Below are 112644 nucleotides of genomic sequence, written 5' to 3' on the forward strand. Positions count from 1 at the left end.
TTACGGCGGGTCACTTTTTGTCAAACGCGACAAAAAGTAACCAAAAAACGCTGGCTCCCATCATCCGGCCCCTGCGCTACGCTCCGGGGTTCCCTCGCTACGGTCTTGCTCCCGGGAGTACGCGCTGCAGGCCCCATCCATGGGGCCTCAGCGCTTGACGGGCATCCATGCCCGTCACCTCCCTCCGCAAGCCCTACGCTCGGCCTCCTGAAGTCGCAATCTGCGTCGCCTGAACTATCGCGCACTTAGAAGCAAAAGCCACGGCAACGGCAACGGCAACGGCAACGGCAACGGCAACGGCAACGGCAACGAACCGAGTCTGATCAACGGTCCTTGAACTGTGCCTCACGCTTGGCGATGAATGCGGCCATGCCTTCTTTCTGGTCTTCGGTGGAGAAAGCCGCATGGAAGACCCGACGCTCAAAGCGAACCCCCTCGCTGAGGGTTACTTCAAATGCCCGGTTGACGCTCTCCTTGACCATCATGCTCACCGGAATCGACTTGCTGGCAATGGTCGCCGCCACCTTCAGCGCCTCTTCCACCAGCTCTGCCTGCGGCACGATCCGCGCCACCAGGCCTGCACGCTCGGCTTCTTCCGCGCCCATCAGGCGGCCGGTCAGGCAAAGCTCCATGGCCTTGGCCTTGCCCACCGCACGCGTCAGGCGCTGGGTACCGCCCATGCCCGGCAGCACGCCCAGGTTGATTTCCGGTTGACCAAATTTGGCATTGTCCGCAGCGAGGATAAAGTCGCACATCATCGCCAGCTCACAGCCGCCGCCCAGGGCAAATCCAGACACGGCAGCAATGATCGGCTTACGGCGATTGGCGATGCGGTCAGCGTCGCTGAACAGGTCGTCGACGTAGATCTGCGGGTATTGCAGCTCGGCCATTTCCTTGATGTCGGCGCCAGCGGCAAAGGCTTTGGCCGAGCCTGTCAGCACCACGCAGCCGATGTTCGGGTCGCGCTCGAGCTGGTCCAGAGCCTGGTTGATCTCGCCGACAATCTGCGCGTTCAGCGCATTGAGCGCCTGCGGCCGGTTGAGGGTGATCAGGCCAACCTTGCCGTGGATGTCCAACAGGATGGTTTCGAATGCCATGCAGTCTGCTCCTTCAAAGATTGCGCGCAATGACCATGCGCTGAATGTCGCTGGTGCCTTCGTAGATCTGGCAAACCCGAACGTCGCGGTAGATCCGCTCCAGCGGGAAGTCACTCAGATAGCCATAACCGCCCAGGGTCTGCAAGGCATCCGAACAGACCTTTTCGGCCATTTCCGAGGCAAACAGCTTGGCCATCGACGCTTCCACCAGCGCCGGGCGCCCCGCATCACGAAGGGCAGCGGCATGCAATACCATCTGCCGGGCAACGGAAATTTTCGTTGCCATGTCAGCCAGGCGAAACGCCACGGCCTGGTGCTCGATCAGCGGTTTGCCAAAGCTCTGGCGCTCGTTGGCATAGTCCCGCGCCACTTCGAACGCCGCGCGGGCCATACCCACCGCTTGCGAGGCGATGCCGATACGGCCGCCTTCAAGGTTGGCCAGGGCGATCTTGTAGCCTTCACCCTCCGCCCCCAGCCGGTTGGCCACTGGCACTTGCACATTGTCGAAAACGATCTGGCAGGTGTCGGAGGCGTGCTGGCCGAGTTTGTCCTCCACCCGCGCTACCTGGTAGCCCGGCGAATCGGTCGGCACGATGAAGGCGCTGATGCCACGCTTGCCGGCCTCCGGGTCGGTGACCGCAAACACGATCACTACGCCGGCGTTCTGCCCCGAGGTAATGAACTGCTTGCTGCCATTGAGCACGTAATGGTCGCCTTCCAGGCGTGCGCGGGTCTTCAGGCTGCTGGCATCGGAGCCAGCCTGCGGCTCGGTCAGGGCGAAAGCACCGAGCATCGCACCTGTCGCCAGCGGGGTGAGGAACTGCTCTTTCTGCTGCTCGTTGCCGAAGCGCAGGATCGGCACGCAACCCACCGAGTTGTGCACGCTCATGATGGTCGAGCAGGCGCCATCGCCCGCAGCGATTTCCTCCAGCGCCATGGCATAGGCCACATAACCCGTGTCGCTGCCGCCCCACTGCTCGGGCACCAGCATGCCGAACAGGCCCAGTTCGGCCATTTCGTCGATGGCCTCTTTCGGAAAGCGATGGTCCTTGTCCCATTGCTCGGCAAACGGCTTCAGGCGTTCCTGGGCGAACGCACGTACCGCGTCGGCGATCTGTTGTTGCTCGTCATTTACCAGCATGGTTCACCTCAATACAGGCATTCAACAGCCATGGCCGTGGCCTCGCCACCGCCGATGCAGATGGCCGCCACACCCCGACGCAGATTGTTCTGGCGCAAGGCCGACAACAGGGTGACCAGAATACGTGCGCCAGAAGCGCCGATCGGGTGACCGAGGGCGCAGGCGCCGCCGTGGATATTGACCTTGTCGTGTGGCAGATCGAGGTGTTTCATGGCCGCCAGGGTGACCACGGCGAAGGCCTCGTTGATCTCGAACAGGTCGACTTCGGCCAGGTTCCAGCCGGTGCGTTTCATCAGTTTGTCGATCGCGCCGATCGGGGCGGTCGGGAACAGCGCCGGGGTGTCGGCAAAGGCGGCGTGGCCGTGGATGACGGCCAATGGCTTGAGGCCACGTTTGTCGGCCTCGGAGCGGCGCATCAGTACCAGCGCCGCAGCGCCGTCGGAAATCGAACTGGCGTTGGCCGCCGTCACGGTGCCGCCTTCACGAAACGCCGGTTTGAGCTGCGCAATCTTGTCCAGACGCGCCTTGGGCGGCTGCTCGTCATCCTTGATGACGCGCTTTTCCTTGCCCTCGGTGACTTCCACCGGCACGATCTCGGCGGCAAAACGGCCGCTGCTGATGGCTTCCTGCGCTCGGGTCAGCGAGGCGATGGCGAACTGGTCCTGGGCCTCGCGGCTGAAGGCATTGGCCTGGGCACAGTCCTCGGCAAAGGTACCCATCAGGCGGCCTTTGTCGTAGGCGTCTTCGAGACCGTCCATGAACATGTGGTCGATGATCTTGCCGTGGCCCATGCGGTAGCCGCCACGGGCTTTGTCCAGCAGGTACGGCGCGTTGGTCATGCTTTCCATGCCACCCGCCACTACCACGTCTGCGGTGCCGGCCAGCAGCAGGTCATGGGCCATGATCGCGGCTTGCATACCCGAGCCGCACATCTTGTTCAGGGTGGTGCAGGTGGTGTGCTTGTCCAGCCCGGCGCCCAGCGCGGCCTGGCGTGCCGGTGCCTGGCCCTGGCCGGCCGGCAGCACGCAGCCGAACAGTACCTGCTCGACACCGGCGGCATCGATGCCGGCCCGTTCCACGGCAGCACGAATGGCGGCGCTGCCCAGTTGCGGCGCAGTCAGGCTCTTGAGGTCGCCCTGCAACCCGCCCATGGGCGTGCGCACGGCGCTGACGATAACGATGGGGTCATTGGCGAGGGTCATGTTCGCTCTCCTTACTTGGCAGCCATGCGCAGCGCACCGTCGAGGCGGATGACCTCACCGTTGAGCATGCTGTTCTCGATGATGTGGCGGGCCAGCGCGGCGTATTCCTGCGGGCGGCCCAAGCGGGGCGGGAACGGTACGCCGGCAGCCAGTGAAGCACGTACCTCATCGCTCATGCCGGCCATCATCGGGGTTTCAAAGATGCCCGGAGCGATGGTCATCACGCGGATGCCGAAGCGTGCCAGTTCGCGCGCGGCCGGCAAGGTCAGGCTGGCAATGGCCCCCTTGGAGGCAGCGTAGGCGGCCTGGCCAATCTGGCCGTCATAGGCGGCAATGGAGGCCGTGTTGATGATGACCCCACGTTCGCCGCTCTCATCGGCAGCCCCTTCGGCCATGGCCGCCGCAGCCAGACGCAACAGGTTGAAGCTGCCGATCAGGTTGACGTTGATGACCTTGGCGAAGCTGGCCAGGCCATGCGGGCCCTGCTTGCCCAGCACCTTCTCGGCACCGACGATGCCGGCACAATTGACCAACCCATGCAAGCTGCCAAAGGCACTGACAGCTGCATCGACAGCCGACTGGGCTGCCTGCTCGTCACTGATATCAGCCACGGCGAAACGGGCGTTGTCGCCCAGCTCGCGGGCCTTGGCTTCGACAGCCTGGGCATTGAGGTCGACCAGCATGACCTTGGCGCCAGCCTCGACCAGCATCTGTGCAGTCGCGGCACCCAGCCCGGAAGCGGCGCCGCTGACGATGAAATGTTTATTGGCTATGTGCATGAGTACTTTCCTTTCAGACGCTGGCAGGGGTGGCCTGTTGCGCTTGTTGTTTGGCGACTTCCTGGTTGCGCAGGATGAAGCGTTGCAGCTTGCCGCTCGGGGTCTTGGGCAGCTCGCTGACGAATTCGATTTCCCTGGGGTAGGCATGCGCGTAAAGGCGCTGGCGCACGTGCTGGCGCAAGGTTTCTTCCAGCTCGACGCTGCCGGCGTAGCCGCTGGCCAATACCACGAACGCCTTGATCAGCTCGGTACGCTCCGGGTCGGGCTTGCCGATCACCGCTGCCTCGATCACCGCCGGGTGCTCGATCAACGCGCTTTCCACATCGAATGGCCCCACACGGTAACCGGAGGTGGTGATCACGTCGTCGCTACGGCCAACGAAGCTGATGCTGCCATCCGGGTTCAGCTCGACAGTGTCGCCGCTGAGGTAGTACTTGCCGACGAAGGCTTTGGTCGGCAGGCCGTGGTAACCGCCGAACCAGCACAGCGGCGACTGCTCACGGTCAACGGCGAGGATGCCTGGCTGGCCGGCTGGCAGTTCGTTACCTTGCTCGTCCAGCACCACGATGCGGTGGCCGGGGATGGCATAGCCGGCAGAACCCAGGTGCACCGGATGCTGCAGGCCATGGTGGTTGCACAGCACCATGCCCAGTTCGGTCTGGCCGTAGTGATCGTGAATGGTCACGCCCAGCTCGTCGGCGAACCAGCGGATCACTTCGGGGTTCAGCGGTTCGCCGGCACTGCTGACCACCCGCAGGCGGCCCTTGATTGGTGCCGAGAAATCTTTGCCCGCCGCAATCAGCAAGCGATACGCGGTGGGCGAGCCGGCCAGGTTGGTGATACCCAGCTTGTCGATCACCCGGGCGCAGCTCTCGACACTGAACGGGCCATCGTAGAACGTGGTGGCATGCCCCAGCGACAACGGACCGGTAACGGCGTAATACAAGCCGTAAGCCCAACCCGGGTCTGCCAGGTTCCAGAAGTTGTCCTCGGGCAGCAGCTCGATGGCATCACGCATGTAGCCCTGAAACGCGACGATCGCACGCAGTGGCACTTCCAGGGGTTTTGCCGGGCCAGTGGTTCCGGAAGTGAACATCAGCAGGAATGGATCGTTGCCTGAGCGCATCACCGGCTCACATACGTCCGCTGCGCGTTCCAGGCATTGCTGGAAGTCCAGCTCACCACTGCGGGCCTTGACAGTGATGATGGTCGGGCAGGCGTGCACATCGTCCAGCTTGGCGCGGTTGTGGCTATCGGTGACCACCACTCGGGCATGGGATTGCTCAAGCCGGTGCTCGATGGCCTTGGGGCCGAACGCGGTGAACAAGGGCTGGTAAACCGCCCCGAGGCGCCAGGTAGCGAGGATGGTCACCAGCAGTTCAGGGGTACGCGGCATCAAGCCGGCAACCCGGTCTCCGGCGCCTACCCCCTGCGCCTTTAACACATTGGCGAACCGAGCAGCCTGCACCTGAAGCTGATCGAAGCTATAGCGCGCGCTGTTACCATCGCGGTCCTCATGAATCAGTGCCAGCTTGCCGTCACCGGCATGCCGGTCACAGCATTCGACACAGGCATTAAGGGCTTCAAGGTTGCCGTGCAATGCCGTCACAACGGCCTGGTCATGGTCGAACGTACGAGCGGCCTCGGCGTAATCGCGCATCATCGGACTCCTGGTTTCTTGTTTTTGGAGTTGAAGCATCGGTCCGACGATGTTCGCGCCGCTCATGCGCGGCGGCAATGGCCAAAGCTGTCAATCTGGATGACTGGTTTGGCCGCCGCTAATCACCCCTCTGCGCGCTCGGCTGCACGCAGGTAGGACTGGGTGAGCCCTGCGACCAGGCGCTCGATATCGAGGTCCTGCTGTTCCTGTAGCCGGCGTAGTTGCTGCTCGAAGGCCGCCGGCGCCAAGACAGGACGTTGAGCCTGCAGCTCAAGCGTGCGCCGAGTGTAATCCGCACTGAGGGCATCGAACATTTGGTCATGTTGCTGGCGCAGGTAACGGCGCCAGAACGCGCGCTGGCTCAGGCTATCGGTCAGGCCCTCGATGGTCTGCGCGCGCGTAACCCGCAGAAATGCATCCTCTACCTGGGCCTGTGTCAGCGCGACAGCATCGGGATAGCGCATGGCATACGGCTGGTTGGGCAACCGCAAACGGCTACGAAGTTGCACCCTGTAAGCCAGCCCCAATGCCAACTGGTCGACATGTTCACTGGCAGCCAGACGCTGCCGGCCATCCTGGTAGGCAATCCCTTCCAGTTGATCCAGCCGGAACAGTTGCCTGCCCAGTTCAAGCAACTCGCCCCTGCGTTCAGGGTTGACTGCGGCGGCTTCGGCCTGCGCCTGCCTCACCAATACCTGCAATGCACTGAAATGGCTGGCAACGGCGTCCGAACATGACAGCGGCAGGCCGGCCCGCTCAAAAATCCGCCGGCACAGCACCGGGTCGCCGTCCAGCGTAGCCAGCAGTGTCCATACCCCGTCAACCAGCGCATCCCGCCCTTCACCCGCTTGGCTGTAGTCCGCAGTCATCTCCAGGCGAGCCAACAACCTGAACAACCCGCTGCTACCCGGTTGCTCCAGCAACCGCAGCCACACGGCCTCACGCTCGGCCTGAACCGTCGCATCCGTATGGCCTACCCAACGCGTACGGGCCCTGGCCAGGTCAACTGACCCCAACTGCTCAGGTGAGTGCCGGTGTTCTTCGATCACATCGAGGGCATACAACCTTCGTTGCTGCATGACCGACAAGGGGTTGTCCTCCATCAGAATGGCCTGTCGAAATGCATAAGGCATCAGCTGGATCTCGGTGGGCACTTCGCGGAGTTGGTTGTTGCGCAAGTCAGCACGTTCAAGTAGACCACAGAGCTCCAGGCGACGCGGCCAGCTGCCCAGCCGACAATGACGCAGGTTCAGGCTGGTCAGCCGAGAAAGTTGGTGGAAGCTCATGTCCAGCGCTTCCAGCCGGTTATGACTGAGATCAAGATGCACAAGGTTGGACAAACCATGCAGAACGCTGATCGCCTGGGCGTCGAGGCGTATCTCGTTATGCGCCAACCGAAGCGATTGAAGATTCGGTAAATGGGCAATGCCTGTTGGTAGACGCATCAACGCGTTGTTGTTGAGGTTCAGGTGCGTCAAGGCAGTAAACGGGCGAAGGAAGTCGGCCGGAATGTCAGTAATCAGGGTGTCGTTCACGCTCAGCAGGGTAATGCGATGGAAATCGATGTTCGGCGGCAGTGCCGGCAGTGTGCGCAAACTCAAACCGCTCATCGACAAGCGCTGCCCCTGTGTTTGCCCCTCGCCGGCCGAAACAGGCTCGCCCTGCAGTCGCCAGGCTCGCAGGATGCTGTCGGCCGTCAACCTGCGGGCGGCGCGTCGCCCCTCCTGCAACTCGGCACCGACCCAGCGATTCAGGTACAGCACCAGCTGATCATGTGCTTCCTGCAGTTCTACCAGGCGCTCGAAGACTGGCTGCGGGCCTTGTTGCACGCGCGCCAGCTCCACATCGAGCGCGGCCTCGTCCAGGCCAGGATAAAGCGATCGTAGCTGATCGCGAATGATCGCTCGCTCATCCCTGGGAGCAGCGCCAGGGCGGCCACTGAGCGGGTATCCCACGCGCCCATCGTCCATGCGACGCCCTGGATTGAGCCAGGCCTGCTCCTCTGGCCAGCCGAGCATGCGCGCGATATCCCAATGGGTAGCGGGTAACCGCGCCAGAAGCTTCTCACGCAGTTGCCTCGCCGCCGCACTGCCCACCAGTTGCATCGCTGCCCGCTGCTCTGATGTCAGTGCGGCAGAAAGCGCCTCGAAGATACATCCCGGCTCGTCAGCGATAAACACGTGTGGCAAACCTGACCCGTTGTAGATCAGAAACCTGCCTTCATGCCTGACCACTATTCTTCTTGCCTCGGTTCGCCCGCCGCTACCGAGGCGCCTGATAGACCGCCCATCCAGCCCGCGGTCGCGCAAGTCGAGGTCAAGTTGCTCGAGTTCGAAGCTATCCAGCAACGCAAGGGCCAGTTCGCCGGTGACATCACTGTACGCCGTGCTCAGATACAACCCCGCCAGCCCCCGACTCAGGCGAGCCAGACGCAAGAGCGAACGGGCGTTCTTCGCGCACGGCAATGGCAGCCGCCGCTCGACACGCGCCATTTGGTGCTCAAGCTCATGCGCCTGACCGGTTACTTCATTTATGTAGGCCGAAGGCAAACCCGGGAAGTCCCGTTTTACCAACATGCTCAGCGGGTCTGCTGCCAGTGACTGTTCTGTCAGGCGAGCAAACAATTGCGGCCGCAACCCGGCCTCATGCACCTGCATCTGCTCCAGTCCGGCGCCCACGCCTGGCCTTGCTTCACACCAGGCCAGCAGCTCCCTGTCCGATGGCATCAACGCCTTCAGCCGAACACGCTGGAAAAACCTTTCAATGCGTGCATGCGCCTGGAAGGCGCGCAAGGTTTGGCCAAGGCTCACCGGCGCCGGGCGATTCTCCACGAGAACGCCGCGCAACAAGTCTGCATCGATACCTGCCACCCGCATTATCTGCTCGGCCTGATGCGCGTCGACAGGGGAAAGCTGTGGCCATAATGCATCCAGCATGCGGGCAGGCGCCTGCCAGCTTAAGGGTTGTTCACGCATCAGCTGCCAGCCACGCTCACCGTTGTGCAACACGACCGGCCCGTAGCCACCCTCACTCGCTGCATGGCGCAGGCGATAGGGGCCATCGACGACGGGCTGATGCACTTCGAGGTAACGTCCATCGATACGGACCCAGCGGCGGCCCGCCTCGCCACCGCGCTCCTCCTCGAGCAGATCGACAGGGCCCGGCAATGATCGATAATTTCTGGCGTTGAACTGCCACAGGCGACTGCGCCCATTCCCAAGGCTTACCGGCTCCAGGCCCGCGACAAACGCACTGCGCACAAAACTGACACCCGCCACCGTCGCTGCGGTAGCCGCCAAGGTTTCGGCGACCCCCAGCAGATGCTGCAGCGCTTCGTGTTGGTGCCCCTTCGACCAATCCCTCATCCCTTCGAACACTTCAGCGCACGTCTGAGCAACCACCTGCCCCAGCAGCACGCCCCCCACAGCCGGGATGAAAAGGCCGGCGAGGTTTACCAGGTCCAGACCTGCCGCCTTCCACTCAGCGTGTCTGGCGCTAACCGCCCGGCTATCAGCGTCAGCGGTCGGTACCAGCAGCAACCGGGCATCTTCCTTGACCCGTTGCACTTGCCGAGTCGCCAGTTGCGTGAAAACCCCTCCCCCAGGTGTTTCACCCTCAAGCTCGAGGTCCGGCAGCTTGTCTTTCAGGCGCTTGCCGAGGGTACTGACAAAACCTGCACGGTGCTCAAGGCTGATGAGCTGTGTGAAGAACTGCCAGTAACCCGGATCTTGCAACAACATTGCCACGGTACTGTTCATGGAGGCGGCATTGTCGAAGAACCGCAATGCCTGCCGGGGATCACCAGGCAGGTAAAGCACGATGCCCCGTTCATTTCCCGCCTTGTCATGCAGGTGGATCAGCAAGCCATCGACCACAGGTTTCCCTATTGCCCTCAACAGCATGGGTTTGCCTTCGAGCCCTTGTTGTCGCCCCTCCTGAGCGGGGTCCACCACCTCACGCAAGGCGAGCTGCACATCGACGCTTATGTTTCCCTGCAATGCCGCAAGCTCGGTCGCCAGCTTCAACCCCGAACGTTTGTCTTCAGCCAGCACCGCCTGGGTAGCTGGCGGGAAGATCCTTTGCAACGCGTCCTGATAACGCTGACCAACGTCCAGATTGCGACAGGCCGTAATCAATGCTTCCAGCGATGCATTCAATGGTTTATCGCTGCCTGGCAAAACCAGCCCCGTGCCCTCGTAGTAGCGGGTATTCGCAGCAAAGTTGCGCATCAGCCGCAGTAACCCGTTCTCACGCGTCTGGCTGTACCCGTATGTCTGTTGCAAGGTACCTGGCAGTGTGCCGAAGCGTGGCGCCACCCGCAGCCACTCGAGCTGGGCAAATACCTGCCCGTCCGGCAACGGTGCATCCAGCAACGCCGCCAGGTGCTTCTCGGCAAACTGCTGGAGCGGCAGTAACTCAAGCGTCAGGCCACTCAAGCGTGCCTGGCTGGCATGGTGCGCGTTCAGACTGGTGCGCAGGGTGTTGATCTGGCCCCTTGACGCGCGTTTGAGCCACTCAGGTAATCGGGCACCGATGAATCGGTCATGGCCCGTCGCGTTGATGATCATGGTGGGTTCCCCTAGCTATATGACGAAGCCAACCATGTTGTTCAAATGTCGGCCCAGGATGCAGAGGGAACGGGTTCGATCGGCGCCTGCTCGGTAAGCCTTCTGGGCCCGCGCGGTAATGCACTACTGCAGGAAGCGTTCGCCCTTCAGTGCCCTGCCCCTCGCGCCTGGATCAATGCCCGATAATGTCCCGGGTTGCAGCCGAACCACTTGCGAAATGCCTTATAGAACGAGCTGCTGTCGGCGAACCCCAAACGCTCGGCAAGCTCGCCCATGGCCACGTCTTCCTGGCTGAGCCAGGCGATCGCCAGCTCCCGTCGTACGCTGTCCTTCAAGCCCTGGTAGTTCTGCCCCTCTTCTGCCAGGCGCCGACGCAGGGTCGATGGCGACAGGCACAGCTGCCGGGCCAGGCGGTCAGCATCGGGCCATTGCTCAGGGGCCAGGCGCAACAGGTCGGTGCGGATACGCCGCCCGAGGCTGGCCGGGTCACGGTACTTGACCAGGATATTGCCCGGCGCTTCGGCCAGAAAACGCTGCAGCTCCTCCTCGCTGCGCCGCAGGGGCAAGTCGAGGTATTGCGAAGCAATGATCATGCGTGTGCGTGGACGCTCAAAATGCAGGTTCTCCGAAAACATGACCCGATAGTCGTCGCAAAAGGGTGGTTCGGCACAACGCAGATCAATGCTCAGAATCGGGATGCGCCGCCCGGCCAGCCAGCAGGTCACCCCATGCACGATCATCCAGAAGGTGAAATAGGTGAACGCGCGGCGCGGTTCGTCACGCGGCTCATTAATGACAATTTCGGCCAGGCCTTGCTGGCGCACCAGGCTGGGCTGCATGTCTTGAAGCATCAGCGACAGAAAGGCCAGCGAGGTTTCCAGGCCTGCGCCCAGGGTCGGCTGGCCCATGCTGGCACGGCACATGAACGCCAGGCTGCCACTGCACAGACCGCGCGGGTCCATCGCGAAGAATTCGTCGTTGCAGCGCCGGGCCAGCAAGCGCCACAGGCGGGCATAGGACTCGGCACTGACCCTTGCCTCTGGCAGGTGCAGTTGTTCAACGGCGATGCCCGCCCTGGCCAGCAAGCCACTGTCAGGCTCACCGGCAGGGCAGGTCTGCAACAGCGCTTCGCGCACCAGCTGCATGGAAATGGTGTCTTTGTCGCTCATCGACGGTCCTGTCGGCTGATTGCCGGCCATATTAGGGTCTGTATGAAAAGCCGAGGGTGCCCCGTAGCAAACAGCCATCATAGCCCTGCTGCCAGGCTCAGGAATGCCTGAATCAGGCGCAGTTCGCGACGGCGCTCCAGGCAGCCGATCACGTGTTGGTTGACAAGGCCCTCGCCGGCCAATGGTCGTGCCACCACACGGGGATCATTGGCCACTTCAGTGGAAGAAACAACGCCAATCCCCAGCTGCGAGGCCACAGCCTCGGTTACCGCCTCCCGGCTGTCCAGCTCCAGCAATACACGCGGTTGCACGCCCGCCTTGATGCAGGCCTTGTCGAAGGTGCGCCGGGTGGTGGAGCTGGGTTCGCGCAGCACCATGATCTGCTGGTGCAGCGCGGCCAACGGCAAGTCCTCCCGCGCGCTGGCCCAGGCGTGCCCCACCGGTAACAGCGCACACAGGCGCGACTCACAGAGATTTTGCAGATGCAGCCCCTTGCGCGGCTCGATTTCGGTCAGCACCGCCACGTCGGCATGCTCGCCGAGCAGCGCAGCCAAGGTCTCCTGAGCATTGCCCAGGCGCAAGTTGACGGTGACACCAGGGTACCGCTCACGCAGCAGCGCCAGCATCGGCATGACCCGATGCGGGCCGTCGGCGGCTACCTCCAGGCGCCCGGTCAGCAACTGGCGGTTGGCCTCAAGCATGGCCTGCGCTTCTTCGGCCAGGCCGAACATGGCGCGCGTGATGGCCGCCAGGCGCGTGCCCTCCTCGGTCAGCTCCACGCGCCGTGCAGTACGCCGCAACAAGGTGATCTGGTAGTGCTCCTCCAGGGCCTTGACGTGCCCGGTCACCGCCGGCTGGCTGATGAACAGGCGCTCGGCAGCACGGGTAAAGCTGCCCTCACGGGCCACGGCGTCGAAGGCGCGTAGCTGGAACAGGTTCATATTTATCGGCCTGACTTATAGCTGGGATAACAACAAACAATTTGATTGATGGCAGCGCGAATTGCAACCTAGGCCCCGTAGTTTCAGCCCACCGCTTGTGAGGAATAACGGAATGAGCAACGCCCCGATTCTGCTGACCCCAGGTCCCCTGACCACATCAATCCGCACCCGCCAAGCCATGCTGGTGGACTGGGGCTCCTGGGACCGTGACTTCAACCAATTGACTGCCAGCGTCTGCGAACAACTGTTGGCCATCATCGACGGCGCCAGCAGCCACCACTGCGTGCCCCTGCAAGGCAGCGGTACCTTCGCCGTGGAAGCGGCCATCGGCACCTTGGTGCCACGCGATGGCAAGGTTCTGGTACTGATCAACGGCGCGTACGGCCAGCGCCTGGCGAAGATCTGCAAAGTGCTGGGTCGCACCTACAGCACCTTCGAAACGGCCGAAGACCAGCCGACCACCGCCGCCGACGTCGACCGGCTGCTGGCCGAAGACCCGGCCATCACCCATGTGGCGCTGATCCACTGCGAAACCAGCACCGGCATCCTCAACCCGCTGCCCGAGATCGCCCAGGTGATCAAACGCCATGGCAAGCGCCTGATCATCGATGCCATGAGCTCGTTCGGAGCATTGCCGATCGATGCCCGCGAAATCCCCTTCGAAGCACTGATCGCGGCCTCCGGAAAGTGCCTGGAAGGCGTACCCGGCATGGGCTTCGTCTTCGCCGAAAAAAACGCCCTGGCGGCCGCCGAAGGCAATGCCCACTCGCTGGCCATGGACCTGCACGACCAGCACGCCTACATGGCCAAGACCGGGCAATGGCGCTTCACCCCGCCTACCCACGTGGTCGCGGCCCTGCACGAAGCACTGCAGCAATACAACGAGGAAGGTGGCCTTCCGGCCCGCCACCAGCGCTACGCAGACAACTGCAAGACGCTGCTCGATGGCATGGCAGCCATCGGCCTGCGCAGTTTCCTGCCTGCCGAGATCCAGGCGCCAATCATCGTCACCTTCCACGCCCCCACCGATGCCCGCTACCAGTTCAAGGACTTCTACGAGCGGGTCAAGGCCAAGGGATTCATTCTCTACCCGGGCAAGTTGACCCAGGTCGAAACCTTCCGCGTCGGCTGCATCGGCGTGGTCGGGGCGGACGGCATGCAGGCCGCCGTAAATGCCGTGGCCGAGGTGCTGCGGGAAATGGAAGTGCTGGACATCTGACGCTTTGCCCACCCGAACCCAGGAATTCGCGCACATGAACTATAACAACCCCATCCAACTGCAAGCCGCCATCCTCGACTGGGCTGGCACCGTGGTCGATTTCGGCTCATTCGCTCCCACCCAGATCTTCGTCGAGGCCTTTGCCGAGTTCGACGTGCAGGTGTCGATCGAGGAAGCCCGAGGCCCGATGGGCATGGGCAAATGGGACCATATCCGCACCCTGTGCGACGTACCGGAAATTGCCGAGCGCTACCGCAAGGTGTTCGGCCGTACCCCGACCGATGATGACGTCACCGCCATCTACAACCGCTTCATGCCGCTGCAGATCGAGAAGATCGCCGTGCACTCGGCACTGATCCCCGGTGCACTGGACACCCTCACCGGTCTACGCCAGGACGGCCTGAAGATCGGCTCGTGCTCGGGTTACCCGAAAGTGGTGATGGACAAGGTGGTGGAACTGGCGGCGCAGAACGGCTACGTAGCCGACCATGTAGTGGCCACCGATGAAACCCCGAACGGCCGCCCATGGCCGGCCCAGGCCTTGGCCAACGTGATTGCGCTGGGGATTGACGATGTAGCGGCCTGCGTGAAGGTGGACGACACCGTGCCTGGCATTCTTGAAGGCCGCCGTGCCGGCATGTGGACCGTGGCGCTGGTCTGCTCGGGTAATGCTCTGGGCCTGACCTGGGAAGGCTTCCGGGCGTTGAGTGCCGAGAAACTGGAAAGCGAGCGCCAGCGCATCCATGCACTGTTTGCCGGCTCCCGCCCGCATTACCTGATCGACACCATCAACGACCTGCCCGAAGTGATTGCCGACATCAACCGGCGCTTGGCCAAGGGCGAGATGCCGCAAGCCTTCTGACCCCTGCGGTTTCGCTGTATGTGTGTCCGCCACCAATCTGTGTAGGAGCGGGTTTACCCGCGAATACGGTGGCGGCAACAACGGTGAACGCCTGGTGGAAATTGGCCAGCAGGCCCGGCCCTTTCGCGGGTGAACCCGCTCCTACAGCCGACAAACCTGAGCAAGAACGCTATTGTGGCAATTGCACCCGCGGTTTGGTCGCGGCAAAGATCGCCCAGCTGGAAACGAACAGCGCCGCGATCAATGGGCCGATCACGAAGCCGTTGAGGCCGAACACCGCCAGCCCGCCAAGGGTCGACACCAGGATCAGGTAGTCCGGCATGCGCGTATCCTTGCCCACCAGGATTGGCCGCAACACATTATCCACCAGGCCGATCACCAGCACCCCGAACGCGGTAAGCACCACCCCTTGCAGTATCGCCCCGGTCAGCAGGAAATACGCCGCCACCGGCGCCCAGATGATGCCCGCGCCCACCGCCGGCAGCAGCGACAGAAACGCCATCAGCACCGCCCACACCAACGCACTCGGGATATCCAGCACCCAGAAAATAAAACCTCCCAACGCACCTTGGGTAATGGCCACCAGCACGTTGCCTTTCACCGTCGCCCTCACCACACGATTGAACTTCAACTGCAAACGACGCTTCTGGTGCTCGGGCAGCGGGACGGCCATCCGCACCCGGCGCGCAACTTCCGGGCCATCACGCAGGAAAAAGAACAGCAGGTACATCATGATGCCGAAACTGATCAGAAACTCGAATGTGCCCTGGCCAAAGCTGAACGCCTGGCTGGCCAATACCTGGCTACCCTGGGTTGCCCACTTGGTGATCTTGTCACGCAACCCGTCAAGGTTACCCATGCCCATATTGTCCAGCCCACGCTGGGCGAATGCCGGGAGCATGTCCTTGCCGCGCTCGACGTAACCGGCAATGTCCAGCTGACCGCTTTCGATGCGCTGGTACAGCGTGGCGCCCTCTTGCACCAGCAGGGCGCTGATGATGATCACCGGCAGGATCGCCACAAGCAGGCACACCAGCGTGGACGTGGCCGCGGCAAGGTTACGCCGCCGCCCGCAGCGGATCAGCAAGTGACGCTGCAGCGGGGCGAACAGGATGCCGAGGATCACCGCCCAGAAGATTGCGCCGTAGTACGGCAGAAGAATCCAGAAGAAGGCAATGGTCACCAACGCCAAGAGTACTGCCAAGGCCTTGTTCTGTAGCGCGGTTTCGTTCATCGCAGTTCCTCAAATGGCTTATGAGTGATTAGTGCACCGCGCCTGGACAAAAGTGCCGTGCTCACTTGACGCAAATCAATACGCACCTTGTCCATCGACCCTAGCATCCCCGCCTTTTGCCCCGGTGCGCACATGAACCCTACTGCCAAGCCCGAACTGCTGGCCCCCGCCGGCACCCTCAAGACCATGCGCTACGCGTTTGCCTACGGCGCCGATGCGGTCTACGCCGGCCAGCCGCGTTACAGCTTGCGGGTGCGCAACAACGAGTTCGATCATGCCAACCTGGCACTGGGGATCGAGGAGGCGCACGCCTTGGGCAAGCGCTTCTACGTGGTGGTCAACATCGCCCCGCACAATGCCAAGCTCAAGACCTTCCTCAAGGACCTGGCACCCGTGATCGAGATGGCGCCGGACGCGCTGATCATGTCCGACCCCGGCCTGATCATGCTGGTGCGCCAGCACTTCCCACAGATGCCGGTGCACCTGTCGGTGCAGGCCAACACCGTCAACTGGGCCAGCGTGCAGTTCTGGCAGCAACTTGGCCTGAGCCGGGTGATCCTGTCGCGGGAGCTGTCGCTGGACGAAATCGAGGAAATCCGCCAGCAGGTGCCGGGCATGGAACTGGAAGTGTTCGTGCACGGCGCCCTGTGCATGGCCTATTCCGGCCGTTGCCTGCTGTCGGGCTACCTCAACAAGCGTGACGCCAACCAGGGCACCTGCACCAATGCCTGCCGCTGGAAGTACGACGCCACGCCGGCCACCGAGAACGCCACCGGTGACATTGTGCGCCATGTTCAACCCACCCTGGGCCTGGGTGCCCCCACCGACCAAGTGTTCCTGCTGCAGGAAAGCAACCGCCCCGGCACTGAAATGCCGGCGTTCGAGGATGAACACGGCACCTACATCATGAATGCCAAGGACCTGCGCGCCATCCAGCACGTCGAGCGCCTGGCCTTGATGGGCGTGCATTCGCTGAAGATCGAGGGCCGCACCAAATCGCACTTCTACTGTGCCCGCGCGGTACAGTCGTATCGCCAGGCGATCGACGACGCGGTGGCCGGGCGACCATTCGACCGCGCCCTGATGGGCAACCTCGAATCCCTGGCGCAACGCGGTTACACCGAAGGTTTCCTGCGCCGCCACGTGCACGACGAGTACCAGAACTACCAGCGCGGCAACTCGGTGTCCGAGCGCCAGCAATTCGTAGGCGAACTGACTGGCGTGCGCGTCGACGGCCTGGCCGAGGTCAAGGTGAAGAACCGCTTCGCCGTGGGCGACCATCTGGAGCTGATGACCCCGCGCGGTAACTACCACTTCGACCTGCACCGCCTGTGCAACCGCCAGCAGCACGCCATCGAGGTCGCACCGGGCGATGGCCATGTGGTGTATCTGCCGATCCCGGAACAGGTTGCCCTCGACTACGGCCTGCTGATGCGCGACCTGCGCATCGACGAAGCAGCAAACTGACAGCACTGTAATGTGCACCTCAGCTACCTGACAGCAGGCGGCAGCGAACATCGTGGCTCTTCCGCATGAGGCCACGCCATGTTGCGCAACCCCTCCCGCCGTACGTTTGTCAAAGGCCTGGGCGCCGCCAGCACGCTGGCGGGCCTGGGTCTGTGGCGCCCGCTGGTCCAGGCCGCTGAAGGCCGAGACCTGGCCGGCCAGCATTTCGAGCTGTTCATTGGCCAGACTCCGGTCAACATCACAGGCCGACCGCGTACCGCACTGACCGTCAACAACAGCCTGCCCGGCCCACTGCTGCGCTGGCGCGAAGGTGACACCGTGACGTTGCGCGTGCGCAACCGACTGGCGCAGGACACTTCGATCCACTGGCACGGCATCATCCTGCCGGCCAACATGGACGGCGTGCCTGGCCTGAGCTTCGCTGGCATCGAGCCCGGAGGCGACTACCTGTACCAGTTCACCCTGCGCCAGAGCGGCACCTACTGGTACCACAGCCATTCGGGGCTACAGGAGCAAGCCGGGGTATACGGGGCGATCGTGATCGAGCCACGCGAGCCCGAAACGCACCGCTACCAGCGCGACCATGTGCTGCTGTTCAGCGACTGGTCAGACCAGGCACCGGAACACCTGATGGCGACGCTGAAGACGCAGTCCGACGCGTACAACTTCCACAAGCGCACGGTTGGCGACTTCATCGATGACGTGGCCGAAAACGGCTGGAGCGCCACCGTCGCCGAACGCACGGCCTGGGCGCGCATGCGCATGAGCCCAACCGACCTCGCCGATATCAGCGCCGCCACCTACACCTACCTGCTCAACGGCCAACCACCACAAGGCAACTTCACCTGCCTGTTCCAGCCAGGCGAAACCGTGCGCCTGCGGCTGATCAATGCCTCAGCCATGACCTACTTCGACTTCCGCATCCCCGGGCTGAAGCTGACGGTGATCGCCGCCGACGGCTTGCCGGTAACCCCTGTGAGCGTGGATGAACTGCGCATTGCCGTGGCAGAGACCTACGACGTGCTGGTGACCGTGGGTGACCAACCCGCCTACACCCTGTTCGCCCAGAGCATGGACCGCACCGGCTTTGCCCGCGGTACCCTGGCCCGTGCGGCCGGGCTGCAGGCGCCGGTGCCTGCCCCCGACCCGCGCCCGGTGCTGAGCATGGAAGACATGGGCCACGGCGGCATGGATGCCATGGCGGGCATGGACCACAGAAATCCGCAGGGCATGAACCACGGCAGCATGGCCGGTATGGACCACGCCGCCATGTCGGCCATGCAGCAACACCCGATCAGTGAAACCGACAACCCGCTGGTGGACATGCAGACCATGGCACCGCGCCCCAACCTGGCCGATCCTGGCATAGGCCTGCGTGACAATGGTCGCCGCGTGCTGACCTACGCCGACCTGCGCAGCCCCTACCCCGACCCGGACGGTCGCCCGCCATCGCGTGACATCGAGCTGCACCTGACCGGCCATATGGAGCGCTTCGCCTGGTCGTTCGACGGCATCAAGTTCAGCGACGCCGAACCGCTGCGGCTGACCTACGGTGAGCGCGTGCGCATCACCCTGGTCAACGACACCATGATGACCCACCCCATCCACCTGCACGGCATGTGGAGCGACCTGGAAGACGAGCATGGCCAGTTCCTGGTGCGCAAGCACACCGTCGATATCCCGCCCGGCAGCCGACGCACCTACCGGGTGACCGCCGACGCGCTGGGCCGCTGGGCCTACCACTGCCACTTGCTCTACCACATGGAGACCGGCATGCTCCGCGAGGTACGCGTCGATGAATGACACCCGCAACCGCAGCTTCGTGGCAGGCGTGGCGCTGCTGACCTTGCTCGCCAGTGAACGGGCGATGGCCGCTGGTTCCGAACACACGAACCACGGCCAGATGGGCCATCAGGCCATGCCCATGAACCATGAAAGCATGGGCCACGACCAGCCTTCCCCCAGCCAACCTCGCACGCCCCTGCCTGTCATCACCGACGCCGACCGCCGCGCCGCCTTCCCGCCATTGCCAGGGCACCAGGCGCATGACCGGGCGCTGAACTGGACAGTGATCGTGGACAAGCTCGAATACCAGAACTTCGAGAGCAGCAGTGCCCTGAACTGGAACGCCACCGCTTGGGTCGGTGGCGATATCGACCGCTTGTGGCTGCGCACCGAAGGCGAACGCGAACAGGGCAAGACCCACAAGGCCGAGCTACAGGCGCTGTGGGGCCATGCCGTGAGCCCGTGGTGGGAACTGGTGGCCGGTGCACGCCAGGACTTCAAGCCTGCCAGTGGCCAAACCTGGGCCGCCTTCGGCATCCAGGGCACACCGCTGTACGGCCTGGAGCTGCAAGCCACCGCCTATGCAGGCGAGCGGCAACAGACGGCGCTGCGCCTGGAAGCCGCTTACGCTATGCTGCTGACCAACCGCTGGATACTGGAGCCGACCCTGGAGGCCAACCTCTACGGGCGCAACGACGCCGGGCGCGAACAAGGTGCGGGGCTGGCCGACAGCGAGGTGGGCCTGCGCCTGCGCTACGAAATCACGCGCGGCTTCGCCCCCTACGTCGGGCTCAGTTTCAACCGCCTGCACGGCTCGCGTGCCAACCAGGCCCGAGAAGACGGCGAAGATCTGGGCCAGACCCGCCTGGTCGCCGGTATCCGCCTGCGTTTTTAAAGGAGTGCTTCACCATGCTGCGCAAACACCTGCTGACCCTGAGCCTGCTGGCCGTCACCGGCCTGGCCCAGGCCGCCGAGACCATCGACGTCTACCGCGACCCCAACTGCGGCTGCTGCAAGGCCTGGATCAGCCACCTGCGTGACAATGGTTTTACCGTCAACGACCACGTCGAGCCAAACATGAGCGCCGTCAAGCAACGCCTCGGCGTGGCGCCACGCCTTGCGTCGTGCCACACCGGGGTGATCGGCGGCAAGTTCGTCGAAGGCCACGTGCCGGCCGAGCAGGTGCGCCTGCTGGCCAAACGCAACGACCTCAAGGGCCTGGCGGTGCCGGGCATGCCCATGGGCTCGCCCGGCATGGAGATGGGTGACCACAAGGATGCCTACCAGGTCATCGGGGTGACCCAGGATGGCCAGGACACCGTGGTCGCCAACTACTGATGCTCAGCCTAGGGGCGCTGTTTCTCAGCGCCTTTGGTGCCGCCACCCTGCTACCGCTGCAATCGGAGGCTGTGCTGGTCGGCCTGTTGCTGCGCCAGCCCGAGGCCTGGGCGACCCTGCTGTTGGTAGCCACCCTGGGCAACGTGCTCGGCTCGGTGGTCAACTGGCTGCTGGGCCGGGCCATCGAGCACCTGCGCGACAAGCGCTGGTTCCCTTTCAGCGCTGCCCAACTGGCGCGTGCGCAGCAGCGCTACCAACGCTGGGGGCAATGGTCGCTGCTGCTCAGCTGGATGCCGGTGATCGGCGACCCGCTTACGCTGATCGCCGGGATAATGCGTGAGCCATTCTGGCGCTTCCTGTTGCTGGTGACCCTGGCCAAGGCTGGCCGCTATGCGGTGCTTGCGATGATTACCCTGGGCTGGTTTCACGCCTGGTAACACCTTTCAGGTTTCGCGTGGTCCACTGCCTGTTACAGTCGCCCCATTCAACCCGGCCCTACACGGAGTGCCCCCATGCTGCGCGCAACCGCCCTTGCCCTGGCCTGCCTTGCCAGCAGTTCGGCCATCGCTGCCGAGTCGCCTACCTACGGCCCCCAGCTCGAAGGCTTCAGCTACCCGCACCCCCTCAAGCATTTCGACTTCAAGTCCCAGGGCCAGGCCCTGCAGATGGGCTACATGGACGTGCCCGCCCAAGGCCAGGCCAACGGCCACAACGTGGTGCTGATGCACGGCAAGAACTTCTGCGCCGCCACCTGGGAAACCACCATCGACGCCCTGAGCAAGGCCGGCTACCGGGTCATCGCGCCCGACCAGGTCGGCTTCTGTACGTCGAGCAAACCGGCGCATTACCAGTACAGCTTTCAACAACTGGCCGACAACACCCATGCCCTGCTCGAACAGCTGGGTGTGAAGCAAACCATTGTGCTCGGCCACTCCACCGGCGGCATGCTCGCCACCCGCTATGCGCTGATGTACCCCCAGCAGGTGGAACGCCTGGCAATGGTCAACCCGATCGGTCTGGAAGACTGGAAAGCCCTGGGGGTGCCCTACCGCACCGTGGACCAGTGGTATGCCCGCGAACTCAAACTGGATGCCGAAGGCGTACGTGCATATGAACGCAAAACCTATTACGCCGGGCGCTGGAAGCCTGAGTACGAACGCTGGGTGCAGATGCTGGTGGGCTTGAACAAAGGGCCGGGGCATGAAGCGGTGGCGTGGAACTCGGCGCTGATCTACGACATGATCTTCACCCAGCCGGTGTACCACGAATTCAAGCACCTGCAGATGCCGACCCTGCTGCTGATCGGCGACAAGGACACCACGGCCATCGGCAGCGATATCGCGCCGCCGGAGGTAAAGGCCAGGTTGGGCAACTATGCAGAACTGGGGCCGCAGGTGGCCAAGCTGATACCCAAAGGTGAGCTGATCACGTTCGAAGGCATGGGGCACGCGCCGCAAATCGAGGAACCGGTGCGGTTCAATCGCACCCTGGTCGAATGGCTGGGCAAGTGAGCCAAGGATTGGCCCCTGTGGCAGCGTACGCTTTTGTACTTTGCACAAGACCGCTGCTGCCACAGGGTGCCATTACACTTTCCAGACCTGCTCTTCCGTCCAGCCCAGCTCGGCAAAGTCGCCCGCCCGCAACTCGGCCTCTTCCTCGCAGAAAAACTCATCCAGCTGTGGTGGCCTGACCGCTGTATCACTGAGCATCGCGTGCACCTGCCCACGGTGATGCACCTGATGTTCGAACAGATGCGCCAGCAAACGCAGCCGCTGCTCGCGCTGCACCCGATCGGGCCGAACGACGCTCACATAGCGGCCAAGGTCGCCATCACTCAGCCCCCGGCAGTAGGCGATCAAACGGTGGTCAGCCTGGGCCTGCTCGGCATGCAGGTCGGTGCAGGTGGCAAACGGCTGTTCCGGGTCGAAAAAGCGTTCGCCGTCGGCATCGGGCTGCTCGCCGCGCTGCTCGCACTCGAGCATATGCAGGTAGAACCAATCCACCGTCAGCAAATGGTTGAGGGTGGCCTTGATCGACGGGAAGAAGCTGCAACGCGGGGCGACGAACTCGTCCTGGGTCAGTTGCAGGCAGGCCTTGTACAGGCGGTGATTGGCCCAGCCATTGTTATAGGCCTGGGTCAGCAGATAATGCGATAACGGCTGCATGGTCGGCTCCTTTTCAGGCGAAGCGTTGCAGTTGCATCTCCCGTAGCCGGCTCAGGGTGCGCTGGTACGGGAACGCCAGATACCCTTGAGTGTAGAGGGCATCGAGCGGCACCTGTGCCTCCAGGTACAACGCCACCCGGCGGTCATAGCATTCGTCGACCAGGGCAATGAAGCGGCGAACCGCATCGTCCTTGGGCGACAGCGCAGGCAGTTCACGGTCGCCCGCCACTACCCTCGCCGCGCCATCTTCGGTGCCACGGGCAATACGCCCCGCCCGCTGCTCCCCGCCCAGCGCCGGAATGCCGGATACCAGAATCGAGGGAAAACGGTCGCACAAGGCCATGAACTCCATGGCCGCCAAGGGTTGATCGCACAGATCGGTGAAACGGCACCAGATAGCCTGCTCACTGCGCCGCACGACGTGAATGTGCCTTGAGCCAATACCCAAGGGCTGATCAGTGCCGGCATCTTCCGGGCTGAGCTGGCGAAACACCTCGCCCAACTGGCTGGCCTGCCCCGCCTCGGCTACCCAATAGCGCTGCCGCGCCTCACCGGGGTGCAGGCGGTGATCCTGCTCGCCTGCTACCGGCAATACCTGCATGTGACGACCAATGGCGGCGATGGCTGGCAGGAACCGCTCGCGGTTGAAGCCATCGCGGTAGAGTTGCTCGGGTGGCTGGTTGGAGGTGGCGACGATCACCACGCCCTGATCGAACAATACCTGGAACAAGCGGCCGAGGATGATCGCATCACCGATGTCGCTGACGAACAATTCATCGAAGCACAGCACGCGGATCTGCCGCGCCAGCTCCCCCGCCAGGGCGAGCAGCGGGTCGGCGGTGCCGTTGAGCTGAAACAGGCGTTGATGCACCCAGGCCATGAAGTGATGAAAGTGCTGGCGCCGGCTCGGTATGCGCAGACACTGGTGGAACTGGTCCATCAGCCAGGTCTTGCCGCGCCCGACCGGGCCCCAGAGGTAGAGGCCCTGGGTGGGGCGGCCCTGCTCAAGGGACTGGAAGCAGGCTTGCAAGGCCTCGACGACGCGGGCCTGGGCAGGGTCAGCAACGTAGCCCCGAGTGCTCAGGGCTTGCTGGTAGAGGGTTTGGGGGTCGAGGGCCATGCCGCATTCTACCCGACTGTCACCCTCGGTGCAGGCGCGCGTCAGTCGGCCAGGCCGACCTTGAGTAGCGCGCCATCCTTGTCATCGGTCAGTACATACAGGTAACCATCTGGCCCCACCCGCACATCACGGATACGCGCCTTCAGGTCACCGAGCAACCGCTCTTCGTGCACCACCTTGTCGCCATCCAGTTGCAAGCGGATCAATTCCTGCGTGGCCAGCGCCCCTATGAACAGATTGTGGTCCCAGGCCTTGAACGTTGGGCTGTCGTAGAAAGCCATACCGCTGATACCCGGTGACTTTTCCCATACATGGTGCGGGTCGACCATGCCGTCCACATGCTCGCCCTTGGCCTCGGGGATGGACAGCAACGAGTAGTTGATGCCGTGGGTCGCAATCGGCCAACCATAATTCTTGCCAGGCTTTGGGATGTTGATTTCATCCCCTCCGCGCGGGCCGTGTTCGTGGGTCCATAGTTGGCCGGTCCAGGGGTTGAGCGCGGCGCCTTGCTGATTACGGTGGCCGTACGACCAGATCTCCGGGCGCACGTTGTCCTTGCCGACGAAGGGGTTGTCTTTGGGCACTTCGCCGTCCGGCAGAATACGCACGACCTTGCCTTGCAACTTGTCCAGGTCCTGGGCAGTGGGACGTTGGTTGTTCTCGCCCAGGGCGATGAACAGGTAGCCGTCGCGGTCGAACACCAGCCGCGAGCCGAAGTGGTTACCCACCGACAGCTTGGGCTGCTGGCGGAAGATCACGGTGAAATTCTCCAGCCGGGCGCGGTCTTCGGACAGCTGCCCGCGGCCGACTGCAGTACCGGCCTTGCCGTCACTGCCCTCCTCGGCGTAGGACAGGTAGACGGTGCGGTCCTTGCCGAACTCCGGTGACAGCGCCACATCCAGCAAGCCGCCCTGGCCTTCGGCCCAGACCTTCGGTACACCGCTGATCGACGGGCCAACCTTGCCTTCGGCATTGACCAGCCGCAGGTTGCCGGCGCGCTCGGTCACCAGCATGTCCTTGCCACCGGGCAGGAAGGCCAGGGCCCAGGGGTTGCGCAGGCCATCGGCAAGCGTGTCGACGATCAAGGTGCCTTCTTCGCTGGGGAACCGCTGTTCGGCCGCTGCATGCGCCCACAGTGGCAGTAGCGCAGCGGCGGTCAGGGTGGCTAGCCAGTGTGCTCGAAGCATGCCGGATTCCTTTCAAGTGGGCTTAAGGCGCACGTGGGTTGTCGCGCGGTGGCCGGGTGGGTTCCAGGTTCGGTGTTTGCTGCTGACGACGCAGGTTGTCGCCGTTATCGATGCCGCGGTTGTCCAGGGTGGGTGGGCGCTGGTACGGGTCGGTGGACGGGCCACGTACCGGTGGCGCAGCCGGCATGCTGCCTTGACGGCTGTTGGGGTTGGCCCGCTGGATCGGGCTGTTGTAAGGGTTGTTGTTGCCGGCAGCACGTTGCACGGGCTGCTGCGCAGCCGCGTGCGCGGGCAGGCACAAGGCCAGGCCGAGGGCCAGGATGGGCAATGTCGGGGTCATGCTTCACCTCCTGTACGAAAATGCCGCGCCTGGTGGGTTTGATAGCCTAAGGCGCGAGGGGTTCGCGGCAAAAGTGTGAATGCGGGTGGAGATGATTCCTGATGTTTCAGTATGGGCCTCGGAGGGCTGCTTTGCAGCCATTCGCGGGCGCGCCCGCTCCACGGTCACCCACAGATTTCTGGCCCTGTGAGACACGTGTGGGAGCGGGCTTGCCCGCGAATGGCCGCAAAATCTACTGGCCGTTGTCCACCTTGTGCCGCGCCGCATACAGGCACAGCATCTCCATGGCCAGGGTTGCCCCGGCCAACGCGGTGATATCGGCATGGTCATAGGCTGGCGCCACTTCCACCAAGTCCATGCCTACCAGGTTGATGCCACGCAGCCCACCCAGAATCTCCAGCGCCTGCACCGTGCTCAGCCCGCCACACACCGGCGTTCCGGTACCGGGCGCGTAGGCCGGATCGAGGCAGTCGATGTCGAAGGTCAAGTACACCGGCCGCTCGCCCACCCGCTGGCGAATCGCTGCAATCACCGCCTCTGTGCCCTGGCGGTGCACTTGCCTGGCGTCGAGAATGGCAAAGCCCTGGCTGTCGTCATTGGTCGTGCGCAGGCCAATCTGCACCGAGTGGGCGGGGTCAACCAGGCCTTCGCGGGCGGCATGCCAGAACATGGTGCCGTGGTCGATGCGCTTGCCCGCCTCGTCCGGCCAGGTGTCACTGTGCGCATCGAAATGGATCAGCGCCAGCGGGCCATGGCGGCGGGCGTGAGCCTCGAGCAGCGGGTAGCTGATGAAGTGGTCGCCACCAAGGGTCAGCATGGCGCAACCCGCCTGCAGAATGTGCTCGGCATGGGCCTCGATGCTGTCCGGTACCGACTGCGGCGTGCCGCTGTCGAAGGGACAGTCGCCATAGTCGATGACCGCCAGGTGGTCGAACGGGTCGAACGCCCACGGCCAATGGCGGGCCCAGGCCTGCTGGACCGAGGCCGCGCGGATCGCCCGCGGGCCGAAGCGCGCGCCGGGGCGGTTACTGGTGGCCGTGTCGAACGGCACACCGCTGACCACCACATCCACACCGCGCAAGTCGCGGCTGTAGCGGCGGCGGGAGAAACTGACAACACCGGCGTAGGTGCTTTCTGCGGCGGTACCATACAGGCTATCGCGGGTCATGGCCTGGTCATTGCTTGCGGCTTGGTCCACGGTCGGGCTCCTAGATTGTCATGGGCTACTGCCGGCTGCGGAAGGCGGTCCACAGACGGTTGCGTTGGCGCAGGTCGGCCAAGGCCATGCTGCGGTCGGCATACAGGCGCTGACGCACCTCGGCCGACGGATAGATATCCGGGTCGTTGCGCACCGCTTCGTCCACCAGCGGCGTGGCAGCCTGGTTGGCATTGGCGAAGAACAGCGTGTTGGTCAGCGCTGCCACCGACTCTGGCTTGAGCATGAAGGCGATGAACGCCCGTGCGGCCTCGGGGTGCGGGGCGTCCTTGGGGATGACCAGGTTGTCCTGCCATACCAGCGTGCCTTCGCGGGGGATGCGGTAGATCACCTCGAACGGCTTGCCGGCACGCCGGGCCTGGTCGGCGGCCATCGCGGCATCACCGTTGTAGGTCAATGCCAGGCACACGCTGCCATTGGCCAGGTCGTTGATCTGCCGGCCGTTGGCAACGTAGCTGATCGACGGCTGCAGCTGGCTGAGCAGGTTCTGCGCGGCAGCCAGGTCATCCTTGTTCTGGCTGTAAGGGTCCTTGCCCAGGTAGTTCAGGGCTACGCCGATCACCTCCTGGGGCGAGTCAGGCAAAGCGATGCCGCAACCCTTCAGGCGGGTGGCGTACTCGGGCTTGAACAACAGGTCGAGGCTGTCCAGCGGTACATCGCCAAGGCGCTGGCGTACTGCCTCCACATTTACCCCCAGGCCCAGCGTGCCCCAGGTGTACGGCACAGCATGGCGGTTGCCGGGGTCAACCTCGGCCAGTTTGCCCAGCAGGTCCTTGTCGAGGTTGCCATAACCAGGCATGGCCTGAGCGTCCAGCGGTTGCAGGGCATTGGCCTTGAGCGCTCGGGCCAGCACGGTGGATGACGGCACCACCACGTCGTAGCCGCTACCACCGGTCAACAGCTTGGTTTCCAGCACTTCGGGGGTGTCAAAGGTGTCGTACCGCACCTTGTAGCCCGTTTCCTGTTCGAAGCGCTGCAGGGTTTGCGGGGCGACGTAATCGGCCCAGCTATAGAGGTTGACGACCTTTTCTTCGGCCTGCAGCGGCAGGGCCAGAACCAGAGACAAAAGGCACAACGATCGACGCATGGCGGACACCTCGGTAAATGGGTGGATGCCGCGAGCATGCCAGCCGGGTTACATTGCACCAATGGCAAGTTTGCAAAGCTGACATTCATCAGGAGCAATGTAATGCTTGGACAAGTGCACGACCCCGACCTGCACCTGCTGCGGCTGTTCGTCACTGTAGTCGAGGCGGGTGGCTTCAGCGCCGCTCAAGGCGTGCTGGGCCTGAGCCAGCCCACCATCAGCCAGCGCATGGCGCAACTGGAGGCACGCTTGGGTTACCGCCTGTGCAGCCGTGGCAAGGGTGGTTTTCGCCTGACGGAAAAAGGTGAATTGCTATTGGAGGCGGCGCGTGGGCTACTGCTGAACATCGAGCAGTTTCGCCAGCAGGTCAACGGCGTTGCCGGGCGGCTGCTGGGGACTGTGCGCATAGGCATGGCGGAAAATCAGGACAAGGCGGTGAGCCTGAAACTGGCGGCGGCCATTGCGGCATTTCGCAGGCGAGAGGAATCGGTGCAACTGGAGCTTGTCAGTGCACCGCCGGCGGAGCTGGAACGGCTGTTGCTGGAACAGCGGCTGGACTATGCCATCAGCTATTTTTCCGGCAACCAGGCGGCCTTTGATTACCAGCCCTTGTTCGCGGAACGACAGCGGCTGTATTGCGGCAGGGGGCATGTGCTGTACGGCGAAACGGATGTTGGGCTTGAGCGGTTGCTGGACATGGACCAGGTGCGCCATCCGTACCGTTTTCTCAAAGGGGGCGAACCGTTCCAGAGCAGACGCAGCACGGCAGTGGCGGAGCAGATCGAAAGCGTGCTGACGTTCATTCTGTCTGGGCAGCATATTGGCTACTTGCCATGCCATTGTGCACAGGCCTGGGAGGCCGAGGGGCTGTTATGGGCGCTGGACCCTGAGCTTGATTTTGCGGTGCCGTTCACCCTGGCCCGGCACCGGGCACAGGGGGTTGGCGAGGCAGCCCATGTATTTGCGCAGGATTTGCTGGCGGCGTTTGCCTGAACCGGCCCGTTCAGGCCACCACAATCAGTAAGCCATGCTCCAGCTCAGCGTGTAGGTACGCCCACGCCCCTGGTAGTCATACAGATACGCCGGCCCGTAGGTCGGCGAATAGAACAACGTCGCACGCTGTCCCCATACCGTGCTGTACTGCTTGTCCAGCAGGTTCTGGATACCGGCACTGAAGGTGCCGAAACCGGTGTCCTGGCTGCCCAGCAGGTCGAAGGTGGTGTAGCCGTCAATCTCGTGATCGGCATCGTCCTTCAGGCTGAAGGCATGGTTGGCCTGCAAGCGTGCACTGCGGCCATCGCCCTTCCAGCCGACGAACGCAGTGGCCTTGGACAACGAGGCATAACGGGCATCGCGCTTGATCCAGCCGCCGTCCTCGGCCTCTTCCTCGGAGCGTGTCATGTGCAATGTGCCGCCAGCTTCCCAGCCGGTCTGGAAGTGCCGGGTCAGTGCACCTTCAAAGCCGAAGTCGCGGCTTTTCTGCTCTTCCACGTCGATGGTCAGCGTTTGCGAATCGACGTTGATGATCTTGTCCGACCAGATGTAGTACAGCGCTGCCTGCGCATCCCAATCCAGGTCGGCATAGCGCCAGCCCAATTCCACCTGGCGGCTCTTGATACCGGCCAACGGGTTATCGGCCACGCTCAGGCCCGGCTTGCCGTAGTACTTGGCCGGGTCAGGCAGGTCGAAGCCTTCGCCATAGTTGCTCCACACCTGGTGGCCGTTCTTGAAGTCGTAGATGGCACCGACGTTGAACAGGTTGACCTGATAGTCGTTACTGCCACCTGGCACACCCTTGAAGTCGCTGACATCCACGTCCATCTGCTGCCGCCGGGCACCACCGGACAATGTCAGGTTGTCGGTGGCATGCCAGTCCAGCTGGGCATACACCGACACACCATCCACCCGGTAGCTGGGGTAGCGGTCGGCCTTGCTGTCTTTTTCCAGCTCCAGGCCACCCGACTCGGACGAGGTCTGGGCGTTGAAGGTGGTCTGCTCGGCGTTGAAGCGCTCGCGGTCCAGGTCAACGCCGTAGGTCAGCTTCAGCGTATCCCACTGTTTGGCAAACAGGCCCTTGAGGCTGGTGACTTCGAAGTTCTGCTGCGAGGCGGCAAAGTACACCCCGCGCGAGCCGGTGGGCGTGGCACGGTTGTAGTACGGGAACGGGTAGAAGTTGTCGTCTTCCTTGCGGTACGAAGCCTGCAGGTAGAAGTCCTGGCCCAGCACGTCGGTGTGGTGGTAATTGGCGTTGAGCAGCAAGCGCCGCGTACGCGGCTCCAGGTCCGATGAATAACCGCTGCGCAGTTCGGCGTCTTCCAGGTCGGATGGCGCGTTGTAGTTCAGGTTGGGGAAGTAGATACCCGTGCTGCCGTGGTTGCCCGAGTCGTAGTACTGGGCCAACAGGTCGAGGCTCTGCTGGTCGTTCAGTTGCAGGCCCAAGGTACCGAGTACGTCGATGGTGCGATTGTACTGCAGGTCGGTCTGGGTGTTGTCGATGAAGATCTGGTCGCCAGCACCATCGTAGAAGGCTTCGTTCTGCTCACCGGAAACGCCCAACCGGGCATTGACCCGCTCGTTACCACCGCTGACGGACTGGGCGAAGCGGGTGGCCAGGTCGTCGCTGTTGTTGAAACCGCTGCTGGCCCCCAACTGGGTTTCGAAGCGCGCCGGGCCAGGCTCGCCCTTCTTGGTCACGATGTTGATGATGCCGCCGGTGGCGCCACCGCCGTAGATGGCGCTGGCGCCAGACAGCACTTCGACGCGCTCGACGTTGAACGGCGAAATGCTGTCGAACTGGCGCGACAGGCCGCGGGAGCTGTTCTGGCTGACCCCGTCGATCATCACCAGCACGTTGCGCCCACGCATGTTCTGGCCGTAATTGGTGCGCCCTTCCGGCGCCAGGTCAAGGCCCGGCACCAGCTTGCCGATGGCTTCCTTCAGGCTGACGCCGCTGTCGATCTGCTCGCGCAATTGCTGCTGGTCCACTACCCAGACGGTCCCGGGGATTTCGCTGATGGCGGTGCTGGTGCGCGAGGCTACGCTGACTTCGATCGGCTTGAGGTTGACCGCCTGCGGCGCGGCCTCGGCCTTGCGCAGGGTGACGGTGCGAGCCTCGCTGAACTGCCAGCTCATGCCGCTGCCGGCCAGCAACTGCTGCAGGGCCTGCTCGACACTGTAGTTGCCCTGCAACGCCGGGCTGACCTGGCCGGCGACATCGCCTGTGGTGTACAGCAGGTGCAGGCCGGCCTGGTCGGCGAAGGTGGTCAGCGCCTGGTCCAGCGGTTGGGCTGGCAGGTCGAGCTGGACCTGGCGAGCCTGCATCTGGGTCTGTTCGGCAGTCGTCGCGGCCCCTGCGTGCAGGGGGCCGAGCAGCAGGGCCACGGCACTGCAAGACATCAAGGCATGGTGAAAAGAACCGCGACGGCGGTGCAAGGGCTTGAGCATCAGAGGCACGAATGAGCTTCCTGACAAGTCGTAAATGAGAATGGGTTGCTGATCAGTCTCACTACGACGATCTGGCTTGCAGGAACTTGCAGTGCCAAATGGAAAATATTTTTATTTCTGTCCGGCCTCTTCGCGGGCAAGCCCGCTCCTACGACTGCGCCCGCCTGAAGATTGTGCGAACTGTGCAGGATCGGGCTTGCCGCTAAGGGGCCGGCACAGGCTGATCAATGCACCACGGCCAACCACGGCAGGTAAGTCACCTTCAGGCCATACCGTTGCTCCAACGTCCGCAACAGGGCCTCAGGTTCATCCAGGTCAAACACCCCGCTCACTTCCATCGCAGCCAGCTTGCTGTCGGACAACACAATGCGCCCATGCCGGTATCGCTCAAGCTCGGCCAGCACCTGCCCCAGCGGCTTGCCGTTGAAGATCAGCTTGCCACGCTGCCAGGCCATCTGCGTGCCGGCATCGGCCGCCACCGCCAGTTCATGTTCACCCACTTTGGCTTCACCGCGAGCCAACACGACGTGGCCATCTCGCTGCACGCTGAAGGTGGCGGCATTGCCCTGCACCTGCGCACCGGCCGTTTCGACCACAAACGGACGTGAATCATCGGCGGTCTCGAACAACGCCTCACCCGCATCGAGTACCACACGCCGTTCATGCTCGCTGAACGCCACGCTCAAGGCACTGGCGCTGTTCAGCGTCACCCGTGTGCCATCTGTCAGGGTAATGACCTGCCGCTCGCCCACGGCGGTGTGGTAATCGGCTAGCAGTATCGGGGCTTGCTGCCAACCCGCCACAGCGGCGACCAGCAACACCACCGAAGCCGCCACACCCGCCTGCTTCAGCCGGCCGCGGCAATGGCGCAAGGCCTGGCCGATATACTTTGCCACCATGCTCTCGGAAACCCCCAGGCGTTGAGCGACCTGCTTCTGGGTCAGGCCCTCGACACGGTTGAGCAACAGCGCCTGGCGGGCATTGTCGGGCAACTGCAGCAGCGCCTGGTCAAGAATCTGCAAACGCTCGCGGGCCAGCAACGCCGCCTCGGGTGCAGGCGCCGGGCAGGCCACCTCACAGGCTCCGTCGCTGTCGTCGTGGCTGGCGGCGATGCGTTGCTCACGGCGCAAAGCGTCAATCGCCAGGTTGCCGGCGACGCGGAAGATGAAACTGCGCGCGTGCAACACCGGCACCGCCTGCTCGTCGATGTTCACCAGCTTCAGGTAGGTTTCCTGCGCCACATCGGCCGCGCGCTGGCGGTCACTCATGCGCCGTGTCAGAAACTGCAGCAGGTCGTCGTAGTGCTCCTGGAAACTTGCCAGCAGGCCCGACATGGGTGAAGTCAGCATGATTGGGGAACAGCCAGTAAGAGAGGTTATCGAGCGTTAATGAGAAACAGTATCTTTCATATGAACCGATACTTTCAACGCCGACGCGCATTTGCCACACTGCCAGCTCCACTCCGGCAAGGTCACAGCCCATGACTGCCCGTCTATACCGCTACACCCGCCTGTTCCTGGTCCTGCTGCTGGCCTGTGGCCTGGGGGCCTGTGCGCTGTTCCAGCCACGCGACCCGGTGAACATCAGCGTGATCGGCATCGAACCACTGCCCGGTCAGGAGCTGGAACTGCGCATGGCGGTGAAAATGCGGGTGCAAAACCCCAATGAGGCGCCGATCGATTACAACGGCATCGCCTTGAACCTGGAAGTGAACGGCCAGCCGCTGGCCGCTGGGGTCAGTGACCAGCAGGGGCATATTGGCCGCTACGACGAAGCGGTGATCGTGGTGCCGGTAAGCATCACGGCGTTTTCCTTCCTGCGCCAGGCCTATGGGCTGGGCAAGCTGGATTCGCTGCAAGGTCTACCCTACAAGCTGCGCGGCAAACTGGCCGGCGGGCCGCTGGGGACCGTGCGCTTTACCGATGAAGGCAAGCTGGACCTGCCCAAGGGCACCTACTGACAAGCGCCGGGCGGGTGTGCTCAGCGGTTGGCGCTGGCTGCGGCCATCAGCTTGTTGACTTCGCTGCGCACCATGCTGGCGTATTCAGGCGGCGTCATGCCGTCCAGTTCGGCGCGCACCCACTCGGCCCATTTGCCCTTGCGCCGTGGCTTTTCGGCAATCAGCCGGGCGGCTTCGCCCTTGGCTTTGCCCAGGTTGTTCTGCCACATCTCGAACAGCCGAGCCTTCTCTGCCTCGATCTGCGCCCGTTCCTCGAAGCTCATGTTGGCCAGATTGAAACTCATGAAGTTACCTGCAGGTTTGAAAATGGCCGCTATCTTACACCCAGGCAACCCATCATCGGAAAGCCGCCGCAACTTTCCCGACGTGGCGGCATCCATTGTTCACACCCCCATTGACGAGGACGAGTTCATGGCCCGGAAAAACGCCACGCTGGCTGACAGCGATCAGATCAAGGACCAGGTATTCAGCGAACTGCAATCGCTGATAGAAGAATCGGAAAAACTGCTGAACGACAGTGCCGCCCTGGTGGGCGAAGAAGCCGAGACCCTGCGCGCCCAGGTAAGCCTGAAACTTCGTCAGGCTCGCCAGGCGGCCAGCAACGTGCGCAGCAAGGCGCAACCGGTGGTGGACGCCACCCAGGACTACATCGGCGGCCACCCCTGGCAGACTGTTGCTATTTCTGCCGGCCTCGGGCTGGCGGTAGGCCTGCTACTGGGCCGGCGCAGTTAAGGCCTGCGCCGCCTGGTGCCCATCAGGCGGCCAAAGCCTGCGGGATGCCGCTGTGGAAGCGCAGCTCCTGATCTGGTGACTGGATCAGCTCCATTTCCGCCGCGCGTACCAGCTCGACGCGGCGAGCGATGTCCGCTTCATCACCGTAGTTGTGCGCCAGTTTCAGGTAGCCCTGGTAGTGGCGCGCTTCGCTTTTCAGCAGCCCGTGGTAGAAGCGGCCCAGCTCTTCATCCAGATGCGGCACCAGCGCGGCAAAACGTTCGCAACTGCGCGCCTCGATGAACGCCCCCACCACCAGCGTATCCACCAGCTTGACCGGCTCGTGGGCGCGCACCAGCCGGCGCAACCCCGACGCATAACGCCCTGCCGACACCGGACGCAACGGCACACCGCGGCGTTTCATGAGGCGTAACACCTGTTCGTGGTGCACCAGCTCCTCGCGGGCCAGGCGCGACATCATGTTGATCAGATCCAGGTGAGTGTTGTACTTGGCGATCAGGCTCAAGGCCGTGCTGGCGGCCTTGAACTCGCAGTTCTTGTGGTCGATCAGCAGGGTTTCCTGGTCGGCGAGCGCCGCTTCGATCCAGGCATCTGGCGTCGGGCAGCCAAGAAAGGCGTCGATTTCGGGGATCAGGGACATAAGCGTGCAACCACACAGAACAGGCAGGGTCGGCGATTATACCGGCGGCGGCTGGCGACGCCAGTGACTATGCTTGATGTACATCAAGCGCTGGAGGTGAAAGCGCCGACTATAGTCAGGCACTGGTCGCCATCATCGAAGGGAGTTTACGCCCATGCAAGCCGTCCGCAGCATCCTCGTCGTCCTCGACCCCGCGCACGCCCACAGCCGGGCGCTTACTCGGGCCAAGCTGATTGCCGGCATCACCGGCGCGCGCCTGCACCTGCTGATGTGCGACAAACGGCATGATCACAGTGCGCTGCTGAGCCTGCTGAGCAGCCAGTTGCATGATGACGGCTTCGACAATGTCAGCCATGAAGAGGGCTGGCGCGACAACCTGCACGACACCATCATCCATGTACAGCAGGCCGAAGGCTGCGAACTGGTGATCAAGGACCACCGCCCGGACAATCCGCTGAAAAAGGCCCTGCTCACCCCCAGCGACTGGAAGCTGCTGCGCCAATGTCCGTGTGCGGTGCTGATGGTCAAGAGCGAGCGGCCATGGACCGGGGGCAAGATCCTGGCGGCGGTGGACGTGGGCAACCAGGACGAAGACCACCGCCGCCTGCATGCCAGCATCATCGACCACGGCTTCGAGATTGCCAAACTGGCCAAGGGAGAACTGCACGTCATCAGTGCCCACCCGTCGCCGATGCTGTCAGCGTCGGACCCGGCGTTCCAGCTGAGCGATACGATCGAAAAGCGCTACCGTGAAGCGTGCAGCGCGTTCCAGGCTGAATACGGCATCAGGGAAGAATGCCTGCATGTGGCCGAAGGGCCAGCGGATGTGTTGATTCCACATACCGAACAGAAGCTCGATGCCGTGGTGACGGTGATGGGCACGGTGTGCCGCACGGGCATTTCCGGGGCGTTGATTGGTAATACCTCGGAAGTGGTGCTGGATGCGCTGCAGGGTGATGTGCTGGTGCTCAAGAGCGAGGAAGCCATCGCCCACCTGGCGGAGCTGGCCCGCGGCTGAGTAGGCAATATGCAGGCCCCTTGTAGGAGCGGGTTCACCCGCGAATGCGTCATTGATTTCAACGCCACATTCGCCGGCAAACCCGCCCCAAGGTTCCGTTGCCGCCCGGGAGTCTAGACCAACGCCTCCCGCACCTTCGGATCAAGCCCCTCCCCCGCATGGGCCTCGCACCATTCCGCCAGCTGCCGGCGCATCGCCGGCGTCCAGAAGCTCTGCAAATGCTGCCGCACCCCTTGCACCGCCAGCGCCCGGTCTGGTTCGCTGTCGAAGTAATGGGCAATCTGGTTGGCCATCTTGACCAGGTTTTCACTGCTCATCGGCGAACCTCGGCTTTCTCCGCAGTGCGGCGCTCTTTCAGTAGCCGCTGCTGTTCATCACTGAAGTCCTGATAGCGCTTCTGCCATTGCGATGGCTGGAACACTTTCACCACTTCCACTGCCGTCACCTTGTACTCGGGGCAGTTGGTGGCCCAGTCGGAGTTGTCGGTGGTGATCACGTTGGCCCCCGACTCGGGGAAGTGGAAGGTGGTGTACACCACGCCCGGCGCCACCCGCGTACTGACCTTGGCACGCAGCACAGTCTGCCCGGCGCGGCTGCCGATGCCGACCCAGTCACCGTCTTGGATGCCACGGCTTTCAGCGTCGGTCGGGTGGATCTCCAGGCGGTCGGCGTCATGCCAGGCGACGTTGCCGGTACGCCGGGTCTGGGCGCCGACGTTGTACTGGCTGAGAATGCGCCCGGTGGTCAGCAGCAACGGGTAGCGGTTGTTGACCTTTTCGTCGGTGGGCACGTAGCCGGTGAGCATGAAGCGCCCCTTGCCACGCACGAACTGGTCGATGTGCATGGTCGGCGTGCCGTCTGGGGCAGCGTCGTTGCACGGCCACTGCAGGCTGCCATGGCGGTCGAGTTCCGCGTAGCTGACACGACGGAAGGTCGGCGTCAGGCGGGCGATCTCGTCCATGATCTCGGAAGGATGGCGGTAGTTCATCGGGTAGCCCAGGGCGTTGGCCAGGGCCACGGTAGCTTCCCAGTCGGCCTTGCCGGCCAGCGGCTCCATGACCTTGCGCACCCGCGAAATACGCCGCTCGGCGTTGGTGAAGGTGCCGTCCTTTTCCAGGAAGGAACTGCCCGGCAGGAACACATGAGCGAACTTGGCAGTTTCGTTGAGGAAGATGTCCTGCACCACCACGCACTCCATGGCCAGCAAGGCCGCGGTGACGTGCTGGGTGTTGGGGTCGCTCTGGGCGATGTCCTCACCCTGGCAGTACAGCGCCTTGAAGCTGCCATCCAGCGCCGCCTCGAACATGTTGGGAATGCGCAGACCCGGGTCGGGCTGCAAGGTCACGCCCCACGCCTGTTCGAACTCGGCGCGCACGCCCTCGTTGGAGACATGCCGGTAGCCGGGCAGCTCGTGGGGGAACGAGCCCATGTCGCACGAGCCTTGCACGTTGTTCTGCCCGCGCAGCGGGTTCACCCCTACCCCTTCACGGCCGATGTTGCCAGTGGCCATGGCCAGGTTGGCGATGCCCATCACTGCTGTACTGCCTTGGCTGTGCTCGGTCACCCCCAGGCCGTAGTAGATGGCCGCGTTGCCGCCGGTGGCATACAGCCGGGCCGCAGCGCGGATCTGCTCAGCAGGCACGCCACAAACCGGGCCAAGCACCTCGGGGGCGTTGTCTGGCAGGCTGACGAAGTCGCGCCAACGGGCGAAGTCTTCGGTTTCGCAGCGGGCATCGATGAAGCTTTGGGCCAGCAGGCCCTCGGTAACGATCACGTGGGCCAGGGCGTTGAGCATGGCCACGTTGGTGCCCGGGCGCAGTTGCAGGTGCAGGTCGGCGCGGGCGTGCGGCGAGTCGACCAGGTCGATACGCCGTGGGTCGATCACGATCAGCCGCGCCCCTTGGCGCAGGCGGCGCTTGAGTTGCGAGCCGAACACCGGGTGCGCATCGGTGGGGTTGGCGCCAATCACCAGCACAACGTCGGCCTGCATCACCGAGTCGAAGCTTTGCGTGCCGGCCGACTCACCCAGGGTCTGCTTCAGGCCATAACCGGTGGGCGAATGGCATACCCGTGCGCAGGTGTCGACGTTGTTGTTACCGAAGGCCGTGCGCACCAGTTTCTGCACCAGATAGGCTTCTTCGTTGGTACAGCGGCTGGAGGTGATACCGCCGATGGAGTCGCGCCCGTATTTGAGCTGGATGCGGCGGAACTCGCTGGCGGCATAGGTCACGGCCTCGTCCCAGCTGACTTCCTGCCACGGGTCTTCCAGGCGCTTGCGGATCATCGGTTTGGTGATGCGGTCCGGGTGGGTGGCGTAGCCCCAGGCAAAGCGGCCCTTGACGCAGGCGTGGCCGTGGTTGGCGCCACCGTTCTTGTCCGGGACCATGCGCACCAGCTGGTCACCCTTGATTTCGGCGCGGAACGAGCAGCCAACGCCGCAGTAGGCGCAGGTGGTAATGACCGAACGCTCAGGCTGGCCAAGCTGCACCAGGCTCTTTTCCGTCAGGGTCGCGGTCGGACAGGCCTGCACGCAGGCGCCGCACGACACGCATTCGGACGCAAGGAAGTTTTCGCCACCCGCTGCCGCCACCCGCGATTCGAAACCACGCCCGGTAATGGTCAGGGCGAACGTACCCTGGATGTCCTCGCAGGCGCGCACACAGCGGCTGCAGACGATGCACTTGCTCGGCTCGTAGTCGAAATACGGGTTGGAAACGTCTTTCTTCTCGTCCAGGTGGTTGGCGCCATCATAGCCGTAGCGCACCTCACGCAGGCCCACCTGGCCGGCGACGGTCTGCAGCTCGCAGTTACCGTTGGCCGAACAGGTCAGGCAGTCCAGCGGGTGGTCGGAAATGTACAGCTCCATCACGTTGCGGCGCAGGCCGGCCAGGCGCGGGGTTTCGGTGCGCACCACCATGCCTTCGCTGACTGGCGTGGTGCAGGATGCCGGGTAGCCGCGCATGCCTTCGATTTCCACCATGCACATGCGGCAGGAGCCGAAGGCTTCGAGGCTGTCGGTGGCGCACAGTTTGGGGATGCTGGTGCCCAGCATGGCGGCGGCGCGCATGACCGAGGTGCCAGCAGGCACGCTGATGGCGCGGCCGTCGATGCTCAGGCTGACCTGCACGTCGCTTTCGCGGGCCGGGGTGCCGAGGTCGCTGCTTTTATCAGAAGCGGGGTCGAAGAAATTGATCACTGTGCGGCCTCCGTGGTGGTCAGCCCAAAATCGGCGGGGAAGTACTTGAGCGCGCTGGCCACCGGATAGGCAGTCATACCGCCCATGGCGCACAGCGAACCGTACTGCAGGGTGTCGCACAGGTCGCGCAGCAACAGCGCCTGGTCATGGCGCTCGGTGATGTCGCTGCTGGCGATCAGCCGGTCGACCACTTCCATGCCCCGGGTGGAACCGATACGGCACGGGGTGCACTTGCCGCAGGACTCCTCGGCACAGAACTGCAGGGCGAAACGCGCCATGCTGGCCATGTTCAACGTATCGTCGGCCACCACCACACCGCCGTGGCCGAGCATCGCGCCCACGGCAGCAAACGCTTCATAGTCCAATGGGGTGTCGAAATGGCTGGGAGGTACCCAGGCACCGAGCGGGCCACCGACCTGCGCGGCCTTCAGCGGGCGGCCACTGGCCGTGCCACCGCCATAGCCTTCCACCAGCTCGCGCAGGGTCAGGCCGAACGCGCGCTCGACCAGGCCACCCTGGCGAATGTTGCCGGCCAGCTGGAACGGCATGGTGCCCAGAGAGCGGCCCATGCCGAAATCGCGATAGAACGCTGCACCCTTGGCCAGAATGATGGGCACCGAAGCCAGGGTAAGCACGTTGTGCACCAGCGTCGGCAGGCCGAACAGCCCTTGCAGCGCAGGCAGCGGTGGCTTGGCGCGGACAATGCCACGCTTGCCTTCGATGGATTCGAGCAGCGCGGTTTCTTCGCCGCAAATATAGGCGCCGGCGCCCACCCGCACCTCCAGGTCGAACGCCTGGCCGCTGCCCGCTACGTCAGCACCCAGGTAGCCAGCGTCACGTGCGATGGCGAAGGCCTGGTCGAGTACCCGGATGGCATCGGGATACTCCGAGCGCACATAGATATAGCCCTTGTCTGCACCCACGGCGAGGCCGGCAATGATCATGCCCTCGATCAGCAGGAAGGGGTCGCCTTCCATCAGCATGCGATCAGCGAACGTGCCCGAGTCACCCTCGTCGGCGTTGCACACCACGTACTTCTGCCCGGCGCCAGCATCACGCACGGTACGCCACTTGATGCCGGCCGGGAACGCCGCACCACCACGGCCACGCAGGCCGGAGTCGAGTACTGCGGCAACCACTTCAGCACCGTCCAGCGCCACGGCGGCCTCCAGGCCTGCGAAACCGCCGTTGGCGCGATAGTCGTCCAGCGACAATGGGCGGGTAATGCCAGCGCGAGCGAACAGCAAGCGTTGCTGGGTCTTGAGATAGGGTATTTCCTCGACCGGCCCCAGTGCCAGCGAGTGGCCACCGGGTTCGCCCGCCAAGGCATCAAGCAGTGATGGCACATCGTGTGGCGTAATCGGGCCGAAACCCAGGCGCCCTTGCGCACTGTCGCACTCGATCAGCGGCTCCAGCCAGTAAAGCCCACGCGAGCTGGTGCGCTGGATGTCCAGCGGCAACTGGCGGCGCTCGGCCTCGCGCAGCAGGGCCTCGGCAACCTGGTCGGCACCCACGGCACGGGCTACCGAATCACAGGGAATATACAGCTTCAGCATGCTGAGTCCTCCCGGCAACCGTTAACCAAGTCCCGCAGGCGCTCAGGGGTGAGGCGCGCGTGCACCTGGCCGTCCAGCTCCAGCGCTGGCGAGCAGGCACAGGCCCCCAGGCAGTAAACAGGGCGCAGGCTGATGGACCCGTCGGCGCTGGTGCCGTGGTCGTCCAGTGCCAACTGTTCACGCAATTGCGCGGCCAGGGCTTCGGCGCCACGGCTCTGGCACGACTCGGCACGGCACAGGCGCAGGGTGTGGCGCGCGGGCGGCGCGGTGCGGAAGTCGTGATAAAAGCTGATTACCCCACGTACTTCAGCCAGGCTGAGGTTCAGGGCATGGGCGATTTCGGGGACCGAGGCATCGGGGATGAAACCTATCTCGTGCTGGACGGCATGCAGGATCGGCAACAGGGCACCGGGGGTGTCCTTGTCGCGGGCCAGAATGCGCTGGATTACAGGCAGGTGGAGCAATTCATCAGGCATACAGCGGACCTCGGCATCACGGACCCTGCCTGATTGTTTTAAGGGGCAGGTTTCCGGCGTGTTCTGCTGCGGCGCACCGTCCACGTCACAGTTGCGTGGTACGGGTGGCCTCCTCGCCCACGGCCGCACGTCTGCGCGCACTGACCCTTGGGCATCCTGCTAGCATGGCACTTGTAGCGCCGAGGGGTTGTATGCGAGCGACCAGGCGCATTCTGAAACCGACGCACGTGATTACGCCCCGGCATCATCTGCCACGGCTTGCCGATCAGGTGGGTCTTGAAACCATCGTTGCTGCACCAGGCCCTCGAAACCGAACCTGGTCCATTGCCGGGCCTGCCAGACGGCAGCCCCGGCAATGGGCTGCCATCCAGCATGGCTACGGGGCAGAACGCGACTGAGCTCAGTCGGTAGACTGCACCGTTGCGGTGTCGGCGGCGGGGGTCGGAGCCTGGGCCTGGGCCTTTGACTTCGCACGATTGCGTCGGTCCTGGCTGCGTTGCCGCGCAGCCTGCTGCTTGGCATGCAGCGCCTGAGCGGCGGTCACAGTACCTGCGGCCTGCCCATTCAGGTCAAGGCGCGGTGCATTCTCCACCATGCTCGCCCAGTATCGAGCGCCCCGGCACCACGTGGAAATGCCCAGCTTGAGCTGTTCGCGGGTCAACCCAAGCAGCTCCAGGTGTTGCTCGGCATCCTTGAAAATGCCCTCCTTGAGCGGCACCTTGGGGGCCGGGTTGACCGGGAAAGCCAAGGGAAAATGCTTCTGCAGTGGCCAGATCGCTGCCACCGCCGGGTCCATCTCACGCGGCTTCGCCTGCGGGGGCGACTTGCGCTTGGGCGGTTTCGCGCTCTCGGCCTTTACCTGCCCTTTTTCCGCCCGCAGGCGGTCTCGTAGCTCAGCTAGTTGTTCAAAACCCATTGTTCATTCACTGCTTCGAAGTTGATTGCGTGGTGCAAGGATACCCCATGCAGCCTGCACATTGCTTGCAGGCCAACTTTCCCGGCTAGCCGAAGCCCAACGCGCATGCCCGTGCGACGGCCCTCAGCTGAACACCCAAAGCACGCGTGTGGGCTTGTCGGTCAGGTTGGCGTAACGGAAACGGGCGTGGGGTTGCAACTGAAAACTGTCATTGGCGTGCAGCGTGACCGGCTCAGCATCGCCCAACCACACCGTCAGTTCGCCTTCGAGCACGAAGCAACCCTGCTCCGAGCTGTCGTCCAGGTACTCCTCGCCACTGCTGGCTCCCGGCTGCAAATGGCTGTCGAGCATGGAAAACGCGCCCGTTATGGAGGGCGATGCCAGCACATCGGTGATGCCACCGGCCAGGTGCAGCGTGCGACGCTCGTGCGGGCGGGTCACCCAGTCGAGCTCGCGGGGTTTGTCCAACTTGTAGAAGTAGGCTGTGGATACACCGAGCTCTTCGCTGATGGCTGTGAGATCGGCCACGGTCGGGCGTGACACGCCGCGTTCGACCTGGGACAGAAAGCCCACCGAACGGCCGATGCGCTGTGCCAGCTCGCCCAGTGTCAGGCCCTTGAACTTGCGCAGGTCGCGAATCAGTACTGCCAGGCCTTCGATTTCTTCGTGCACTTTCATGGTTGAATCGCGACTTTCAGACGGGAAATGGATGCCCAGAAAAGTACAGGATTCATTTCACAAAGCAAAATGCTTTGCGGAAGGTGCCTGACGTGAAATGTACGATTGCGGCACCGATCGAGCACCGCGCAGGCGGCGCTCGATCTCACCGGTGCTGAGAACAGCTAACCAGGCCCTCCGTCCTTACCGAACAGCCTCATAGGTCAGGTCCAGGCACTTGCGGGCTTTCTCCACCAGTTCGTCGATCTCTTCGATACTGATCACCAGCGGTGGCGCGATGATCATGGTGTCGCCTACAGCGCGCATGATCAGGCCGTTGTCAAAGCAGTGCTGGCGACAGATCATGCCGACACCTTTGCCTTCATAACGGGCCCGGGTGGCCTTGTCTTTCACCAACTCGATCGCACCGAGCATGCCCAGGCCGCGCACTTCGCCTACCAGCGGGTGGTCGGCCAGTTCGCGCAGGCGTTGTTGCAGATAAGGCGCGGTTTTATCGTGCACCTGCTGGATGATCTGCTCGTCACGCAGGATCCGCAGGTTCTCCAGGCCCACGGCTGCCGCCACCGGGTGGCCGGAATAGGTGAAGCCGTGGTTGAAGTCGCCGCCTTCGCTGATCACCTTGGCCACCTCGTCACGCACGATCACCCCGCCCATGGGGATGTAACCGGAGGTCAGGCCCTTGGCGATGGTCATCAGGTCAGGCTTGAGGTCGTAATAATCGGTACCGAACCACTCACCGGTACGGCCGAACCCGCAGATCACTTCGTCGGCGACGAAGAGGATGTCGTACCTGGCCAGGATTTCCTTGATCTTCGGCCAATAGGTCTGCGGCGGAATGATCACGCCACCGGCGCCCTGGATCGGCTCGGCGATGAAGGCAGCAACGTTGTCCACGCCAACTTCGAGGATCTTCTTCTCCAGTTGCTCGGCCGCCCACACGCCGAAGTCGGCCTCGGTCATGTCGCCGCCTTCGCCGAACCAGTATGGCTGCGGGATGTGCACGACATCCGGGATCACCCCGCCCTGCTGGTGCATGCCACTCATGCCGCCCAAGGCCGCGCCCGCCACGGTAGAGCCGTGGTAGCCGTTGATGCGGCCAATGATGACCTTCTTGTTCTTCTGGCCTTTCAATGCCCAGTAATGGCGAACCATGCGCAGCACGGTGTCGTTGCCTTCGGAGCCGGAGCCGGTGAAGAACACGTGGTTCATGCCTTGCGGGGCCACCTCGGCGATCGCCTTGGCCAGCTCCAGCGCAGGCGGGTGTGCGGTCTGGAAGAACAGGTTGTAGTAAGGCAACTGCTTCATCTGCTGGCTGGCGACCTCGGCCAGCTCTTCGCGACCATAGCCGACCGCCACGCACCACAGGCCGGCCATGCCATCGAGAATCTTGTTGCCCTCGCTGTCCCACAGGTACACACCCTTGGCCGAGGTAATAATGCGTGGGCCTTTCTCGGCCAGTTGCCTGACATCGCTGAACGGGGCCAGGTGATGGTCGCGGCTCATGGTTTGCCAGGCAAGGGTCTGCGAATTCTGTTCACTCATTGACTTCACTCCATCAAGTTGCGCAGCCGCGCTGCGAGGGTATTTTCTACAGGTGGGAAAGGTGGCTGCTCAGGCAGACAGCAACAGCCTCTGGCGCAATACCGAGCGGTGCCGGCAGGCCTTGCCAAAGGACTGGAAGATGGCCAGGTAATGGGGGTTATCCATGACCTGGAACTCGGGGTGCCATTGCACGCCCAGGGCAAAGCCCTTGCTGCTCTCGACCGAAATCGCTTCCACCAGGCCATCGGGTGCCAGCGCCTCCACCCTCAGCCCGGGGGCCAGTACGTCGATGCCTTGGCCGTGGATGGAATTGACGTCGAATATCGCCGGCAAGCCCATGCGGTCGAGCATGCCGCCAGGCTCTACATGCAGGGTGTGGCGCGGCCCGTATTGCTTGTCGAGGGGCTCATCCTTGCCTTCGCGGTGGTCCATGAACACGCCGGTCTCGTGGACCTTCTGGTGCAGGGTGCCACCCAACGCCACGTTCATTTCCTGGAAGCCACGGCAAATGCCGAGTACCGGTACGCCGGCGGCGATGGCGGCGCGCATCAGCGGCAACGTGGTGGCATCGCGCAGTTGGTCGTGATGGGTACCCGCAGCACTGGCCGGGCCGTTGTAATGGTACGGCTCGATGTTGGACGGCGAACCGGTGAAGATCAGCCCATCCACCACGTCGAGAATATCGGCGCTGTCCATCAACTCACCGAGGCTGGGAATGACGATGGGCAGCCCACACGCTGCCTTGGCTGCCGCGCGCGCGTACTTCTCGCTGATGGTCTGGGTTGCATGCAGCTCAATCATGCTGGTGCATGCGGTAATGCCGATCACGGGCACACGTGGCATATCTTCCTCCGGCAAATCCATATTGCGCGTTGTATTGAAACGGTAAAAAGGGAGGGTGCAGCGTCGCTGTTCGACCTTCGGCACCTACAGGAACCAGCGGTATTCGCGGGCATCGATGTGGCGCATAAAGTCCAGTTGCTCCTGGTATTTGTTTTCGCAATAGACCATCACGAACTCGCTGCCCAGGCCTTCGTTGACCACCGGGTGATGACGCATGGCGGCCAAGGCGCTGAGGGCATCCTTGGGGAAGTCGATGCCGCTCTGGCGGTTGTCGTTCAGCGGGGCGATGGGCTCGACGCCGCGGTCCAGGCCATGCTCCATGCCGGTCAGGATGGCCGCCAACACCAGGTACGGGTTGGCATCGGCACCGGCGATGCGGTGCTCGATGCGCAGGTTGCGCGGGTCGGACTCGGGGATGCGGATGCACGCGTCACGGTCTTCGAAACCCCAGCTGGCCTTGCTCGCCGCGTTGACCATGGCGCCATAACGTCGGTAGGCATTGTGGTTGGGGGCAAAGATCGGCATGCAGTGCGGCAGCAGTTCCAGGCAGCCTGCCACCGCATGGCGCAGCTTGCGCTGTTCGCTTCCCGCCAGGATGTTATTGCCGGCGGCGTCGTACAGGCTGACGTGCACATGCATGCCGCTGCCTGGCGCGTCCAGGTAGGGTTTGCTCATGAAGCTGGCACGGTAGCCGTGCTTCATCGCGATACCGCGGGTACTGCGGCAGAACAGTGCCGACCAGTCCGCCGCACTGAGGGCATCGTCGCTGTGCGAGAAGTTGATCTCGAACTGGCCTGGGCCCAGCTCTGCGGTGATGACGTTCGCCGGCACGCCCTGCTCGTTGGCGCCATCGACCATCTCGTGCAGGACCGACGAAAAGCGCGACAACCGCTCGATGTGCATGTTCGGCTGATCGTCTTCATCCTCGGTCGCCGTGTCACGTGGATACTGGGGCAGGCCGTTATCAAGCTTGCGGTCGAACAGGTAGAACTCCAGTTCAAACGCCACCACCGGGCGAATGCCACGCTTGGCCAGACGCTGAAGAACACGCGCCAGCACTTCACGAGGCTCGAATTCGATCGGCTTTGCAGTGCCGTCGGACGTGATCAGCATCTGGGCGATCACTTCCTTTTCCCAACGCACCGGCTTCAGCGTACCCGGCACCAGACGCCGGGCGGCATCCGGGTCGCCGTCGGCGAAGCAATAGTCACCAATCGGGTAAAGGCCGCCCTGGGTACCCAGCAGCACGCAGTTCTGCGGCAGCTTCAGTGGCGCACCGGCTGCGACTTTTTCCAGCATGTCCATGGGGTAGCGCTTGCCGTAGAAGTGCCCGGGGATGTCCAGCGCAATCAGGTCGACATAGCGAATTGCCGGGTGTTCTGCTCGGAACGAGCGCACTTCAGCCAGCAGGTCCGGAAAGATGACACTCATCTTCTTATCCTTGTGAGGTGAACGAATTCAATTGAAGACCCAGAGCACACGGGTGGTTTTATCCGTCAGGTTGGCGTAACGGAACGGCGCATGGGGTTGCAGCTGGAAGCAGTCGTTGGCTTGCAGGGTCACAGCATCGCCCTGGTCCAGCCACACCGTGAGTTCGCCCTCGAGCACGAAACAGCCCTGCTCGGAACGGTCGCTCAAGTACGCCTCCCCACTGGTGGCGCCCGGCTCGAGAAGGCTGTCGAGCATGGAGAAGGCGCCTGCGATGGTCGGCGAAGCCAGCACGTCGGTGATGCCCGACTCCAGGTACAACGTGCGCCGCTCGTGGGGGCGCGTGACCCAGCCAATGCTGCGGGGCTTGCTCAGGTTGTAGAAGTACGCGGTTGATACGCCGAGCGCTTCGCTGATAGCGGTGAGGTCTGCCACGGTCGGGCGCGAAACGCCGCGTTCGACCTGGGAGAGGAAACCCACCGAGCGGTTGATGCGCTCGGCCAGTTCACCCAAGGTCAGGTTCTTGAATTTGCGCAGGTCGTGAATAAGGATCGCGAGGGCTTCAACCTCTTCGTGCATCTTCATCGTTTCGGACTGCCGTGAAATTTTTAGACTTATTTTTCATGAAAATTTACATGAAAAATTTCACGCGTCAAGTCGAACGATGGAATTGTGCAGCCGCCAACAGAGGGTTTGCTGCGCAGCGAAGCGGATTGGCTGCGGTGGCGCGGGTTTCTTTACAGGCGCTCGGCGAGTAGCCTCGTGGCTGAATCCTCCAGCCCGAACCTGTCCATCGCCATGCCAAACGGTTTCCCTGATTTGCCCTCGCTCAATGCGCTACGTGTGTTCGAAGTGGTTGCCCGCCACCTGAACTTCCGCCTGGCCGCCGAAGAGCTGGGGGTTACCCAGGCGGCAGTGGCACAACAGATACGCGGGCTGGAAGCGAGCCTGAACCTTCGTTTGTTCGAGCGCCTGCCCCGGGGCCTGGCACTGACCGATGCGGGGCTGGGCTACAGCGGCAGCATTCGCAACGCCTTGGCGATGATCGATGAGGCAACCCGCCTGCTGCGGCCACAGGCGTCTCACCTGACGGTCAGCGTGACACCAACCTTTGCCTCCAAATGGCTCATTCCCCGGTTGGGCAGCTTTGCGCACAGCCATCCGGACATCGATTTACGTGTACTGGCCACAGATCGGCTGTCCCACTTCAATACCGACGGCGTGGATCTCGCAGTCCGTTATGGCAAGCCCGACATCGGCGCGGGCTTGAACAGCGAACTGTTGATGGAACAGCGTATCGTCGCCGTGGCCAGCCCAACATTGTTCGAAGCCAGCAAAACCCCCACCAGCTTCGAGCAGCTTCAAGCGTTCACCCTGCTCCATGATGCCCATGATTTCTGGCCTCGGTTCCTGGCACAAGTGTTCCCGCAACACGGGCAAGCGACTGCCAGAAACCTGCGGTTCAACCAGACTTCATTGGCTATCGATGCCGCCATCAGTGGTCAGGGTATTGCGTTGGCAAGCCTGGCGTTCGTCAGTGATGACATCGTCGCGGGCAGGCTGACCCAGGTCTTCGCCCAGCAACTCAGGCTCGATAAGTCGTTCTACCTGGTGTGGCCACGAAAGTTGCAGCAGCCGGAGTCGCTAGGCATTGTCCAGCGCTGGTTCAAGCAACAGGCAGGCAATAGTTAATCTACTGCCTTGGTGAAGTTTAGCTGTCTCCCTCGCTGCCACGACTGCTGCTAATTTTAGTGCGCCTAAGCATTCAGCGATTAACGTTCCGGAGGCAGCATGTCAGTAGAAAAAGTTGCGATCATCACAGCAGGTGGCAGTGGAATGGGCGCAGCAGCGGCACGGCGCCTGGCCGCTGACGGGTTCAAGGTTGGCATCCTGTCCTCCTCGGGCAAGGGCGAAGCCCTGGCTGCCGAGCTTGGTGGTATTGGCGTAACGGGTAGCAACCAGTCGGTTGAGGACCTGAAACGCCTGGTCGATGCCGTGGTGGAAAAGTGGGGGCGCATCGACGTGCTGGTCAATAGCGCCGGCCATGGTCCGCGCGCGCCAATCCTGGAAATCAGCGACGAAGACTGGCACAAGGGCATGGACACCTATCTGCTCAATGTCATTCGCCCGACTCGCCTTGTGACGCCCTGCATGCAGCGCCAGAAAGGGGGTGTGATCATCAACATTTCCACCGCCTGGGCGTTCGAGCCCAGTGAGCTGTTCCCGACGTCTGCAGTGTTCCGCTCGGGCCTGGCCGCATTCACCAAAATCTTCGCCGACCAATTCGCCGGGGACAACGTGAGGATCAACAACGTCCTCCCCGGCTGGATCGACAGCCTGCCAGCCACCGAACAGCGCCGCGACAGCGTGCCGCTCAAACGCTATGGCACCTGCGAGGAAATCGCCGCCACCATTGCGTTTCTCGCCAGCGAAGGCGCTGCCTACATCACCGGGCAGAACATCAAGGTCGATGGCGGCTTGACACGCAGCGTTTGATTGCCTGTCGGCCCGCAGGCCAGTCGACTGATCGGGCCAAGGCGATTACGCTGGCGCTTTTCCAACTGCACGGAAGCGCCAATGACAGAGGCATACCAAGGAAGCTGCTTGTGCGCAGCCGTCTCTTACCTGCTACTCACCCCACCCAAGGCAGTGAGCCACTGCCACTGCAGCCAGTGCCGCAAAAGTCACGGCGCCGCATTCGCTTCGTACGGCAGCATTCCGCGCAGCATGCTGCGAATACTGCGCGGCGCTTCCAGCATCAAGGCCTTTTCTTCATCACCGACGGTTACGCGCGAGTTCTGCACGGAGTGCGGCTCGACCTTGTTCTGGTCACGCGCCCAAGGTGAGTTTGCCGACTGGATTTCGATAGCGCTGGGAACGCTTGATACTCCGTTCCTGCCCAGGAAGCAGAAACATGTCCACGTCGACGCTGCTGCCCCTTGGTACTCACCCTGTAACCCTGACTCATAACGCTTGGCAGCACATCAAGCCACCCGATAGAGCAATCACGGCTAGGCACCTCGGTGCCTGAACAACGGATGCTAGCGCTTACCGCACCCTCCAGAGATTCCGTTCGTTGACTGACTCACAGCACAACCCTAGCTACATGAAACGGTTCGAAACCGTGCTTGCCTACATCGACAGCCACCTCGAAGGCGATCTGTCGGTAATTGCCTTGAGCCGCATCGCCAACTTCTCGGCGTTTCACTTCCATCGGCAGTTCACGGCCTACATGGGCGTTCCGGTTTCACGGTATGTGCAACTGATGAGGCTTCGACGCGCAGCGCATCAACTGGTCGCCTCGCCCGCGACGCCCATACTGGAGGCCGCATTCGGCGCCGGTTTCGAAAGCCCCGAAGCCTTTGCCAGAGCGTTCAAGCGCGCCTTCGGCATGGCGCCGAGCGCGTTCGCCAAGGCACCGAACTGGCAGGCCTGGAGTGCGGTATTCAATGTTCCTCACCGATCCAGGAGTATCACCATGCAGATCCGTATCGTGAATTTCGCCGAAACCCACGTGGCCGCGCTCGAACACCAAGGGCCGCCCGGCCTGGTCAGCGAAAGCGTCGCGCGTTTTCGCCAATGGCGCATGCAAAGCGGCCAGTCGCCTGTGGCCAGCAGCCGAACCTTCGGCATCCCCTACGACAACCCCGACACCACCCCGGCCCAAGCCTTTCGCTTTGCCGTGTGCGGCGAGATAGACGAGACAGTGCAGCCCAACGATTTCGGCGTGCATGAACGGGTTATACCGGCGGGGCGCTGTGCCGTGATCCGACATACCGGCTCGCCTGACTACATTGGCGAAACCATCTACCCGCTTTATCGTGACTGGCTGCCATCAAGCAACGAAGAACTGCGTGATCATCCGTTGTTCTTTCATTACCTGAGCGTGTACCCGGAAACGCCACTGGAGCAATGGCAGACGGACATCTACGTGCCGCTGAAATAGGCTGAGCCATGGACAGCGGGCGTAGCCAACTTGGCCGGCCCAGACGCATGGCCGGGCAACCGAGCCGGGGATCAGATACGTACCCTGGATGCCTCGCCATGCGTCTGGAGGCGTGTTTGCTTGCGATAAAAGGCGTGAATAGCCCACACCACCCCTACAAACAACAAGGCTGTACCAAGCGCTTCCATAGGAGACGGCCAGCGCTGGTTGATGAGCAGGCCCATCGTAGTTGCATAAATGGTCCCGCTGGCGATCAATTGCCCGCTCAGCGCCAGCGGAAGACGCCGCGTTGCGATTGACCATGCCCAGGCACCTGCAAGGGTGGCCCCTAACCCCTGAATCAGCCCACAGACGATCAGCGCCTGAGTACCTGCCAATCCGCTCGGATAGCTAGCGAAATGAGACAGTTTCAAGTACAGCCCAACCGGGATGAACGCCAGCATTTCGACGCTGCACATGAAGATCAACATGGCTGACCACAACATGGGAGACATGCTTGGGCGTCGAGCCAAAGCACTTTCATTCAACAGACCAAAACCGGTCCAGAATGCGATTGCCAACAACGATGCAAGCAACCCAAGCAGTAACGATGCGGTTGGGAGCACTGCCGCCGCACGGCTAGCATCAAACACGCTCAGATTGACCAGGCTGATGCCCAGACCCGCCACCAGCAGTGGCCCGGCAATGGCGCGCCAAGGCACGCTGGCGCTGCGCATGTTGCCGGCAATCGCGAGCACGATCGGTACTGACCCCATCATCACAGGGGGGATCACCGGCCCGGCTGCCAAGACCGCAGTGGTGATCAGGAAGAAGTAGCCAATGTATCCCAAGAAGCCCAGCAGTGCGGCACAGGCCCAGTCACTCAGTCGCAATTGCCGCACTTCGCTGCGGTAAACGAACAGCACCAGCAGGCTACCTAACCCGGCAAAGGCATAGCTCACCACCGCCAGGTCAAAAAGGCTGTAGTCACCGACCAGCCCCGGAAAAATGTAGAGCAGTGACCAGGAAAAGGTGGCGGCAATGGCCGCTAACAGGCCCAGGGTCATACGCTCTGCTCCTGCCTCTGAATCCAGCAATGAGCTATTTGCCGGGCAGTGTCGAATACCCGCATGTCCTGGCCCATCGCGCCGCTGACAAAACTGCCCTCCAGCAAGATAAACAGCCCTTGGGCAACTGCGTCGGGGTCGTTTATACCGGCGCTCATGGCCAAGGCAGCAAGGTTTTCGCGTATCCCTTGCTTATGCCTGCTCACTGCTAAATGCACGGGGTGGCTAAACTGGGGGAATTCAGCCGCACTGTTGACGAACAGGCACCCGCGCTCGCTATCTTTCAAAAGAAAGCGTTCATACAGATCGAAAAAAGCGAGCATGCCACTGACTGGCTCAGGATGCCTGGCCAGGGTGCGCGCTACCTCTTCACGCCAGCGTCGGTCACGCTCCTCAAGGCACGCCACTATCAGCGCATCCTTGGAGGGGAAATGGCTGTAGAGCGTCATTTTGGTAACTCCCGCCATCGCGGCAATGGCCGTTACCCCCGTCACGTATACACCTTGCAACAGAAACAGCTTCAGCGCGGCATCAATCAAACGCTCACGGGTATTGTCCAATTCAAGGCACTCCGGCAAAGGGACGGAGCTGACTATACTGACCGGTAAGATTCAGGCCGCATCCAGATACGACCTGAAGCATGGCCGCTACGACACAGAGCGCAGCAGCAAAACGCAGGCCTGGCCAATCAGAAACTTGCTACGCCAGCTAAGCGCCCCCTGTACTTGGGATGCGAATCTGGGCTGTGTGGCTGATCGTGCCGTCTACCTTCTTGCGAAACACCGCTTGGCCCAACGTGTCTTGGGCATGCCGGTGGCAACTGTGTTTACCGAGATCGATCCCGACCCGTGCTGACTCGCTCGTGATGATGGCCTCCAAAACAAAACACCCTGCGAAAGCTTAGCCCTCGCAGGGTGTGGGGGTGACCCGTTCATTTTAGCCCGGTCTACGCTGGGCTTTCGTGCACGCTAAAGCCGGTACTGCATGGATGCGGTCAAATCATCGATCATTTTTTGAAGAAGACCCGACAGCGTTGCTGAGGCCTTTCGAATTATGATCGCCTGGCGTCGTTCCAGAGATGGCCGTGGACTTGGCCAAACCGCGAGTGTCCTTGGAGTTAGCGACACCCGAGGTGGTGGTGCCATGACCGTTGTCGCTGTTGCGCGAGCTTCCGTAATGATTGCCGCTTACGCCATGATCGCGTGTCGCCTTTCCAGCGTGATCACTTCCAAGGCCCTTCCCGCTTCCACTATGCCCTCCCATGCCACCGCCCTGTCCGGCGCCGTTTCCACCGCCATGTCCGCCGCCACCGCCATGACCACCGCCGCCGCCGCCGCCGCCACCGCCACCACCACCACCACCACCACCACCCTTGGCATAGGCGGAACTGATCGGGGAGATATCGGCAGGCAAGAATGCCGTCATCCCGAGTGCCAATGCACAAGCAAAGACAGCAACCAAAGGTTTTTTCATTTTTTGTTCGGCTCCGGAGGCGCGAGTGGGTGGCTAAAGTGCGGATTGGACCTGACACAGACACCAAAGTTCTCGCATTCCGACAGACTGCCAGGGAAACGCCGATCACGTTCTCCCGAGCGCGTAATGAGCAACATCTCGACCGCGCCAGGCCCATTTTTCGGCCGATAGCGCGGCGTTCAACAACTAGCGGCGCCCCATCCACAGGTCCGACAGCGCAAACAACGTGGTCCGTTGTGCAGTGTTCTTGGCCAAGCCACGAAAGCGAGCCTTCACATAACCGAACTGGCGCTTGAGCGGACGACTGTGTCAGCACAGGTAGTCTGCCCCGTCCTGACGTGTTCGGAGAATCCTCGACCAACCAAGCAGGGCCGAGCCCGCCAGTGCTGACAGCCCTTGAGGTTCCGCCTTGCTATTGGCGTACCCCGCCGTCAGGATGGATGCTTCATCAGGCTTAAGGAGAGAGCCGTGTTTCCCATGAACGTGTGGTTCGCCTATACCGCCGCCTGCGTGCTGTTGGTGCTGGCACCGGGCCCTGACAACGTGTTGGCCATTGGCCGCGGTCTCAGCCAGGGTAAAGTCGCAGCGGCCGTATCCGGCATGGCGTCAGGCGCAGGCATTTTGTTTCACATTGCAGCCGCTTCGTTAGGCTTGACCCTGCTAATGCAAACCTCGGTGCTCGCATTTTGGGTGATCAAGCTCATGGGTGCCGGCTATCTGCTCTGGCTAGGGATCAAGGTTCTGCGCGCTCGTAGCCTGATAAGCCTCCAGCCGGCGTCCAGGCAATCTCTGTCCAGCATTTTTCTGACTGGTCTGCTTTCGGCTGCGCTCAACCCCAAGCCAGGTTTGTTCGTGCTGGCGTTCATTCCCCAGTTCGTCGACCCCGCACGCGGGTCGGTCAGCGTGCAGATGATGGTTTACGGCGTGTGGTTCGCCGCACTCACTGCATTAGGGTTTGCCTTGATGGGCATTTTCGCCACGGGACTGTCTCGCTACCTGTACCGGCGGCCACGGCTGGTGAATGGGCTGAACGTGGGCGCAGGCCTCACCTTCGTCGCGTCTGGCGTCTCGATTGCGGCGTTGAGCCAGAGATAGCAAGCAGGAGAAAGCGGCGGGGCTGCGTATGAGCCCCGCGTTTCATCACGATGCTGAAGCCTCGACGGCCAGCTTCGCATGGGTGTTCAGTTCCTCGGCGATGAAGGCCGAAATCATCGCCCGATAGACCTGTTCCACCACCTCAGCCGAGGCACCGGTTTCGTCAGCCATCTCACGAACCTTCTTGATCACTTGCTCGACCCGAGCAGGCGCACGCACATCATCGGTGGTTTTCTTGAAGCCCGCTGCTTGCGTCACGAGCCTTCCACGTTTGGCGAGAAGCGAAACGAGGCTGCGGTCGATTTCATCGATCCGTTGACGGACTTCGTCCAGAGAGGCGCAAGGTACATCCATTTGCTTGACTTCCTTTTCATGAGCCTGCGATGGATTGGAGCAGGCTGTCGTGGGTGATCGGGGCGTGCAGTGTAGCTGCTATGCCAGGTCTGCTTAACGCGCCTCAGAGGGTGTAACGCCGCAGGAATAACCCAATCCATTTCGAATAACCAGCTCACGCCTGCGTGGCGCAGATCGCGAAAATGCAGATCCTCCACACGAACCATCTTTCGCCCAGGCTCAAGCAGCCTGCTGGCGGGCGAATGTCTGGGACTCTTGGTAGACTAGGACACCCTTTTTCTTGAGGCGGATCTGGACGGTATAGCTAACCGTCGAATCGGCCTTTTTCCTTGCTCTGATCGTTGCCATGATTTCCGGTGGTACGAGCGTGAATGGCGGTGGTACATCGCACCACTGTCAAATCCAACACGCCCCCGGAAAATGGTACATAAATGCGTAGCCCAGAATGCTCCTAGAAAACGCTTCAAAGCCACAAACCAAGCGCCCTGAGCCGTCACGCCGCTTCAGCGTTGCCCCCATGATGGACTGGACCGACAGGCATTGCCGGTTCTTCCTGCGCCTGCTCTCCCGGCAAACCCTGCTCTACACCGAAATGGTCACCACCGGCGCCCTGCTGCACAACGACGCTCACCGTTTCCTGCGCCACGATGCTTCTGAGCACCCGTTGGCCCTGCAACTGGGCGGCAGTGTGCCGGCCGACCTGGCCGCGTGTGCGCGCCTGGCTGAAGAAGCGGGCTACGATGAGGTCAACCTCAACGTTGGCTGCCCGAGCGACCGGGTGCAGAACAACATGATCGGCGCATGCCTGATGGCTCACCCGGCGCTGGTGGCCGACTGCGTGAAGGCCATGCGAGATGCCGTATCGACGCCTGTCACGGTGAAGCACCGCATTGGTATCAACGGCCGTGACAGCTACGCCGAACTGAGCGACTTCGTCGGCCAGGTGCGTGAGGCCGGCTGCCGGAGTTTTACCGTGCATGCACGCATCGCGATTCTGGAAGGGCTGTCGCCGAAAGAGAACCGCGAGATCCCGCCGCTGCGCTATGACATCGCAGCGCAGTTGAAGAGGGACTTCCCGGACCTGGAGATCGTGCTCAACGGGGGGATCAAGACCCTGGACGAATGCCAGGCACACCTTGAAACCTTCGATGGCGTGATGCTGGGGCGCGAGGCGTATCACAACCCTTATCTGCTGGCCGAGGTGGACCAGCAACTGTTTGGCAGCGATGCGCCGGTGGTCAGCCGTAGCGAGGCATTGGCGCAACTGCGGCCTTATATCGTGACGCATATGGAAAGTGGCGGTGCGATGCACCACGTTACCCGGCATATTCTGGGGCTGGCCCAAGGATTCAAAGGGGCGCGGCGCTTCCGCCAGTTGCTGTCGGCAGACATTCACAAGGCGGCCGAACCCTTGGCGGTGTTTGACCAGGCCGTGGAGTTGTTGCAGGGGCGGTGACCTCAGAGGGAGGGAACCTCGGGCTTGCTTGCGACTCGAATCTTCACCTTTCGTACAGCCCTGTGCGGGCCAGCGGGTCCGCAGGGTTTCGGCGGCCCTTGAGCGGCTGTCGGGCCTCGGGTAATGTCGAGTAAATGCACAGGACAGAGCACGCCCATGACCTCCAAGCTGGAACAACTCAAGCAGTTCACCACCGTGGTCGCCGACACCGGGGACCTGGACGCCATCACCCGCCTGAAGCCGGTCGATGCCACCACCAACCCGTCGCTGCTGCTCAAGGCTGCTGCCATCCCGGGCTACGCCGATCTGCTCAAGCAGGTGAAGGCCGACGCCAAGGGTAATGTCGACCTGGCCTGCGACAATTTTGCAGTGGCGGTAGGCTCGGGCATTCTCAAGGTCATCCCGGGGCGTATCTCCACCGAGGTGGATGCACGCCTATCGTTCGATGAGCCAGCCCTGCTGAACAAGGCGCGTCAGCTGATCGCCCTGTACGAGGCGGCCGGAGTGGCAAAAGAGCGTGTGCTGATCAAGCTGGCCTCCACCTGGGAAGGCATTCGCGCCGCCGAGCAGCTGGAGAAGGAAGGTATCCAGACCAACCTGACCCTGCTGTTCTCCTTCGCCCAGGCCCAGGCTTGTGCCGATGCCGGGGTGTTTTTGATTTCGCCGTTCGTGGGCCGTATCTACGACTGGTACAAGAAGAGCACCGGCCAGGAATACGTGGGCGCCGAGGACCCAGGCGTGCAGTCGGTCACCCGCATCTACAACTACTACAAGGCCAATGGTTACAACACCGTGGTCATGGGCGCCAGCTTCCGCAATATCGGCCAGATCGAACAACTGGCCGGCTGTGACCGCCTGACCATCAGCCCCGAGCTGCTGCAGCAGCTGAGTGATGACCAGGGTGAATTGCCGCAGGTGCTGAAACCGGGCAACGCCGGTGAAGCCAAGCAGCACCTGAACGAAAGCCAGTTCCGCTGGGCGATGAACGAAGACGCCATGGGCACCGAGAAACTGGCCGAAGGTATCCGCCAATTTGCGCGGGACCAGGAAAAGCTGGAGAAGTTGATGGCTGAAAAGGCCTGATACAGTTCGTGGTTGCCTGACGGGCGGGAAGTGTTCAGTATTTTCCGCCCGTTTTGTTTGCCACGCCTTAGTTGTGTATTGAATTCTCGGGCCTGTTCGAGGGCAATCCCGCTCCTACACCGATCGATGTAAGGGCGGGCTTGCCCGCGAACAGGCCGCCATAGCCACCCGAGCTGTCGATGACCTCCCCTAACCCGTTGCCCCTCGTTCTCGCCGGCCCGGTACTGCGCCGCCTGGAACCCCAGCGTCTGGCCGTCTGGCTGGTCACTACCCAACCACTGCAGCCCGCGTTCGTCTGCATGGCAAGCGAGGCCCACGTCGATTGCCAGGTGGTGCCGATTGGCCGGCATGCCTACGTTCACCTGCTGGACATCCAATTCGCCAGCCCCCTGCCCTGCAACCAGCTGCTCGACTACGACCTGCTGATCAACGGCCAGGGTATCGCCGACTGGGCCCCACACCTGCTCTACCCCGGCAACCCACGCCCGAGCCTGGTGCTGCGTGAGCGCCTCGACCATTTGCTGCACGGTTCCTGCCGCAAGCCGCACCACCCTGCCGCCGACGGCCTGCTGTGCGCCGACCGGCTGCTGCAGGGGTGCAAGAAGCCCGAAGACCGCCCCGCCGTGCTAGTGATGACGGGCGACCAGGTTTACGCCGACGATGTCGCTGGCCCCATGCTGCGCGCCATCCATAGCCTGATCTCGCGCCTGGGCTTGTTCGACGAGCAACTGGAAGGTGCGGTGGTAGCCGACAGCCAGGCGCTGTACCAGCACCCGGCCAGCTACTACCACCGCGCCGACCTGCTGCCGGCGCTGGAACGCAACGACACCCTGCGCGAGCGTTTTTTCGGCGGCAAGCGCAAGCCGATCTTCTCGTCCAGCAACGCCGACAACCACCTGGTGACCTTCGCCGAAGTCATGGCCATGTACCTGTTGGTGTGGTCGCCGGTGCCCTGGCAGCTGGTGGACCTGGGAATCCCCAGCGGGCTCAGCGACGAGCATCAAGCCCGATACCAGCAAGAGCTGCCGCTGATCCAGGGGTTTGCCGACAATCTCGGTCAGGTGGCGCGGGTGATGGCCCACCTGCCCTGCCTGATGATCTTCGATGACCACGACATCACGGACGACTGGAACCTCTCGGCGCAGTGGGAGGAAACTGCCTACGGCCACCCATTCTCGCGAAGGATCATCGGCAACGCCTTGCTCGGCTACCTGCTCTGCCAGGCCTGGGGCAACAACCCGGACGATTGCAATCCGCTGATCAAGCAATGCCAGGTGCTGACCCGCCAGAACCAGGATGAGCTGATCGGCGAACTGTTGCGCTTCCAGGGCTGGCAGTTCAGCCTGCCTACAGAACCACCGCTGCTGGTATTGGACACCCGCACCCGCCGCTGGCGCAGCGAAAGCAACCTGGCCAAGCCGTCCGGCCTGCTGGACTGGGAAGCGCTGAGTGAATTGCAGCAAGCACTGCTCGATCATCCCTCGGCAGTCATCGTGTCACCTGCGCCGATTTTCGGGGTGAAGCTGATCGAGACGGTGCAGAAGGTGTTCAGCTGGCTGGGCTACCCGCTGCTGGTGGATGCCGAGAACTGGATGGCCCACCGCGGTGCAGCGCAGGTCATCCTCAATATCTTCCGCCACTCGCGCACGCCGGGGCACTACGTGGTGCTGTCGGGGGATGTGCATTATTCATTCGTGTATGAGGTGCTGATTCGCCACCGCCAACGCAGCCCGCACTTGTGGCAGGTGACCAGCAGCGGAATCAAGAACGAGTTCCCCCGGCGCTTGCTGGATGTGCTCGACCGGCTCAACCGCTGGTTGTATGCACCGCGCTCGCCGCTCAACTGGTTTACCAAGCGCCGAGAAATGGAGGTGGTGCCGCGTACGCCCAGCCACAGCAAGGCCGGGGAACGGCTGTGGAATGGTGCCGGGCTGGGACAGGTGTTTTTTGATGAACAGGGGCGGCCGGCGCGGGTGTACCAGCTGGATGCTGGCGGGGGTGAGGCTACAGAGTTTAAAAACCGGGCGTAGTGAGATTCAGAGTTTTTACAGCCTGTGCCGGCCTCTTCGCGGGTAAACCCGCTCCTACACCTGATTGGGGGTGGACACACATTGGTGTTTGGGCGCAGGCCGTCGTAGGAGCGGGTTTACCCGCGAAGAGGCCGGCACAGGCTATAGATCAGCTCCGCTCCAGCGCATTGACCAGATCATGGAAGGCTTCGCGGTTGGAGTCATTCAGGCCCATGAGGATCTTGTGCGCCTCCAGCACCTTGGAGCGCACCACCTCTTCATTCTGGTCCTGCGACGGCAAGTCGGTCAGGCAATCGGTGCAGGGTATCGGTCGATCGACGATGTTGAACACCTGATCGAAGCCCATCGACTGCAATAACCGTGAAATGTCCGGATTGGTAGTCACCACCGTCGGCAGCAGGCCCACCTTCTGTCGCGACAGGATCGACAGCTTCGCCAGCAGGCCCAGCGTGGTGCTGTCGATACTCTCGGTTTCAGTCAGGTCGATGACAATCGCCGAGAAGTTCAGCGCAGTGAAAATCTTCTCGATCGTCGCATCCAGCGCCGAACACAGGGTCAGGCGCACTTCACCAACGAATTTCAGTACGAAGGTACCGCTCTGCTCGGCGAACTGAATTCTACCGGTACTCATTGAAGGTTCCTGCTCAACACCAATAGGGCGATATCATCCGGCATCTCCCCAAGCGTAGCCAATCCAAATCGTTGACGCAGCCCATCCAGACTGCCACCTGCTGCCTTGACGATCTCCGGCAAGGCGGCTTCTTTATCTTTGAGCGTATCACCCGGCAAAAGGTCCAGAATGCCATCGGACATCAGGCTGAGGCTGAACTGCGGGGGTAGCTCCACCACCAAGTCCTGGTAGGTGGCCTCATCGAACAACCCCACCGGCAGGCCGCGGCCTTCCAGGTAGCGGCAATGTTCGGGGGTGTACAGTACCGGCAACGGCAAATGGCCGCCGACAGCGTAGGTCAGCAGGCCGGACTCTTCGTCGATCACCCCGCCGACCATGGTGACGTGCTTGCCCAGCTTGCTGTTGATCAGGCCGCGGTTGATGTGGCTGAGCACTTCAGACGGCTTGAACTCACGCATTCTGCTGCGCTTGAGCTCGAACATGAGGCGCGTGGTCATGAATTTCAACAGCACGGTGACAAAGGCCGACGACGCCCCATGCCCGGATACATCGGCGAGGTAGAAAGCAATGCGCCGCTCGTCCACGCGGAAATAATCGACAAAATCACCCGAAAGGTACAACGACGGGATGATCTGGTGCTCGAAGGCGAACTCGCCGGCCACCCAGGGGCTTTCCGGCAACATGTTCATCTGCACCTGGCGACCGGCGGTCTGGTCCTCCTGCAGCAGGTGCAGGCTGGCCTCCAGTTCGCGGTTGGCGGCTTCGAGCTTGTCGCGGTAGCGCTGGTTTTCCAGCACGAGGCGCGAGCGGTCGAGGGCGCGGCGCACCGAATGCTCGAGTACGGCCAGGTCTTCCAGCGGCTTGATGAGGTAGTCGGCGGCGCCCAGGCGCAACGCTTCCACCGCATCACTCATGACGCCGGCACCGGACACCACGATCACCGGCAACTGCGGCGCACGCTCGCTGACCTGACGGATCAGTTCGAGGCCGCCCATCTGCGGCATGCGCAGATCGCAGATCACGAGGTCGGGCTGGTGTTCTTCGAAGACCTGAAGCCCCTGCTGGCCATTACCGGCCTGGAGGACGCTGAAACCACTGTCTTCAAGATAGGCGGCGAGGCTGGCACGGACCACGTCGTCGTCATCGATGATCAGCAGCGTTGCACTGGTTTTCTGCATGTGGGCGAACGGCGCCGATTTAGGTTGGTGCAGCGGTGTCGGCAAGGCAGACGGCCAGCTACGGGAATTCTTTATGGTCACACTCTACTTGAGTTGTAGGACAAGAACACCTGCCCGGCAACTGTCAGAGGTACCTTGTAAGGCGCAGACGGTACTCCCATCCGGCAGGGGTTTCAAGCATGCTGGGGTCGACCTCGCCGCTCTTTACAGGGCAAATCACCGGGAGTTATAAGAAAGTCGACCAGCGCAACCCGACGGGAAGGATGCAGCATGCCCCACACGCCCTCCAGCCATAGCGAGAAACGCGACTTCATTCGCATGCGCATCGACACCGAGGTCAGCCTTTTGCACGAAGGCCAGGTGATTGCGGCGGTGTGCCTGGACCTGTCCAGCGGTGGCATGCAAGTGCAGGCGCCACAGCGCTTTCTGGTGGGTGATCAGATCGAGGTACGGATCGACTCCGACCATCCGGCGCTGAAAGGGCTGCATGCCAGCACCGAAGTGGTATGGATTGCCGACCAGCCGGGCGGGCAGCAGAAGTTCGGGCTGCGGATTCTGGCCATGCATTGAACCTGAGGCCGCTTTGCGGCCCCAGGTTCACAGATCAGAAGTCGTCTTCGACCTCGCCATCCTTCACCTTGAACTCGCGGTTTTGCAGGTAGGCATTGCGAATGAAGATGTACTTGTCACCCTGAATCAGCTTTTCGGCCGAGAGCAGGCTGGCGCGGGTGTCGATCAGGTCCAGCGCGAAGATCGAATTGCGCGTAGGCACGTGGTCGATGTAGCGATAGGGTTTGGTGTAGGTGTCCGGGTACTTGGCCACACCATCACGCACAGTGCTTGGGCCCAGCAGCGGGATGACCACATACGGCCCGCTCGGCACACCCCAGTAGCCCAGGGTCTGGCCAAAGTCCTCGTCGTTGCGCTGCAGGCCCATCTTGGTACCCACATCGAAGAAGCCACCCAGGCCGAAGGTGGTGTTGACGATCAACCGCGCCGTATCCACGCCCGCCGCATGCGGCTTGAGCTGCAACACGTTGTTGGCCAGGTTGGTCACGTCCCCCAGGTTGCGAAAGATGTTGTGGATGCCATCTTCGAGGAACTGTGGAGTGACCGCCTGGTAGCCCTTGGCCAATGGTTTGAGGGCATAGGTGTCGAGGGTGTCGTTGAAGCGGAAGATCGGGCGGTTGACCGCTTCCCAGGGATCTTCCTCGGTGGCGGCCTGGGTGGCTGCCGCGGGCGCCAGCAGCATGCTGGCGCAGACACAGGCCTGGGTGACTCGTTCGATCACACTGGCACCGATCCTACGCATAGATGTTTCTCCATCGAATTTCTTGGCCGCAAGCGCAACACGTCGCGCTGCTATCAAGGCGGCAGTATAGAGACTTGCGGGCTGATAAGCAGCCTTACACATTTTTGCTCAATATTTTGTGAACAACTGTTGCGCAGCGGGCGATGTCACAGGACGGTAACAATCAACGCATAGCCTTCGAACCATTTGGGGGAAGTTGCCATGGACACTGCGCCCGCCTTCACTGCTGTACTGTTCGGCTTGCGCGGCTGCCTGGTGCAGGCCACCCATGGCGCGCCATCACCCGCCCCCGGCGCCCTGGCCACCCTTGCCAGCCTGCGTCAGCGCCAAGTGCCGTGCATCTGGCTGGATGACCTCAATACCGCGCAAAGCGAACGCCTGGCCCATGTACTGCCCGACTGGCTGCCAGGGCATGCGGTCAATGGCGTGCGCTGGCCGGCGCCGAACGCTTGCTGGCAGGCACTGATGGCGCTGGACAGCGAGCGCCTGGATGGCTGCGTATTGGTCAGCGGCGACCCGCGCCTGCTGCAGTCTGGCCTTAACGCCGGCTTGTGGACAGTAGGCCTGGCCGCCTGCAGCCCGTTATGCGACCGCACTTCTGCGCAATGGCAAGCCATGAGCCCGCAAGAGCAGGATCTGGCGCGCAGCAAGGCGACGCTGGCGCTGTTCAGCCTGGGCGTGCACTCGGTGATCGATCATCTGGAAGCGCTGGACACCTGCCTGGTGGACATCGCCCAGCGCCGGCGCAAGGGTGAAAAACCCTGATACAGCCGTCTTGACGCGGATCATGCAAATCGGCAGCAGGTAGATTACCCTGAAGACAGGCCAGAACCTTTGCCACGTCGCCGAGGTCCATGGCTTGCCAAGCCATTGATGGAGAATAGCCAATGCCTGCCCGCGAATTGCAAGAGCGCCTGAACAGCTTGCGCGAGCAACTGGACCGCAACGTACCGCTTTCGGAAGAAGAGCTGGCCGCCCTGCACGAAGAGGCGCGCCAGATCGAGGCGCAACTGAAACTTGAAGAAGCCACGCCAGACAACAACCTGGTGGACGGCGTGAACCTGGCGATCGAACGCTTCGAGGCCGACCACCCCGACCTCACAGCCACCCTGCGCAGCATTGCCAACTCGCTGCACAGCATGGGGATCTGAAATAGCGGGGGCCGCAAAGCGGCCCCCCTGTATTACTGCCGGACCAGGCGTTTGTTATCCGGGCTGATCGCCCCGGTGCTGCGATACGGGTTGATGTCCAGCCCACCGCGGCGCACATAGCGCGCATAGACCGTCAGGTGCTCCGGCTGCAGCAGATTCTTCAAGTCCAGGTAAATCCGCTCCACACACTGCTCATGGAAGTCGGCATGCTGGCGGAAGCTGATCAGATAGGTCAGCAGGCTGGCATGGTCCAGCGCCCTGCCCTTGTACTGGACCACCACGCTGCCCCAATCCGGCTGGCCGGTGACCGGGCAGTTGGACTTCAGCAGATGGCTGTGCAGGGTTTCTTCCACCACCCGCTCCGGGTTGCAGCGCAACAGCTCTGGTTGCGGCTGCTCGTAGTTGCTGATGGCCACGTCCAGTGCATCGATGCACTGCCCCGGTAAAGCCACCACACCCTGGGCTTCAACCTCGGCCAAAGTGCGCACCTTCACCCCCACCGGCTTGCCGGCAGCGGCGGACAGGTCTTTTTCCAGGCATACCTGCAACGCGCCCAGCGAGGTGAACACCGTCTGGTTCAGCGAGTTGAGGTACAGCTTGAATGACTTGGACTCGATGATGTTTGGCGAATCAGCCGGGATGGCGAACTCGCCGATCGCTACCACCGGCTTGCCCGAAGGCAGCAGCCAGCTCAGCTCGAAGCAGTTCCAGTAATCCACCCCCTGCCAGGGCAAGGTCTGTGCAGTGACGCCCAGCTCGGCCCACTTGGCAGTGCGCGGGATCGGAAACAGCTGCTCCGGGGAGTAGGTGGCGAGGTATTCGCTGGACTTGCCCAGCGGGGAATGTTCGGCAGCGGGATGCATGGAAACTGACCTAGAGGTTCGAAAATGCCCCTAGTCTACCGGTTTTGCACCCCGCCTTGCAGAGCCAGTCACTCAATGGTCAATGCCCCGACCATACCCGCCTGGTAATGCCCCGGCACGTTGCATGCAAACTCGATGGGCGCCGATTGGCGGAAGGTCCAGGTCAGTTCGGCGCGCTGGCCGGGCATGACCATCACAGTGTTGCCACCCCCGTGACCATGGCCGTCACCATGGTCCATCATTTGGCCGTGGTTCATCATCTTGCCGTGATCCATACCTTCGTGGTTCATCGCCTCGGTGAACATCTTGCCTTGCATGGCGACCATTTCCTTCTGGTGTTCGGCATGCATGGCCTTGTCGCCCAGGTTGAATTCGTGCGGCAGCTTGCCCTCGTTGACCAGCAAGAAGCGCACCGTCTCGCCGGCTTTTACCTGCAGGCTTTTTGGCTCGAAGGCGATGTCCTTGAGCACCACGTTGACCGTACGGGTGGCCTTGGCCGCCGGGGCAGGCTCGCCAAAGGCGAAGCTCTGCGCCTGGCCAGCGAAAGCCGGCAGGCTGCCCAGGGCAAGGGTGGCGGTAATGAACAGGTGTTTCATGATGACTCCGGGAATACACAGCAGGATGAGGCCACATTAGCCGGGGGCGACTGGCAGCTACCTGACAGGCACATTACAACTTTGTCAGCTTGGGCGAGCGGGCACATCGTCACGTATCATTTCAGCCATCCTATTGCCCCTGTGCTAGCAGTAAAGCGACGCCATAGGCTACGCACAATCTTTCAGAATATGGACAGTGCATGAAACTGCTGATCGTCGAAGACCAGGCCCGCACCGGCCAGTACCTGAGCCAAGGCCTGAGCGAGGCCGGGTTTGCCACCGAATTGGCCACCGATGGCGAGACCGGCCAGTTCCTCGCCCTGACCGGCGACCACGACCTGCTGATCCTCGACGTGATGCTGCCCGGCCGCGACGGCTGGCAGATCCTTCAGGCCGTGCGCCAGGCTGGCCTGGATACGCCAGTGCTGTTCCTGACCGCCCGCGACGCCGTCGAGGATCGCGTGCATGGCCTGGAACTGGGCGCCGACGACTACCTGGTCAAGCCGTTCGCCTTTTCCGAGCTGCTGGCCCGGGTACGCAGCCTGCTGCGCCGTGGCACCAGCCCGAGCCAGGACACGATCCTGAGCCTGGCTGACCTGCGCCTGGACCTGATCCGCCGCCGCGCCGAGCGTGCCGGGCTGCGCATCGACCTGACCGCCAAGGAGTTCTCACTCCTTGAGCTGCTGCTGCGCCGCCAGGGTGAGGTGCTGCCAAAATCGCTGATCGCCTCGCAGGTGTGGGACATGAACTTCGACAGCGACACCAATGTGATCGAAGTGGCCATCCGCCGCCTGCGCCTGAAAATCGACGACCCGCACCCCAACAAGCTGATCCACACCGTCCGCGGCATGGGTTACGTACTCGAAGAGCGCACCGAGTGATGCGCCGGGTTTCCCTCGGCAGCCGCCTGGCCCTGCTGTTCGCCGCCTGCACCGCCACCGTCTCGCTGGGCGCCGGTCTGCTGTTCAGCCGGGCCAGCGAGCAGCACTTCGTCGAACTCGACCAACAACTGCTGGACTCGCGCCTGTCATTGTTTCGGACGCAACTGGCTGGCGTCAGCACGGCTGATGAGCTCCAGGCCCGCCTGCCTGCCCTGCGCGACGAACTGAGTCACCAGGCCGACCTGGCCCTGCGCATCAGCGCCAGCAATGGCGCCACCTGGTTCGAAAGCCGCAGCGGGCTGCCTCATGCAGCGCAGGCCACCGGGCTGGCCACCCTGCATGCGCCAGGCATCGACTACCGCAGCCTGTCCGTGCCCCTGACACAGGGCGCCATGCAGTCGCCGCGACTGACCCTGTACCTCGACATCACCCACCACCAGCACTTCCTGCAGGGCATGCAACGACTGATCTGGCTGACGGTCGGCCTGTCGGCGCTGACCACCGCACTACTGGGTGCCTGGGCCGCCCGCAGCGGCCTGCGCCCATTGCGGCAGATGGGCCAGGTGGCCGCCAGCGTGTCAGCGCGCTCCCTCACCACCCGTCTGCCGGTGGCGCAGATGCCCGAAGAGTTGGCCGAGCTGGCCAGCAGCATGAACGCGATGCTGCAGCGCCTGGACGATGCCTTCCAGCGCCTGTCAGCGTTTTCGGCCGATATCGCCCACGAGTTACGTACGCCGCTGTCCAACCTGCTGACGCACACCCAGGTCACCCTCACCCGCCCACGCAGCCTCGAAGAATACCGAGAGGCACTGCATGGCAACCTGGAAGAACTGCAATGGATGGCGCAGATGATCAACGACATGCTGTTTCTGGCCAAGGCCGACCACGGCCTGCTGGTACCGGGGGACGCGCCTTTGGCGCTGCATGACGAGGTGGATGCGTTGCTGGAGTACTACGCGCCTCTGGCAGAAGACAGCGACGTGCAGATGCTGCGCGAGGGTGAAGCGGTGCTGCACGGCGACCAGCATATGCTGCGCCGGGCGCTGTCCAACCTGCTGGACAACGCCATGCGTTTTACCCCGGCAGGAGGACAGATCAAGGTAACCCTGGGGCCGGGGCCGACGATCAACGTGGCCAATACCGGGCTGGCTATCGACCCGGTCGCGCTACCGCGGCTTTTCGACCGCTTCTACCGGGTGGACCCGGCTCGACGGGAAGGCAGCAGCGAGCATGCGGGGCTGGGCCTGGCGATTACCCGGTCGATCGTGCAGGCCCATGGCGGATGCATACGGGCGGAGTGCGAGGGTGGGTGGACCCGATTCGTGATCGAGTTCACTCAAAACCGGTAATCCTGGGGCGCTTTACGCCCCCAGGATCTCAGGCAGACATCAAACCGCCAGGCCAATCGCCGGCTGCACCTGCGACGCCCGGTAGGCCGGGTAAATGGTCGCCAGGAAACTCATCACCAGGCCGGCGGTGCAGATGATCGCCACATCCCCCCACTGCAATTGCGACGGCAAGCTGCTGACGAAGTACACATCCGACGTAAAGATGTGCTGCCCGCTCACCCGCTCCAGCCAGCCGACGATCTGGCTCACATTGAACGCCGCAATCACGCCCAGTACGCCACCAATCAGCGTGCCGACAATGCCGATCAGGCTGCCCTGGACCATGAACGTGCCCATGATCTGCGCCGGCGTGGCGCCCAAGGTACGCAGGATGGCAATGTCCGGCCCCTTGTCGTTCACCACCATCACCAGGGTGGCGATGATATTGAACGCCGCGACCGCGATGATCATCATCAGCAACAGGCCGATCATGGTCTTTTCCATCTTCATGGCGCTGAACAGGCTGCCCTGGGTATGCGACCAGTCATCGGCCCGGTAGGCGTCACCAAGCCCGGCAGCAATCGCCTTGGACACCTGCGGAGCGGCATACAGGTCGTGCAGCTTCAGGCGCACACCTTGCACCTCGCCTGGCGCCCAGCGCTGCATCTCGGCTGCATCAGCAACATGGATATAGGCCTGCGACCCATCCAGCTCGGCGCCAACCTTGAAGATGCCAACCACGGTGAGGCGCTGCATGCGCGGGGTGATGCCACCCGGTTCCTTGCTGATTTCCGGCACGATCAAGGTCAGCTTGTCGCCGGTGTTCAGGCGGAAGCGGCGTGCCGTCAGCTCACCGATGACCACGCCGAATTCACCGGGCTGCAAGCCCTGCAGGCGGCCCTGGACGATGTGCTGGCCAACGATGGAAACCTTGCCCTCCTCGGCCGGGTCGATACCACCCACCTGGATCGGCTGCATGGCGCCCTTGTACGACAGCATGCCTTCCATCTCGGTAATCGGCGCCACCGCCATCACCGCCGGATTCTTCATGGCTGCGTCGGCCACCTTGTGCCAGTCGTCCAGCGGCTGCACGCCCAGGATGGCGGCATGCGGTACCAGGCCGAGAATGCGCGAGCTCATTTCGCGCTGGAAGCCGTTCATTACCGACAGCACCACGATCATCGCCAGCACGCCCAGCGACAGGCCGATCATCGAAGTCATCGAAATGAACGAGATGAAGTGGTTGCGACGCTTGGCTCGGGTGTAGCGCGCGCCGATAAAGATGGGCAAGGGTCTGAACATGTACGAAATCACCCAATGGAAACAGGAAAACGGGGCAGCACCTGCCACCCCAGCAGTCGATCAGATGGCCACCAGGTGGCCATCGTCGAGCTTCAGCACACGGTCCATCTGCCGCGCCAGGTTGAGGTCGTGGGTGACCACCAGGAATGCCGTGCGCGAAGCGCTGGACAGCTCCTGCATCAGCTCCTGGATGCCTTGGGCGGTATGGTGGTCGAGGTTACCGGTCGGCTCGTCGAGCATCACCAGGCCTGGGCGGTTGACCAGCGCCCGGGCAATCGCCACGCGCTGGCGTTCGCCGCCGGAAAGCTCGGCCGGCTTGTGGTTCAAGCGGTGGCCCAGGCCTACCCGCTTGAGCAGCGCCTCGGCACGCTCCCGGGCCTCGGGGATGGGCGTTCGGCCGATCAGCAGCGGCATGCACACGTTCTCGATGGCGGTGAATTCCGGCAGCAGGTGGTGGAACTGGTAGACAAAGCCCAACTCGCGGTTGCGTAGCAGGCCACGGGCACGCTCGCCCAGTGCCGACAACTCTTCGCCAGCCAGCCACACGCTGCCCTGGGTCGGCCGGTCGAGGCCGCCCAGCAGGTTGAGCAAGGTACTCTTGCCCGAGCCGGAACTGCCAACGATGGCCACCCGCTCACCGGCCCGCAGTTCCAGGTTGAGCCCGGACAGCACCTGCACCGACTCCGGGCCCTCGTCGTAGGACTTGCCCAGGTTGCGGCAACTCAGAACGGCTTTATCACTCATGCGCGACTCACTCATAACGTAGCGCCTCTGCAGGCTGGGTGCGGGCCGCACGCCAGGCCGGATACAGGGTGGCGAAGAAACTCAGGACCAGTGCCGCTCCACAGACCATGTACACGTCCTGGGCCAGGATCTGCGACGGCAGGTAATCGATGAAGTACACGTCGGCGTTGAGGAACTTGTGGCCGATCAGTGTCTCGATGCTGGCGATCGCCGCACTCACGTTCAGTGCCGCGAAGATCCCGACCACGGCGCCGATCAGCGTGCCGATCACCCCGATCACCGTGCCCTGGACCATGAAGATGAGCATGATCTGCCCGGGCGTGGCGCCCAGGGTGCGCAGGATGGCGATGTCGCCGCGCTTGTCGTTGACCACCATCACCAGGGTGGAAATGATGTTGAACGCCGCTACCGCCACGATCAGCAGCAACAGCAGGCCGATCATGGCCTTTTCCATACGTATCGCCTGGTACAGGTTGCCGTGGGTACGGGTCCAGTCACGGCTATAGAATTCCTGGTCGCCCAGCTGCTGGGCGATGCTCCAGGCTACGCGCGGCGCCTGGAACAGGTCGTCGAACTTCAGGCGCAGGCCCTGGACCTGGTCGGGCTTCCAGCGGTGCAGGCGGGACAGGTCGCTGATGTTGGTCAGGCCCAGGTAGCCGTCGATCTCCCCCGCGCCAACGTGGAAGGTGCCAACCACGGTGAAGCGCTTCATGCGCGGGAACATGCCGGCGGGGGTCACGCTGACCTCTGGGGCGACGAAGGTGAGCTTGTCGCCGATGGCAACGCCCAGCTTGGCCGCCGCCTTGTCGCCGATCATGATGCCCCACTCGCCCGGCGCCAACTGGTCCAGGCGGCCTTGCAGGACGAAGTTGTCGATGATCGACACCTCGCGCTCGCGAGCGGGGTCGATGCCATTGAGCAGCACCTTCTGCACCTTGCCATCATGGGTCAGCAGGCCCTGCATCTGGGTGAACGGCGCAACCGCTACCACCTGCGGATTCTGCTTTACTTGTTGGGCAAGGGCCTGCCAGTCGGCAATGGGCTGGCCGCTCTCCAGCGTGGCATGGGGAATCATCCCCAACACGCGGGTGCGCATCTCATGGTCGAAACCGTTCATCACCGACAGCACCACGATCATTACCACCACGCCCAGGGCGAGGCCGATCATCGAGGTCAGGGAAATGAACGAGACGAAGTGATTGCGACGTTTGGCACGGGTATAACGCGTGCCGATGAATGCGAAAAGAGGTCTGAACATGTCGGGGCTTGTTCGGATGAAAGGGAACGTCCTTGTGGCGAGGCGCCTACGGCGGCTTTACACTCGGACCACCGCCGCTACCTTGGGTTCGCCATGACGACATTAGACGAAGAAGATCGCCGCGAATACTACCGCATCGAAGATCGGATCGCACTTCAAATAAGCCCCCTTAGCGCGGCCGAAGCCCTTGAACCAGATGTGTTGCAAGATGATTCGCCGCTGTTCAACCTGCTCAGCGAGCTGCACCTGGCCGACTTCGAGTCGCAACACCTGTTGCGCCAGCTAAGCGACAAGGACCGCACCCTCGCCGCGTTCCTGCGGGCACAGAACAAGCGCCTCGACTTGCTCAGCGCGGTGGTTGGGCAAACCCTGCTTGGCGAAGTCGGCGAGCCGCTGCCGGTGGTCATTTCCGAAGGCGGCATCGAATCCGTCCACGCCACACAGATTGCCCCCGGTACCCGGGTGAAAGTGAAAATGGTGCTGATGCCGCGCGCCCACGGCCTGCTGCTGCGCGGCAAGGTCACCCATTGCGACCCTCGCCCGGAGGGCGGCTTCGAGGTCGGTACCGAGTTCATCGACATGACCGACGCCCAACGACAACTGCTGGCCCGATACATCCTGCAGCGCCAGCAACAACAACGGCGCCAGCAGCTGGAACTGAACGACCCCGCCTCCTGAGCCAATTTTCCCTGATTTGAAGGAACGAACGTGACCCTGATCTACGGCCATCGCGGCGCCAAGGGCGAAGCACCCGAGAACACCCTGAAGAGCTTTCAGCAATGCCTGTCCCATGGCGTGACCCGCTGCGAGCTGGACCTGCACTTGTCATCCGACAACGAACTGATGGTCATCCACGACCCCACCCTCAAGCGCACCACGGGCCGGCGCGGCAAAGTGGTCGAGCACCCGGCCGCCGAACTGGTCAAGATCGATGCCCGCAAAGGCGGCCCGGGCCATGTGCAGCCCTGCCCGATCCCGAAACTGGAAGAGCTGTTCGAAAAATGCCCGTTCGAACACTGGCAACTGGAGGTGAAAAGCGCCTCGCGCACCCGCGCGGCCACCACCGTCCTGGCGATCCGCGAACTGGCCCAGCAATATGGCCTGCTCGACAAGGTGACCATCACCTCCAGTTCACGCGAAGTACTGGGCGCCGCACTGGAACTGGTGCCAGACGTGAAGCGCGGGCTGGTGGCCGAATACGCCTGGCTTGACCCGCTGAAAGTGGCACAGAACTACGGCTGCGAACTGCTGGCATTGAACTGGACGCTGTGCACCCCCGAGCGCCTGCTCAAAGCACAGGGCCAGGGTTTGCATGTGTCGGTGTGGACGGTCAACGAGCCGGCACTGATGCGCCGGCTGGCTGACTTTGGTGTGGACAGCCTGATTACAGACTTTCCCGGTTTGGCCAAGACCACCCTCGGGTAGGGTTGAAATCGGTCTCTCCGACCGGCTCAGGCCACCGGTCGGAGCCGCTCAAAAAAGCCGGTTCAGGCCGTCATAGGCAGCTACCCGATAGGCTTCGGCCATGGTCGGGTAGTTGAACGTGGTGTTGACGAAGTACTTCAGGTTGTTCTGCTCACCTGGCTGGTTCATGATCGCCTGGCCAATGTGGACGATTTCCGAAGCCTGGTAGCCGAAGCAATGCACGCCGAGGATTTCCAGGGTTTCGCGGTGGAACAGGATCTTCAGCATGCCCTGCGGCTCGCCGGCGATCTGCGCACGCGCCATGCTCTTGAAGAAGGCCTTGCCCACTTCGTACGGCACCTTGGCCTGGGTCAGCTCCTGCTCGTTCTTGCCGATCGAGCTGATCTCGGGAATGGTGTAGATACCCGTCGGCACGTCGTTGACGAAGCGCCAGCTGCCGTTATCGACAATGCTGCCAGCGGCCGACCGGCCCTGGTCATGGGCAGCACTGGCCAGGCTTGGCCAGCCGATCACGTCGCCGGCACCGTAGATGTTCGGCACGGTGGTACGGTAGGCCTCGTCGACCTCGATCTGACCACGGCTGTTCACCTTGATGCCGATGTTTTCCAGGCCCAGCTTGTCAGTGTTGCCGGTACGGCCGTTGCACCACAGCAAGGCGTCGGCCTTGATCTTCTTGCCCGACTTGAGGTGCAGGATCACCCCGTTGTCCAGGCCTTCGACGCGCTCGTACTCTTCGTTGTGGCGCACGGTGATGTTGTTGTTGCTGAAGTGGTAGCTCAGCGCCTGGGAAATTTCCGAATCGAGGAAGCTCAGCAGCTGGCCACGGTTGTCGACCAGCTCGACCAATACGCCCAGGCCACTGAAGATCGAAGCGTATTCGCAACCGATCACGCCGGCACCGTACACGATCAGCTTGCGCGGGGTATGGCTGAGGCTGAGGATGGTGTCGCTGTCGTACACGCGCGGGTGGTGGAAGTCGATGTCGGCCGGGCGGTAGGGGCGCGAGCCGGTCGCGATGATGATGTGCTTGGCGTTGAGCTTCTCGACCACGCCATTCGGGCACACCACTTCCACGGTTTGCTCGTCGGCAAAGCTGCCGGTGCCGACGAACACGTCGACGCGGTTACGGGCATAGTAGCCGGTGCGCGATGCGACCTGCTTGGCGATGACCTTCTCGGCGCTTTTCAGCACGTCCGGGAACGAGAACCAGCGCGGCTCGCCGATGGCACGAAACATCGGGTTGGTATTGAACTGCATGATCTGCCGCACCGAGTGACGCAGTGCCTTGGACGGAATGGTACCCAAGTGGGTGCAGTTGCCACCGACCTGGCGACGGTCATCGACCATCGCTACCTTGCGCCCTGCTTTGGCGGCGTTCATTGCCGCGCCTTCACCGGCCGGGCCGGAACCCAGCACCACTACGTCGTAGTTGTAGACAGCCATGCGTACTCCTTCAGAACTGGCCCGCAAGCCACGGTCGCTCGCGGGGCACGATCATGCCGCCGGGGCGCCATGAGAAAATTCGGGTGCAGTCTAATCAACCCTGAACGCCGCGCACATTAACCCTTGGTCGCGTCGTAGGCCAATTTTGCCCGCACTACATATGCTTCACCCATTCCCTGGCGGCAATCATCCCTGCTTGTGCTTTCACTGGCCTTTCACTGCCCGTTCGAACGCGGGCGTAGCTCGGGAGACGAAGCCTCCCTCTGCTCGAGTCACCAAAACCGCAGCCAGATCATGCGCCACGGCAAAATCCCAGCCTCGCTGTGGGCCCAGGATGAGCAGCAGCGTCGAATAGCCATCGGCCAGCAGTGCTGAGGCGTCCAGCACCGTAACGGCAGCCAGGTCATGTTCGACCGGGCGCCCGAGGCGGGCATCGAAGGTGTGCGAATAGCGCCGGCCATTCTGCTCGAAATAGTGCCGATAGTCACCCGAGGTTGATACTGAAAGGCTATTGACCGGGATGATCTGGCGGGCGATCTGACGGTCTTCGCGGGGCAGTTCCAGGGCAATACGCCAAGGGCTGCCGTCAGGCTTGCGACCAACCGCCTTCAGCTCGCCAGTGGCCTCGGCGACAAAACTGCTGACACCCATGGCCTGCAGGCGCGCAGCGATCAAGTCGACAGCATGACCGGCGACGATGCTGTTGAAGTCGAGCTGCACCGGGGCATCCTTGCACAGGGCTCGACCTTTGACGCGCAAGTGCTGGTAACCCACACGCTGGCGCACCTGGGCCAGTGCCTGTGGTTCGGGCACTTGCTCGTGACGGGCCTGAGGGCCGAAGCCCCACAAGTCGAGCAATGGCTCTACGGTGAGATCGAAAGCGCCATCGCTTTGCTCGGCAAGGTGCTGACCCAGGCTGACCAACGCGAGCATGTCAGGCGGCAGAGCCAGGCACTGGCCCGCAGGCAAGCGGTTGAACTGGCTTACGATGGAATCGCCGCGGTAGGTCGAGTAGTGGTGGTCGATGTCATGCAGGATGGTTTCCACCGCCATCTGCACCTGGGCCGGCAGCGGGCCACCAGGCTCGCGGACGTACTGGATGCTGTAGCTGCTGCCCATGGTCGGACCACCCAGGCGCTCCAGGGTGGGGCCTTGGTTGCAGGCGGTGAGTAGCAGCAGAATGAACAGTAGGGCTGTGCGCACAGTAGGGTTTCTCGGTTGCCGGTGCTGGCCTCTTCGCGGGTAAACCAGCCCCTACAGGGGCAGCGATAATCCTGTAGGAGCGGGTTTACCCGCGAAAGGGCCGGCACTGACAACACACATTCAGAATAAAAAAAACGGGAACCCGAAGGTTCCCGTTTTTTCATTGCCTTACAAGCGAATCAGCGTGGAAACGCTGGCGGGTTCACACCAGCCATGTCTTCCATCACACGAACCACCTGGCAGCTATAACCGAATTCGTTGTCGTACCAGACGTACAGAACAACGCGGTTGTCGTTGGCGATGGTCGCTTCTGCGTCAACCACACCGGCGTGGCGCGAGCCGACGAAGTCGGTCGAAACCACTTCCTGGGAAGCCACGTAGTCGATCTGCTTGTGCAGCTCCGAGTGCATGGCGGTCTGGCGCAGGTACTCGTTGATCTCGTCGCGGGTGGTGGCCTTTTCCAGGTTCAGGTTCAGGATGGCCATCGAAACGTTCGGCGTCGGGACACGAATGGCGTTGCCGGTCAGCTTGCCCTTCAGCACTGGCAGTGCCTTGGCAGCAGCGGTGGCGGCGCCGGTTTCGGTGATGACCATGTTCAGCGGCGCGGCACGGCCACGGCGGCTGCCCTTGTGGAAGTTGTCGATCAGGTTCTGGTCGTTGGTGAACGAGTGAACGGTTTCGACGTGGCCGTTGACGATGCCGTACTGGTCGTTGATGGCCTTGAGCACCGGCACGATGGCGTTGGTGGTGCAGGAGGCCGCCGAGATGATCTTGTCATCGGCAGTGATATCACCGTGGTTGATACCGTGCACGATGTTCTTCAGCGCGCCCTTGCCAGGTGCGGTGAGGATCACGCGGGCAGCACCCGGGCAGGCCAGGTGCTGGCCCAGGCCGTCGGCGTCACGCCATACGCCGGTGTTGTCGACGATGAGCGCATTGTCGATGCCGTACTGGGTGTAGTCGACTTCGCTCGGGCTCTTGGCATAGATAACCTGGATCAGGTTGCCGTTGGCAGTGATGGTGTTGTTGGCTTCGTCGATGGTGATGGTGCCATCGAACGGACCATGCACCGAGTCACGGCGCAGCAGGCTGGCACGCTTGACCAGGTCGTTTTCGGCGCCTTTGCGCACGACGATGGCACGCAGACGCAGGCCGTCACCACCACCGGTCTTCTCGATCAGGATGCGCGCCAGCAGGCGGCCGATGCGACCGAAGCCGTACAGGACAACGTCGGTGCCTTTGCGCGCCGAAGCGTTCTGCTGACCGACCACGTCGGCCAGCTCTTCACGGACGAACTGCTCGGCAGTGCGGCCATTGCCTTCCTGCTTGAACTTGTTGGCCAGCTTGCCCAGGTCGACCGATGCGGCGCCCAGTTTCAGCTCGCTCATGGCCTTGAGCAGGGGGAATGTCTCGTGGACGGACAGTTCGGTTTCGTCGGTTTGGCGGTGGCGCGCAAAGCGGTGCGCCTTGAGAATCGAGATAACCGAACGGTTGATCAGGCTGCGGCCATAAATCGAGCTCACCACATTGTTATTGCGGTAGAGCTGACCGATAAGCGGGATCATCGCTTCAGCCAGGGCTTCACGATCAATCCACTCACCAAGACACTGGTCGGGCTTCTGAGTCACGGGAACCTTCCACATGTAGGGACAGAAAAAAGGGGCTACATTATGACGCCCCAACGCGGAACCGGCAATGAGTGCCTGTCGCAGTGACGCAAGCCAGTGTTCATGCCCTTTCGAGCCTGACAGCCGGCACTGTCACCGGTACAATCGGTCTCTTTGCCGCAACGCTTGGAGTGCAATCTCCCGTGTCAGTTCTGCGCCTACCGCAAATGTCGGCCACGGCCGGCAAACAAACCTGGGGCAACCTGCCCGGTGCCGCCCTCAGCCTTGCCATCGCCGAAGCCGCCAGCAGCGCTGGCCGCTTCACCCTGCTGCTGACGGCCGACAGCCAGGCCGCCGACCGTCTGGAGCAGGAGCTGCGCTTCTTTGCCCCAGACCTGCCCGTGCTGCCGTTCCCCGATTGGGAAACCCTGCCCTACGACCTGTTCTCGCCGCACCAGGACATCATCTCCCAGCGCATCGCCAGCCTGTACCGTCTGCCGGAGCTGAGCCACGGCATCCTCGTGGTGCCGATCACCACCGCCCTGCACCGCCTGGCACCCACGCGTTTTCTGCTGGGCAGCAGCCTGGTGCTGGATGTGGGCCAGACCATCGACGTGGAACAGATGCGCCTGCGCCTGGAGGCCAGCGGTTATCGTTGTGTCGACACCGTCTACGAGCATGGCGAGTTCGCCGTGCGCGGCGCGCTGATCGACCTGTTCCCGATGGGCAGCAAACTGCCCTACCGCATCGACCTGTTCGATAACGAGATCGAGACGCTGCGCACCTTCGACCCCGAGACCCAGCGCTCGATCGACAAGGTGGATTCGGTGCGCCTGCTGCCAGCACGCGAATTCCCGATGCAGAAGGAAGAAGTGACCCGCTTCAAGGCACGCTTTCGCGAGCGCTTCGACGTCGACTTCCGCCGCAGTGCAATCTTCCAGGACCTGGCCAGCGGCATCATCCCCGCCGGTATCGAGTACTACCTGCCACTGTTCTTCGAAGAAACCTCGACCCTGTTCGACTACCTGCCGACCGACACCCAGGTGTTCTCGCTACCCGGTGTGGAACAGGCCGCCGAGCACTTCTGGAACGACGTGCGCGGGCGTTATGAAGACCGCCGCGGCGACCTCAGCCGGCCGCTGTTGCCGCCGGCCGAGCTGTTCCTGCCGGTGGAAGATTGCTTCGCCCGGCTCAAGCAGTGGCCCCGGGTGGTGGTCAGCAGCGAAGAGCTGGAGCCTGGCGTGGGCCGCGAGCGCTTCCCGGCGCGCGCCCTGCCCAACCTGGCCATCGAGGCCAAGGCCAACCAGCCGCTGGCCGAGCTGGCCAACTTCCTCGACCAGTTCCCCGGCCGCGTGCTCTTCACTGCCGAATCAGCGGGCCGCCGGGAAGTGCTGCTGGAGCTGCTCGAACGGCTGAAGCTGCGCCCGCATACCGTCGAAGGCTGGGACGACTTCATTACCGGTGCCGAGCGCCTGGCGATCACCATCGCCCCGCTGGACGACGGCCTGCTGCTGGACGATCCAGGGCTGGCGCTGATTGCCGAAAGCCCACTGTTCGGCCAGCGGGTGATGCAGCGCCGGCGCCGTGACAAGCGCGGCGAAACCGCCAACGACGCGGTCATCAAGAACCTCACCGAGCTGCGCGAAGGTGCGCCGGTGGTGCACATCGACCATGGCGTCGGCCGCTACCTGGGCCTGGCCACGCTGGAAATCGACGGCCAGGCCGCCGAATTCCTGACGCTGGAATACGCCGAGAACGCCAAGCTGTATGTGCCGGTGGCCAACCTGCACCTGATCGCCCGCTACACCGGCAGCGACGACGCCCTGGCACCGCTGCACCGGCTGGGTTCGGAGGCCTGGCAGAAAGCCAAGCGCAAGGCCGCCGAACAGGTCCGCGACGTGGCCGCCGAACTGCTCGACATCTATGCTCGCCGCGCCGCGCGCAAGGGCTACGCGTTTGCCGACCCGTCGGCTGACTACGCCACCTTCAGCGCCGGCTTCCCGTTCGAGGAGACCCCGGACCAGCAGGCCGCCATCGAGGCCGTGCGCGCCGACATGCTGGCACCCAAGCCAATGGACCGCCTGGTCTGTGGCGACGTGGGCTTCGGCAAGACCGAAGTGGCCATGCGCGCGGCGTTCATCGCCGTGCACAGTGGCCGCCAGGTGGCCGTGCTGGTGCCCACCACCCTGCTTGCCCAGCAGCATTACAACAGCTTCCGCGACCGCTTTGCCGACTGGCCCGTGACCGTGGAAGTGATGAGCCGCTTCAAGTCGGCCAAAGAAGTGGCCGCCGCCGCCGCGGACCTTGCCGAAGGCAAGATCGACATCCTTATCGGCACCCACAAGCTGCTGCAGGACGACGTGCGCTTCAAGGACCTGGGCCTGGCCATCATCGATGAAGAGCACCGCTTTGGCGTGCGCCAGAAAGAACAGCTGAAGGCGCTGCGCAGCGAGGTCGATATCCTCACCCTGACCGCCACGCCGATTCCGCGCACGCTGAACATGGCGGTGGCGGGCATGCGCGACCTGTCGATCATCGCCACGCCGCCAGCACGCCGCCTGTCGGTGCGCACCTTCGTCATGGAACAGAACAAGAGCACGGTCAAGGAGGCGCTGCTGCGCGAACTGTTGCGCGGTGGCCAGGTGTACTACCTGCACAACGATGTGAAAACCATCGAAAAATGCGCCGCCGACCTTGCCGAGCTGGTGCCCGAGGCACGCATCGGCATCGGCCACGGGCAAATGCGCGAACGCGAGCTGGAACAGGTGATGAGCGATTTCTACCACAAGCGTTTCAACGTTCTGGTGGCCTCGACCATTATCGAAACCGGTATCGACGTGCCCAGCGCCAACACCATCGTCATCGAGCGCGCCGACAAGTTCGGCCTGGCCCAGCTGCACCAGCTGCGTGGCCGGGTTGGCCGTAGTCACCACCAGGCCTACGCCTACCTGCTCACACCTGCCCGTCAGAAGGTGAGCGCCGACGCCGAAAAACGTCTGGAGGCGATCGCCAACACGCAAGACCTTGGCGCAGGCTTTGTGCTGGCCACCAACGACCTGGAAATCCGCGGTGCCGGCGAGCTGCTGGGCGAAGGCCAGAGCGGGCAGATCCAGGCGGTAGGCTTCACCCTGTACATGGAAATGCTCGAACGTGCGGTCAAGGCAATCCGTAAAGGCACCCAGCCGAACCTTGAGCAACCCCTGGGTGGCGGCCCGGAGATCAACCTGCGCCTGCCGGCACTGATCCCCGAGGACTACCTGCCTGACGTGCATGCGCGCCTGATCCTGTACAAACGCATTGCCTCGGCTGCCGACGAAGAAGGCCTCAAGGACTTGCAGGTCGAGATGATCGACCGCTTCGGCTTGTTGCCAGAGCCGACCAAGAACCTGATGCGCCTGACGTCACTCAAGCTGCACGCGGAAAAGCTCGGCATCAAGAAAGTCGATGCAGGGCCCAACGGTGGCAAGCTTGAGTTCGAAGCCGAAACACCGGTCGACCCACTGACCCTGATCAAGCTGATCCAGGGTCAGCCCAAACGTTACAAGTTCGAAGGGGCCACCCAGTTCCGCTTCCTGGTACCGATGGAACGCCCCGACGAACGTTTCAATACCCTGGAGGCGCTGTTCGAGCGCCTGACCCCACAGCCTGCCTAAGGAAGACTCATGCGTGCCATCCGTTGCCTGACCCTGCTGCTGGCGCTGTTCGCCCCAGCTGCCTTCGCCGAAGGCCTGTATCAGGTAGAAATGATTCTGGTGCGGCAGAACAGCGTGCCCGCCTTCACCAGCCCGTTCGCCCCCGAAGACTGGAGCGCTGGCGCCCCACGCCTGGCGAAAGATGCCGAGCGCCCCCCAGCACTGGAAGATGAAGCCACCCGCCTGGAAGCCACCGCCGACTACACGGTGCTGATGCACAAGGCCTGGCAACAGCAGGTGGGCAGCGAACCCAGCCGCATCGCTCTGGGCGAAGGCACCGAACAGTTCGGGCACTTCCCGATCGAAGGCAACCTGAGCATCGCTGAAGGCCGCTTCATCACCGTCGAGGCCAACTTCTGGGTCAACCAGCTGGATGGCAACGGCAGCGTGCTGCAAAGCGAGCAGTTCAGGCAGAGCAACAGCAACGTCAAGGGCGGCCAGCTGACCTTTCTCGACGGCGGGCACCTGGCGGTGCTGCTGAAGGTGACCCCACCAGGCACGCCGAAAATGCCGGTGATGGACCCGGAGATGATGGAGCAGTAAGCCCATGAAGGACGATGCCGCCGAAATGGTGAACGCCTATCCGAACTGGATTCAATCGTTCAGCAAAGCTGCCCTGCAGCGCGGTGAGCGCTATGCCGAGGAAGGCAGGGCCGAACTGGAAGGCATTCATGGGCCAACCATAACGGCCAGTTGCCAAGGGAGCGGCAACAACCACTACCGGCAACGCATCGAGTTGCACGTAGCGGGCGGCCGCTGCCATGTGCGCGGTGACTGCGATTGCCCGGTTCGGCACAATTGCAAGCATTGCGCCGCTGTCCTTTTCTGCGTGAGCGACCGCTTTTCCCGTAGGGAGGCAACGCAAGCCAACCCAGGCGCCTTGTCTGCCGAATTGCAGCACTGGTTGAGCGGCCTGGAGCAGGCCCCGCCCAAAGCCGACGCCACCGAAGACAAGCGTGGGCGCATGGTGTGCTATCAGCTGCAGCTTACCGACGATGCCGGCTGCGCCCTGCTTGTGCGCAAGGGCACGCGGACGGAGGACGGCATCCGCTTCAGCCGCGTCCAGTCCCTTTACGATTTCCTCTACGAGCCACCGCGCTTCGTAACAGACGAAGACATCCGCATTCTGCGCCTGCTCTCGGCCTTGAATCAGGGCGGCGGCCAGGATCGCGGCTACCGACTGAAGGGCCATGAAGGTGGCGAGCTGTTCCAGCGCGCCCTCGAAACCGGGCGGATGTTCTTCGACACCGACCTCCCCCTGCTTCATGAAGGCCCGGTGCGCCACGCCGAGTTTCGCTGGGTACGCCTGGACAACGGAAATTACCGGGGGCGGTGGTACAGCGGCGAAGCGATGCTGCGCTGCGTCATCCCGCTGCTGCCGCTTTACTACCTGGACCTGCCGACCCGTGAAGTGGGCAAGGTCGAGCACAGCCTGGATCCCCACGTCGCCGTACAGCTGACTATTGCACCCGACGTGCCGGAACACCTGGTCGTACCCCTGAGCCACAAGCTCAATGCCCTCAGCCATAAGGTGCCGACCCCGACGCAAGTGCAGGAGCAGTTGCTCGATAACATCCAGCCAAAGCCCCTTCTTGCTCTCGGCAGCCTTGAATACACCGCCTACATGCCGAAAACCGGTCGCATGCAACGGCAGATGCAACACCGCGCCGCATTGGCGTTCGATTATGACGGCTTGCAGGCCAGCGGCACCGACGAAAAGCCGCTGACCCGCCTGGCAGGCAGCACCAGCCAGCGCATTCGCCGCCAGCCTCAAGCCGAGCAGACGCTGCGCCAGATGCTGCGCGATTTCGGCTTCAAACCCGCTACACGGCAGAGCAAGGCCCTACCCGACAGCGCCGGCGAAATGTACCAGTTGCCTGACGACGAAGCCTGGCTGCGCTTTGCCCGTGAGGGCCTGCCGCGCCTGCGCGAAGCCGGTTGGGACATCGACATTCACCGCGACTTCGCCTTCAACCTGCAGGAGGTGGACGACTGGTATGCAACCATCGACGAAGCGCCCGGCCATGAATGGTTCGACCTGGAATTAGGCATCGTGGTCGATGGCCAGCGCCACAGCCTGCTGCCGATCGTGTTGCACCTGCTGCGCAGCAGCCCGGAGCTGCTACGCCCCAGCGAACTGGCCCGGCGCAGCGATGATGAACATCTGCTGATCGACCTCAACCGCGGCCGTCTCGATGCCCCGGCTTTGCGCGTCGCCCTGCCCTACGGCCGCATCAAGGCAGTCATGGGCACCCTGGGCGAGCTCTACTTGCACGAAGACACTGCAGGCCCGTCCCTGCGCATGGAGCGTGCCGACGCCGCGCGCCTGAACGAAATAGAAGGCCTGCCACTGCACTGGGAAGGTGGCGAGCACGTACGCGATCTGGGCCGCCGCTTGCGCGATGCCCGCGACCTGCAGGTAGAACCGCCCACTGGGCTGCAGGCCAGCTTGCGTCCCTATCAGCAGCAAGGCCTGAACTGGCTGCAGGCCCTGCGCGAGATGGGTACCGGCGGTATCCTCGGCGACGACATGGGCCTGGGCAAGACCCTGCAGGCCTTGGCCCATCTGCTGCTGGAGAAACAGTCCGGGCGCCTGAGCGCACCGGCCCTGGCAGTCATGCCGACCAGCCTCATACCCAACTGGCTGGACGAAGCCCAGCGCTTCGCCCCCGACCTGCGCGTCCTGGCACTGCATGGGCCGGGGCGCAGCAAGCACTTCACCAAGCTGCATGAGTACGATCTGATCCTGACCACTTACGCCCTGATGCCGCGCGACCTCGAACAGCTGCGCCCCCAGGCCTGGCACGTGCTGATACTGGACGAGGCGCAAAACATCAAGAGCAGCAGCAGCAAGGCTGCCCTCGCCGTCTGCGAGCTACAGGCCGGGCAGCGTTTGTGCCTGACCGGCACGCCGATGGAAAACAACCTGGGCGAACTGTGGTCGATCTTTCACTTCCTGATGCCCGGCTGGCTGGGCGACCTGAAGCGCTTCAACCACGATTACCGCAACCCGATCGAACGCCACGGTGACAGCGAGCGCATGGCCCACCTGGCCAGCCGCATCCGGCCGTTCCTGCTGCGACGCACCAAGGAGCAGGTGGCCACAGAGCTGCCGGCCAAGACCGAAATGGTGCACTGGGTCGAGCTCAGTGATGCCCAGCGCGATACGTATGAAGCCGTGCGAGTGGCCATGGACCAGAAAGTCCGCGACGAAATCGCCCGCAATGGCGCCGCACGCAGCCAGATCGTGATCCTCGATGCGTTGCTCAAGCTGCGCCAGGTGTGCTGTGACCTTCGCCTGGTCAAGGGGGTAGAAAGCAAAGGCAACCAGGCCGACAAGGGCAAGCTGGGCGCGCTGCTGGAAATGCTCGAAGAACTGCTCAGCGAAGGGCGTCGGGTGTTGTTGTTCTCACAGTTCACCTCGATGCTGGCGCTGATCGAGCAGGAGCTCGAGAAGCGCAAGATCCGCTACAGCCTGCTGACCGGCGACACTCGCGACCGTCGCACGCCAGTGCAGCAGTTCCAGCAAGGTGAAAGCGAAGTGTTCCTGATCAGCCTCAAGGCTGGGGGCGTAGGCTTGAACCTGACGGCGGCGGACACCGTGATCCACTTCGACCCCTGGTGGAACCCGGCGAGCGAAAACCAGGCTACCGACCGTGCCTACCGCATCGGCCAGGACAAACCGGTGTTCGTGTTCAAGCTGATTACCCGGGGTACGGTGGAAGAGAAGATCCAGTTGTTGCAGCAGGAAAAGGCAGCATTGGCCGCCAGCCTGCTGGACGGCGGGCAGGCTGGGCAATGGCGGCTTGGCGATGAAGAAATCGAGGCCCTGTTCGCGCCATTGCCCGGGAAGCGCGGGCGGTAGGCCAAAGGGGGATAGAGCGTAGGAGCGGGTTTACCCGCGAAAGGGCCGGCCCTGCCGACCAATCTCCACCCGCCGTTCACCGTTCCGCCGCTACCGTATTCGCAGGTAAACCCGACTTGTGGGAACGAACAGGCCAGCGCAGTCAATCGACCAGCTGAGCTTCCTTCAACGCCCCCAACGCCTCCAGCCAGCGCGGCTGCTGGCGATAATCGGTTCGCGCAAACCCTTGCCCACGCATCCGCGCAATCCGCGGCGATGGCTTGACCTTCATGCGCTGCGCCGCACTCAGCGCCAGCTCCGCCGCCGCCCGGTCATTGCACACCAGGCCCATATCACAACCGGCGCTCAGCGCCGCCTCGATACGGCTGGCCGCGTCGCCCACCACATGCGCACCGGCCATCGACAGGTCATCACTGAAAATCACCCCATCAAAGCCCAGCTCGCCACGCAGGATGTCCTGCAACCAACGCCGCGAGAAGCCAGCGGGCTGGTTGTCAACCTGCGGGTAGATGACATGCGCCGGCATCACTGCCGCCAGTTGCCCACTCAGGCGGGTAAACGGCACCAGGTCGGACTGGCGCAGTTGTTCCAGGCTGCGTTCATCAGTGGGGATGGCCACGTGCGAATCGGCTTCGGCCCAGCCATGCCCCGGGAAATGCTTGCCACAGGCGGCCATACCCGCCGCATTCATGCCACGGATGAACGCGCCGGCCAGGCGCGTTGCAAGCAGCGGGTCACCCTCGAACGCGCGGCTGCCCACCACGGCGCTACGCTGGTGGTCCAGGTCGAGCACCGGAGCGAAGCTGAGGTCCAGGCCAACCGCCAGCACCTCGGTCGCCATCAGCCAGCCGCACTGCTCAGCCAGATACTCGGCATTGTCGTTATCGGCCAGCGCACGCATGGCCGGCAGGCGCACAAAGCCCTGGCGCAGACGCTGTACGCGCCCGCCTTCCTGGTCCACTGCCAGGATCAGATCGGGGCGAATGGCGCGGATGGACGCGCACAGTTCGCGAACCTGGCGCGGGTTGTCGATATTGCGGGCGAAGATGATCAGGCCAGCCACTTCCGGCTGGCGAAGCAGTTGACGGTCTTCGGCGGTCAGCCATTTACCGGCGATATCCACCATCAGGGAGCCTTGCAGGCTGACAGTCATGGGTAATCCTTCATTGAAGACAGAGAGAGGCCCACCGAGGGGCAGCAGACACCGGCAGACACGCGCCGTTGGCCACAGGCGAAGCCATACAGGCACTGGTCAGCAAGGGAGATGCGAAGTAGATCGAAATCGGTCATGGGCGCTAGCTTAGCGGAAGCGCCCCGCCACGCCCAGCCTTCAGGCCTTGGCGGTAGCCGAACCGGTCTTTGTGCGCGGGCGCAGCTGCGCAGTGGCCATCGCCTCGTCGGTTACACCGCTGTCAGCGCGCATGCCTGCCGCCAGGAACGGCACCATCAGGCGCATCACCTGCTCGATCGAGGTGTTGATGCCGAAGTCGGTCTCGGCAATCGCCCGCAGGGCCTTGATACCGGACATGCTGAAGGCCGCGGCACCCAGCATGAAGTGCACACGCCAGAACAGTTCCAGTGGCGGAATGCGTGGCGCAGCCTCGTTCACCAGCAGCATGTAGCGGCGGAACACCTTGCCGTACATGTCTTCCAGATAGCGCCGCAGGTGACCCTGGCTCTGGCTGAACGCCAGGCCCAGCAGGCGCATGAAGATCGACAGGTCGTTGTTGCTGCGCGGCTGCACGGCCAGCGCCTGCTCTACGAGCATTTCCAGCAGTTCTTCGAGGCTCGGCTTGTGCTCCGGCTTGGCCTGGCGGCGCTCCAGCTCACGCTCCAGACTGGCGCAGAATGGGCCAAGGAAACGCGAGAAAACGGCCTGGATCAGCGCCTTCTTGGAGCCGAAATGATAGTTGACTGCCGCCAGGTTGACCCCGGCCTTGCTGGTAATCAGCCGCAACGAGGTTTCGGCGAACCCCCTTTCCGCGAACAGCTGCTCGGCAGCGTCGAGAATGCGTTCAACGGTTTCCGATTGGGCCATGACTACTCCGACTACTCCGTCAGACAAACAGGTGTTTGAAACATACGTTTCAGCCCTGCTTCTGTCAAGGCTCGGTGACTGGGCGGTCGCCATTTAAAAGCCCCAGCCGGCCCACTGCAAGCGCCACCTCTTCTGTTTATTGCGCCTTTTGGCTTGCAGCGCACCCAGTACTGTATATAATTCCAGTCACTGTACAAAAAGACAGAGCGCTTACCATGTTGAAACTGACGCCACGCCAAGCCGAAATTCTCGCGTTCATCAAGCGCTGCCTGGAAGACAACGGCTTCCCGCCTACCCGCGCCGAGATTGCTCAGGAGCTGGGCTTCAAGTCGCCCAATGCCGCCGAGGAGCACCTCAAGGCCCTTGCCCGCAAGGGCGCGATCGAAATGACGCCGGGCGCTTCCCGCGGCATCCGCATCCCTGGCCTGGAAGCCAAGGCCGAAGAAGCCGGCCTGCCCATCATCGGCCGGGTCGCTGCCGGTGCGCCGATTCTTGCCGAACAGCACATCGAGCAATCCTGCAACATCAACCCTGCCTTCTTCCACCCCCAAGCCGACTATTTGCTGCGCGTACACGGCATGAGCATGAAGGACGTCGGCATCTTCGACGGCGACCTGCTGGCGGTGCACACCTGCCGTGAAGCCCGCAACGGCCAGATCGTTGTGGCGCGCATCGGTGACGAAGTCACCGTCAAGCGCTTCAAGCGCGAAGGCAGCAAAGTCTGGCTGCTTGCCGAAAACCCCGAATTCGCCCCCATCGAAGTCGACCTGAAAGAACAGGAGCTGGTGATCGAGGGCTTGAGCGTCGGCGTCATTCGCCGCTGATCCAGGAGGCGTCATGCAGCAGTTCATTCACGCACCCGAGCAAGCCCAGTTGCCCCTGTTCGAAGCATTCCTCGCCCAGCCCGTGCTGCCAGGCCTGAAAGCCAGGGAACCGGCGCGCAAGAGCAGCCAGCCCGAGCTGTTCAGCGAACTGTCGCTGCGCGGCGCCCCTGGCCACTGCCAAAGCCTGCTGGCCCCCGTGCTGCGCGAACTGAGCGAAGAGGACGAGGCCCGCTGGCTGACCCTGATCGCCCCACCGCCAAGCCTGACCCAGGCCTGGCTGCGCGATGCCGGGCTCAACCGTGAACGTATTCTGCTGCTGCAACCCCGCAGCAATCAAAGCGCGCTGCAACTGGCCTGTGAGGCTTTGCACCTGGGCCTCAGCCACACCGTGGTGAGCTGGCTGGGCAACGTCAATGCCGCTGCACGCCAACAACTGCTACGTGCAGCCAGTGCCGGAAATGCACAAAGCCTGAACATCCGCCTCGGCTGATGTTCAGGCTTTGCCTGTCACTTCAAATAGCCTGATACGCTGCTGCACACTCAGTGCAGCACACGCGGCCCTTCATCACGCTCGAGCTCGCCATCCATCAGGCGACCGGCCATCTGCACGCCCACACTGAGCATGGCCTTGGCCACTTCCACATGCTGACCCTGCAGGAACACCTTGGCGTCTTCCGAGAAATCCAGGGTTACCAGAGAGCCCTCATCCTCGGCGCGACGAAGTTCGATGCGGCCATCAGGCAACTCGACAATTTCCAGAAAAGACGTAGACATAAATGGCAGTTCTCCGCGAAAGGCGATTATTGTACCAGCCGTTGCGTCTATCAGCACTCACTCAACGCGTCGCGGAAACGTCTCACCAAACTTTTAAGGTCATTGCGCCAGCTTTCCAGCTCGGCACGCGACAGCGCTGGATGCTCAGGCTCATCAAGATTGACAGCTTGAATCAGGGGCTGGGTAACGTCGGTTTTCGGCGCTTTTCTGGCGACCGGTGGTCGGAACAAATCGGCATAAGCACCGAGCATTTGCGCCAGCCAGGTTTCCCGCTGGCGGGCCAGCTCCAGCAACTCGGCCACTTCCGGGATGGCGATACCGTTCAGGGCATCGTCGGCCAGTGCTTGCTCCACCGTTGCGACGACCGGCAGGCGGTAGAAGCCCCCGATTTCATGGCACAGGCCCAACAGAGCGCCATACAGGTGGAACAGCGCCGACTCGCGCTCAGCCTGGACCAAACCTTGGGCATTAATGGCCTGACTTTGTTCAGCCTTGGCCATGGACTCGAGGGCGAGGCCGGCGAAGAACAGTTTCTGGTTGGTGCGGGTGTAGAGTTCCTGGGCCATTTCAGTGCGCTCCCATAAGGCTACAAGGCGGATATCTGCATCATAAATGATTGGGGCCGCTTTGCGCCCCTTCGCGGGCTTGCCCGCTCCCACCAGTACAGCGCCACATTCAAGGGCGGCGCGATACCTGTGGGAGCGGGCAAGCCCGCGAAGGGGCGCAAAGCGGCCCCAAATCACAGCACCAATGGATCAGCGCTTATCTTCAACCTTCCAGGCATTGCCGTCGTAGAACGCCTTCCAGCCGGTCGGCTTGCCATCGACCTCGGACTGCACATACTGCTCCTTGGTCTTGCGGCTGTAGCGAATCACCGCCGGGCGGCCATCCGGGTCTTTCTGCGGCGCATCGCACAGGAAGTGGTACTTCGGGTCGATCTCATGCTTGTGCGGCACAATCTCCAGCACCAGCGGCGCACGGGTTTCGCGGTTCTTGGGGAACTGGCTGGCAGCCAGGAACAACCCGGAAGCACCGTCGCGCAGCACGTAGGTATCGTCGACCTTCTCGCACTTGAGCTCCGGCATGTCCACCTTGTCCATCTTCGGTGGCGCCGCCTCGCCGCTCTTGAGCAGCTTGCGGGTGTTCTTGCACGCCGGGTTGGTGCAGCCGAAGAACTTGCCGAAACGGCCGGTCTTCAATTGCATCTCGCTACCGCACTTGTCGCACTCCAGGCTCGGCCCTTCGTAACCCTTGATGCGGTAGTTGCCTTCTTCGATCTCGTAACCGACACAATCCGGGTTGTTACCGCAGATGTGCAGCTTGTGTTTCTCGTCCAGCAGGTAGGCGTCCATCGCCGTGGCGCAGATCGGGCAACGGTGCTTGCCCAGCAACACGCGCGATTCCGACTCGCCCTCGTCGTCAGCGGCAATCTCGTCGCCCGGCACCAGGTTGACGGTAGCCTTGCAGCGCTCTTTCGGCGGCAGGCTGTAGCCAGAGCAACCCAGGAACACACCCGTAGAAGCGGTGCGAATCATCATCGGCCGACCACATTCCTTGCACGGAATGTTGGTCATGGTCGGCTGGTTGGCACGCATGCCGTCTTCGCTGGACTCGGCAGTCTGCAGCTTTTTGCTGAAATCGCCGTAGAACTCGTCGAGCACGTTCTTCCAGTCACGCTCGCCCTGGGCGACGTCGTCGAGGTTCTCTTCCATGTCGGCGGTAAAGCCGTAGTCCATCAGGTTGGAGAAGCTCTCCGACAAACGCTCGGTGACGATGTCGCCCATCTTCTCGGAGTAGAAGCGACGGTTGTGCAGCGTCACATAGCCACGGTCCTGGATGGTGGAAATGATCGCCGCGTAGGTCGATGGGCGGCCAATACCGCGCTTTTCCATTTCCTTGACCAGGCTGGCTTCGGTAAAGCGTGCAGGTGGCTTGGTAAAGTGCTGGCTCGGGTCGATCTGGATCAGCTTGAGTGCTTCACCCTGCACCATCTCTGGCAGCACGTCGTCTTCGCCCGGCTTGCTCTGCTGCGGCAGCACACGGGTGTAACCGTCGAACTTGAGGATGCGGCCCTTGGCGCGCAGCTCGAAATCGCCGGCAGCGACGGTAACGCTGGTGGACAGGTACTGCGCTGGCGGCATCTGGCACGCCAGGAACTGGCGCCAGATCAGCTCGTACAGGCGCTCGGCGTCACGCTCCATGCCGCTGAGCTTGGTCGGGTGGGTATTCACATCAGAAGGCCGAATCGCTTCGTGCGCCTCCTGGGCACCCTCCTTGCTGCCGTAAACCAGTGGCGCCTCCGGCAGGTACTGCTTGCCGAACTCCCGTTCGATGTAGCTGCGTGCCATATCCAGGGCGTCAGCCGACAGGTTGGTCGAGTCGGTACGCATGTAGGTGATGTAACCGGCTTCGTACAAGCGCTGGGCCATCATCATGGTTTTCTTCACACCGAAGCCCAGGCGGTTACTGGCCGCTTGCTGCAAGGTGGACGTAATGAACGGTGCCGATGGCTTGCTGCTGGTCGGACGGTCTTCGCGCTTGACCACGCTGTAACTGGAAGCCTTGAGCTTTTCCAGTGCAGCCATGGCCTGAGCTTCGTTCAGCGGCTTGAAGGCCTCGCCCTTCTCGCGCGCCACCTCGAAACGCACCTTGGCGTTCTTGGCGGTGCCGAGGTCGGCGTGGATCTCCCAGTACTCTTCCGGGATGAAGGCGCGGATCTCACGCTCTCGCTCAACCACCAGCTTCACCGCCACCGACTGTACACGGCCAGCGGACAGACCACGGGCAATCTTGGCCCACAGCAGTGGCGAAACCATGTAACCGACCACGCGGTCGAGGAAACGCCGCGCCTGCTGGGCATTGACCCGGTCGATGTCCAGCTCGCCTGGCTGCGAGAAGGCTTCCTGAATGGCCTTCTTGGTAATTTCGTTGAACACCACGCGCTTGTAGCGGGTGTCGTCACCCCCGATGGCCTCGCGCAGGTGCCAGGCAATGGCTTCCCCTTCGCGGTCCAAGTCGGTTGCGAGATAGATGGTGTCGGCATCCTTGGCCAGGCGGCGCAGCTCTTCGATCACCTTTTCCTTGCCAGGCAGGATCTCGTACTTGGCCTTCCAGCCATGGTCGGGGTCGACGCCCATGCGTGCCACCAGCTGGCGGCGGGCCTTCTCTTTCGGCGAAAGCGCCGGCGCCTCACCCGCAGCCTTGCCACGCTTGGCGGCCGGCTCTTTGCTCGCGCTGGCCGAACCGCTGGTGGGGAGGTCTCGGATATGGCCGATACTCGACTTCACCACGTACTGGTTGCCCAGGTACTTGTTGATGGTCTTGGCCTTGGCCGGGGATTCCACAATGACCAGCGATTTGCCCATGGATCGGAGTATTCCTGAATCTGAAGATAAAAAACGCGCCAAGTGCCAGACGCGGCACCGCTATATATAGTGGCAAAAGTGTGAGGTCAAGCTCGGACGATCACGCGTGCGACTTGCCCAGCAACCCGGGCAGCCCCTCTTCGGCCTTGACCAAAGCAAAGCGTGGCACCTGCTCGCCGTCAAATTCGACGGACTCCTGGAACATCGAAAGGGGACGCACCCAGAAGCTGTAATCACCATACAGGCATTGGTAGAACACCATCCACTCTTCGGTTTCGGAGTGCCGCGCAACACTGAAGACACGGTACTCAGGCCCTTTGTAATGCCGGTATACGCCTGGTTGTATCTGCATGTTGCACACCTCCTGAATAAAACCTGAAAAAACAAAACCGGGGCACTAGGCCCCGGCTGCTGTCCCGCTACGCGATCAGACGCGTTCGAAGACAGTGGTGATACCTTGGCCCAGGCCGACGCACATGGTCGCAACACCCAGCGTACCGCCATTTTGCTTCATGACGTTGAGCAGGGTGCCGGAAATCCGCGCCCCGGAGCAACCGAACGGGTGGCCCAAAGCAATGGCGCCGCCGTGCAGGTTAACCTTCTCATCCATCTTGTCGAGCACTTTCAAGTCTTTCAGCACGGGCAGGGCCTGTGCAGCGAAGGCTTCGTTGAGCTCGATGAAGTCGATATCGGCCATGGTCAAGCCCGCACGCTTGAGGGCTTTCTGGGTCGATGGCACCGGGCCGTAGCCCATGATTGCCGGGTCGACACCGGCCACTGCCATCGAACGGATCACCGCCAATGGCTGGATACCGAGGTCCATGGCACGCTGACCGGACATGACGATCATGCACGAGGCGCCGTCGGTGATCTGCGACGAGGTACCGGCCGTGACCGTACCGCCTTTCGGGTTGAACGCAGGCTTGAGCGATGCCAGGCCTTCGAGGGTGGTTTCCGGGCGAATGGTTTCGTCGAAATCGAACACCTTCAGGAAGCCGTTCTCGTCGTAGCCCTGCATCGGGATGATCTCGTCCTTGAACTTGCCTTCGACCGTGGCCTTGTGGGCCAGCTGGTGCGAACGCAAGCCGAACAGGTCCTGCTGCTCACGGGTGATGCCGTGCATCTTGCCGAGCATTTCTGCAGTCAGGCCCATCATCCCGGAAGCCTTGGCGGCATGCAAGGACAGGTGCGGGTTGGGGTCTACGCCATGCATCATGCTGACGTGGCCCATGTGCTCCACGCCACCGACCACGAACACATCACCGTTACCGGTCATGATCGCCTGGGCGGCCGTGTGCAGCGCGCTCATGGACGAGCCGCACAGGCGGCTGACGGTCTGCGCCGCAGAGGTGTGCGGGATCGGGGTCATCAGCGAAGCCATGCGGGCGATGTTCCAGCCCTGCTCCAGGGTCTGGTTGACGCAGCCCCAGATCACGTCCTCGACTTCTTTCGGGTCGACCTTGCCGTTGCGTTCCAGCAGCTTGCTGATCAGGTGCGCCGACATGTCTTCGGCGCGGGTGTTGCGGTGCATGCCACCCTTGGAGCGGCCCATTGGCGTGCGACCGAAGTCGACAATCACCACGTCTCTTGGATTCAGGCTCATATCAAATCTCTCGCTCTAGCTCGTTGACCGCTCAGTTGAAGAAGCGCTGGCCGTTCTTGGCCATTTCACGCAGCTTGGCGGTCGGGTGGTACAGCGGCCCCAGGTCGGCATACTGATCGGCCAGGGCGACGAATTCGGCCACACCGATCGAGTCGATGTAACGCAGCGCACCACCGCGGAAGGGAGGGAAACCAATGCCGTAGACCAGGCCCATGTCGGCTTCGGCAGCGGTTTCGACGATGCCGTCTTCCAGGCACCGCACGGTCTCCAGGCACAGCGGGACCATCATCCAGTTGATGATGTCTTCGTCAGTGACTTCACGCTGCTCGAACACGATCGGTTTGAGCACGTCGAGCACGGTGGCATCGAAAACCTTCTTCGGCTTGCCGCGCTTGTCGGTTTCGTAGGCGTAGAAGCCCTTACCGTTCTTCTGGCCCAGGCGGTTGGCCTCGTACAACGCGTCGACTGCCGAGCGGCGCTCGTCCTTCATGCGATCCGGGAAGCCTTCGGCCATGACGTCACGGCCGTGGTGGCCGGTGTCGATGCCGACCACGTCCATCAAGTAGGCTGGGCCCATCGGCCAGCCGAACTTCTCCATGACCTTGTCGATGCGCACGAAGTCGACACCGGCGCTGACCAGCTTGGCAAAACCGCCAAAGTACGGGAACAGCACGCGGTTGACCAAAAAGCCCGGGCAGTCGTTGACCACGATCGGGTTCTTGCCCATTTTCTTGGCGTAGGCCACGGTGGTGGCGACCGCCACGTCACTGGACTTCTCACCACGGATCACTTCCACCAGCGGCATCATGTGCACCGGGTTGAAGAAGTGCATGCCGACGAAGTTTTCCGGGCGCTTGAGCGCCTTGGCCAGCAGGTTGATGGAGATGGTAGAGGTGTTGGAAGCGAGGATCGCATCGTCCTTCACCTGGCCTTCCACTTCCGCCAGTACCGCTTGCTTGACCTTCGGGTTCTCGACCACAGCCTCGACGACGATGTCGACATTGGCGAAATCGCCATAGGACAGGGTCGGGCGAATGGCGTTGAGGGCCTCGGCCATCTTGGCCGGGGTCAGGCGGCCCTTCTCGACGCGGTTGCCAAGCAACTTGGAGGCCTCGTTCAGACCCAGCTGAATGGCTTCCTCGCGGATGTCCTTCATCAGGATCGGCGTACCTTTGACCGCCGACTGGTAGGCGATACCGCCGCCCATGATGCCGGCGCCGAGCACGGCGGCCTGCTTCACGTCGTGGGCGATCTCGTCATGCGCCTTGGCCTTGCGCTTGAGTTCCTGATCGTTGAGGAACAAGCCGATCAGGCTCTCGGCGACAGAGGTCTTGGCCAGCTTGGCAAAGCCTGCGGCTTCGACTTCCAGGGCCTTGTCGCGACCGAAGTTGGCGGCTTTCTGGATGCTCTTGATCGCTTCGACCGGGGCCGGGTAGTTCGGGCCGGCCTGGCCAGCGACGAAGCCCTTGGCAGTCTCGAAGGCCATCATCTGCTCGATGGCATTGAGCTTGAGCTTTTCCAGCTTCGGCTGGCGCTTGGCCTTGTAGTCCAGCTCGCCACTGATGGCACGCTTGATCAGGTCGAGGGCACCGGCCAGCAGCAGCTCAGGGGCGACCACGGCGTCGACGGCCCCCACTTTCAGGGCATCTTCTGCACGGTTTTCCTTGCCGGCGGCGATCCACTCGATGGCGTTGTCCGAGCCGATCAGGCGCGGCAGGCGCACGGTACCGCCAAAGCCCGGGTAGATACCCAGCTTGACTTCCGGCAGGCCGATCCTGGCGCTGGTGGACATGACCCGGTAGTCGGCCGCCAGGCACATTTCCAGGCCGCCGCCCAGCGCGATGCCGTTGATGGCGGCAACGGTCGGCACTTCGAGGTCTTCGAACGCGTTGAAGATGCGATTGGCTTCCAGGTTGCCAGCGACCAGTTCGGCCTCAGGCAGCTTGAAGTTGTCGACGAACTCGGTGATGTCGGCGCCGACGATGAACACGTCCTTGCCACTGCTGACGATCACGCCCTTGACCGAAGCATCGGCCCGGATGGCATCGACGGCCTGGCGCAGCTCGTTCAGGGTAAGGCGGTTGAACTTGTTGACGGACTCACCCTTGAGGTCGAACTTGAGCTCGACGATGCCACTTTCAAGAGCCTTAACCGTGATGGCTTTACCTTCGTAAATCATCAACTGATCTCCACGATATGGAAGCTGAACTGTACACGCCGATCGCTGCAGCAGAAGCAGGCCTAAGCTGCCTTGCCCCAGGCACACCCGTCAGCGCGCTAGTCGGAAGTATGGCTTGGCGTCATGACATACAAACGCTCAATTCATACGCCCGTTTGATTTGGGTGTGCACACATTCTCCGAAAAGATGGGCGTTGTCAAATGCTCACGAGCACGGCGAAAACGCGACTTTCCAGTCATTTTCTATCGTCCGGGTACAAAACATGATGACAGTGATCGCCGGTCATTCATGTCAGCGATTGACCACAAGCATCGGCTTATTGCTTTGCGCTTGCGCGAAGAGCCAAGGCGACTACACTGGCACTTGCTTGAATGAATAACCCGGCCTGCCTGGCCTTTTCTGCGCAGCAGAACGCAAAGCGGCGACTTGGCACCCCACCCCTTCAGGGTTATGCCGAGCCGCCGCTTTGTCGTTACAGAACAGATTGACCAGCCTGGATGCCCCCGTAGGAGCGGGTTTACCCGCGAAGCAGGCACCGCGGAGTTTGGCACCGGCTCTGCCAGTGTTCGCAGATGAATCCGCGCCTACAGGGGTCGCGTATGGGCGGCGCTCAAGCCAAGGTTTCGAGGGCGTAGGCAACATCCTGCAACACAGCAGTATCGCCACGTTCGGTCCAGTACAGGGCAATCATCCGCGCATCGGCCTCGACCTTGTACACACTCGCCGGCAAGCGCGACAACGCGCCCATGAAACGTGGGTCTTCGCAGGGCTCGCGCCACTGGTTCCACCACACTCCGGGGCTGACCTGCCAGAAGCTGAAGCTGTCCTCATGCCCACGGCGCCGGGCTCTGTGATACTGCGGGCAGGGGCTTGGCGGCTCCTTTTCCAGCCAGTGCGGCCACTGCTGCGGCGCCAGTTGCATGGCCAAACCCATGCGCCGCGCCTCCAGGCGCAACTTCATCTGCTCGCTCTGCTTGCGCGAGCTGCGCAGCCAGGAAAGCGGACTGAGAATCAGCGCAAGGATTGACACCACCAGCAATACCGTCATATCAGTAGTTCCCATAAAGCGTTGCAAATGAGCTGGTTAGCCATTTTTCACGGTAGACCCGCCCTAAAGCGACCATACTTCTTCTATCGCGATTGTCAGGAGTACCGCTCATGCAATACGAACATTTGTTGGTCGCCGTCGACCTGACCGAAGAATGCGACCCGGTGATCAAGCGCGCCATGGCGCTGGCAGAGCCTTCGAAAGCCAAGGTATCCCTGGTGCACATCGTCGAGCCGATGGCCATGGCCTTCGGGGGTGACGTACCGATGGACCTGTCGCAGCTGCAACAGCAGCAGTTCGACCAGGCCAAGGAGCGCATGGACCGGCTGTTCAACAAATACCCGGAAATCAACCGCGGCGACTCGCACCTGACCTACGGCCAGCCTCGCCAGGAAATCCACCAGTTGGCCAAGGACCAGAAGTGCGACCTGATTGTGGTCGGCAGCCATGGCCGTCACGGCCTGGCATTGCTGCTGGGCTCCACGGCCAACGATGTGCTGCACGGTGCGCCGTGTGACGTGCTGGCGGTACGCTTGCTGAAGAAGGATTGACTGGACCTGAACCGGCCTCTTCGCGGGCAAGCCCGCACATACAAGGGTATGGCACCCCCTGTAGGTGCGGCTTTACCCGCGAAGAGGCCGGAACAGGCTAACGCCAATCAGCCTTCCAGCTCGGCCCAGCGCTCCACCAAGACATCCAGCTCGCCCTGCAGCTTCTCGATCCGCGCCAGCACCGCCGAAGTTTCTGCAATCGGCCGCTGATAGAAGCCCGCCGCATTCACTTCTTCCTGGGCTTCAGCCATACGCTGCTCCAGCTCATCGATCTGCCCCGGCAGCATCTCCAGCTCACGCTGCAGCTTGTAGCTCAGCTTCTTCTTCGAAGCTTCTTCGACCACTGGCGCCGCAACAGGCTCAGGCTTGGCCTCGACCTTTTCCACCACCGCGCTGTTGAGTGCAGACTTACCACCCTTGCTCTCGGTCACACCCAGCAGCTTCGGCGAGCCGCCCTGGCGAATCCAGTCCTCGTAACCGCCCACATACTCACGCACCTTGCCCTCGCCTTCGAACACCAGGGTGCTGGTCACGACGTTGTCGAGGAAGGCCCGGTCGTGGCTGACCATCAGCACGGTGCCCTTGTAGTTGGACAGCACCTCTTCCAGCAGCTCGAGGGTTTCCACGTCCAGGTCGTTGGTCGGTTCGTCGAGCACCAGCAGGTTGGCCGGCTTGCTGAACAGCTTGGCCAGCAGCAGCCGCGCACGCTCACCACCTGACAGCGCCTTGACCGGCGTGCGCGCGCGCTGGGGGCTGAACAGGAAGTCGCCCAGGTAGCTCAGCACGTGGCGGTTCTGGCCATCGATCTCGATGAAATCACGGCCTTCAGCCAGGTTGTCGATTACGGTCTTTTCCAGGTCGAGCTGGTGGCGCATCTGGTCGAAATAGGCCACCTCAAGCTTGGTGCCGCGCTCCACTTTGCCCGCAGTGGGCTCAAGGTCGCCCAGCATCATCTTGAGCAACGTGGTCTTGCCAGTGCCGTTTGCGCCCAGCAGACCGATGCGATCCTGCCGCTGCAGGACCATGGAAAAGTCCTTGACCAGCAGGGGGCCGTCCGCGTGATGGAAGCTGACATTCTCCAGCACCATCACCTGCTTGCCGGATTTGTCCGCGGCTTCGATCTGGATGTTGGCCTTGCCCTGTCGTTCACGGCGCTCGCCACGCTCCACACGCAGGGCCTTCAGTGCACGCACGCGGCCTTCGTTGCGGGTACGGCGGGCCTTGATACCCTGGCGGATCCACACTTCTTCCTGGGCCAGGCGCTTGTCGAACAGCGCGTTGGCGGTTTCTTCAGCGGCCAGTGCGGCCTCCTTGTGCACCAGGAAGCTGGCGTAGTCACCGTTCCAGTCGATCAGGCCGCCGCGGTCCAGTTCGAGGATACGGGTGGCCAGGTTCTGCAGGAACGAACGGTCGTGGGTGATGAACAATACCGCGCCGTTGAAGCCACGCAAGGCCTCTTCGAGCCAGGCGATGGCACCGATGTCCAGGTGGTTGGTCGGTTCGTCGAGCAGCAGCAGGTCAGGCTCGGACACCAGCGCCTGGGCCAGCAGTACGCGGCGGCGCCAGCCACCGGACAGCTCGGCCAGGGTCTTGTCGGCCGGCAGCTGCAGGCGGCTGAGTGTGCTTTCCACCACCTGCTGCAGGCGCCAGCCGTCGCGGGCTTCCAGCTCGTGCTGGACGTGCATGAGTTTTTCCAGGTCTTCATCGCCCTGGATGTTCATGCTCAGGTGGTGGAACTGCGCCAGCAATTCGCCCACGCCGTCCAGACCAGCGGCTACCACGTCGAACACGGTGCGCTCGTCGGCCACCGGCAATTCCTGTGGCAACTCACCGATCTTCAGGCCAGGAGCACGCCAGATTTCACCGTCGTCGCCCTTCTGCTCGCCCTTGACCAGGCGCAGCATGCTCGACTTGCCGGTGCCGTTGCGGCCGATGATGCACACCCGCTCGCCACGAGCGATCTGCCAGGACACTTTGTCCAGCAGCGGCATGGCGCCGAATGCGAGGGACACATCGCTGAATTTGAGCAGGGTCATGTTCGTCTCCATAAATCGGGCGCGCATTCTACCTGACTTGGCCTTCGACGGCATCCGCCAGGCCAACCGGTAGGCACCTGGCGACATCTGGTCGAACTTAATATCCCGATACAAGCACAGTGCTTTCACCCACTGCCGGCAAACAGCTAAGCTAAGGCAATAGCTTTCAATAGTGCTGGCTCCGCCGACACTTCCCATGGTTCAACTGCCCGGACGTATCATGCGCAGCCGCCTGTTACATATCGCATCCTGCCTGCTGCTTACCGCTGCCACCTGCGCAGCGCAGGCCACCGACCTGACCCTGCAACGCCAGTACTATGACGAGGCCAAGCGAGCGCTGGCCAAAGGCGACAAAGGCCCGTACCTGCGCTATGCCCAGGCCTTGAGCGACTACCCGCTGACGCCCTACCTGGCCTACGACGAACTCACCGCCCGCCTGAAGAGTGCCAGCAACCAGGAAATCGAAGGTTTCCTGGCCAAGCATGGCGACCTGCCCCAGGCCAACTGGATGAAACTGCGCTGGTTGCGCTGGCTGGCAGAACGCGGCGAGTGGGATACGTTCGTCAAGTACTACGACCCCAAGCTCAACTTCACCGAACTGGACTGCCTCAACGGCCAATACCAGCTCAGCCACGGCCTGCGCGCCGAAGGTTACGCCACCGCCGACAAGCTGTGGAACGTCGGCAAATCGCAACCTGCCGCCTGCGACACACTGTTCGGCATGTGGGCAGCCGAAGGCCAGCTGACCGAGGCCAAGCGCTGGGAACGCACCAAGCTGGCCGCCCAGGCGCGCAACTACGGCCTGGCCAACACCCTGGTCAAGACCCTGACCACCCTCGGCCCGCAGGGGCGCCTGCTGATCGACGTCGCGCAGAAGCCCGAGCTGCTCAACCAGCCGTCGCGCTTTACCCCGGTCAACGAGGCCATGTCCGACGTGGTCAGCCTCGGCCTTCGTCGCCTGGCCCGGCAGAACCCGGAGCGGGCCATGGCACTGCTCGACGATTACGCCCAGCGCATGCACTTCTCGGGTGACGAAAAAGTGGCCATCGCCCGCGAAATCGGCCTGACCCTCGCACGCCGCTACGACCCACGCGCGCTCGACCTGATGACCCGCTATGACCCCCAGCTGCGCGACAACACCGTCAGCGAATGGCGCCTTCGCCTGCTGCTGCGCCTGGGCCGCTGGGAGGACGCTTACGAGCTGACCAAGCGCCTTCCCCAGGACCTGGCCAGCACCAGTCGCTGGAAGTACTGGCAGGCTCGCAGCCTGGAGCTGGCACAGCCAAACAACCCGCAGGTCTCGCTGCTTTACAAGGCCGCAGCGCGTGAGCGTGACTTCTATGGCTTCCTCGCCGCCGACCGGGCACAGACACCGTACCAGCTGAACAACAAGCCGCTGCTGCTGAGCCCACAACTGGTCAAGAAGGTTCGCAACACGCCCGGCATCCAGCGCGCACTGGAATTCCACGCCCGCGGCCAGATCGTCGACGGCCGCCGTGAGTGGTACCACGTCAGCCGCCACTTCACCCGTGACGAGATGGTTGCGCAGGCACGCCTGGGCTATGAGCTGCGTTGGTACTTCCCGGCTATCCGCACCATCAGCCAGGCCCGGTACTGGGACGACCTGGACATCCGCTTCCCCATGGCCCACCGCGACACGCTGGTGCGTGAAGCCAAGGTTCGCGGCCTGCATTCGAGCTGGGTATTCGCCATCACTCGCCAGGAAAGCGCCTTCATGGAGGACGCACGCTCACCCGTGGGCGCCAGCGGCCTGATGCAGCTGATGCCGGCCACCGCCAAGGAAACCGCACGCAAGTTCAGCATCCCGCTGGCCTCACCGGCGCAAGTGCTGAACCCGGACAAGAACATCCAGCTGGGTGCGGCCTACCTGAGCCAGGTACACAGCCAGTTCAACGGCAACCGGGTGCTGGCTTCGGCAGCCTACAACGCCGGGCCCGGGCGCGTGCGACAGTGGCTCAAAGGGGCCAAGCATCTGAGCTTCGATGTGTGGGTGGAGTCGATCCCGTTCGACGAAACGCGCCAGTATGTACAGAACGTGCTGTCGTATTCGGTGATCTACGGGCAGAAGCTGAATTCACCGCAGCCATTGGTGGATTGGCATGAACGGTATTTCGATGACATGTGATTGCTGTTGAGCCTGTACCGGCCTCTTCGCAGGTGCGGTCGTTGTAGGAGCGGGTTCACCCGCGAAGAGGCCGGTACAGGCAACACACCTATTCCAGGATTTCTACTTCCATCCCCACCTCCAGCCACCCACTGCCATCCACAGCCAGGTTCTGGCCGAACAGCACGTCGCCTTCTTTTTCGCGGAAAGTCTTCAGCGTAGCCATCGGCTCACGGTCAGCGCTACGCTCCCCGGTGGCTGGATCGATGGTCGTGAAGATGCACCGCACACTGGGCTTGAGCACGCGAAACACCAAGCTGCCGATGCGAATCCGCTTCCAGCCATCCTCGGCAAACGGCTCCGCACCCTGCACCACCAGGTTGGGCCGAAAGCGCCGCATCGACATGGGCCGGCCAATACGCCGGTTAAGCTCGTCCAGCGAGCCCTGCCCAATCAGCAGCAAGGGGAAACCATCCGGAAACGCCGCACGGTCACTGTTCAAGCCGTAACCATTGGGCAGGTAACGCGCACGCTGCTCCGGGCAATGTACCAGGCGTACGGCTTTGCCCAGCAACTCACTCAACCAGGCCGCCGCGGCATCGCCAGCGTCCGGCACACGCAGGGTATCGCGCCAGATCGTCACACCGCGCAGGGCGTCATCGGCAGGCGGTACAGGCACCCGCAACGGCGCCTGTCCAGGGGCTTGCAGCAGCAACTGGCCGCTGTCGTCATCGCTCGCGTCGATCTGGCCAAGTTGTGGCCAGGCACGCTGGGTCAGGAAGCGTCCGTTTTCTTCCTCGACCACCATCCAGCGCCGGTCGCCTTGCAACCCCAGCAACCCCACCGGTGAGGCCTTCAGGCTTTGCGCCTGCCCCGACTTCACCGGGTATCGATACAACTCACTGAGAAACATCCCTGCTGCCTCGCTTCATGCCAAAAGCCAAGCTTATACCTGGCCGGTACAACGTTCACGCAGCGGTGGTATCCAGCAGCAGGCGCTGCTTGACCACATCGACCAGGCGATCAGGCTGGAACTTGGAAAGGAAGTTGTCACAGCCCACCTTCTTGACCATGGATTCGTTGAAACTGCCCGACAGCGAGGTGTGCAGCACCACATAGAGCTGGCGCAGACGAGCATCGCTGCGGATCTCGGTGGTCAGCCGATAGCCGTCCATTTCCGGCATTTCTGCATCGGTGAACACCATCAGCAGCTTTTCGCACACGTCTTCACCGGCGTCGGCCCAGCCCTTGAGCATGCGCAGCGCCTTCAGGCCATCACTGGCCACATGCAGCTTCATGCCCAGCTGGGACAAGGTATCGCGCAATTGCGCCAAGGCCACACTGGAGTCGTCCACCAGCAGCACTTCGCGGCCGCGGGCCCGGGCCAGCACTGGGTCGGCGAGCTTGTCGCCAGAAACCCGGGCGTTGTAGGGCACGATTTCGGCCAGCACCTTTTCCACGTCGATCACCTCCACCAGCTTCTCATCGACCTTGGTGATGGCAGTCAGGTAATGCTGGCGACCGGCACTGGAAGGCGGCGGCATGATCGACTCCCAGTTCATGTTGACGATGCGGTCGACACCGCCTACCAGGAAGGCCTGCACCGAGCGGTTGTATTCGGTGACGATGATGGTGCTGTCCGGCCCCGGCTGTAGCGGGCGCATACCGATCGCCTGGGACAGGTCGATCACCGGCAGGGTCTGCCCGCGCAGGTTGACCACACCGCAGACATAGGCGTGGCGCTGGGGCATCAAAGTCAGCTTGGGCAGTTGCAGTACTTCCTGCACCTTGAACACGTTGATCGCGAACAGCTGGCGACCGGCCAGGCGAAACATCAGAATTTCCAGGCGGTTCTCACCCACCAGTTGCGTGCGTTGGTCTACCGTGTCGAGAATGCCAGCCATTGGAAAGCCCCCAGGCTTGAGTCGTAAAAGGTGAAATCATCTACCCTGTATCGGCGGCTTCACGCACACCTTGACCCTTGCGGGAAAATGCCGCGCGGATAATTGATATCACTTTACCATCATGCTTTACTGCCGACACGCCGGGGCAAATCAGGGGCACGACAAAAGTTCCCTACCCTAGCCCTTGATCAGGGAAACCCTTAGCAGCAATCGGGTGCAACCTGATGTTCGCGATATCCTTTAGCCATTAATGTGACGCCATTCTCATTGCATGAATGGAGTCAGGCTTTTGCTAGCTATCGTTTCGGCGTGCCCGCCCCCTGCGCCTACCCCACGCGCGGGGACTTGATGATGGACACTGCCTTATCGTTCGATGACGCCCTGCAGGGCTTTCTGCTGGATGCCCAGGTACTGCTGACCCAGGCCCAGGAATGCCTGCAGCATCTGGAGCTTATAGACAATGACCCGGATGCCTGCAGTTGCCTGAACAACACCCTCGACACTATCGCCCGTCAAGCTACGCGCCTGGGCCTGCGTGAAGTTGCCCACTACACCACCTCCCTGCAACAGTTGCTCGCCCCGGCCTGTCACGGTGGTTGCCTGCAGCGTGAAGCCTTACCCGCGATAGGGGCGTGCCTGACCTTGCTGGCCTGGCAGTTGGAGCTGGTCGATAGCCGTACAGGGCGACTGAACCTGGACATCGGTGAGCAACTGGTGCTGCTGGGTGAACTGGCCAAGGTCGTACAACCCCCCTTTGCGCCAGCCTGTGCGTCCTGCGATGAAGAAGGCAACGCGTGCATTCACCCGCACAATGACGCGGCAACCAGCGCCCTCCCCAACCGCTCTAACCGCATGCATTAACCTGGCGCAAAGTGCAACTAAGCAACTTTATTGAAACCCGACCATGGTCGAACTTTGAAAGTTCACCAGGCTTTCGGTGCATGCCGTTGAATCATTGCCGCGCTAGTTACAGCACAAGTGGGTACAGCGCGATTAAAGGGTGGCACTTTGCTACCCGAAAGCGCCCGACCAGTAGGCGTTTCAACGCGTTACCCGGCCGCGACCGATGCAATGCAAAGTGGTAATATGCGCCCCCACAAACGCTTGCAACCGGAACAACGGGGGCAAGAATACGTGTTCAAAAAAACAACGAAAGTACTGCGCCAAAGCCTCTGAGCAGCATTGTGCAAGGCCTCCATCAGCAATACTTCAGTGGCCTCCCTACCTATGTTTCCACGCTTGAAGACTTCTTTGCATTGCTGCTCCCGCGCCGCCGTGCTGCGCTGGGCAACGGTCGGGCTGTGCGTGGCCTCACTGATTGCCAACATGGCGCTGTACCTGGCCAACCAGGCAATCCCGGCCAGCCTGCTGGTGCTGCAGTTGGTCGCCACGCTGGGTGCTGTTGTACAACTGGGCCTGGGCGCCAGGTCGATCCACCTGCGCCCGGCCGAGCTGGCCGAGCGCATGCTCAAGGTGCAAGAAGACGAGCGCCAGCATCTGGGCCGGGAACTGCACGACGACATCGGTCAACTGCTCACCGCTGCCAAGCTGCAACTGCAGTGGCTGCAACGGCGCATGCCCGACGAGTTGCAGGGGCACTGCGACGCCCTGCGCAGCACGCTGGATGACACCCTCGGTAACGTGCGCGATGTTTCCGCGCTGCTCAACCCACGGCAGTTGGCCAGCCTTGGCCTGGAAGCCAGCCTGCGCGCACACCTGGTACGCACCCTGGCCACCAGCGGCGTGCACTGGAGCCTGGCGTGCAACCAGCGCCTGGGCGGCATCGACGAAGCCGTGGCCATGGCGGTGTTCCGTATTACCCAGGAGGCAGTGACCAACATGCTGCGCCACGCCCAGGCACACAACCTGGTCATCCGCCTGCAACGCACCCCTGAAGGGCTGTCGTTGTCGATCCAGGACGATGGTCGTGGTTTCGCCCCTGCCCGGCACCCGGCCGAGGCCGGTCAGCGCGGCCTGGCCGGCATGCAGGAGCGGGTAATCGCGCTGCAGGGCAGCCTCGACATCACCAGTCAGCCTGGCCGAGGCACGCAGATCGAAGCGATGTTCCCGTGGTCCCCGCGCACCCAGCAACGCGCCAGGAGTATTACCAACCATGACCTGTAGACTACTGCTGGTAGATGACCACTCGCTGATCCGCGCCGGGGTGCGGGCACTGGTCTGCGATATCCCCGGCTATGACGTGGTCGGCGAAGCCGACGACGGCAACCAGCTACTCGACCAGGTACGCACACTGGCGCCCGACATCATCTTGCTGGACATCTCCATGCGTTCGACCAGCGGCCTGGACGCCCTTACCCAACTGCGGGCCAGCGGCAGTACCTGCAAAGTGCTGATCCTGTCCATGCACACTGACCCGGACCTGATCATGCGGGCCCTGGAAAGCGGCGCCCACGGCTACCTGCTCAAGGACACCAGCGCCACCGAGCTGGAACAGGCGCTGGGTGCCGTACGCCACGGTGAGCGCTACCTCAGCCCGGCCATCGCCCACACCGTCATCAACCAGGCGCTGCGGCACACCAAACAAGGCAAGCCGAGCGCTGGCGAACGGCATAATCTGACGTCACGGCAACTTGAGATCCTGCGCCTGATCGTGCGCGGCAAGTCCACCCGGGAGATCGCTGCGGGCCTGGGCCTGTCCATCAAGACCGTGGAAACTCACCGCTCGCAAATCATGAAGCGCCTGCAGATTCACGACGTAGCCGGCCTGGTGCTGTTCGCCGTACGCGAAAAAATCATCAGCCTGGATGACTGAGCAACGGTGACCCGGCCGGCAGGTGCAGGTGCAACGCCGCCGGCCTTGCCTGAAAGCGCAGGTTGGCAGCCTGCAACGGCTCGCCATCGAGGTTGATGTCCAACCCTTGCGAACTCTTGATCTCGACCCATGGCAACCTGGCCCGAACGAACAGGCCGTCACCGCCCAACAGGTCCCGCAGAGCCCCCACCACTTCCTGTGGTGCAGGCAGAATAGCGACGTCAAGCAAACCGTCGTTGACCATGGCTTCGGGGCACAGCACCTGCCCGCCCCCAGCCTGTCGGCCATTGCCGATACCCAGCGCCAGCAAATCTCCTTGCCAATGGAAGCCTGGCCCCTGTAGCTCTACCGAAGCCGCCTGTAGCTCACTGAAGCGGGATAACCCGGTGAACAGGTAGGCGGCAGCGCCCAGCACTTTCTTGAGGTCTTCGGAGGTATTGGCGGTGACCTGGCTGCCAAAGCCACCCGTGGCCATGTTGAGGAACAACTGATCGCCAGCCTGCCCCAGGTCTATCGGTTGTGGCGCGACATTCAGCAAGGCCAGCGCCGATGCCGGCTCCAAGGGGATGCCAGCGGCTTTGGCAAAATCGTTGGCCGTACCCAAGGGCAACAAGGCCAGGCTGGCCTGGGTAGCGGCCAGGCCCATGGCCTCGGCCACATCACGCAACGTGCCGTCCCCGCCACCGGCGACGATATGGCTGTAGCCCGCTGCCAGTGCCTCGGCGACCAGCCGTTGGGCGTCGCCCGCCTCCCAGGTAACCCGTACATCCAGCACCCAGCCGCTATCGCGCAGGTCGCCCACGGCGCTGCGCACGTCTTCGTTCATCGCCTGCTTGCCGTGCAGCACCAGCATTGCCTTGCGCCCTTGCATGTGCGCGTCTCCGTAAAATGGACCACCCCCTATCTCGACCACTGGCCTGCCCGGATCGTTGCATGGCCTGGAAAAAACATTGGGCCGGCGCCAGGCCTGCAACTGATCGCATCGCCGGTCATTTTTTCCACACTTGGCAATCCCGGCTATGCTCAGCAAATACCCCTATTGCCATGGACGCGCCCGGCAGTGGCTCCCCCACTGCTGTCAACGGGCGCGTTTTGCTATCTGCAGCCTTTTGCGAGGACTTTGGGTCATGCGCATTCTCTGGACACTGCCCTACCTGCCTTGGCCGACCACCAGCGGCCACAAGACCCGGCAATACCATCTGCTGCGCGCACTGGCCCAGCGCGGCCACCGGATTACCCTGCTGGTGCAGTCGAAGATCCCTCTCTGCGACGCAGCTCGTGAGGCCCTCGAGCCACTCCTCGAACGCCTGATCGTGCTACCCCGCAGGCCGCTGCACAGCCCACTCAACCTGCTGGCTTCCCCCATCATCGACTACCCCATGCGGGCAATCATCAATGGCCTGGCACCTTGCCTGCGGCACCGGTTCGAGCAACTGCTGGACGAACCCTGGGACGTGATCCAGATCGAGCACAGCTACAGCTTCCAGCCGTTCGAAAAAGCCCTGCAGGCTCGCAGGCTGCCCTTCATGCTTAGCGAGCACACCCTGGAGTCGGTAATGGGCGGTGCCTGCCACGATCGCCTGCCGCTGTGGCTGCGCCCGCTCAACGCCTTCGACCGCTGGCGCTACCGGCGCTGGGAGCACCGTGTGCTGCGCCAGCCCACCGAACTGGTGGCTGTCAGCGCCCACGATGCCGAGCTGATCGCGCAGATCAGTGGGCGCCCGGTGAATGTGGTGGTCAACGGCGTGGACTGTGATTTCTACCAGCAGGTGCAACCTGCGCTGCACAGCCAGCGTCTGTTGTTCGTCGGCAATTTCGAATACGGCGCCAATCTGGAGGCCATCGAGTGGGCACTGGACGACATCATGCCGAAGGTGTGGATGAGCAACCCGGCGGTGCGCCTGGCGATTGCCGGGCACGCCATGCCGGCCAACTGGAAGCTTCACTGGAACGACCCACGCATTGAATGGTTCGGCTACCGCCCCGACCTGCGTGAACTGCAACGACGTTCCGCGCTGTTCTTTGCCCCCTTGCGCTATGCCGGTGGCTCGAAGGTGAAAATCCTCGAAGCGATGGCCGCCGGCTTACCCGTGATCACCACCGACAAGGGCGTTTCAGGCCTGACCGTGAACAACGGCGAACACTACTTGGGCAGTGACGACGGTGATCAACTGGCATTGCTGATCACCCAGCTGCTCAATCAGCCCTGGCGCATGAGCCAGTTGAGCGATGCCGGGCGCCAGTTTGCCCGCCAGCGCCACGACTGGAGCGTGGCTGCCCAACAACTGGAGAATGTGCACATACGCCTGACCCAGGCGGCACCGGACGAGGCCGCGCCGCTGGCCAGTGCCTGGCTGGGCCGCTCAGCCAAGTAGCTCGCTGAAGGGGATGAATGGCACGATGTCGCCCTGCTTCGGCGTGCTGCCTTCACGCACTTCCACCAGGCCCTCCGCCCAGGCTGCGCTGCGCAGCACACCCGAGCTCTGGTTCTTGTAGATGCGCACGCGGCCCTGTTCGATGCGCGCGCGCAGGTATTCGCGGCGCGTACCCGGCTTGGGCCAGTCAAACCCGGCCGGCATGTCGAACCGCAACGGCGTGACGTCAATCACACCCTGACGACGCAGCAGGTAGGGCCTGGTCAGCAGACCGAAGGTGACCAAGGTCGAGGCCGGGTTACCCGGCAAGCCAATCACCGGCACGCCCTGGAAGTGGCCGAAGGTCAGCGGCTTGCCCGGTTTGATCGCCAGCTTCCACAACGCCAGTTCGCCGGCCTCGCGCAGGGCGGCACCGAGGTAGTCGGCCTCGCCCACCGAGACGCCTCCGGTGGACAGAATCAGGTCTACGCCACCCAGTTCAGCCAGGCAGGCGCGAGTGCGGGCCAGGTCATCCGGCAGGATGCCGGCATCGACCACTTCGCAACCCAGCCGCTGCAACCAGCTGACCAGCAGCCTGCGATTGCTGTTGTAGATCTGCCCAGGCCCGAGCGGCAGGCCTGGCTCGACCAGTTCGTCGCCGGTGGACAGCACCGCCACTTTTACCTTGCGCACCACGTCCAGACGGCCATGCCCCAAGGTCGCCGCCAGGCCCAGTTCGATCGGCCCAAGGCGGGTGCCGGCGCTCATCACCTGCTCGCCCTTGCGGGTCTCCTGACCTTGAGGGCGTATGTTCTGCTCGGTGCGCAACGCTTCGAGAAAGCGCACCCGGCCATCTTCGAGTACTTCGGTGTTTTCCTGCATCTCGACGCAGTCGGCCCCCTCCGGCACAGGCGCGCCGGTGAAGATCCGCGCGCAGGTACCCGGTTGCAGCGGCTGGGGCGCATGGCCGGCGAAAATACGCTGGCTGACCGGCAGCGGCTGGCCCTGCCAGTCAGCCAGGCGCAAGGCATAACCGTCCATGGCGCTGTTCGGCCAGGGCGGCAGGTCGAGCGAGGCCACCAGGTCGGTGGCCAGCACGCGGCCCTCGGCTTCGGCCAGCGGCAGGTTTTCGGTCTCGCGGATCGGTGCAGCTTCGGCCAGCGCCAGCAGTTGCTCCAGCGCCTGTTCCACCGGCATCAGCGGCCGGGCCTGGCTGACCTCAGCCACGGCTGTCACAGGCCGCTGCCTGCTTCAGGTGCGCCACGAAGTTGCAAGGGCGATGACGGGCATCGAGCTGCTCGGCCAGGATGCCATCCCAACCGGTACGCACAGCGTTGGTGGAGCCCGGCAGGCAGCACACCAGCGTGCCGTTGGCCAGCCCGGCCAAGGCACGCGACTGCACGGTGGAGGTGCCAATGTCGGCCACGGAAATCTGCCGGAACAGCTCACCAAAGCCGTCTACTTGCTTGTCCAGCAGGCAGGCCACCGCCTCGGGGGTGCTGTCGCGGCCAGTAAACCCGGTACCGCCGGTAATCAGCACCACTTGCACGTTGTCATCGGCGATCCATGTGGCGACCTGGGCCCGGATCTTGTACAGGTCATCCTTGAGCAGCACACGCTCGGCAAGGCGGTGACCGGCGGCGCTCAGGCGGTCGACGAACATCTGGCCAGAGGTGTCGGTGTCGAAGGTACGGGTGTCGCTGACCGTGAGCACGGCGATGTTCAGCGCCACGAAGGGGGTATCTGCCTTGGCTTTCATGGGTGTCCGTCACAACAGGATGAGATGGACGCAGTTATATCACAGCGCACCTTTTCCAGCGTTGCCCCCCTCAGCCTTGCCTTGGGTCAAGAGAACGAATTAATCGCTATGCTGCACTTGGAGTGAACTTGCACTAACGTCCTGCGTCATAAATGTCATCTAGCACCATCGCACTTGGAGAAACACGATGATCAAACGGACCCTACCCGCCTTCCTGCTTGCCTTGGGTTTGGGCGCCCTTGCTGGCTGCTCGACCCCAACCGTCATTACCCTGAACGATGGCCGGGAGATCCAGGCAACCGACAAACCGTCCTACGATGAAGACTCTGGCTTCTATGAATTCGAGCAACTCGACGGCAAGCGCACACGCCTGAACAAGGACCAGATCCGCACCGTCAAAGAGCTCTGATCAAGGCCCCGTTCAGGCTATGGCCCTTTAAACAACAAGGGCTTGCGAGCAAAAACGGGATGCAGTAGGATTTTGTTCATCGGAGTGTAGCGCAGCCAGGTAGCGCGTCTCGTTCGGGACGAGAAGGCCGCAGGTTCGAATCCTGTCTCTCCGACCAAATCCTTGTCACAAAGCCCGCCATGTGCGGGCTTTTTGTTGTGTGCGAAAAATACGTCAGTGCGCGGCTTCAGCCTCTATGGCACCTGCAACTCCTGCAGACCGAGTCAGGCACTCAGGCGGGAGGTGACTTCGCCCAACTGCCCTGACAAACCATGCAGGCGCTGCCCCGCCTGCTCGGTATGCTGCACCGCTTCCTGGTTGGCCGTGGCAATTCGGGTAATTTCGATCAGGTTGCGCGAGATATCTTCGGCCACGCTGGTCTGCTCCTCGGCCGCTGTGGCGATCTGCCGGTTCATGTCGCGGATCGCTTCCACCGCCTGCGTGATACGTTGCAGCATCTGCCCGGCCTGCTCGACTTGCTCAGCCCCTTCCTGGCTACGTTGCTGGCCACTTTCGATGGCCTTGACCGCCTCCACAGCCCCTGACTGTACCGCTTCGATGATCTGGTGAATTTCTGCAATCGACGCTGCCGTGCGCTGGGCCAGGCTACGCACTTCATCGGCGACCACCGCAAAACCACGCCCGGCTTCGCCAGCACGGGCCGCTTCGATGGCCGCGTTAAGCGCCAGCAGGTTGGTCTGTTCAGCAATGCCGCGGATCACTTCCAGCACTTTGCCTATCCGTGTGCTGTCATGCTCCAGATCGCGAATTACCGTTGCCGTGCCGGCGATTTCGCGGTTGACCAGCCCGATGATGTCGATGGTCTGCTGCATCACCTGCTCGCCGGCCTGGGCGCTGTGGTCGGCGTCATCGGCCGCGCGGGCCGCCTCGGCAGCGTGGCGAGCGACCTCTTGGGCAGTGGCGGACATTTCGTGCATGGCCGTGGCTACCTGGTCGGTACGCTGGAACTGGTCATGAGTACCGCGGGCCATGTCACCGGCAATACTGCGCAACTGGCCGCTGGCACCTTCCAGCTCCTGAGCGTTGTCCTGCAGCCGGCCGACGGTATCGGCAAGGAAGTCACGCAGGGTGTTGGCCGCCCGCGCCAGGCGCCCCAGCTCATCCTCCCGACGGCTGTCGACCCGGGCAGCAAAGCTGCCTTGGCTGAGCTGCGCGACGTACTCGATCAACTGGCGGATCGGCTCGATCAGGCTACGGTTGACCAGCCACAGGCTGAGCAGCCCCACCAGCACCGCAGAAGCCAGCATCACCAGCAGGCCCAACCATACCGTGCGCTCGGCACTGGCATTGATGCTGGCTGCACGCTGGCGAGCATCGGCGCGCAGTTGCTCGACCAGTTCGCTCATTTGCTCACTGGCGGCACGGTCCACGCCTTTGACCGCCCGGTCGCCCGCTACCGGGTCGCCGCCTGCCGCCAGGAACGCCTGGCGGCCTTGTGCATAGGCCTGGCCCAACTGGCGGTGGCTGTCGCGCAATTGCTGCAGCGACGCCTTGAGCCTGGCATCGCTGTTGTCGATCAATTGCCCGAGCAGTTGTTGTACTTGCTCTTCGCGGGCCTGGAACTGCTGCCAGTACTTGTCCATTTCCGCAGGCTGGCGCCCTCGCAACAGCACGTTCTTCCATTCCTGCACCTGGATCTTGAACTGCAGGTTGGCTTCGTCAATCAATTGCGAGGCCCGCAGCGGCCCGTCGACCAGCTCGGCGTAGCCACGCACGCTGGACGACAGGAACTGGAAACACACCAGGGCGATCAGCAGCATCGCCAGCACACTGCCGCCGAGCAGCGAGAGAATTTGCACTCTGAGGGATTTACGCAACATCGAGGGTCTCGGAACCAGAGGGAGTAGGCTGAGGCCGCTGTACAGCCTCATTACTGGCAGGCCAAAAAAAAGCTGCCATCACGCAATGGCAGCCAGGTCGAGCACTTACGCAACAGTTGAGGCAAATCTTCTCAGGCAATTACTACAGAAATGTTACAAGGCCACGACACGCTAGCCCGTGGTGAATTGCAGCGCTGCCAGCCGCGCATACAACGGGCTGTCCTCAATCAACTGACGGTGGGTGCCCACCGCCACCAGCCGGCCTTGGTCGATGACCGCGATGCGCTCGGCATGCTGTACCGTGGCCAGGCGATGGGCGATCACCAGCGTGGTACGGCCGGCCATCAGGCTGGGCAGCGCTTGCTGGATCAAGTATTCACTTTGTGCATCAAGGGCACTGGTGGCTTCGTCCAGCAACAGGATCGGCGCATCGACCAGCAAGGCCCGGGCAATCGCCAGGCGCTGGCGTTGCCCGCCGGAAAGGCCGATGCCGCCCTCCCCCAGCGGGGTCTGGTAGCCTTGGGGCAATTGCCGGATGAATTCGTCGGCATGGGCGCCGCGGGCTGCTGCTTCGACTTCAGCCAAGGTCGCCTCGGGCCGGCCATAACGAATGTTGGCCTCCACCGTGCCACGGAACAGCGAGGGGTTTTGTGCCACCAAAGCGAACTGCCGGCGTAGCTGGTCGGGATCAAAGTCGGTAACCGGCTGACCATCGAGCAGGATGCGCCCTTGCTGTGGGTCGTAAAAGCGCAGCAACAGATCGAACAGGGTCGACTTGCCTGCCCCGGAAGGGCCTACCAGGGCGACGGTCTGCCCGGGTTCGATGGTCAGGCTCAGGCCGTCGACAGCTGCCACCGTGGGCCGTGAAGGGTAAGCGAACACGACCTGTTGCAGCTCGATATGACCGCTGGCCCGCGGCTGCGGCAGCACCTGCGCCACGTCGGGGGGCAGGATGGCACTGCGCGCGGCCAACAGTTCGGCAATGCGCTCGGCTGCACCCGCGGCCCGTTGCAGCTCGCCGATCACCTCACTGAGGGTACCGAAGGCGCTGCCGACGATCAGGCTGTAGAACACGAATGCTGCCAGCTCGCCTGCGGATATACGCCCGGCGATCACATCCATGCCGCCGACCCACAGCATCACCCCCACCGCCCCCAACACCAGCACGATCACCAGGGTAATCAGCCAGGCACGCTGTGTAATCCGCTTGCGGGCAACAGTAAACGCTGCTTCGACCGTATCGGCGAACAGTTCGCGGTCGTGCGCCTGGTGGTTGTAGGCCTGCACGGTCTTGATCTGCCCCAGCGTCTCAGCCACGTAGCTGCCCACATCGGCGACTCTGTCCTGGCTCTGCCGCGACAGGCTGCGCACCCGACGGCCGAACAACAGGATCGGTGCCAACACCAGCGGCAGCGTTACCACCACGATGCTGGTGAGCTTGGGGTTGGTGATGAACAGCAATACCACACCGCCAATGACCATCAGCGCGTTGCGCAGGAACATCGACAGCGATGAACCGATCACTGATTGCAGCAAGGTGGTGTCCGCAGTCAGCCGAGACTGGATCTCGGAGCTGCGGTTGTCCTCGAAAAAACCTGGGTGCAGGCCGATCAGGTGATCGAAGACCGCACGACGGATATCGGCCACACAACGCTCGCCAATCCACGACACCAGATAGAAACGGCTGAAGGTACCCACCGCCAGCGCCAGCACCAGCAGCAGGAACAGCCCGATGGTCTGATTGAGCTGGTGCGCGGAGCGGGTCATGAAGCCTTGATCCACCAGCAGGCGGATACCTTGGCCCATCGACAGGGTGATGGCAGCGGTGACCACCAGCGCCAGCAATGCCAGCAGCACCTGGCGGCGATAAGGGCGAACGAACTGCCAGGCCAGGCGCAAGGCGCGGCGTTGGCGCGGGGAAACCGATTCGGGCATGGCGACGACCACAAAGGGTGGGGAAGCGGCAGCCTACCACTCATCCCGGTCGGGAGACTGCATGAAGGTTGCTATAACGCATCGATCTAACCAGCTTGTGGAGCTTTCACAGGGTTTC

100 protein-coding genes, 1 tRNA gene and 3 pseudogenes are annotated in these 112644 nt (G+C 62.7%); 40 read left to right on the forward strand and 64 right to left on the reverse strand.

Going from position 1 to position 112644, the window contains the following annotated elements; translation table 11 throughout:
• Positions 1–323: 323 nt before the first annotated feature.
• The 8 genes from ACF8O8_RS27000 to ACF8O8_RS27035 all read right to left on the reverse strand — a co-directional run bounded on the left by ACF8O8_RS27000 (position 324) and on the right by ACF8O8_RS27035 (position 12557).
• Entirely contained in the window at positions 324–1097 is a 774-nt protein-coding gene (locus tag ACF8O8_RS27000; RefSeq protein WP_003250095.1) for an enoyl-CoA hydratase, read from the reverse strand.
• Positions 1098–1110: 13 nt separating this feature from the next.
• Positions 1111–2238 carry an acyl-CoA dehydrogenase gene (locus tag ACF8O8_RS27005; RefSeq protein ID WP_010953197.1) on the reverse strand — a complete coding sequence of 376 codons (1128 nt, stop codon included), beginning with the start codon at positions 2236–2238 and terminating at the stop codon, positions 1111–1113.
• Between the two features lie 8 nt (positions 2239–2246).
• Complete coding sequence (locus ACF8O8_RS27010) at positions 2247–3440, reverse strand: acetyl-CoA C-acyltransferase (RefSeq protein ID WP_010953196.1); 1194 nt, start codon at positions 3438–3440, stop codon at positions 2247–2249.
• An 11-nt stretch (positions 3441–3451) separates the two neighbouring features.
• Positions 3452–4219: an SDR family NAD(P)-dependent oxidoreductase gene (locus ACF8O8_RS27015; RefSeq protein ID WP_003250091.1), complete on the reverse strand. Its 768-nt coding sequence runs from the start codon at positions 4217–4219 to the stop codon at positions 3452–3454.
• A gap of 13 nt (positions 4220–4232) precedes the next feature.
• Positions 4233–5879 carry an acyl-CoA synthetase gene (locus ACF8O8_RS27020; RefSeq protein ID WP_267273799.1) on the reverse strand — a complete coding sequence of 549 codons (1647 nt, stop codon included), beginning with the start codon at positions 5877–5879 and terminating at the stop codon, positions 4233–4235.
• Positions 5880–6001: 122 nt separating this feature from the next.
• The gene (locus ACF8O8_RS27025) at positions 6002–10447 is read right to left on the reverse strand and encodes an NEL-type E3 ubiquitin ligase domain-containing protein (protein ID WP_392510854.1); all 4446 of its coding nucleotides are present in this window, start codon (positions 10445–10447) and stop codon (positions 6002–6004) included.
• Between the two features lie 146 nt (positions 10448–10593).
• Positions 10594–11616: an AraC family transcriptional regulator gene (locus ACF8O8_RS27030; RefSeq protein WP_020192118.1), complete on the reverse strand. Its 1023-nt coding sequence runs from the start codon at positions 11614–11616 to the stop codon at positions 10594–10596.
• Between the two features lie 77 nt (positions 11617–11693).
• Positions 11694–12557: a LysR substrate-binding domain-containing protein gene (locus tag ACF8O8_RS27035; protein ID WP_010953192.1), complete on the reverse strand. Its 864-nt coding sequence runs from the start codon at positions 12555–12557 to the stop codon at positions 11694–11696.
• Positions 12558–12669: 112 nt separating this feature from the next.
• Between ACF8O8_RS27035 and ACF8O8_RS27040 the strand changes: the two genes are divergently transcribed.
• A complete protein-coding gene (locus ACF8O8_RS27040) occupies positions 12670–13776 on the forward strand; it encodes a 2-aminoethylphosphonate--pyruvate transaminase (RefSeq protein WP_103444025.1) in 1107 nt (368 codons plus the stop codon).
• Positions 13777–13810: 34 nt separating this feature from the next.
• Positions 13811–14638 (forward strand): phosphonoacetaldehyde hydrolase, encoded by an 828-nt coding sequence (gene phnX / locus ACF8O8_RS27045; protein WP_392510855.1) that lies wholly within the window; start codon positions 13811–13813, stop codon positions 14636–14638.
• 169 nt (positions 14639–14807) lie between these two features.
• On the opposite strand, the gene ACF8O8_RS27050 is transcribed toward phnX, so the two are convergent.
• Positions 14808–15872: an AI-2E family transporter gene (locus ACF8O8_RS27050; protein ID WP_010953190.1), complete on the reverse strand. Its 1065-nt coding sequence runs from the start codon at positions 15870–15872 to the stop codon at positions 14808–14810.
• 132 nt (positions 15873–16004) lie between these two features.
• On the opposite strand from ACF8O8_RS27050, the gene yegQ reads away from it, so the two are divergent.
• The 6 genes from yegQ to ACF8O8_RS27080 all read left to right on the forward strand — a co-directional run bounded on the left by yegQ (position 16005) and on the right by ACF8O8_RS27080 (position 21973).
• On the forward strand, positions 16005–17339 hold the full coding sequence (yegQ, locus tag ACF8O8_RS27055; protein ID WP_392510857.1) for a tRNA 5-hydroxyuridine modification protein YegQ: 1335 nt from the start codon (positions 16005–16007) through the stop codon (positions 17337–17339).
• Between the two features lie 81 nt (positions 17340–17420).
• Positions 17421–19142, forward strand: a complete 1722-nt coding sequence (locus ACF8O8_RS27060) for a copper resistance system multicopper oxidase (protein WP_370688773.1) — start codon at positions 17421–17423, stop codon at positions 19140–19142.
• Positions 19135–20019 carry a copper resistance protein B gene (locus ACF8O8_RS27065; RefSeq protein ID WP_392510858.1) on the forward strand — a complete coding sequence of 295 codons (885 nt, stop codon included), beginning with the start codon at positions 19135–19137 and terminating at the stop codon, positions 20017–20019. Before ACF8O8_RS27060 ends, ACF8O8_RS27065 begins: the two co-directional genes overlap by 8 nt.
• 14 nt (positions 20020–20033) lie before the next feature.
• Positions 20034–20462 carry a DUF411 domain-containing protein gene (locus ACF8O8_RS27070; protein ID WP_010953186.1) on the forward strand — a complete coding sequence of 143 codons (429 nt, stop codon included), beginning with the start codon at positions 20034–20036 and terminating at the stop codon, positions 20460–20462.
• Positions 20462–20899, forward strand: a complete 438-nt coding sequence (locus ACF8O8_RS27075; protein WP_010953185.1) for a YqaA family protein — start codon at positions 20462–20464, stop codon at positions 20897–20899. The genes ACF8O8_RS27070 and ACF8O8_RS27075 overlap by 1 nt, the downstream gene beginning before the upstream one ends.
• A gap of 75 nt (positions 20900–20974) precedes the next feature.
• Positions 20975–21973: an alpha/beta fold hydrolase gene (locus ACF8O8_RS27080; protein WP_392510860.1), complete on the forward strand. Its 999-nt coding sequence runs from the start codon at positions 20975–20977 to the stop codon at positions 21971–21973.
• 72 nt (positions 21974–22045) lie between these two features.
• Here ACF8O8_RS27080 and ACF8O8_RS27085 read toward each other — a convergent pair whose 3' ends face one another.
• From ACF8O8_RS27085 to ACF8O8_RS27110, 6 genes are all read right to left on the reverse strand, one after another.
• Entirely contained in the window at positions 22046–22627 is a 582-nt protein-coding gene (locus ACF8O8_RS27085) for a DinB family protein (RefSeq protein ID WP_010953183.1), read from the reverse strand.
• A 13-nt stretch (positions 22628–22640) separates the two neighbouring features.
• On the reverse strand, positions 22641–23747 hold the full coding sequence (gene zapE, locus ACF8O8_RS27090) for a cell division protein ZapE (protein ID WP_010953182.1): 1107 nt from the start codon (positions 23745–23747) through the stop codon (positions 22641–22643).
• A gap of 41 nt (positions 23748–23788) precedes the next feature.
• Positions 23789–24934 (reverse strand): PQQ-dependent sugar dehydrogenase, encoded by a 1146-nt coding sequence (locus ACF8O8_RS27095; protein ID WP_392510861.1) that lies wholly within the window; start codon positions 24932–24934, stop codon positions 23789–23791.
• A 22-nt stretch (positions 24935–24956) separates the two neighbouring features.
• Positions 24957–25274 carry a hypothetical protein gene (locus ACF8O8_RS27100; RefSeq protein ID WP_392510863.1) on the reverse strand — a complete coding sequence of 106 codons (318 nt, stop codon included), beginning with the start codon at positions 25272–25274 and terminating at the stop codon, positions 24957–24959.
• A 232-nt stretch (positions 25275–25506) separates the two neighbouring features.
• Entirely contained in the window at positions 25507–26472 is a 966-nt protein-coding gene (speB, locus tag ACF8O8_RS27105) for an agmatinase (protein ID WP_392510864.1), read from the reverse strand.
• Positions 26473–26497: 25 nt separating this feature from the next.
• Positions 26498–27577 carry an extracellular solute-binding protein gene (locus ACF8O8_RS27110; RefSeq protein ID WP_064491662.1) on the reverse strand — a complete coding sequence of 360 codons (1080 nt, stop codon included), beginning with the start codon at positions 27575–27577 and terminating at the stop codon, positions 26498–26500.
• A gap of 102 nt (positions 27578–27679) precedes the next feature.
• Here ACF8O8_RS27110 and ACF8O8_RS27115 point away from each other — a divergent pair, with 102 nt between their 5' ends.
• The gene (locus ACF8O8_RS27115; RefSeq protein ID WP_392510866.1) at positions 27680–28570 is read left to right on the forward strand and encodes a LysR family transcriptional regulator; all 891 of its coding nucleotides are present in this window, start codon (positions 27680–27682) and stop codon (positions 28568–28570) included.
• Positions 28571–28594: 24 nt separating this feature from the next.
• On the opposite strand, the gene ACF8O8_RS27120 is transcribed toward ACF8O8_RS27115, so the two are convergent.
• Both ACF8O8_RS27120 and ACF8O8_RS27125 read right to left on the reverse strand, forming a co-directional pair.
• Positions 28595–31021, reverse strand: coding sequence for a TonB-dependent receptor (locus ACF8O8_RS27120; RefSeq protein ID WP_392510926.1), 2427 nt, complete (start codon positions 31019–31021; stop codon positions 28595–28597).
• A gap of 224 nt (positions 31022–31245) precedes the next feature.
• Positions 31246–32370, reverse strand: coding sequence for a sigma-70 family RNA polymerase sigma factor (locus tag ACF8O8_RS27125; protein ID WP_392510868.1), 1125 nt, complete (start codon positions 32368–32370; stop codon positions 31246–31248).
• A 131-nt stretch (positions 32371–32501) separates the two neighbouring features.
• Here ACF8O8_RS27125 and ACF8O8_RS27130 point away from each other — a divergent pair, with 131 nt between their 5' ends.
• A complete protein-coding gene (locus ACF8O8_RS27130; protein WP_020192401.1) occupies positions 32502–32981 on the forward strand; it encodes an LEA type 2 family protein in 480 nt (159 codons plus the stop codon).
• Positions 32982–33001: 20 nt separating this feature from the next.
• Here the strand turns inward: ACF8O8_RS27130 and ACF8O8_RS27135 are convergent, their stop codons facing one another.
• Positions 33002–33265 (reverse strand): hypothetical protein, encoded by a 264-nt coding sequence (locus ACF8O8_RS27135; RefSeq protein ID WP_003248880.1) that lies wholly within the window; start codon positions 33263–33265, stop codon positions 33002–33004.
• A gap of 22 nt (positions 33266–33287) precedes the next feature.
• On the opposite strand from ACF8O8_RS27135, the gene ACF8O8_RS27140 reads away from it, so the two are divergent.
• Positions 33288–33713 (forward strand): YqjD family protein, encoded by a 426-nt coding sequence (locus ACF8O8_RS27140; RefSeq protein ID WP_010953174.1) that lies wholly within the window; start codon positions 33288–33290, stop codon positions 33711–33713.
• A 22-nt stretch (positions 33714–33735) separates the two neighbouring features.
• On the opposite strand, the gene ACF8O8_RS27145 is transcribed toward ACF8O8_RS27140, so the two are convergent.
• Positions 33736–34353 carry a tRNA-(ms[2]io[6]A)-hydroxylase gene (locus tag ACF8O8_RS27145; RefSeq protein ID WP_003248869.1) on the reverse strand — a complete coding sequence of 206 codons (618 nt, stop codon included), beginning with the start codon at positions 34351–34353 and terminating at the stop codon, positions 33736–33738.
• 154 nt (positions 34354–34507) lie between these two features.
• Between ACF8O8_RS27145 and ACF8O8_RS27150 the strand changes: the two genes are divergently transcribed.
• A complete protein-coding gene (locus ACF8O8_RS27150) occupies positions 34508–35371 on the forward strand; it encodes a universal stress protein (protein WP_392510870.1) in 864 nt (287 codons plus the stop codon).
• 113 nt (positions 35372–35484) lie between these two features.
• Here the strand turns inward: ACF8O8_RS27150 and ACF8O8_RS27155 are convergent, their stop codons facing one another.
• The 10 genes from ACF8O8_RS27155 to ACF8O8_RS27200 all read right to left on the reverse strand — a co-directional run bounded on the left by ACF8O8_RS27155 (position 35485) and on the right by ACF8O8_RS27200 (position 46591).
• Complete coding sequence (locus ACF8O8_RS27155; RefSeq protein ID WP_392510872.1) at positions 35485–35688, reverse strand: formate dehydrogenase subunit delta; 204 nt, start codon at positions 35686–35688, stop codon at positions 35485–35487.
• The gene (gene fdhF, locus ACF8O8_RS27160) at positions 35685–38567 is read right to left on the reverse strand and encodes a formate dehydrogenase subunit alpha (protein ID WP_020191292.1); all 2883 of its coding nucleotides are present in this window, start codon (positions 38565–38567) and stop codon (positions 35685–35687) included. The genes ACF8O8_RS27155 and fdhF overlap by 4 nt, the downstream gene beginning before the upstream one ends.
• The gene (locus tag ACF8O8_RS27165) at positions 38564–40123 is read right to left on the reverse strand and encodes an NADH-quinone oxidoreductase subunit NuoF (RefSeq protein ID WP_019437210.1); all 1560 of its coding nucleotides are present in this window, start codon (positions 40121–40123) and stop codon (positions 38564–38566) included. The genes fdhF and ACF8O8_RS27165 overlap by 4 nt, the downstream gene beginning before the upstream one ends.
• Positions 40117–40599 carry a formate dehydrogenase subunit gamma gene (locus ACF8O8_RS27170; protein WP_392510875.1) on the reverse strand — a complete coding sequence of 161 codons (483 nt, stop codon included), beginning with the start codon at positions 40597–40599 and terminating at the stop codon, positions 40117–40119. Before ACF8O8_RS27170 ends, ACF8O8_RS27165 begins: the two co-directional genes overlap by 7 nt.
• Positions 40600–40999: 400 nt before the next feature.
• Positions 41000–41515, reverse strand: coding sequence for a ProQ/FinO family protein (locus tag ACF8O8_RS27175; RefSeq protein ID WP_392510877.1), 516 nt, complete (start codon positions 41513–41515; stop codon positions 41000–41002).
• 123 nt (positions 41516–41638) lie between these two features.
• Positions 41639–42193, reverse strand: a complete 555-nt coding sequence (locus ACF8O8_RS27180) for a helix-turn-helix domain-containing protein (RefSeq protein WP_010953167.1) — start codon at positions 42191–42193, stop codon at positions 41639–41641.
• A 183-nt stretch (positions 42194–42376) separates the two neighbouring features.
• On the reverse strand, positions 42377–43735 hold the full coding sequence (locus ACF8O8_RS27185) for an aspartate aminotransferase family protein (protein ID WP_392510879.1): 1359 nt from the start codon (positions 43733–43735) through the stop codon (positions 42377–42379).
• A gap of 69 nt (positions 43736–43804) precedes the next feature.
• Complete coding sequence (locus ACF8O8_RS27190) at positions 43805–44578, reverse strand: gamma-glutamyl-gamma-aminobutyrate hydrolase family protein (protein WP_010953165.1); 774 nt, start codon at positions 44576–44578, stop codon at positions 43805–43807.
• An 84-nt stretch (positions 44579–44662) separates the two neighbouring features.
• A complete protein-coding gene (locus tag ACF8O8_RS27195) occupies positions 44663–46009 on the reverse strand; it encodes a glutamine synthetase family protein (protein ID WP_350297590.1) in 1347 nt (448 codons plus the stop codon).
• Between the two features lie 27 nt (positions 46010–46036).
• Positions 46037–46591 (reverse strand): helix-turn-helix domain-containing protein, encoded by a 555-nt coding sequence (locus ACF8O8_RS27200; protein ID WP_014591753.1) that lies wholly within the window; start codon positions 46589–46591, stop codon positions 46037–46039.
• Positions 46592–46804: 213 nt separating this feature from the next.
• On the opposite strand from ACF8O8_RS27200, the gene ACF8O8_RS27205 reads away from it, so the two are divergent.
• The 4 genes from ACF8O8_RS27205 to ACF8O8_RS27220 all read left to right on the forward strand — a co-directional run bounded on the left by ACF8O8_RS27205 (position 46805) and on the right by ACF8O8_RS27220 (position 49952).
• Positions 46805–47698, forward strand: a complete 894-nt coding sequence (locus tag ACF8O8_RS27205; RefSeq protein ID WP_392510927.1) for a LysR substrate-binding domain-containing protein — start codon at positions 46805–46807, stop codon at positions 47696–47698.
• Positions 47699–47797: 99 nt separating this feature from the next.
• Entirely contained in the window at positions 47798–48502 is a 705-nt protein-coding gene (locus ACF8O8_RS27210; protein WP_392510882.1) for an SDR family oxidoreductase, read from the forward strand.
• Positions 48503–48583: 81 nt separating this feature from the next.
• On the forward strand, positions 48584–48976 hold the full coding sequence (locus tag ACF8O8_RS27215) for a GFA family protein (RefSeq protein ID WP_081273312.1): 393 nt from the start codon (positions 48584–48586) through the stop codon (positions 48974–48976).
• A gap of 136 nt (positions 48977–49112) precedes the next feature.
• The gene (locus ACF8O8_RS27220; RefSeq protein WP_392510884.1) at positions 49113–49952 is read left to right on the forward strand and encodes a GyrI-like domain-containing protein; all 840 of its coding nucleotides are present in this window, start codon (positions 49113–49115) and stop codon (positions 49950–49952) included.
• A gap of 71 nt (positions 49953–50023) precedes the next feature.
• Here the strand turns inward: ACF8O8_RS27220 and ACF8O8_RS27225 are convergent, their stop codons facing one another.
• From ACF8O8_RS27225 to ACF8O8_RS27240, 4 genes and pseudogenes are all read right to left on the reverse strand, one after another.
• Positions 50024–50998, reverse strand: coding sequence for an EamA/RhaT family transporter (locus ACF8O8_RS27225; protein ID WP_392510886.1), 975 nt, complete (start codon positions 50996–50998; stop codon positions 50024–50026).
• Entirely contained in the window at positions 50995–51558 is a 564-nt protein-coding gene (locus tag ACF8O8_RS27230) for a TetR/AcrR family transcriptional regulator (protein ID WP_392510888.1), read from the reverse strand. Before ACF8O8_RS27230 ends, ACF8O8_RS27225 begins: the two co-directional genes overlap by 4 nt.
• 439 nt (positions 51559–51997) lie before the next feature.
• Positions 51998–52471 (reverse strand): hypothetical protein, encoded by a 474-nt coding sequence (locus ACF8O8_RS27235; RefSeq protein ID WP_392510890.1) that lies wholly within the window; start codon positions 52469–52471, stop codon positions 51998–52000.
• 186 nt (positions 52472–52657) lie between these two features.
• Positions 52658–52774 (reverse strand): annotated as a pseudogene (locus ACF8O8_RS27240) (IS5/IS1182 family transposase); the annotation flags it as partial.
• Between the two features lie 174 nt (positions 52775–52948).
• On the opposite strand from ACF8O8_RS27240, the gene ACF8O8_RS27245 reads away from it, so the two are divergent.
• Positions 52949–53566: a LysE family translocator gene (locus tag ACF8O8_RS27245; protein WP_392510928.1), complete on the forward strand. Its 618-nt coding sequence runs from the start codon at positions 52949–52951 to the stop codon at positions 53564–53566.
• A 45-nt stretch (positions 53567–53611) separates the two neighbouring features.
• Here ACF8O8_RS27245 and ACF8O8_RS27250 read toward each other — a convergent pair whose 3' ends face one another.
• Positions 53612–53920 carry a chorismate mutase gene (locus ACF8O8_RS27250; protein ID WP_392510892.1) on the reverse strand — a complete coding sequence of 103 codons (309 nt, stop codon included), beginning with the start codon at positions 53918–53920 and terminating at the stop codon, positions 53612–53614.
• A 222-nt stretch (positions 53921–54142) separates the two neighbouring features.
• A pseudogene (locus ACF8O8_RS27255) lies at positions 54143–54268 on the reverse strand (site-specific integrase); the annotation flags it as partial.
• 97 nt (positions 54269–54365) lie between these two features.
• On the opposite strand from ACF8O8_RS27255, the gene dusA reads away from it, so the two are divergent.
• From dusA to ACF8O8_RS27270, 3 genes are all read left to right on the forward strand, one after another.
• Complete coding sequence (gene dusA, locus ACF8O8_RS27260) at positions 54366–55376, forward strand: tRNA dihydrouridine(20/20a) synthase DusA (RefSeq protein ID WP_392510894.1); 1011 nt, start codon at positions 54366–54368, stop codon at positions 55374–55376.
• Positions 55377–55532: 156 nt separating this feature from the next.
• A complete protein-coding gene (gene tal, locus ACF8O8_RS27265; protein ID WP_392510896.1) occupies positions 55533–56459 on the forward strand; it encodes a transaldolase in 927 nt (308 codons plus the stop codon).
• A gap of 179 nt (positions 56460–56638) precedes the next feature.
• Positions 56639–58489 carry an alkaline phosphatase D family protein gene (locus tag ACF8O8_RS27270; protein WP_392510898.1) on the forward strand — a complete coding sequence of 617 codons (1851 nt, stop codon included), beginning with the start codon at positions 56639–56641 and terminating at the stop codon, positions 58487–58489.
• A 148-nt stretch (positions 58490–58637) separates the two neighbouring features.
• Here the strand turns inward: ACF8O8_RS27270 and rssC are convergent, their stop codons facing one another.
• Positions 58638–59120, reverse strand: coding sequence for an anti-sigma factor antagonist RssC (gene rssC, locus ACF8O8_RS27275; RefSeq protein ID WP_161774733.1), 483 nt, complete (start codon positions 59118–59120; stop codon positions 58638–58640).
• On the reverse strand, positions 59117–60298 hold the full coding sequence (gene rssB / locus ACF8O8_RS27280; RefSeq protein WP_010953151.1) for a two-component system response regulator RssB: 1182 nt from the start codon (positions 60296–60298) through the stop codon (positions 59117–59119). The genes rssC and rssB overlap by 4 nt, the downstream gene beginning before the upstream one ends.
• A 270-nt stretch (positions 60299–60568) precedes the next feature.
• On the opposite strand from rssB, the gene ACF8O8_RS27285 reads away from it, so the two are divergent.
• Positions 60569–60868 (forward strand): PilZ domain-containing protein, encoded by a 300-nt coding sequence (locus ACF8O8_RS27285; RefSeq protein ID WP_014859666.1) that lies wholly within the window; start codon positions 60569–60571, stop codon positions 60866–60868.
• Positions 60869–60902: 34 nt separating this feature from the next.
• Here ACF8O8_RS27285 and ACF8O8_RS27290 read toward each other — a convergent pair whose 3' ends face one another.
• Positions 60903–61610, reverse strand: coding sequence for a VacJ family lipoprotein (locus ACF8O8_RS27290; protein ID WP_064491079.1), 708 nt, complete (start codon positions 61608–61610; stop codon positions 60903–60905).
• A 201-nt stretch (positions 61611–61811) separates the two neighbouring features.
• Here ACF8O8_RS27290 and ACF8O8_RS27295 point away from each other — a divergent pair, with 201 nt between their 5' ends.
• Both ACF8O8_RS27295 and ACF8O8_RS27300 read left to right on the forward strand, forming a co-directional pair.
• Entirely contained in the window at positions 61812–62375 is a 564-nt protein-coding gene (locus tag ACF8O8_RS27295) for a hypothetical protein (protein WP_012053149.1), read from the forward strand.
• 122 nt (positions 62376–62497) lie between these two features.
• The gene (locus tag ACF8O8_RS27300; protein ID WP_003248815.1) at positions 62498–62761 is read left to right on the forward strand and encodes a DUF4404 family protein; all 264 of its coding nucleotides are present in this window, start codon (positions 62498–62500) and stop codon (positions 62759–62761) included.
• 32 nt (positions 62762–62793) lie between these two features.
• On the opposite strand, the gene queF is transcribed toward ACF8O8_RS27300, so the two are convergent.
• The gene (queF, locus tag ACF8O8_RS27305) at positions 62794–63624 is read right to left on the reverse strand and encodes an NADPH-dependent 7-cyano-7-deazaguanine reductase QueF (protein ID WP_392510901.1); all 831 of its coding nucleotides are present in this window, start codon (positions 63622–63624) and stop codon (positions 62794–62796) included.
• A gap of 68 nt (positions 63625–63692) precedes the next feature.
• The gene (locus tag ACF8O8_RS27310; RefSeq protein ID WP_010953146.1) at positions 63693–64220 is read right to left on the reverse strand and encodes a plastocyanin/azurin family copper-binding protein; all 528 of its coding nucleotides are present in this window, start codon (positions 64218–64220) and stop codon (positions 63693–63695) included.
• Positions 64221–64420: 200 nt separating this feature from the next.
• On the opposite strand from ACF8O8_RS27310, the gene cinR reads away from it, so the two are divergent.
• Together cinR and cinS are read left to right on the forward strand one after the other, a co-directional pair.
• Positions 64421–65101, forward strand: a complete 681-nt coding sequence (cinR, locus tag ACF8O8_RS27315; protein ID WP_010953145.1) for a two-component system response regulator CinR — start codon at positions 64421–64423, stop codon at positions 65099–65101.
• Positions 65098–66450 (forward strand): two-component system sensor histidine kinase CinS, encoded by a 1353-nt coding sequence (gene cinS, locus ACF8O8_RS27320; protein WP_392510903.1) that lies wholly within the window; start codon positions 65098–65100, stop codon positions 66448–66450. The genes cinR and cinS overlap by 4 nt, the downstream gene beginning before the upstream one ends.
• A gap of 39 nt (positions 66451–66489) precedes the next feature.
• Here cinS and ACF8O8_RS27325 read toward each other — a convergent pair whose 3' ends face one another.
• Genes ACF8O8_RS27325 through ACF8O8_RS27335 form a run of 3 tightly spaced genes read right to left on the reverse strand, consistent with a single transcriptional unit; the run spans position 66490 to position 69733 of the window.
• Positions 66490–67731 carry a lipoprotein-releasing ABC transporter permease subunit gene (locus ACF8O8_RS27325; RefSeq protein ID WP_392510905.1) on the reverse strand — a complete coding sequence of 414 codons (1242 nt, stop codon included), beginning with the start codon at positions 67729–67731 and terminating at the stop codon, positions 66490–66492.
• A 60-nt stretch (positions 67732–67791) separates the two neighbouring features.
• On the reverse strand, positions 67792–68475 hold the full coding sequence (lolD, locus tag ACF8O8_RS27330; RefSeq protein WP_172830932.1) for a lipoprotein-releasing ABC transporter ATP-binding protein LolD: 684 nt from the start codon (positions 68473–68475) through the stop codon (positions 67792–67794).
• 7 nt (positions 68476–68482) lie between these two features.
• Complete coding sequence (locus ACF8O8_RS27335) at positions 68483–69733, reverse strand: lipoprotein-releasing ABC transporter permease subunit (RefSeq protein WP_392510910.1); 1251 nt, start codon at positions 69731–69733, stop codon at positions 68483–68485.
• Between the two features lie 93 nt (positions 69734–69826).
• On the opposite strand from ACF8O8_RS27335, the gene ACF8O8_RS27340 reads away from it, so the two are divergent.
• A complete protein-coding gene (locus ACF8O8_RS27340; RefSeq protein WP_010953140.1) occupies positions 69827–70411 on the forward strand; it encodes a PilZ domain-containing protein in 585 nt (194 codons plus the stop codon).
• A 30-nt stretch (positions 70412–70441) separates the two neighbouring features.
• On the forward strand, positions 70442–71158 hold the full coding sequence (locus ACF8O8_RS27345; RefSeq protein ID WP_003248799.1) for a glycerophosphodiester phosphodiesterase family protein: 717 nt from the start codon (positions 70442–70444) through the stop codon (positions 71156–71158).
• 48 nt (positions 71159–71206) lie between these two features.
• On the opposite strand, the gene sthA is transcribed toward ACF8O8_RS27345, so the two are convergent.
• The 3 genes from sthA to ACF8O8_RS27360 form a co-directional block, all read right to left on the reverse strand.
• Positions 71207–72601, reverse strand: coding sequence for a Si-specific NAD(P)(+) transhydrogenase (sthA, locus tag ACF8O8_RS27350; protein WP_010953139.1), 1395 nt, complete (start codon positions 72599–72601; stop codon positions 71207–71209).
• Between the two features lie 204 nt (positions 72602–72805).
• Positions 72806–73804, reverse strand: coding sequence for an FAD:protein FMN transferase (locus ACF8O8_RS27355; RefSeq protein ID WP_010953138.1), 999 nt, complete (start codon positions 73802–73804; stop codon positions 72806–72808).
• A 179-nt stretch (positions 73805–73983) separates the two neighbouring features.
• Complete coding sequence (locus ACF8O8_RS27360) at positions 73984–75447, reverse strand: glyceraldehyde-3-phosphate dehydrogenase (protein WP_010953137.1); 1464 nt, start codon at positions 75445–75447, stop codon at positions 73984–73986.
• A gap of 167 nt (positions 75448–75614) precedes the next feature.
• Between ACF8O8_RS27360 and mfd the strand changes: the two genes are divergently transcribed.
• The 3 genes from mfd to ACF8O8_RS27375 are packed head-to-tail and all read left to right on the forward strand — an operon-like array spanning position 75615 to position 82968.
• Entirely contained in the window at positions 75615–79064 is a 3450-nt protein-coding gene (mfd, locus tag ACF8O8_RS27365) for a transcription-repair coupling factor (RefSeq protein ID WP_392510913.1), read from the forward strand.
• Between the two features lie 9 nt (positions 79065–79073).
• Positions 79074–79646 (forward strand): peptidoglycan binding protein CsiV, encoded by a 573-nt coding sequence (locus ACF8O8_RS27370; protein WP_010953135.1) that lies wholly within the window; start codon positions 79074–79076, stop codon positions 79644–79646.
• A gap of 4 nt (positions 79647–79650) precedes the next feature.
• Complete coding sequence (locus ACF8O8_RS27375) at positions 79651–82968, forward strand: SNF2-related protein (RefSeq protein ID WP_392510915.1); 3318 nt, start codon at positions 79651–79653, stop codon at positions 82966–82968.
• Positions 82969–83110: 142 nt separating this feature from the next.
• Here ACF8O8_RS27375 and nagZ read toward each other — a convergent pair whose 3' ends face one another.
• Both nagZ and ACF8O8_RS27385 read right to left on the reverse strand, forming a co-directional pair.
• Complete coding sequence (nagZ, locus tag ACF8O8_RS27380; RefSeq protein ID WP_172835038.1) at positions 83111–84109, reverse strand: beta-N-acetylhexosaminidase; 999 nt, start codon at positions 84107–84109, stop codon at positions 83111–83113.
• 189 nt (positions 84110–84298) lie between these two features.
• Positions 84299–85006, reverse strand: a complete 708-nt coding sequence (locus ACF8O8_RS27385) for a TetR/AcrR family transcriptional regulator (RefSeq protein WP_010953132.1) — start codon at positions 85004–85006, stop codon at positions 84299–84301.
• A 215-nt stretch (positions 85007–85221) separates the two neighbouring features.
• On the opposite strand from ACF8O8_RS27385, the gene lexA reads away from it, so the two are divergent.
• Positions 85222–85830: a transcriptional repressor LexA gene (gene lexA, locus ACF8O8_RS27390; protein WP_010953131.1), complete on the forward strand. Its 609-nt coding sequence runs from the start codon at positions 85222–85224 to the stop codon at positions 85828–85830.
• Between the two features lie 13 nt (positions 85831–85843).
• Positions 85844–86320, forward strand: coding sequence for an SOS-induced cell division inhibitor SulA (sulA, locus tag ACF8O8_RS27395; protein ID WP_010953130.1), 477 nt, complete (start codon positions 85844–85846; stop codon positions 86318–86320).
• A gap of 50 nt (positions 86321–86370) precedes the next feature.
• Here the strand turns inward: sulA and ACF8O8_RS27400 are convergent, their stop codons facing one another.
• The 7 genes from ACF8O8_RS27400 to ACF8O8_RS27430 all read right to left on the reverse strand — a co-directional run bounded on the left by ACF8O8_RS27400 (position 86371) and on the right by ACF8O8_RS27430 (position 94800).
• Positions 86371–86604 carry a hypothetical protein gene (locus ACF8O8_RS27400; protein ID WP_003248777.1) on the reverse strand — a complete coding sequence of 78 codons (234 nt, stop codon included), beginning with the start codon at positions 86602–86604 and terminating at the stop codon, positions 86371–86373.
• 50 nt (positions 86605–86654) lie between these two features.
• Entirely contained in the window at positions 86655–87170 is a 516-nt protein-coding gene (locus ACF8O8_RS27405) for a DUF6586 family protein (protein ID WP_392510917.1), read from the reverse strand.
• A 189-nt stretch (positions 87171–87359) separates the two neighbouring features.
• Entirely contained in the window at positions 87360–89969 is a 2610-nt protein-coding gene (topA, locus tag ACF8O8_RS27410) for a type I DNA topoisomerase (RefSeq protein WP_003248770.1), read from the reverse strand.
• A gap of 100 nt (positions 89970–90069) precedes the next feature.
• On the reverse strand, positions 90070–90321 hold the full coding sequence (locus ACF8O8_RS27415) for a DUF1653 domain-containing protein (protein WP_003248769.1): 252 nt from the start codon (positions 90319–90321) through the stop codon (positions 90070–90072).
• A gap of 75 nt (positions 90322–90396) precedes the next feature.
• The gene (gene fadA / locus ACF8O8_RS27420) at positions 90397–91572 is read right to left on the reverse strand and encodes an acetyl-CoA C-acyltransferase FadA (RefSeq protein WP_010953128.1); all 1176 of its coding nucleotides are present in this window, start codon (positions 91570–91572) and stop codon (positions 90397–90399) included.
• Positions 91573–91603: 31 nt separating this feature from the next.
• Positions 91604–93751 carry a fatty acid oxidation complex subunit alpha FadB gene (gene fadB / locus ACF8O8_RS27425; RefSeq protein ID WP_014591781.1) on the reverse strand — a complete coding sequence of 716 codons (2148 nt, stop codon included), beginning with the start codon at positions 93749–93751 and terminating at the stop codon, positions 91604–91606.
• Positions 93752–94362: 611 nt separating this feature from the next.
• Complete coding sequence (locus ACF8O8_RS27430; RefSeq protein ID WP_003248762.1) at positions 94363–94800, reverse strand: hypothetical protein; 438 nt, start codon at positions 94798–94800, stop codon at positions 94363–94365.
• Positions 94801–94910: 110 nt separating this feature from the next.
• On the opposite strand from ACF8O8_RS27430, the gene ACF8O8_RS27435 reads away from it, so the two are divergent.
• Positions 94911–95351 carry a universal stress protein gene (locus tag ACF8O8_RS27435; RefSeq protein WP_014591782.1) on the forward strand — a complete coding sequence of 147 codons (441 nt, stop codon included), beginning with the start codon at positions 94911–94913 and terminating at the stop codon, positions 95349–95351.
• Positions 95352–95458: 107 nt separating this feature from the next.
• Here ACF8O8_RS27435 and ACF8O8_RS27440 read toward each other — a convergent pair whose 3' ends face one another.
• Positions 95459–97387, reverse strand: coding sequence for an ATP-binding cassette domain-containing protein (locus ACF8O8_RS27440; protein WP_014591783.1), 1929 nt, complete (start codon positions 97385–97387; stop codon positions 95459–95461).
• 220 nt (positions 97388–97607) lie between these two features.
• On the opposite strand from ACF8O8_RS27440, the gene ACF8O8_RS27445 reads away from it, so the two are divergent.
• On the forward strand, positions 97608–99533 hold the full coding sequence (locus ACF8O8_RS27445) for a transglycosylase SLT domain-containing protein (protein WP_392510919.1): 1926 nt from the start codon (positions 97608–97610) through the stop codon (positions 99531–99533).
• Positions 99534–99621: 88 nt separating this feature from the next.
• Here the strand turns inward: ACF8O8_RS27445 and ACF8O8_RS27450 are convergent, their stop codons facing one another.
• Positions 99622–100425 carry an MOSC domain-containing protein gene (locus tag ACF8O8_RS27450; RefSeq protein ID WP_392510921.1) on the reverse strand — a complete coding sequence of 268 codons (804 nt, stop codon included), beginning with the start codon at positions 100423–100425 and terminating at the stop codon, positions 99622–99624.
• A 55-nt stretch (positions 100426–100480) separates the two neighbouring features.
• Positions 100481–101416: a chemotaxis protein CheV gene (locus tag ACF8O8_RS27455; protein WP_003248753.1), complete on the reverse strand. Its 936-nt coding sequence runs from the start codon at positions 101414–101416 to the stop codon at positions 100481–100483.
• Between the two features lie 351 nt (positions 101417–101767).
• On the opposite strand from ACF8O8_RS27455, the gene ACF8O8_RS27460 reads away from it, so the two are divergent.
• The 3 genes from ACF8O8_RS27460 to ACF8O8_RS27470 all read left to right on the forward strand — a co-directional run bounded on the left by ACF8O8_RS27460 (position 101768) and on the right by ACF8O8_RS27470 (position 104189).
• Positions 101768–102277: a hypothetical protein gene (locus ACF8O8_RS27460; protein WP_049587522.1), complete on the forward strand. Its 510-nt coding sequence runs from the start codon at positions 101768–101770 to the stop codon at positions 102275–102277.
• Between the two features lie 366 nt (positions 102278–102643).
• Positions 102644–103540, forward strand: coding sequence for a sensor histidine kinase (locus tag ACF8O8_RS27465; RefSeq protein ID WP_020192587.1), 897 nt, complete (start codon positions 102644–102646; stop codon positions 103538–103540).
• Positions 103530–104189, forward strand: coding sequence for a response regulator transcription factor (locus ACF8O8_RS27470; protein ID WP_010953120.1), 660 nt, complete (start codon positions 103530–103532; stop codon positions 104187–104189). The genes ACF8O8_RS27465 and ACF8O8_RS27470 overlap by 11 nt, the downstream gene beginning before the upstream one ends.
• Here the strand turns inward: ACF8O8_RS27470 and yegS are convergent.
• The gene (gene yegS, locus ACF8O8_RS27475) at positions 104173–105060 is read right to left on the reverse strand and encodes a lipid kinase YegS (protein WP_010953119.1); all 888 of its coding nucleotides are present in this window, start codon (positions 105058–105060) and stop codon (positions 104173–104175) included. The genes ACF8O8_RS27470 and yegS overlap by 17 nt on opposite strands.
• Before the next feature lie 256 nt (positions 105061–105316).
• On the opposite strand from yegS, the gene ACF8O8_RS27480 reads away from it, so the two are divergent.
• Positions 105317–106564 carry a glycosyltransferase family 4 protein gene (locus ACF8O8_RS27480; protein ID WP_010953118.1) on the forward strand — a complete coding sequence of 416 codons (1248 nt, stop codon included), beginning with the start codon at positions 105317–105319 and terminating at the stop codon, positions 106562–106564.
• Here the strand turns inward: ACF8O8_RS27480 and glp are convergent.
• Both glp and moaB read right to left on the reverse strand, forming a co-directional pair.
• Entirely contained in the window at positions 106553–107779 is a 1227-nt protein-coding gene (gene glp, locus ACF8O8_RS27485) for a gephyrin-like molybdotransferase Glp (RefSeq protein WP_003248742.1), read from the reverse strand. The two genes, ACF8O8_RS27480 and glp, sit on opposite strands and share 12 nt — an antisense overlap.
• A complete protein-coding gene (moaB, locus tag ACF8O8_RS27490; protein WP_010953117.1) occupies positions 107763–108302 on the reverse strand; it encodes a molybdenum cofactor biosynthesis protein B in 540 nt (179 codons plus the stop codon). The genes glp and moaB overlap by 17 nt, the downstream gene beginning before the upstream one ends.
• Positions 108303–108489: 187 nt before the next feature.
• Here moaB and ACF8O8_RS27495 point away from each other — a divergent pair, with 187 nt between their 5' ends.
• On the forward strand, positions 108490–108711 hold the full coding sequence (locus tag ACF8O8_RS27495; protein ID WP_003248738.1) for a YgdI/YgdR family lipoprotein: 222 nt from the start codon (positions 108490–108492) through the stop codon (positions 108709–108711).
• Positions 108712–108791: 80 nt separating this feature from the next.
• Positions 108792–108868 (forward strand) — tRNA-Pro (locus tag ACF8O8_RS27500).
• 106 nt (positions 108869–108974) lie between these two features.
• Here ACF8O8_RS27500 and ACF8O8_RS27505 read toward each other — a convergent pair.
• The 3 genes and pseudogenes from ACF8O8_RS27505 to ACF8O8_RS27515 form a co-directional block, all read right to left on the reverse strand.
• Entirely contained in the window at positions 108975–109742 is a 768-nt protein-coding gene (locus ACF8O8_RS27505) for a methyl-accepting chemotaxis protein (RefSeq protein ID WP_370688774.1), read from the reverse strand.
• 165 nt (positions 109743–109907) lie between these two features.
• A pseudogene (locus ACF8O8_RS27510) lies at positions 109908–110642 on the reverse strand (methyl-accepting chemotaxis protein); the annotation flags it as partial.
• A 120-nt stretch (positions 110643–110762) separates the two neighbouring features.
• Positions 110763–112526, reverse strand: coding sequence for an ABC transporter transmembrane domain-containing protein (locus tag ACF8O8_RS27515; protein WP_392510925.1), 1764 nt, complete (start codon positions 112524–112526; stop codon positions 110763–110765).
• Positions 112527–112644: the final 118 nt, after the last annotated feature.

It is taken from the genome of Pseudomonas sp. TYF_14, assembly GCF_043105275.1.
Classification (GTDB): domain Bacteria; phylum Pseudomonadota; class Gammaproteobacteria; order Pseudomonadales; family Pseudomonadaceae; genus Aquipseudomonas; species Aquipseudomonas alloputida.

What these genes read in the sequence shown, in the direction of transcription:
- ACF8O8_RS27000 (WP_003250095.1), bottom strand. Translation starts at nt 1,097, where the DNA reads ATGGCATTCGAAACCATCCTGTTGGACATCCACGGCAAGGTTGGCCTG.
- ACF8O8_RS27005 (WP_010953197.1), bottom strand. Translation starts at nt 2,238, where the DNA reads ATGCTGGTAAATGACGAGCAACAACAGATCGCCGACGCGGTACGTGCG.
- ACF8O8_RS27010 (WP_010953196.1), bottom strand. Translation starts at nt 3,440, where the DNA reads ATGACCCTCGCCAATGACCCCATCGTTATCGTCAGCGCCGTGCGCACG.
- ACF8O8_RS27015 (WP_003250091.1), bottom strand. Translation starts at nt 4,219, where the DNA reads ATGCACATAGCCAATAAACATTTCATCGTCAGCGGCGCCGCTTCCGGG.
- ACF8O8_RS27020 (WP_267273799.1), bottom strand. Translation starts at nt 5,879, where the DNA reads ATGCGCGATTACGCCGAGGCCGCTCGTACGTTCGACCATGACCAGGCC.
- ACF8O8_RS27025 (WP_392510854.1), bottom strand. Translation starts at nt 10,447, where the DNA reads ATGATCATCAACGCGACGGGCCATGACCGATTCATCGGTGCCCGATTA.
- ACF8O8_RS27030 (WP_020192118.1), bottom strand. Translation starts at nt 11,616, where the DNA reads ATGAGCGACAAAGACACCATTTCCATGCAGCTGGTGCGCGAAGCGCTG.
- ACF8O8_RS27035 (WP_010953192.1), bottom strand. Translation starts at nt 12,557, where the DNA reads ATGAACCTGTTCCAGCTACGCGCCTTCGACGCCGTGGCCCGTGAGGGC.
- ACF8O8_RS27040 (WP_103444025.1), top strand. Translation starts at nt 12,670, where the DNA reads ATGAGCAACGCCCCGATTCTGCTGACCCCAGGTCCCCTGACCACATCA.
- phnX (WP_392510855.1), top strand. Translation starts at nt 13,811, where the DNA reads ATGAACTATAACAACCCCATCCAACTGCAAGCCGCCATCCTCGACTGG.
- ACF8O8_RS27050 (WP_010953190.1), bottom strand. Translation starts at nt 15,872, where the DNA reads ATGAACGAAACCGCGCTACAGAACAAGGCCTTGGCAGTACTCTTGGCG.
- yegQ (WP_392510857.1), top strand. Translation starts at nt 16,005, where the DNA reads ATGAACCCTACTGCCAAGCCCGAACTGCTGGCCCCCGCCGGCACCCTC.
- ACF8O8_RS27065 (WP_392510858.1), top strand. Translation starts at nt 19,135, where the DNA reads ATGAATGACACCCGCAACCGCAGCTTCGTGGCAGGCGTGGCGCTGCTG.
- ACF8O8_RS27070 (WP_010953186.1), top strand. Translation starts at nt 20,034, where the DNA reads ATGCTGCGCAAACACCTGCTGACCCTGAGCCTGCTGGCCGTCACCGGC.
- ACF8O8_RS27075 (WP_010953185.1), top strand. Translation starts at nt 20,462, where the DNA reads ATGCTCAGCCTAGGGGCGCTGTTTCTCAGCGCCTTTGGTGCCGCCACC.
- ACF8O8_RS27080 (WP_392510860.1), top strand. Translation starts at nt 20,975, where the DNA reads ATGCTGCGCGCAACCGCCCTTGCCCTGGCCTGCCTTGCCAGCAGTTCG.
- ACF8O8_RS27085 (WP_010953183.1), bottom strand. Translation starts at nt 22,627, where the DNA reads ATGCAGCCGTTATCGCATTATCTGCTGACCCAGGCCTATAACAATGGC.
- zapE (WP_010953182.1), bottom strand. Translation starts at nt 23,747, where the DNA reads ATGGCCCTCGACCCCCAAACCCTCTACCAGCAAGCCCTGAGCACTCGG.
- ACF8O8_RS27095 (WP_392510861.1), bottom strand. Translation starts at nt 24,934, where the DNA reads ATGCTTCGAGCACACTGGCTAGCCACCCTGACCGCCGCTGCGCTACTG.
- ACF8O8_RS27100 (WP_392510863.1), bottom strand. Translation starts at nt 25,274, where the DNA reads ATGACCCCGACATTGCCCATCCTGGCCCTCGGCCTGGCCTTGTGCCTG.
- ACF8O8_RS27110 (WP_064491662.1), bottom strand. Translation starts at nt 27,577, where the DNA reads ATGCGTCGATCGTTGTGCCTTTTGTCTCTGGTTCTGGCCCTGCCGCTG.
- ACF8O8_RS27115 (WP_392510866.1), top strand. Translation starts at nt 27,680, where the DNA reads ATGCTTGGACAAGTGCACGACCCCGACCTGCACCTGCTGCGGCTGTTC.
- ACF8O8_RS27120 (WP_392510926.1), bottom strand. Translation starts at nt 31,021, where the DNA reads ATGCTCAAGCCCTTGCACCGCCGTCGCGGTTCTTTTCACCATGCCTTG.
- ACF8O8_RS27125 (WP_392510868.1), bottom strand. Translation starts at nt 32,370, where the DNA reads ATGCTGACTTCACCCATGTCGGGCCTGCTGGCAAGTTTCCAGGAGCAC.
- ACF8O8_RS27130 (WP_020192401.1), top strand. Translation starts at nt 32,502, where the DNA reads ATGACTGCCCGTCTATACCGCTACACCCGCCTGTTCCTGGTCCTGCTG.
- ACF8O8_RS27135 (WP_003248880.1), bottom strand. Translation starts at nt 33,265, where the DNA reads ATGAGTTTCAATCTGGCCAACATGAGCTTCGAGGAACGGGCGCAGATC.
- ACF8O8_RS27140 (WP_010953174.1), top strand. Translation starts at nt 33,288, where the DNA reads ATGGCCGCTATCTTACACCCAGGCAACCCATCATCGGAAAGCCGCCGC.
- ACF8O8_RS27145 (WP_003248869.1), bottom strand. Translation starts at nt 34,353, where the DNA reads ATGTCCCTGATCCCCGAAATCGACGCCTTTCTTGGCTGCCCGACGCCA.
- ACF8O8_RS27150 (WP_392510870.1), top strand. Translation starts at nt 34,508, where the DNA reads ATGCAAGCCGTCCGCAGCATCCTCGTCGTCCTCGACCCCGCGCACGCC.
- ACF8O8_RS27155 (WP_392510872.1), bottom strand. Translation starts at nt 35,688, where the DNA reads ATGAGCAGTGAAAACCTGGTCAAGATGGCCAACCAGATTGCCCATTAC.
- ACF8O8_RS27165 (WP_019437210.1), bottom strand. Translation starts at nt 40,123, where the DNA reads ATGCTGAAGCTGTATATTCCCTGTGATTCGGTAGCCCGTGCCGTGGGT.
- ACF8O8_RS27170 (WP_392510875.1), bottom strand. Translation starts at nt 40,599, where the DNA reads ATGCCTGATGAATTGCTCCACCTGCCTGTAATCCAGCGCATTCTGGCC.
- ACF8O8_RS27175 (WP_392510877.1), bottom strand. Translation starts at nt 41,515, where the DNA reads ATGGGTTTTGAACAACTAGCTGAGCTACGAGACCGCCTGCGGGCGGAA.
- ACF8O8_RS27180 (WP_010953167.1), bottom strand. Translation starts at nt 42,193, where the DNA reads ATGAAAGTGCACGAAGAAATCGAAGGCCTGGCAGTACTGATTCGCGAC.
- ACF8O8_RS27185 (WP_392510879.1), bottom strand. Translation starts at nt 43,735, where the DNA reads ATGAGTGAACAGAATTCGCAGACCCTTGCCTGGCAAACCATGAGCCGC.
- ACF8O8_RS27190 (WP_010953165.1), bottom strand. Translation starts at nt 44,578, where the DNA reads ATGCCACGTGTGCCCGTGATCGGCATTACCGCATGCACCAGCATGATT.
- ACF8O8_RS27195 (WP_350297590.1), bottom strand. Translation starts at nt 46,009, where the DNA reads ATGAGTGTCATCTTTCCGGACCTGCTGGCTGAAGTGCGCTCGTTCCGA.
- ACF8O8_RS27200 (WP_014591753.1), bottom strand. Translation starts at nt 46,591, where the DNA reads ATGAAGATGCACGAAGAGGTTGAAGCCCTCGCGATCCTTATTCACGAC.
- ACF8O8_RS27205 (WP_392510927.1), top strand. Translation starts at nt 46,805, where the DNA reads ATGCCAAACGGTTTCCCTGATTTGCCCTCGCTCAATGCGCTACGTGTG.
- ACF8O8_RS27210 (WP_392510882.1), top strand. Translation starts at nt 47,798, where the DNA reads ATGTCAGTAGAAAAAGTTGCGATCATCACAGCAGGTGGCAGTGGAATG.
- ACF8O8_RS27215 (WP_081273312.1), top strand. Translation starts at nt 48,584, where the DNA reads ATGACAGAGGCATACCAAGGAAGCTGCTTGTGCGCAGCCGTCTCTTAC.
- ACF8O8_RS27220 (WP_392510884.1), top strand. Translation starts at nt 49,113, where the DNA reads ATGAAACGGTTCGAAACCGTGCTTGCCTACATCGACAGCCACCTCGAA.
- ACF8O8_RS27225 (WP_392510886.1), bottom strand. Translation starts at nt 50,998, where the DNA reads ATGACCCTGGGCCTGTTAGCGGCCATTGCCGCCACCTTTTCCTGGTCA.
- ACF8O8_RS27235 (WP_392510890.1), bottom strand. Translation starts at nt 52,471, where the DNA reads ATGAAAAAACCTTTGGTTGCTGTCTTTGCTTGTGCATTGGCACTCGGG.
- ACF8O8_RS27245 (WP_392510928.1), top strand. Translation starts at nt 52,949, where the DNA reads ATGAACGTGTGGTTCGCCTATACCGCCGCCTGCGTGCTGTTGGTGCTG.
- ACF8O8_RS27250 (WP_392510892.1), bottom strand. Translation starts at nt 53,920, where the DNA reads ATGGATGTACCTTGCGCCTCTCTGGACGAAGTCCGTCAACGGATCGAT.
- dusA (WP_392510894.1), top strand. Translation starts at nt 54,366, where the DNA reads ATGCTCCTAGAAAACGCTTCAAAGCCACAAACCAAGCGCCCTGAGCCG.
- tal (WP_392510896.1), top strand. Translation starts at nt 55,533, where the DNA reads ATGACCTCCAAGCTGGAACAACTCAAGCAGTTCACCACCGTGGTCGCC.
- ACF8O8_RS27270 (WP_392510898.1), top strand. Translation starts at nt 56,639, where the DNA reads ATGACCTCCCCTAACCCGTTGCCCCTCGTTCTCGCCGGCCCGGTACTG.
- rssC (WP_161774733.1), bottom strand. Translation starts at nt 59,120, where the DNA reads ATGAGTACCGGTAGAATTCAGTTCGCCGAGCAGAGCGGTACCTTCGTA.
- rssB (WP_010953151.1), bottom strand. Translation starts at nt 60,298, where the DNA reads ATGCAGAAAACCAGTGCAACGCTGCTGATCATCGATGACGACGACGTG.
- ACF8O8_RS27285 (WP_014859666.1), top strand. Translation starts at nt 60,569, where the DNA reads ATGCCCCACACGCCCTCCAGCCATAGCGAGAAACGCGACTTCATTCGC.
- ACF8O8_RS27290 (WP_064491079.1), bottom strand. Translation starts at nt 61,610, where the DNA reads ATGCGTAGGATCGGTGCCAGTGTGATCGAACGAGTCACCCAGGCCTGT.
- ACF8O8_RS27295 (WP_012053149.1), top strand. Translation starts at nt 61,812, where the DNA reads ATGGACACTGCGCCCGCCTTCACTGCTGTACTGTTCGGCTTGCGCGGC.
- ACF8O8_RS27300 (WP_003248815.1), top strand. Translation starts at nt 62,498, where the DNA reads ATGCCTGCCCGCGAATTGCAAGAGCGCCTGAACAGCTTGCGCGAGCAA.
- queF (WP_392510901.1), bottom strand. Translation starts at nt 63,624, where the DNA reads ATGCATCCCGCTGCCGAACATTCCCCGCTGGGCAAGTCCAGCGAATAC.
- ACF8O8_RS27310 (WP_010953146.1), bottom strand. Translation starts at nt 64,220, where the DNA reads ATGAAACACCTGTTCATTACCGCCACCCTTGCCCTGGGCAGCCTGCCG.
- cinR (WP_010953145.1), top strand. Translation starts at nt 64,421, where the DNA reads ATGAAACTGCTGATCGTCGAAGACCAGGCCCGCACCGGCCAGTACCTG.
- ACF8O8_RS27325 (WP_392510905.1), bottom strand. Translation starts at nt 67,731, where the DNA reads ATGTTCAGACCCTTGCCCATCTTTATCGGCGCGCGCTACACCCGAGCC.
- lolD (WP_172830932.1), bottom strand. Translation starts at nt 68,475, where the DNA reads ATGAGTGATAAAGCCGTTCTGAGTTGCCGCAACCTGGGCAAGTCCTAC.
- ACF8O8_RS27335 (WP_392510910.1), bottom strand. Translation starts at nt 69,733, where the DNA reads ATGTTCAGACCTCTTTTCGCATTCATCGGCACGCGTTATACCCGTGCC.
- ACF8O8_RS27340 (WP_010953140.1), top strand. Translation starts at nt 69,827, where the DNA reads ATGACGACATTAGACGAAGAAGATCGCCGCGAATACTACCGCATCGAA.
- sthA (WP_010953139.1), bottom strand. Translation starts at nt 72,601, where the DNA reads ATGGCTGTCTACAACTACGACGTAGTGGTGCTGGGTTCCGGCCCGGCC.
- ACF8O8_RS27360 (WP_010953137.1), bottom strand. Translation starts at nt 75,447, where the DNA reads ATGTGGAAGGTTCCCGTGACTCAGAAGCCCGACCAGTGTCTTGGTGAG.
- ACF8O8_RS27370 (WP_010953135.1), top strand. Translation starts at nt 79,074, where the DNA reads ATGCGTGCCATCCGTTGCCTGACCCTGCTGCTGGCGCTGTTCGCCCCA.
- ACF8O8_RS27375 (WP_392510915.1), top strand. Translation starts at nt 79,651, where the DNA reads ATGAAGGACGATGCCGCCGAAATGGTGAACGCCTATCCGAACTGGATT.
- ACF8O8_RS27385 (WP_010953132.1), bottom strand. Translation starts at nt 85,006, where the DNA reads ATGGCCCAATCGGAAACCGTTGAACGCATTCTCGACGCTGCCGAGCAG.
- lexA (WP_010953131.1), top strand. Translation starts at nt 85,222, where the DNA reads ATGTTGAAACTGACGCCACGCCAAGCCGAAATTCTCGCGTTCATCAAG.
- sulA (WP_010953130.1), top strand. Translation starts at nt 85,844, where the DNA reads ATGCAGCAGTTCATTCACGCACCCGAGCAAGCCCAGTTGCCCCTGTTC.
- ACF8O8_RS27400 (WP_003248777.1), bottom strand. Translation starts at nt 86,604, where the DNA reads ATGTCTACGTCTTTTCTGGAAATTGTCGAGTTGCCTGATGGCCGCATC.
- ACF8O8_RS27405 (WP_392510917.1), bottom strand. Translation starts at nt 87,170, where the DNA reads ATGGCCCAGGAACTCTACACCCGCACCAACCAGAAACTGTTCTTCGCC.
- topA (WP_003248770.1), bottom strand. Translation starts at nt 89,969, where the DNA reads ATGGGCAAATCGCTGGTCATTGTGGAATCCCCGGCCAAGGCCAAGACC.
- ACF8O8_RS27415 (WP_003248769.1), bottom strand. Translation starts at nt 90,321, where the DNA reads ATGCAGATACAACCAGGCGTATACCGGCATTACAAAGGGCCTGAGTAC.
- fadA (WP_010953128.1), bottom strand. Translation starts at nt 91,572, where the DNA reads ATGAGCCTGAATCCAAGAGACGTGGTGATTGTCGACTTCGGTCGCACG.
- fadB (WP_014591781.1), bottom strand. Translation starts at nt 93,751, where the DNA reads ATGATTTACGAAGGTAAAGCCATCACGGTTAAGGCTCTTGAAAGTGGC.
- ACF8O8_RS27430 (WP_003248762.1), bottom strand. Translation starts at nt 94,800, where the DNA reads ATGACGGTATTGCTGGTGGTGTCAATCCTTGCGCTGATTCTCAGTCCG.
- ACF8O8_RS27435 (WP_014591782.1), top strand. Translation starts at nt 94,911, where the DNA reads ATGCAATACGAACATTTGTTGGTCGCCGTCGACCTGACCGAAGAATGC.
- ACF8O8_RS27440 (WP_014591783.1), bottom strand. Translation starts at nt 97,387, where the DNA reads ATGACCCTGCTCAAATTCAGCGATGTGTCCCTCGCATTCGGCGCCATG.
- ACF8O8_RS27445 (WP_392510919.1), top strand. Translation starts at nt 97,608, where the DNA reads ATGCGCAGCCGCCTGTTACATATCGCATCCTGCCTGCTGCTTACCGCT.
- ACF8O8_RS27450 (WP_392510921.1), bottom strand. Translation starts at nt 100,425, where the DNA reads ATGTTTCTCAGTGAGTTGTATCGATACCCGGTGAAGTCGGGGCAGGCG.
- ACF8O8_RS27455 (WP_003248753.1), bottom strand. Translation starts at nt 101,416, where the DNA reads ATGGCTGGCATTCTCGACACGGTAGACCAACGCACGCAACTGGTGGGT.
- ACF8O8_RS27460 (WP_049587522.1), top strand. Translation starts at nt 101,768, where the DNA reads ATGGACACTGCCTTATCGTTCGATGACGCCCTGCAGGGCTTTCTGCTG.
- ACF8O8_RS27465 (WP_020192587.1), top strand. Translation starts at nt 102,644, where the DNA reads ATGTTTCCACGCTTGAAGACTTCTTTGCATTGCTGCTCCCGCGCCGCC.
- ACF8O8_RS27470 (WP_010953120.1), top strand. Translation starts at nt 103,530, where the DNA reads ATGACCTGTAGACTACTGCTGGTAGATGACCACTCGCTGATCCGCGCC.
- yegS (WP_010953119.1), bottom strand. Translation starts at nt 105,060, where the DNA reads ATGCAAGGGCGCAAGGCAATGCTGGTGCTGCACGGCAAGCAGGCGATG.
- ACF8O8_RS27480 (WP_010953118.1), top strand. Translation starts at nt 105,317, where the DNA reads ATGCGCATTCTCTGGACACTGCCCTACCTGCCTTGGCCGACCACCAGC.
- moaB (WP_010953117.1), bottom strand. Translation starts at nt 108,302, where the DNA reads ATGAAAGCCAAGGCAGATACCCCCTTCGTGGCGCTGAACATCGCCGTG.
- ACF8O8_RS27495 (WP_003248738.1), top strand. Translation starts at nt 108,490, where the DNA reads ATGATCAAACGGACCCTACCCGCCTTCCTGCTTGCCTTGGGTTTGGGC.
- ACF8O8_RS27505 (WP_370688774.1), bottom strand. Translation starts at nt 109,742, where the DNA reads ATGGCCCGCGGTACTCATGACCAGTTCCAGCGTACCGACCAGGTAGCC.
- ACF8O8_RS27515 (WP_392510925.1), bottom strand. Translation starts at nt 112,526, where the DNA reads ATGCCCGAATCGGTTTCCCCGCGCCAACGCCGCGCCTTGCGCCTGGCC.